The sequence below is a fragment of the Methylobacterium currus genome (assembly GCF_003058325.1).
In the GTDB taxonomy this organism is placed as follows: Bacteria; Pseudomonadota; Alphaproteobacteria; order Rhizobiales; family Beijerinckiaceae; genus Methylobacterium; species Methylobacterium currus.
The window spans coordinates 3,199,177-3,311,804 of record NZ_CP028843.1 but is presented as its reverse complement, the minus strand read 5'-3'; the positions used below and the strand labels follow the sequence as shown (position 1 = coordinate 3,311,804).

Here is a 112,628-nt window from a genome sequence, read left to right as displayed (position 1 = left end):
GGAGCCGCACCGCGAGACCCACTCCTTGCGGCCGTTCGTACGTATCGGCATCGCGGCGTTGGTCGTCGCCCTGGCGATCCTGGCGATCTCGAAGCTCTAGAGCCTTTTCCGACGAAGTGGGTACCGGTTCGTCGTAGGAGATGCGGCAACATCAAGGATCTGGAGCAGCACCCGATCGCAGCGCGACCGGGTGCTGCTCTAGGCTCGTCTCCGCCGGACCGGTATCCACGTCGTCGGAAACTCTCTCGGTGGGGAAGGGCAGGGTCGGCGATGCGGGGGCTCTCGAAGGTGGTCCGGATTCTGCGCCAGGACGGCCTGCGCAACCTCGCGAGCCGTGGGCTCGGCTTTGCCTATCGGCGCGGCGTCCGTCCGCTCTTGCCGGTCTCCGGGCCGGCGCGCCTCGGCGGGGTGCTGACCTGCAATGGCCTGACCGTCGCCGACCGGTACGTCCCCCGCGCCTGGCTCCCGTGGTGGATGACCGATCCGAGCGGCAATTCGAGCTACGAGGCGGCCCTGGTCGGTGGTCTCGGTGCCCATGTCCGGCCCGGAGACCGCGTGGTCGTGATCGGGGGCGGCATCGGCGTCACGGCGGTGAATGCCGCCCTGCTCACGGGCCCGTCCGGCCCTGTCACGTGCTTCGAGGGCAGCCTGGACAATTGCCGGCTCGTCGGCAGAACGGCGGCGCTGAACGGGGTCGGGAACCTGACCGTCCGGCACGCCGTCGTCGGCTCGTCCATCGCCGTGTATGGGAGCATCACCGGGCGAGGGGAGGTGCTGCCTGCCGCCGAGCTTCCGCCCTGCGACGTGCTCGAGCTCGATTGCGAGGGAGCCGAAATCGGGATCGTCCGTGAGATGACGATCCGTCCGCGCGTGCTGCTGGTCGAGACTCACGGCGTCTACGGATCCCCGACGCAGGAGGTCGCCGCGGCCATGGAGGCGTGCGGCTACGCGGTGTCCGACCTCGGATGGGCGGAACCGAGCCAGGAGGAAACCTGCCGCCGGAACGACATCCGCGTCCTCTCGGGCCTCCGCCGCGCCGCGCCGTGACCACCCATCCCGGCGCGACTTTCCGGCTCGCATCCTTTACGGGAAGCCCACCCCCCGCGGCGTCGGCGGCGCCTCGTTGAGCAGCGTTACCGTCACCCGGCGGTTGGCCGGCAGGTACGGGTTGTCGGGAAACAGCGGCTCGGTGTCGGCCTTGCCGGAGACGGCGGCGAAGCGGTCGCCGGGCAGCCCGCTCCCGGCCAGGATCTCGCGCACGCTGACCGCTCGGCCGGCGGAGAGCTCCCAGGGCGGGGCGGCGGGGCGGCGGCCGGGGCGGTCGGCGGCGGTGTAGCCGGTCACCGCGATGCGGTTGGGCAGACGGCGCAGGGTCGGGACGATCCGCTCCAGCACCTGGCGGGTGCGGTCGTTCGGCCGGGTTGAGCCCTCCGGGAACATCGAGCGGTTGTCCTGGTCGACGAGGGAGATGTCGAGGCCCTTCGCCGTCACCTCGATCACGATGCTCTTCGACAGTTCGGCGATCTCCGGCAGGTCCTGCAGCGCCTGGCGCAGGGAGGTCACGGCGAGGCCGAACGCATCCTTGTACGCATTGTCCTGCACGCCGTCGGCCAGGACCTCGTCCGGGGTGGGCGGCTCGACGCGGTCGGAGGACTTTTCCGGCGCGATGTCGCGGGTGTCGCGCAGCTTGGTCGCCGCGGGCAGGCCGTTCTTCTCGATGATGCCGGCGAAGCGTGACTCCCGGTTGTTGCCGAAGGCGTCGCGCATCGAGCCCGCCACCAGCTGGAGCTTCTTCTGATCCTGCGTCGAATAGGCCGCGATCATCACGAAGAAGCTCATCAGCAGCGCCATGAGGTCCGCGAAGGTCACGAACCAGCCGTGGCCGCCATGGGCGCCGCGCTTCTTTCTAGCCACCGCTCAGGTCTCCTCGACGGGCGCTCACACGTCGGCGTTCGTTCAGGGGCGTTTGCTCAGGCCGCCTCGGCGGCCGTCTCGTCGCGGTGGGTCACGCCGCCTCGGCGGCCATCTCGTCACGATGATTGTGCGGCAGGTAGGCGATCAGCATCTCGCGCACCAGCGAGGCGCTCTTGGCGTCGCGGATCAGCAGCACCCCGTCGATGATGAGCGTGCGGGAGACGTCCTCCTCCTCGAGCTTGACGTGCAGCTTGTCGGCGATCGGCAGGGTGATCATGTTGGCGATCAGCGCGCCGTAGAGGGTGGCGAGCAAAGCGGTCGCCATGGCGGGGCCGAGCTTCGAGGGGTCGGACATGTTGGCGAACATCGTCACCATGCCGAGGATGGTGCCGATCATGCCCCAGGCCGGGGCGCAGTCGCCGAAGGCGCGGTACACCTTCGAGCCCTCGTCGAGATGCATCAGGAAGTTGTCGCGGTCGCGCTCCATCGTGTCGCGGATGAACTCGCGGTCGTAGCCGTCGGCGATGTAGCGCACGCCCTGCGCCAGGAACGGGTCCGAGATCTCGAGGTTCTCGATCGCCATCGGGCCCTGGCGCTTGACCACGTCGGCGATCTTGGTGATCTCGTCGATCAGCTCGCGCGGCCGGATCGCCCGCATGTTGAAGGCGTAGCGCAGCCCCATCGGCACGCCGTGCACGATGACCGAGAAGGGGAAGCGCAGCATGGTGGCGGCGGTGGCGCCGCCGAAGATCACGATCACCGCGTGCTTGTCGAAATAGGCGGCGAAGTTGCCGCCGTCGATCATGATGAGCACGAACACGACCGCGATGCCGCCGACGAGGCCGGCGCCGGTTGCGATATCCATCTGAGCTCGGCCCCTTCATGCGCCGTCGCGCGACCCCGTTCGCGGGGCGCGTCACCGGACGGTCGCGTGTGTCCTGGTCCGGAGATTACGGCGAACAGGCTCAACGAACGGTAAAAATGCCGCCCCTTCGCCGCGACGCCGTCATGCGCCGTTCAGCGAGAATCGGTCATAGAGGGGGCATGCGATCGAACGGCCGCCACAACAGGCCGCGCGCGGGGCAGGCGGCGGGCGAGCGCCCGGGCCGCATCACAAGGGCATCTCATCAGGATTTACCGTCCATGCGGTTGATCAGGCTCTATGTTCGGGTCATGGGCCAGCTCGGGCCCGATCTGCGTCTCGGGGTGCTTCTGGCGGCCGCGAACGTCGCCCTGGCGGTGGCGGCCTTCGCCGAGCCGGTGCTGTTCGGCCGCATCATCGACCGACTGACCAACCTGCCGGCCGGCGGCGCCGGCACGTCCGGCCTCCTCGTCCTCGTCGGTGCCTGGGTGGCCTTCGGGCTGTTCTCGATCGCTGCCGGCGTCTTGATCGCGCTCCATGCCGACCGGCTCGCCCATCGCAGCCGGCTCTCGGCCATGGCGAACTACTTCGAGCACGTCCTCGACCTGCCGCTCGCCTTCCACTCGGCCAATCATTCGGGCCGGGTGCTGAAGGCGATGCTGGAGGGGACGAGCGGCATGGCGGCGACCTGGCTCGGCTTCTTCCGCGACCATTGCGCCGCGCTCGTCTCCCTCGTCGTGCTGCTGCCGCTGACGCTGTTCCTCAACTGGCAGCTCGGCTCGATCCTGGTCGCCCTGATGGTGGTGTTCACCACGCTCACCACCTTCGTCCTGCGCCGCACCGAGTCCCTCCAGGGCAAGGTCGAGGCGTATCATTCGGGCCTCGCGGCCCACGCCTCGGACGCCCTCGGCAACGTCGCGGTGATCCAGTCCTTCACCCGCGCCAAGGCCGAGAAGGAGGCGATGCACGGCATCATCCGCGACCTGCTCGCCGCGCAGATCCCGGTCCTGTCCTGGTGGGCGCTCGCCTCGGTCGCCACCCGCGCCTCGGCGACCCTGACCATGACGGCGATCTTCGTCACCGGCATCGTGCTGCACGGCCACGGGATGGCCACCGTCGGCGACGTGGTCTCGTTCATGAGCCTCGCCACGATGCTGGTCACCCGGCTCGATCAGGTCGTCGCCTTCGTCAACGGCGTCTTCCTGCAGGCGCCGAAGATGCAGGAATTCTTCGAGATCCTCGACACCGTGCCCGCCGTCCACGACCGGCCCGGCGCCAAGGCGGTGGCGCGGCTCGACGGCGACGTGTCGTTCGAGGACGTGCGCTTCTCCTATGACGGTCGCCGCCCGGCCCTCGACGGGGTCTCGTTCACGGCCCGCGCCGGCGAGACCGTGGCCCTCGTCGGCACGACGGGGTCGGGCAAGTCGACGACGCTCGGCCTGCTGCACCGCGCCTTCGACCCCGATGCCGGCACGATCCGCATCGACGGCGAGGACCTTCGCGACATCGCCCTCTCGTCCCTGCGCCACAACATCGGCGTGGTGTTCCAGGAGCCGATGCTGTTCGCCCGCTCGATCCGCGAGAACCTCCAGGTCGGCCGGCCCGACGCCACCGACGCCGAGATGCTCGACGCGCTGGAGCGGGCCCAGGCCTCGGAATTCATGGCGCGCCAGCCCGACGGGCTCGACACGGTCATCGGCGAGCGCGGCCGCTCGCTCTCGGGGGGCGAGCGCCAGCGGCTCTCGATCGCCCGGGCGCTCCTGAAGAACCCGCCGGTCCTGATCCTCGACGAGGCGACGAGCGCGCTCGACGCCGCCACCGAGCGCAAGCTCCAGGGCGCCCTGGAGGCGGTGATGGAGGGACGCACCACCTTCGTTGATCGCCCACCGCCTGTCGACGATCCGCGACGCCGACCGCATCCTGGTCTTCCACGAGGGACGGATCGTCGAGAGCGGCACCTTCGACGAACTGGTGGCCGAGGGCGGCCGCTTCGCCGAACTCGCCCGGGCCCAGTTCATGGCAGCCGAGCCGGAGCCCGACGACTACGCCCTGGCGGCGTGAGGCGGGCCTACCCCGCCCCATCACACCTTTGCGTCATCCCGGGGCGAGGTTCGTCGAGAACCCGGGATCCATGAACGCTGACGATGCCGAAACGAGGCGGAGCGCGCCCCGCTTCATCCTGAAGGCTCAGCGTTCATGGGATCTCGGGTTCCGCTGCGCGGCCCTGGGATGGGCGATGGAGAGTGGGGTGGACGTCGAGGATCCCAGATCGGCAGAGCCCGGCGCTTCCCCTACATCAGCTTGACCGTGTCCCGCCGGCTCTGGGCCCGGGCCTGAAGCCTCCGGCGGCGGGCGGCGATCACCGTGCCGTTGATCTCGCCGCCGAACAGGAACATCGCGGCGAGCCAGTAGACGAAGACCAGGAAGACCATCGCGGTCGCAAGGCCGCCATAGGTCGACACGTAGGCGCTCGAGAACCGGTCGAGATACATCCCGAAGCCGAGGCCGGCCAGGACCCACAGGCCGAGGGTCACGGCGATGCCGGGCAGCACCATGTGCACCGGCCGGCGCCCGGCGGCGATGAACTTGTGGGCGATCACCAGCACGCCCGCCACCAGCAGCACCGTCACCGTCACCCGGCCGACCGCGATCGTCAGGCCGAGCGGCTCCAGCCCCGGCGCCACCAGCACCAGGCCGCGCCAGACCAGCGGCCCGAGCACCACCAGGAAGGTGAAGGCCAGCATCGCGAAGGCGGCGCAGATGACGTAGCCGATCGATTCGAGGCGGGTCAGCCACCACGGCCGCATCTCGCGCAGGCCGTAGGCCCGGTTGAGCCCGACCCGCAGGCTCTCGACCCCGCTCGACGAGAAGTAGAGTGCCAGCACCGCGCCGAGGGTGAGGAGGCCACCGCGCTGCTCGGTCAGCACCCGGTGGACCTCCCCGGCGATCGGTCCCGCCACCTCGCTCGGCCAGATCTCGAACAGGAGGTTGCCAGCCTCGTCGGCGAGCGACTTGGTGCCGAACACGCTGGCCAGCGCGGTGAGCAGGATCAGGAACGGGAACAGCGAGGTCAGGAGCGAGAGCGCGATGTGGCTGGCGATCGCCCAGCCGTCATGGGCGACGAAGCGCTGGGCCGCGATGGCAGCGATCTCCAGGGCGGTGCGGGGACGGATCACGGCGCGCGGGCTCTCGGGCTGGACGACGACGGGCGATTCAAATTTTGGGCGTTCCGAATCCGGGCCTTTCGAACGTTGGGCCTTCCGATGGATCCCGCGACGCCGGTGACCCTGCGCCAGACGGTCTTCCCCTCCGGCCGGTTTGCCAGCCGGCGGAGCCGTCGCCTCAGGTAGAGCGCGCGCCCCCGTCCTGAAAAGCCGGGGCCCAAGAATTCCCGCGGCCGCGTCCTTCGGAGCACGGCGCGAGGCCGCCGGTCCGGCGGCGGGCTGTCCGACCCGCCGGGGTCCGTCGCGGCAGGCGAGACGGATGGCCAAGGTTCCGGTTGCGGAACCGCCGCGCTCGTGCTCGATGCGCAGGCATCATGAGCCGCCTCCTGCCCCTGTACGATGCATCCTGGCCCGCCCGCCTGGCGCCCGGCCTGTTCGTCCTGATCTGGGCCACGGGCTTCGTCGTGGCGCGGCTGATCGCGCCGCATGCCGAGCCGCTGACCTTCCTCGCCGTGCGCTTCGGCCTCACCGCGCTCGTGCTGACCGGGATCGCCCTCGCGGCCGGCGCGACGTGGCCCCGGGGCTGGCGGGGCTGGCGCGACGCGATGGTGGCCGGGATCCTGATCCACGGCCTCTACCTCGACGCGGTGTTCTGGGCGGTGCATCGCGGGCTGCCGGCCGGCATCGCCGCCCTGGTGGCGAGCCTGCAGCCGCTCTTGACCGCGGCGGTGGCCGGACCGCTCCTCGGCGAGCGGGTCTCGCCTCTGCGCTGGCTCGGCATCGCGGTCGGCCTCGTCGGCGCCGGGCTGGTGCTGGCACCCAGGATCGGGGCGGCCGGGGCAGCCGGCGGCATCCCGCCGGAGGCCCTGGGCGTGTGCTTCTGCGGCACCATCGCCATCACCCTCGGCACCCTGTGGCAGAAGCGCACGGCCGCCGCCGTCGATCTGCGCACCAATGCCGCCGCGCAGTTCGTCGGTGCCCTGCTGCTGACCCTGCCGCTGGCGCTCCTCACCGAGCGGGGCGAGTTCGACTTCTCGGCGCCGCTGCTCCTCGGCCTCGCCTGGGCGGTGCTCGGCCTGTCGGTCGGCGGCATCCTGATCCTGCTCGGGCTGATCCGACGCGGGGCGGTGGCGGGGGTGGCCGCCCTGTTCTACCTCGTGCCGCCGGTCTCGGCCGCGATGGCGTTCGGGCTGTTCGGCGAGACCCTGGCGCCGGTCCAGCTCCTCGGCATGGTGGTGGCGGTGGTCGGCGTGGCGATCGCGAGCCGCGGTTAAGCCCCTGGTGGGATTCGGAGGCTTAGGCTGGCGGCGCTTCGGAGAGAGCCCGCATGCTGCGCCCCGCCCTGACCGCCGGCCTGATGATCCTGGCGCTCGCCGCTCCCGCGGCGGCGGATGGCGATCCCGACGCGTACCGGGCGGCGCGAGTCATGTCCGCACAAGCCGGCTACGGCCGGGTTCGCATGGGAGACGCGCCGGCCTACCGGCCGGTCGCGCGAGCCGTCCGCCCGCACCACCGTCCTGGCCTCGTGCGGCTCCGCGGCGGACCGGTCCGGCCGGTCTCCTACGGCGAGACGGATGGTACGGTGTTCCACGCCTGGCTGCCGCGCAACACCAACCTGCCGATCTACAACATCCCGCCGCCGTTCTTTCCGGAGCCCTGACGGGGTCTGCCGGAGCCGTGACGGGGTCTGCCGGAGCCGTGACGGGGTCTGCCGGAGCCCTGACGGGGTCTGCCGGAGCCGTGACGGAGCGTGTCCCGGCCTCCGTCGGCGGCGTCTCCAAACCCTGACGGCCAGTCTGGATCGAAGCGGGACATTGGGCGTTAGACCTGTCGTGGAATACCGTCAGGGAGCCGTGCCGTGCCCGAGCCGACCGTGCCCGATACGATCGCCGCAGCCCGCGATCCCTCGCCGCCTCCGCCGATCCTGCCCGACCCGGACCTGCGCCCGATCGATCTCGCGGCCTCCGCCTGTCCCGATCGTCTCGATGCCGGCGCGCGCGAGCACCTCGCCCGCGCCGGCCAGGAGGCCCTCGATGCCTGCCTGCGCCGGCTCACGCCCGTGGAGCGTGCGGCGTTCTGGCGTGCGATCTGCGTCTGCTACAACCGGCCGTACAATCCAGGGGATTCCTTGCCGGGCGGCCCCGTGCCGGCGGACGCCATGCCGGAGGAGACGGTGATTCCACCTGCCGAGATCGCGCCCGCGCAGTCCGTTCTCGACCCGCACGTGATCGACGCCGTCTTGAGCGGGGTCGGCTTGCCGGGCCGGGAGGGCACGGCTCCCGACGCCGTCCTGCGGTGACCTCACCGTCCCGCTCTGCTGCCCGGTGACCGTGCCGCCTGCCGCCCCGCACCCGGTCACCGCCCTCGACGACCAGATGCGACGGTTCGCGGCGGCCTACCGGGTCCTGGCCTGCGAGTTCGTCCTCCTCGGCCTGACGGTGCAGAGCGCCTGGTTCGAGGCCTGGGCGCAGCCGCTCCTCGACGCCGCGGAGGCGCGGGCGGCCGCGCTCGCGCGCCGGGCCCGGCGCGACCGGCTGGTGCGCCGCGGCGTGCCGGCCCACCTCGCCGGGCAGGCCCTGCGCCTCGTTCCACGCGGCCAAGGTCCGAAGGAGCGAGAGAAGACGGCCGATCAGCCGCCGTAGCTCTGCACCAGGGAGCCGGCCACCAGGGTCCAGCCGTCGACCAGCACGAAGAAGATCAGCTTGAACGGCAGCGCCACGGTGGCGGGCGGCAGCATCATCATGCCGACCGACATCAGGATCGACGCGACCACGAGGTCGATGATCAGGAACGGGATGAACAGCAGGAAGCCGATCTCGAAGGCCCGGCGCAGCTCCGAGATCATGAAGGCGGGGGTCAGCACCTCGAGACCCACCGCCTGGGGGGTCGCCGGCGTCCCTGCCTGGGCCAGGTCGAGGAACAGCCGCAGGTCCTTCTCGCGCACGCTGCGCAGCATGAACGCCTTGAACGGCTGGCTCGCCCGCTCGAAGGCCTGGGTCTGCTGGATCTGCCCGGCGAGGAGCGGCTCGATGCCGGTGCGGTAGGCTTCCCGCGCCGTCGGCGCCATCACGAAGGCGGTGAGGAACAGGGACAGGCTGACGATCACCGCGTTCGGCGGCGCCGTCTGGGTGCCCAGAGCCGAGCGCAGGATCGACAGCACCACCACGATGCGGGTGAATGAGGTCGCCATCACCAGGACCGAGGGCGCGAGCGCCAGCACGGTGATGAGGGCGACGAGCTGCAAGGCCCGCTCGGTGACGCCGCCGCTGGGGCCGAGATCGACCGTCAGGCTCTGCGCCAGCGCCGTCCCGCCCGACAGGAACAGCAGGGCGAAAGCCGTGCGGCAGAGAGCCGGGAGAAGGGAGCGGATCGGGAGGAAGGAGCGGGGAGTCGGGGGCGCCATGGCGGCGCACCCTGGGCTGTGCGGTGGCGGCCCGCAAGCGCCGCGCCCGCCTCGCCCCTGCGAGGGCGGGCGGGCGCGGTTCCGGTGCAACAGCCTTGAGCGCGAGAATCCTGCGCGCGTGATCCTTGGGTACGGGCACCCTGGGTGCCCGATGGTCAACGCTTGTCGAGCGGCCGGCCGAGGAGACGGGCGAACTCGGCTTCGATCTCCTCGACCGAGAACGGGTTCTGGACCGAGGCCGGCTTCGAGGCCGGGGCCGGCTGCTCCGGCGGTGGCGGCGGGGGCGCCGGCGGTGGTTCCGGGACCGGCTCCGGCTCCGGTGGGGGCGGCGGGGCCGGCTCGGGTTCGGGCGGCGGGGGAGGCGGCTCCGGCGGAGGCGGCGGCGCGGGCTCCGGTTCGGGCTCGGGCTCGGGCGGGGGAGGCGGCGGCGGGGCCGGCTCGGGCGGGACCTGCACCGCCGGCGGGCTCGCCACCGAAGCGGCCGGGCGGGCCGGCGCAACGGCCGAGGAGGGACGCCGCAGGGCCTCTTCCAGCTGGCGGGCCATGTCGTTGAGGATCGCCGCATCGACGTTGCGCGGCTCGGTCCCGCGGGTGCCGGCCGGGGCCGGAACCGGCTCGGGCGGCCGGACCGCCTCCGGCATCGACGGGGGCACCGGCATCACCGGCGGGACGGGAGCGGCGAAGGGCGGCACCTCGGGGAGCGGCGTCTCCAGGGGAGGCGGCGTCTGGCGGGCGGCGCGCAGGCTCGGCGGCTCGACCCGGCGCGATGCGTTGAAGCGCGAGGCCGGCCGGGCCGGCTCGGGCGGCGGCTGCGGGGCTGGCATCTCGGAGCCAGAGGTCTCCTGTCCAGAGGTCTCCCGGGCGGACATCTCCCGGGCCGGGCTCTCCCGTCGCGGGGTGGGCGCGAAGGCGGCCGCGACCCGCTCGGGCTCCGGCGCGCGCGTCAGCTCCGGTTCCGGGAAGGGCGGCGGCAGCGGGGCCGGCTCGGTGCCCGCCGGTAGGGGCAGCGGGGCGTCCGGCCCCTCGGGCTCCGTCCGGTCGGCCAGCTCTGCCGTGACCCGGGCGGTGCCGGCCCGCACGATGTTGCGCTCGACCACCACGTCGTTCGGCCCGCCGACCAGCAGCAGGTGCTCGGTGTTGTCGCGCCGCAACAGGATCAGCTGGCGCTGCCGGTCCAGCTCGTAGATGTCGACGATGCCGAGCCGCGGCTGCCGGCTGCGGCCCGTCCCGCCATTGTTCCCGAGGGTGAGCCGGCCCCGCGCGAACCGTTTCGCCCCGAAAGCGAACAGGCTGAGGAGCACGACCATGATCAGGAAGACGATCAGGTAGGAGAGCAAGGGCGAACCGTCCGTCCCGAGGATCGAGGAGAGCAAAGCGCGGTCTCTCAAATGAGGCGCACGCGGGGCACGCCGACGATGGGAAGCCTTCTAGCACGGCTATGCCGGGCCTGCGCAGGGGACGTTTACATATCGTTAACAGGTTTGAGAGGCGTTGCGGGCGAGCCGCGCCGGACGCACGGGCAGGTTCGTCTTAACCAGGTTTTAACCATGCGCTAGGCAGATTGTGCCGGTCAAAACCCGGAAGGCCCGCCCGTGTCGGTCACCGATCTCCCCCTCGTCGCGATGTTGCGCAACCGGATGCAATGGCAGCAGACGCGCCAGAAGGTCCTGGCCGAGAACGTTGCCAATGCCGACACGCCCGGCTTCCGGGCCCGCGAGCTCAAGGCGCCGCGCTTCCGTCCGGACGGAAGCCTCGCGGCCGCCGGCCTGCCGGGGGTCGGCCTGGAGCGCACCAGCCTCGTGCATCTCGCCGGCACCGGCCAGGCCGCCCCGCCCGAGGAGCGGACGGGCACGCGTTTCGAGATGATGCCGAGCGGCAACGCCGTCAGCCTCGAGGACGAGATGCTGAAGGCGGCCGACAATCAGGGCGACTACCAGCTCGCCAGCCTCCTCTACCGCAAGAGCCTGCAGACTCTGCGCATCGCGGTCGGCAAGTAGACGGCGCCCGGCAAGTAGACTGTAAGCGGCAAGTCGACTGCGCACGTCAAGCAGGCTCTCTCGCCGAATAGGCCCTTTCGTCGCGTCCCCGCCGTCCCGGCCTGCCACGGCCGGCCCTTCCCCATTGCATCGTCAGCCCGACCCGAGGTGGGTTCCATGGATTTCAACAAGGCGATCGGCATCGCAGCCTCCGGGCTCAAGGTCCAGTCCGGCCGGATGCGGGTGATCTCGGAGAACATCGCCAACGCGGATTCGGCGCCGACCAGCGCCGCTGCCGAGCCCTACCGGCGCAAGATCCCGACCTTCAGCAACCACGTCGACCGCGAGCTCGACGCGTCGGTGGTGGATCTCGGGCGTGTGCGCCGCGACCAGAGCCCGTTCCGCTCCAAGCAGGACCCGGGCAACCCCGCCGCCGACGCCAACGGCACGGTGCGCATGCCCAACGTCAACGTCCTGGTCGAGACCGTCGACATGCGCGAGGCCCAGCGCTCCTACGAGGCGAACCTCAACATGGTCACGCTCACCAACCGCATGGTGTCCCGCACCATCGACATCCTGAAAGCCTGACCATGACCACCAATGCTTTCGCGGCCGGCGCCTACGCGGCCATCCAGACCATGGGTCGCGCTCCCACTTCCGGCATCGCCGGTGCGGGGGAGGCCGGCTTCACCCAGCTCCTGTCCTCCGCCCTCGACGGCGTGGCGGAAGCCGGCAAGCGCGCCGACGACCAGGCCATGTCGGTCGCTGCCGGGAAGGCCAACGTCGTCGACGTGGTGACGGCGGTGGCCGAGAGCGAGACCGCCCTCCAGACCCTGGTGGCTGTGCGCGACCGGGTGATCTCGGCCTACGAGGACATCATGCGGATGCAGATTTAAGGAATCGTTGGCGCCGATGACCGGTCTCGCCATCCTCGACGTCGCGCGCGACGGCATCGTCACCTTCCTGAAGGTCGCCGGCCCCCCGATGGTCGTCGCCCTGGTCGTCGGCCTGGCGGTCTCGCTGTTCCAGGCCCTGACCCAGATCCAGGAGCAGACCCTGATCTACGTGCCGAAGATCGTCGCGGTCCTCGCCGCGATGATGCTGATGCTGCCCTTCATGGGCGATGCGCTCGCCGGCTACATGACCCGGATCGCCGCCCGCATCGCCGCGGGCGGCTGAGCGGGCGCGGATTCCCGCCGCAAATTCGAGTATCCCTGAAGTCCGACTTCCCCGTTCCCCGATTCGGCCCGGACGTGAACCTCCTCCTGCCCGGCCTCGCCTCGGCCTATCTCCTGACCTTCGCGCGGGTCGGCACGCTGGTGATGCTGATGCCGGGCGTCGGCGAGGCGATGGTGACGCCGCGCCTGCGCCTCGCCTTCGCGCTGCTGCTGTCGCTGGTGCTGTTCCCGGTCGCCCGCCCGCTGCTCCCCGGGGGAACCGGGCCGGAGCCGGGCGGTCCCGGCGCGGCCCTGATCGGCGTGCTCATCGGCGAGATCGCGGTCGGTCTGGTGCTGGGCCTGAGCGTGCGGGCGGTGATCGCCGCGCTCCAGACTGCCGGCACGATCATCGCCCAGCAGCTCGGCCTCGCCTACGCGATGACGGTCGATCCCTCGCTCGGCAACCAGCAGGCGACGCTCGGCAGCTTCCTGAGCCTGCTCGGCCTCACCCTGGTGCTCGCCGCCGACCTGCACCACCTGGCCCTCGCGGGCATCCGCGATTCCTACGCCCTGATGCCGCCGGTCGGCGTGCCGGCGACCGGCGACGCCGCCACCTTCGCGGTGCGGGCGGTGGCCCGCGGCTTCACCCTGGCGGTGCAGATCTCGGCGCCCTTCATCGCCTTCGGCATCCTGTTCAACCTCGGCCTCGGCGTGCTCTCGCGCCTGATGCCGCAGATGCAGGTGTTCTTCGTCGCCACCCCGGCCGCGATCCTGATCGGCATGCTGGTCTTCCTGGCCACGATCGGGGTCATCATGGGCGTGTTCGTCGACGATCTCGGCCGCTTCCTGGCCGATCTCGGGAGGGCGTGAGGGGATGTCGGAGCAGGCCGACCAGGAAGACCGCACCGAAGACCCGACCCAGCGCCGCCTCGACGACGCGATCAAGCGGGGCGACGTCGCCACCAGCCAGGAGGTCAACACCTTCCTGATGCTCGGGGCCTTCACGCTGGTGCTGATGGTCGGAGCGGCGCCCCTCGCCCGCGGCCTGCTGACCGACCTGCGCGGCCTGCTCGCCCACCTGCACGAGGTGCCGTCGGATCCGGCCGGCTACCTCGCCTTCGGCCGCCGGGCGCTCGTCGCCGGCCTGCTCGCCCTCGCGGTGCCGATGGGCGCGGTGGCGGCGGCGGGCCTCGTCGGCGGCCTCGTCCAGCACCCCCTGGTCTGGACCACCGAGACGCTCGCGGCCAAGTGGAGCCGGGTCTCGCCGATGGCCGGCGCCAAGCGGCTGTTCGGCCCCGAGGCGTGGTTCCAGTTCGGCAAGGGCGTCGTCAAGATCCTGCTCGTCGGCGTCGCCGCGGGCCTCGTCCTGTGGGGCGACCGCGACCGGCTCGAAGCCTTCGCGCGGCTCGAGCCGCAAGGCGTGCTCCAGGCCACCCTGGCGCTCTGCCTGCGGCTGATGGGCGCGGTGCTGGCAGCCTACGTCGTCGTCACCCTCGGCGACGCGCTCTACCAGCGCTTCCGCTGGCGGGCGCGCCTGCGCATGTCGAAGCAGGAGCTCAAGGAGGAGCTGAAGGAGCAGGACGGCAACCCGGAGGTGAAGGGGCGCATGCGCCAGATCCGCATGCAGCGGGTCAAGAAGCGCATGATGGCGGCTGTGCCGGGCGCGAGCGTGGTCGTCACCAACCCGACCCACTACGCGGTGGCGCTTCGCTACGAGGCCGGGATGGCCGCCCCGGTCTGCGTCGCCAAGGGCGTCGATGCGCTGGCATTGCGCATCCGCGAGGTGGCGCGCGAGAACGGCGTGCCGGTGGTCGAGAACCCGCCGCTGGCCCGCGCGCTCCACGCCACCGTCGAGATCGACGCCGCGGTGCCGCCCGAGCATTACCGCGCCGTGGCCGAGGTGATCGGCTACGTGCTGCGCCTGCGCCGGCGCCACTGAGCCTTGTGAGCGTTGCGCCTGGTCCGCGGCGGCCGTGTCGTGCGAAGCACTGATCCGGCGGATCCGGCCCCGGAACGAACCGGGTTCATTCCACGGAAACGCCGCGCCTGCTAGGGATCGGACGAGACCGGCCTCCAGGGCCGCAGAATTGGGGTCCGGCTTCCACGGCCGGCCCCTGGGGAGTGTCGAGGCGACATGCCGGAGTTGAGCTCATCCGCGGCGGAGGCCGCCCTCGACCGCTCCGAGCGGCCCGGCCGGGTCAGCCTGCTCCTGCTGCTCGCCGGCCTCCTGGTCGGCGCGGCCGTGGGCCTGAGCTTCGTCGCCAACGAGCAGGCCCAGCCGATCATCCTCGGCCTCCTGGCGCTGCTGGCCATGGCGGGCGTGTTCTGCCTGTTCGCCTTCGCGATCGGGGCGATCCAGCTCACCGGCCAGGGCACCCGCAACGACGTCACCAAGGCGGTGGTCGATGCCGCGCCCGACGGCATGATTGCCATGGAGGAGGGCGGCCGGCCGATCTACGCCAATGCCGCCTACCTGAAGCTCGCCGGCAGCGACACCTTCACCAACCTGCGCCCCGTCGAGCGGGTCTTCGTCGGCTCGCCGGAGGTCTCGGAGGCGGTCTACCGCCTCGCGCAAGCCGCGCGCGAGGGCCGCTCCCTGTCGGAGGAGATCCGCATGGCGCCCCCGCCCGGCGGGGCGGCGGAGCGCGACTTCGCCTGGTTCCGCATCGGCGTGCGGCCGCTGCCGCTGCCGCGCCGGCCGGTGGCCCTGTGGAGCGTCGCCGACATCACCCATGAGCGCGAGCGCCAGGAGAACGTCTTCCAGGAGCTCCAGCACGCGATCGACTACCTCGATCACGCCCCGGCCGGCTTCATGGCGGTCGATCCCAAGGGCTCGGTCGTCTACATGAACGCGACGCTGGCGGCCTGGCTCGGCCACGACCTGGCGCAGGTCGGCTCGGGAGGCTTGCGCCTGTCCGAGATCCTGCCCGACGATCTCGGGCCGGTCCTGATCGGCGGCAAGGGCGAGCCCGGCGAGGTCCGCACCGACCGCTTCGACCTCGACCTGCGCCGGCGCAACGGCCACCCGCTCTCGGCCCGGCTCTACCACCGCGTCGCCTACGGCCAGGACGGGCGGCCCGGGGATTCGCGCACCCTGGTGCTCAACCGCTCCGCCGGCGAGGAGAGCAGCGACGATCCGCAGCAGGCGGCCGAGCTGCGCTTCGACCGCTTCTTCAACACCAGCCCGGTCGCGGTGGCGACGCTCGCCGCCGACGGGCGGCTGGTCCGCGCCAACGCCTCCTTCGCCCGGCTGTTCGGCACCCTGCCGCGCACCGGCGACGGCAGCGAGTTGGGGCCGCCGGTGCGCGACTTCGTGGTCGAGCGCGACCGCCACGTGATCGAGGCCGCGGCGCGGGCCGCGGCGGAGGGGCGGGGTGACGTGCCGCCGGTCGAGATCGGGGTCTCGGCGCCGGTCAACCGCTCGGCCCGGATCTGGCTCAGCCCCGCCGGCACCGCCGGTGGCGCGGAGGGCGCGGTGATCCTCTACGCCCTCGACACCACGGCCCAGCACCAGCTCCAGCAGCAGGTCAACCAGGCCCAGAAGATGGAGATGGTCGGCCAGCTCGCCGGCGGCATCGCGCACGACTTCAACAACGTGCTCCAGGCGATCATCGGCTACTCGGACCTCCTGCTGGCGAGCCACCGGCCGACCGATCCGGCCTTCCAGGACATCATGCAGATCAAGCAGAACGCCAACCGGGCCGCCAGCCTGGTGCGGCAGCTGCTGGCCTTCTCGCGCCGCCAGACCCTGCGGCCGGAGGTGATCCACCTCGGCGAGGCCCTCTCTGACCTCACCCTGCTGCTCAAGCGCCTGCTCGGCGAGCGGGTCGAGCTCGACCTCAAGCACGGCCGCGACCTCTGGCCGGTCAAGGCCGATGTCAACCAGTTCGAGCAGGTGATCGTGAACCTCGCGGTCAATGCCCGCGACGCGATGCCGGACGGCGGGCGCCTGCTGATCCGCACCGCCAACATGACCGCGGAGGCTGTAGGGGCCTTGCGCCTCAATGGCCTGCCGGGCGCCGACCACGTCCTGATCGAGGTCAGCGACACCGGCACCGGCATGACCCCGGAGGTGATGGAAAAGATCTTCGAGCCGTTCTTCACGACGAAGGAGGTCAACAAGGGCACGGGCTTAGGCCTGTCGACGGTGTTCGGCATCGTCAAGCAGTCGGGCGGCTACATCGACGTGCGCTCGACCGTCGGCCAGGGCACGGTCTTCGCCATCTACCTGCCGCGCCACGTACCGGTGCCGGAGACGGAGGCGCCCGAGGCCCTGCCCGCGCTCGCCCCGCCCGCCTCCGGAACCGCCCCGGCCGCTACGGCGGCCGCGCCCGCGGCGGAAGCCCCGAAGGCGCCCGCCCGCGACCTCACCGGCCGCGGCACGATCCTGCTCGTCGAGGACGAGGATCCGGTCCGCGCCGTCAACGGCCGGGCGCTCACCGCCCGCGGCTACACCGTGCTCGAGGCGGCCTCGGGCCTCGAGGCGCTGCAGATCATGCAGGAGCGCGACGTGCCGGTCGACCTCGTCGTCTCTGACGTGGTGATGCCCGAGATGGACGGCCCGACCCTGCTGCGCGAATTGCGCAAGGCCCATCCGGCCCTCAAGGTGATCTTCGTCTCCGGCTACGCCGAGGACGCCTTCCGCAAGAACCTGCCCGACGGCGAGGAATTCAACTTCCTGCCCAAGCCCTTCAGCCTCAAGCAACTCGTCGAGACGGTGAAGACCACGATGGCGGGGTGAGGGCTGCGCGGGTCGCATCCTTGTGGCCGCCCGCCGGGCTTACATCCCTGTATGGAACGCGGAGGCGGCCACAAAGAGCGCGATCAGCATGCGCGAACTCCAGAAGATGTCGGCCGGCGCGATCCAGGCGCTGCCGCATGCGATGCCGATCAAGAACGGCGCTGCGACCGTCGGCATCCTGCTGCCGATTCACCGTGCGTCTCCGGAGTGCATGCGCAGGGTGATGGCTGAGGTCCGGGCGGGTGCGGAGAAATATTCGCCGGAAGAGAACGCCGCCATCGATCGGCTCCTGGCCGAGCGCGGCGCCGAGTGACGGAGAAGCTGGCCGCCACGAGTCTTCCTCGGCGGCGGCCTTCCAGCATGTTGGTCGTCGATACCACCATTATTTTGAGCGCCGCCCTGGGGCCCCGTTCCGCATCGATTGTCGACTCGCTCGCCGACCGAAGAGCCGTGGCGACATCCGCACGTGTCGCCGAGGAGGTTCGACGCGTCCTGGGCGGCGTTTCGGATCTCCCGGCGGGAGCACCAGGGCACGCCGAGGTGATCCTTGCAGGCATCGATGTCATCGACGCCTCGTATGACTCTGACCGCGTCGAGGATGCGGCGCGCGTCCTGTGCGACGCCGTCGCGTCCCGCAACGGGTCGACGAGCGACGCTCGCCTTCTGCGGCTGGCTCCTCGACGCCGACATCGCGAGCCACCGCCGCGACTTCGCCGGAACCGGCTGGCCGTCCTGCTCGACCGCCAACCTCACGCGCTTCCTCGCGGGTGCCTGAGCGCGCCGGAATCTCACAACGATTCTCCGGCCCGCCCTTGCCGAATGAGAACAAAACGAGTACGTAAAACCCAGCCGCGCGATTGAGACTTGCCGCCCCTCCTGCCATAAGGACCCGCCGAGATGGCTCAGCCCCAGATGCGACTGGTGGAAAACCCGACCATGGACAAAGACAAGTCGAAGGCGATCGACGCCGCCCTCGCCCAGATCGAGCGCGCCTTCGGCAAGGGCTCGATCATGCGCCTCGGCAAGGGCGACAAGGTGCAGGAGGTCGAGGTCGTCTCGACCGGGTCGCTGGGCCTCGACATCGCGCTCGGCGTCGGCGGCCTGCCGCGCGGGCGCGTGATCGAGATCTACGGGCCGGAATCCTCCGGCAAGACCACGCTTGCCCTCCACACCATCGCCGAGGCCCAGAAGAAGGGCGGCGTCTGCGCCTTCGTGGATGCCGAGCACGCCCTCGATCCGGTCTATGCCCGCAAGCTCGGCGTCAACCTCGACGATCTGCTGATCTCGCAGCCCGATACCGGCGAGCAGGCCCTCGAGATCACCGACACCCTGGTGCGCTCCGGCGCCATCGACGTGCTGGTGGTCGATTCGGTAGCGGCGCTGACCCCGCGGGCCGAGATCGAGGGCGAGATGGGCGACCAGCAGCCGGGCCTCCAGGCCCGCCTGATGAGCCAGGCCCTGCGCAAGCTCACCGGCTCGATCTCGCGCTCGAACTGCATGGTCATCTTCATCAACCAGATCCGGATGAAGATCGGCGTGATGTATGGCAGCCCCGAGACCACCACGGGCGGCAACGCCCTGAAGTTCTACGCCTCGGTGCGGCTCGATATCCGCCGCATCTCGACCCTCAAGGACCGCGACCAGCCGATCGGCAACAGCGTCCGGGTCAAGGTGGTCAAGAACAAGGTGGCGCCGCCGTTCAAGCAGGTCGAGTTCGACATCATGTTCGGCGAGGGCGTGTCGAAGGTCGGCGAGCTGATCGACCTTGGCGTCAAGGCCGGCATCGTCGAGAAGTCGGGCGCCTGGTTTTCCTACGACAGCCAGCGCCTCGGCCAGGGCCGCGAGAACTCGAAGGGCTTCCTGCGCGACAACCCCGACATCGCCAACAAGATCGAGGCCTCGATCCGGCAGAATTCGGGATTGGTCGCCGACCGGATCCTCGAGAACGCCACGCCGACGGCCGACGATCTCGACGAGGGCAGTGCCTGATCCGACGGATCAGTCCTGACGACATCCGGGGCCGCCGCGCGACGAGCGCGGCGGCTCTTTTCCGTTACAGTCCCGGCCCGGCCCAGCCGAACAGCCCGGCGAACACGAAGCCGATGCCGACGATCGCCACGCCCCAGACGGGCGTGCGGATCCACGGGATGCCGAAGCCATAGATCGGCAGGTAGAGGAGCCGGGCCCAGAAATAGAGCTGGGCTCCCCACGCCACCGCGCCGCCCTGCCGGCCCGAGACCGCCGCCGCCAGGACCAGGGCGGCGAAGAGCGGGAAGGTCTCGAAGAAGTTCTTGGAGGCGCGCTGCAGCCGGGCGGCGGCGCCGGTGACCTCGCCCTCGCTCTCGCGGTTGCCTGCCGCCCAGGCCAGCCCGCCGCGCTGGCCGAGCCCGGCGGCGGAGGCGGCGACGATGTGGACGAAGCCGAGGGCGGCCGAGAAGGCGAGAAGGCGGATGTCTTCGGTCATCGGGGCGTGGATCCTGGCGGGCGCGAACAGCCGCGCTTGTCCGCCGTCACATAGCGGCGCTGCCCCGCCTCGACACGGGGGGAACGCGTGACTAAAGACACGCGAATGCATCCGCGGGCCGCCCGCCGGTGCGCCCTGTTTCCAGCCCGCCCGCCCGGCCCGCCTTCCGCAGAGACGATTCTTCCCATGAGTGGCGTCAACGAGATCCGGTCCACCTTCCTGGACTACTTCGCCAAGCACGGCCACGAAGCGGTGCCGTCCTCGCCGCTGGTGCCGCGCAACGACCCGACGTTGATGTTCACCAACGCCGGCATGGTGCAGTTCAAGAACGTCTTCACCGGCGTCGAGAAGCGGCCTTACCAGCGCGCCGTCACGGCCCAGAAATGCGTCCGCGCCGGCGGCAAGCACAACGATCTCGACAATGTCGGGTACACCGCGCGCCACCACACCTTCTTCGAGATGCTGGGCAACTTCTCGTTCGGCGACTACTTCAAGCCGCTCGCCATCGAGCTGGCCTGGAACCTCGTCACGAAGGAGTTCGGGCTCTCGCCCGAGAAGCTGCTGGTCACGGTCTATGCCGACGACGAGGACGCCGCCACCCTGTGGCGCAAGATCGCCGGCTTCTCCGACGACCGCATCATCCGCATCAACACCTCCGACAATTTCTGGCAGATGGGCGATACCGGCCCCTGCGGCCCGTGCTCGGAGATCTTCATCGACCAGGGTCCGGAGCTGTGGGGCGGGCCGCCCGGCAGCCCGGAGGAGGACGGCGACCGCTTCCTCGAATTCTGGAACCTCGTGTTCATGCAATACGAGCAGATCGAGCCGGGCAACCGGGTCGGCCTGCCGCGGCCCTCGATCGATACCGGCATGGGCCTCGAGCGCATGGCGGCGATCCTCCAGGGCGTGAAGAGCAACTACGACACCGACCTGTTCCGCAGCCTGATCGATGCCGTGGCGCATCAGGTCGGGCGGGCGCCGGAGGGCAAGCAGACGGCGTCCTACCGGGTGATCGCCGACCACCTGCGCGCGTCGTCCTTCCTCGTCGCCGACGGGGTGCTGCCGAGCAACGAGGGCCGCGGCTACGTGCTGCGCCGGATCATGCGCCGGGCCATGCGCCACGCCCAGCTGCTCGGCGCCCGCGACCCGATGATGTACCGGCTGGTGCCGACGCTCGTGCGGGAGATGGGCCAGGCCTATCCCGAGCTGGCGCGGGCCGAGAGCCTGATCGCCGAGACCCTGCGCCTGGAGGAGACCCGCTTCCGCCGCACGCTGGAGCGCGGCCTGTCGATCCTCGACGCCGAGACCCGCGACCTCTCTGAAGGCCAGAGCCTGTCGGGCGAGACCGCCTTCACGCTCTACGACACCTACGGCTTCCCCCTCGACCTGACCCAGGACGCGCTGAAGTCCCGCGGCATCGCCGTCGACACGGAGGGCTTCTCGGCCGCGATGGAGCGCCAGCGCGCGGCCGCCCGCGCCGCTTGGGTCGGCTCGGGCGAGGCCGCTACCGAGACCCTGTGGTACGCCTTGCGCGAGCGCACCGGCGCCACCGAGTTCCTCGGCTACGACACCGAGGAGGCCGAGGCCGTCGTCACCGCGATCGTGCGGGGCGGCGCCGAGGTCGAGGCGATCAAGGCCGGCGAGGAAGGCCTGCTCGTCGTCACCCAGACGCCGTTCTACGGCGAGTCCGGCGGCCAGGTCGGCGATACCGGCACGGTGACGGGCCAATCCTCCAATGGCTCTGGCCTCAAGGCCCGTGTGACCGCGACCGAGAAGAAGCTCGGCGACCTCTTCGTCCATCACGTCGCGGTGGAGGAGGGATCTTTGAGCCTCGGCCAGCCGGTCGAGCTGAAGGTCGATCATGCGCGCCGCTCGGCGATCCGCGCCAACCACTCCGCCACCCACCTGCTGCACGAGGCCCTGCGCCAGGTGCTCGGCGACCACGTCGCCCAGAAGGGCTCGCTGGTCGCGCCCGAGCGCCTGCGCTTCGACATCAGCCACCCGAAGCCGATCGAGGCCGACGAGCTGGCCCAGGTCGAGGAGATCGCCAACCGGGTGCTGCTCCAGAACGAGCCGGTGGTGACGAAGCTGATGGCGGTCGACGATGCCATCGCGTCGGGCGCCCGCGCCCTGTTCGGCGAGAAGTACGGCGAGGAGGTGCGGGTGGTCTCGATGGGCCGCGACAGCGCCGCCGATGGCCGGGCCAAGACCTTCTCGGTCGAGCTCTGCGGCGGCACCCACGTCGCGCGCACCGGCGATATCGGCGTGGTGACGATCCTCGCCGAGAGCGCGGTCGGCGCCGGCGTGCGCCGGATCGAGGCGATGACGGGCGACACCGCCCGCCGCCACCTCGCCGGCGAGAGCCGTCAGCTCGCCGCGCTCGCGGGCCTGCTCAAGGTGCCGGTCGCCGAGGCGCCCGAGCGCCTGGCCGCCCTCCTCGACGAGCGTCGCCGAATGGAGCGCGAACTCTCCGATGCGCGCCGCAAGCTCGCCATGGGCGGGGGCGGCAGCGGGTCGGCCGACGACGGCGTGCGCGAGGTCGCGGGCGTCAAGCTGATGGCACGGGTCGTGCAAGGGGTCGAGATGCGCGACCTCAAGAGCCTGGCCGACGAGGGCAAGAAGCGGCTCGGCTCCGGGATCGTGGCGATCGTCGGCGTGGCGCCGGACGGCAAGGCCGGCCTCGTCGTCGGCGTGACCGAGGATCTGACCGGCCAGTTCGATGCCGTCGCCCTGGTGCGGGCGGGATCGGAGCGGCTCGGCGGCAAGGGCGGCGGCGGGCGCCGCGACATGGCCCAGGCCGGCGGTCCCGACGGCGCGGCGGCCGAGGTCGCCCTGGAGGCGATCACGGCCGCCCTCGCGGCGGCCTGAGGGGACTCGGATCGAGGAAACTCGAGCCGGGGAAACGTGAGGCCGCGCGCGGCCGGTCGGTGGCTGATATCGAAGCGTCACACATGATGCTTTAGAGCCACAGGCTAGGCTTGTGCGCGGCGCAGATGACGGCTCTTTGGCCGGGCGCGACGGCTCGTCTTCGACCACGTTCGCGTGCTCGGCGAGCTGTTCGCCCGCGTCACCTGAAATATTGCACCGTCAATTCCCTGGTCACGTCAAACCGCGGGCGGATACTGCCTTCATCGCGTCGGCCGGAGGCCGTGTTACTGCTTGGTGTTGATCTCGACCGGTTGTGCCCGATCATCCACCGATCTTGCACCCCTCGTATCGGCGAAGTAGAGGCTGCGGGACTACGATCCTAGCAAGGCGGGCCGACGCGCTTGCGCCATGATTGCCGGGCATGAGCTGCGGGATTAGTCAGGCCGCGCAATCTCGGAAGGTGGGCAGGAATGCAGGTCATCGATCAGGCGATCCCGGCGGTGAAGCTCGTGATCCCGAAGCGGCACGGCGACGCGCGCGGCTGGTTCTCGGAGACCTACCGCGCCGACATCCTGGCCGCCCACGGCATCGAGGACCACTTCATCCAGGACAACCAGTCCTTCTCGGCGCAGCAGGGCACCGTCCGCGGCCTGCACTTCCAGCGCCACCCCTTCGCCCAGGCCAAGCTGATCCGGGTTCTCTCCGGCGCGATCCTCGACGTCGCGGTGGACCTGCGCCGGGACCAGCCCACCTACGGCCGGCACGTCGCCGCCCGCCTCGACGCCGCGAACGGCCATCAGCTCTACGTCCCGATCGGGTTCGGCCACGGCTTCTGCACCCTCGAGCCGGACACGATGGTGGCCTACAAGGTCGCCGGCGGCGTCTACAGCCCGGAGCATGACGGCAACCTGCTCTGGAACGACCCCGATCTTGGCATCGACTGGCCGGTGAGCGAGGCCGAGGCCCAGCTCTCGGCCAAGGACAAGGTCGCGCCCCGCTTCGCGGACCTCCCGCCGCTGTTCTGACGCCGTCACGGGCAACGCCCTTTCTTCGGAGATCACCCACCCCATGCGCATTCTCGTCACGGGCGGCTGCGGCTTCATCGGCTCGGCCCTGGTCCTGCACCTCGTCCAAGACCTCGGCCACGAGGTCCTCACCCTCGACGCCCTGACCTACGCGGCGAACCCGATCTCGCTGATGCCGCTCAAGGGCAACAACCGGCACCGCTTCGCCGAAGCCGACATCTGCGACCACGAGACGGTCTCCGGCCTCTTCGCCGAGTTCCGCCCGCAAGCGGTGATGCATCTCGCCGCCGAGAGCCATGTCGACCGCTCGATCACCGGGCCGGGCGCCTTCATCCGCACCAACGTGGTCGGCACCCAGGTGATGCTGGAGGCGGCCCGCGCCTACTACAACACCCTCGAGGGTGCGGAGCGCGACGCCTTCCGCTTCCTCCACGTCTCGACCGACGAGGTCTACGGCTCGCTGCCGCCCGGCGGCTTCTTCACCGAGGAGAGCCGCTACGACCCGCGCTCGCCCTACTCGGCCTCGAAGGCGGCCTCCGACCACCTGGCCCGCGCCTGGCACGAGACCTACGGCCTGCCGGTGCTGGTGACCAACTGCTCGAACAATTACGGGCCCCGGCACTTCCCCGAGAAGCTGATCCCGCTGATGATCCTCAACGCGCTGGAGGGCAAGAACCTGCCGGTCTACGGCGACGGCCAGAACGAGCGCGACTGGATCCACGTCGAGGACCACGCCCGCGGCCTCGTCGCGGTGCTGGAGAAGGGCCGGATCGGCGAGACCTACCTGCTCGGCGGCCGCTCGGTGCGCAACAACCTCGACGTGGTGAAGACGCTCTGCGCGATCTTCGACCGGCTGCGCCCGGAGGCCGGCCCGCACGAGCGCCTGATCCAGTTCGTCACCGACCGCCCGGGCCACGACCGGCGCTACGCCATCGACCCGGGCAAGGCGGAGGCCGAAGTGGGCTACACGCCGTCCCGCACCTTCGAGCAGGCGCTGGAGGACACCGTGCGCTGGTACCTCGACAACGAGTCGTGGTGGCGCCCGATCCGCGAGGGCCGCTATTCCGGCGAGCGCCTCGGCCTGACGGCGGAGTGAGACGATGACGCGGGAGATCCTCGTCCTCGGCGGCGGCGGCCAGGTCGGCACCGAATTGCAGCGGCGATCCTGGGGCGAGGGCGTGGTCATCCACGCTCCCACCCGGGACGCCCTCGACATCACCGACGAGGCCGCGGTCGCCCGCGCGATCGCCGAACGGCCCTTCGCGGCGGTGATCAACACCGCCGCCTATACGGCGGTCGACAAGGCCGAGAGCGACGTGGCCGCCGCCTGGCGGCTCAACGCGCTCAGCGCCGCCTACCTGGCGGCGGAGACCGCGAAGGCCGGTATCCCGCTCGTCCACGTCTCGACCGACTACGTCTTCGACGGCTCGGGCAAGGGCGCCTACGCCACCGACGCCCCGGTGCACCCGGTGAGCGTCTACGGCGCCAGCAAGGCGGCCGGCGAGATGGCGGTGCGCACCGGCAATCCGCGCCACGCCGTGGTGCGCACGGCCTGGGTGGTGAGCCCGCACCGGGCGAACTTCGTCAAGACGATGCTGCGGCTCGCGGGTGAACGCGACAGGCTGACGGTGGTCGACGACCAGCGCGGCTGCCCGACCTCCGCGGGCGACCTCGCGGCGGCGCTCGTCGCCATCGCGCTGCGCCTCGCCGCGGACAGGGACGCACCCGCCGGCACCTATCACTGCGTCAATGCCGGGGCGACGACCTGGTACGACTTTGCGCGGGCCATCATGGCGGGCGCGGCCGCCCGCGGCGCCCGCGCGGTGCCGGTCGAGCCGATCCCGAGCACGGCCTTCAAGACCCCGGTCACCCGTCCCGCCAATTCCGAGCTCTCGACCGAGACGCTGACCGCCGCCTTCGGCCTCACGCCCCGCCCGTGGCAGGAAGCCCTCGACGACATCCTGGACCAGCTGATCGGTCCCGCTGCGAACCAAGCCTGAGGAGTATCAGATCATGAAGGGCATCGTGCTCGCCGGCGGATCCGGCACGCGGCTGCACCCGGCGACGCTGGCGATCAACAAGCAGCTGCTGCCGGTCTACGACAAGCCGATGATCTATTATCCGGTCTCGGTGCTGATGCTGGCCGGCATCCGCGACATCCTGCTGATCTCGTCGCCGGAGCACATCGACAACTACAAGCGCCTGTTCGGCACCGGCGAGCAGTTCGGCGTCAAAATTTCCTACGCGCTGCAGCCGAAGCCCGAGGGCCTGGCCCAGGCCTTCATCATCGGCCGCGAATTCGTCGGCGACGACTCGGTCGCGCTGGTGCTCGGCGACAACCTGTTCTTCGGGGCCGGCATGCGCCAGCTCCTGGCCAAGGCCCGCGCGCGCGAGACCGGCGCCACGGTCTTCGCCTACCACGTCGACCAGCCCGAGGCCTACGGCGTCGTCACCCTCGACAAGCAGGGCCGCGCCACCAAGCTCGTCGAGAAGCCGAAGAACCCGGAATCGCCCTGGGCGGTGACCGGCCTCTACTTCTACGACAACCAGGTACTGGACATCGCGGCGGCGGTGAAGCCCTCGCCCCGCGGCGAGCTTGAGATCACCGACGTCAACCAGGCCTATCTCGATCGCGGCCAGCTCCACGTCGAGTGCATGTCCCGCGGCTATGCCTGGCTCGATACGGGGACCCACGACAACCTGCTCGAGGCCGGCGAGTTCGTCCGCGTCATCCAGCACCGCCAGGGCATGCAGGTCGCCTGCCTGGAGGAGATCGCCTACCTTCAGGGCTTCATCACCCGCGAGCAGGTGGTGGCCCGCGGCCAGCTCTTCGCCAAGACCAATTACGGCCAGAGCCTGCTGCGCCTCGCCCGCGAGGAGGAGCCGGGTCAAGGTCTGCTCTGATCGCGGCCTGCTCCGACCGGGCCCTGTCCGGGTCCGCCGGTCCTTGGATCGAGGGCCGCGCCACCCCCGGGAGGGCGGCGCGGCCCTTCGCATGTCCGCTCCGCCCCGCCCGAAAAGACCGAGTTTTCGCCGCGCCCCGGCGCGTGCTAAGGCCGCTTCACGGCCAAGTCTGGCCCGGGACTAGTTCCGGACCAGGAGCCTCCCGGCGGGCGCGCGACTCTTCTTCAGGAATGGGCGACAGCATGAAGGACATCCTCGAACGGCTCGACCAGCGGCGCGCGCAGGCCCGGGTCGGCGGCGGCGAGAGCCGGGTGGCGGCGCAGCACAAGCGCGGCAAGCTCACGGCGCGCGAGCGCATCGAGCTCCTCCTCGACTCCGGGTCGTTCGAGGAGTTCGACATGTTCGTCCAGCACCGCTCGATCGATTTCGGGATGGAGAAGCAGAAGATCCCGGGCGATGGCGTCATCACCGGCTGGGGCACCATCAACGGCCGCGCCGTCTTCGTGTTCTCCAAGGACTTCACGGTCTTCGGCGGCTCGCTCTCCGAGGCGCACGCCCAGAAGATCATCAAGGTCCAGGACATGGCGCTCAAGATGCGCGCCCCGATCATCGGCCTGTTCGATGCCGGCGGCGCCCGCATCCAGGAGGGCGTCGCCGCGCTCGGCGGCTACGGCGAGGTCTTCAAGCGCAACGTCACCGCCTCGGGGGTGATCCCGCAGATCTCGGTCATCATGGGCCCCTGCGCAGGCGGCGACGTCTACTCGCCGGCGATGACCGACTTCATCTTCATGGTGCGCGACACGAGCTACATGTTCGTGACCGGGCCCGACGTGGTCAAGACCGTGACCAACGAGGTGGTCACGGCCGAGGAACTGGGCGGCGCCAAGGTCCACACCTCGAAATCCTCGATCGCCGACGGCTCCTACGAGAACGACGTCGAGGCGCTGCTGCAGATCCGGCGCCTGATGGATTTCCTGCCGGCCAACAACCAGGCCGGCGTGCCGGAGATCGAGAGCTTCGACGATGCCGCCCGCCTCGACCGCAGCCTCGACACCCTGATCCCCGACAACCCGAACAAGCCCTACGACATGGGCGAGCTGATCCGGCGGGTCGTCGACGAGGGCGACTTCTTCGAGATCCAGGCGGCGTATGCCCGCAACATCATCACGGGCTTCGGGCGCATCGAGGGCCGCACGGTCGGCTTCGTCGCCAACCAGCCGATGGTGCTGGCCGGCGTGCTCGACTCGGACGCCTCGCGCAAGGCCGCCCGCTTCGTGCGCTTCTGCGACGCGTTCTCGATCCCGATCGTCACTTTCGTCGACGTGCCGGGCTTCCTGCCCGGCACCGCGCAGGAATATGGCGGGCTGATCAAGCACGGCGCCAAGCTGCTCTTCGCCTACAGCCAGGCGACGGTGCCGCTCGTCACGGTCATCACCCGCAAGGCCTTCGGCGGCGCCTACGACGTGATGGCCTCGAAGCATGTCGGCGGCGACGTGAACTACGCCTGGCCCACCGCCCAGATCGCCGTGATGGGTGCCAAGGGCGCGGTCGAGATCATCTTCCGCCAGGATCTCGGCGATCCGGACAAGATCGCGGCGCGCACGGCCGAGTACGAGGAGCGATTCATGTCGCCCTTCGTGGCGGCCGAGCGCGGCTACATCGACGAGGTGATCATGCCGCACTCGACGCGGCGGCGCATCGCCCGGGCGCTCGCCATGCTGCGCACCAAGGAGAGCGAGCAGCCCTGGAAGAAGCACGACAACATCCCGCTCTGACACGGCGGGGACAACGACAGGGCGGCGAAGCCCGGCTTCGCCGCCCTGACTGAGGTCTCGCCGTTGCGGGTCTCGTCCCGGCCTCAGCCGGCCTTCAGGAACTTCTCGACGCTGCCCGTGAGGCCGCCAGAATGGCCGGCGAGGCTCTCCGACACCATCCGGACGGTCTCGGCGATCCGGCCGGTGGCGCTCGCGGCGTTCGAGACCGCCACGATGTTGGTCGAGACTTCCTGCGTCGAGGCCGCCTGCTGCTCGACGGCGCTGGCGATGGCGAGCGTCAGCCGCGACAGCTCCGCCACCGCATTGTTGATGGTGGCGATCGCCGCCACCGCCTCGCTGGTCGCGCCCTGGATGTCGCCGATGCGCTGGGTGATCTCGCCGGTGGCCTTGGCGGTCTGGCCGGCGAGTTCCTTGACTTCCGCCGCGACGACCGCGAAGCCGCGGCCCGCCGCGCCCGCCCGCGCCGCCTCGATCGTGGCGTTCAGCGCCAGCAGGTTGGTCTGGTCGGCGATGGTCGAGATCATGCCGACGACCGAATCGACCTCGCGGGCCTTGTTCGAGAGGGTGCGCACCGTGGCGTCGGTCGCCTCGGCCTGGGCGGCGATCTGCTGGGCGCGCTCGGAGACGCGCCCGACCTGGCCGGCGATCTCCTGGATCGAGGCCGTCATCTCCTCGGACCCCGCTGCCACCGTGGCGGCGCGATCGCGGGCCTCATCGGCCGAATGGCCGAGGCCGGCGGCGGAGCGCTGCATCTCCTCCACGGCCGCGCCCATGGCGTTGACCACCTGCGACACGTCGGAGGCCATGTTCACCTGCGCGGTCACCACCGCCCAGGTCAGCATCGGCCCGAGATAGGTGCCGTCCGGCCCCATGATCGCCGAGACCTGGAGGTCGAGCGTCTCCGGACCGAGCCTGATCTTGGTCCGGTGCGGCAGCCGGCTCGCATCGGCCAGCATCCGGCGCTGATGCGCGGGGTTCTTGTGGAAGACGTCGATCGAGGTCCCGACCATCAGGTCCGTCGAGACCGGCAGGTACTGCGCCAGCGGGCCGAGGGTGCGGCGCGACGCGCCGTTCATGTAGTCGATGCGGAACTCGTTGTGCGGATCGGCGGTCATCACCGCCACCGGCATCCCCTCGATCATCGTCAGGAGACGGCTGATCTCGTTCTTCTTCTTGGTGATGTCCGCCGCAAGCTTCACCACCTTGATGGGCTTGCCCGCGGCGTCGAGGATCGGGTTGTAGGTCGCCTCGAGCCAGATGCGCTTGCGGTTCTTGCCGAAGCGCAGGAACTCGTCGGCGAAGAACTGCCCCGCGCGCAGCTTGGTCCAGAACTCCGCATAGTCCGGCGCCGCGGCGGCCTCCGGATCGACGAACATCCGGTGATGCTGGCCGACGATCTCATCGAGACGATAGTTGAGAAGATTCAGGAAGTTGGCATTGGCCTTGATCACGGTGCCGTCGAGATCGAATTCGATGATGGCAAGGGACTTGTCGAAGGCGGCCAATGTTGCATCCGACACATTCTCACGCTGTTTCCGAAACATGCCGCGCCGCCCCCGAGATCGATAATCGTTCAAACCGTGGGTGAGAAGACTTAAATTTGATTTAAAATAGCGACTTGCTTAAATTCCTAATTCAGGGGCCTGACGGTAGGGAGTTTGCCGCGCGACGCGGCTGCGACCGCGGCAACGCTCGGGCATTCCAAGAAAAAGCTCCTGCCGACCGGGCCAGGGCACAGGGGCAGGGATGTCGGCGCAGCGACCCGGCCACGACGGCCGGCCGGCAATTAACCGTAACGCCGCGCGCGGAGTCTCGCGGCCCGTCCGGCGGCCGGACGGGCCGGGGATCGGGCCCCGGCCCGGCCGTGGGCGGTCAGACCGCGGTCAGGCCCTGCTCGCGGATCCAGGCCTGGGTGCGGTCCAGCGCGGTGCCGAGGCGGTCGAACAGGGTGTCGATCTCGTCCGGGCGGATCACCAGCGGCGGGCAGACCGCGACGCGGTCGCCGGTCAGGAAGCGGACGATCAGGCCCTCTTCCTGCGCGAAGGCGACGCAGCGGGCGGCGACGCCCGCCTTGGGGTCGTACTGGCGCTTCGTCGCCTTGTCGGCGACGATCTCGAGGCCGCCGATCAGGCCGAGCCCCTTCGCCTCGCCGACGAGCGGATGCTCCTCCAGGGCCGACAGGCGGCGCTGGAAGTGCGGCGCCTTCTCGGCCGCGCCCTCGATGATGCGGTCGCGCCGGTAGATCTCGATCGTCTTCAGGGCCACCGCGCTCGCCACCGGGTGGCCCGAATAGGTGGTGCCGTGCCCGAAGGTGCCGATCTTGCGGCTCTGATCCTGCATCGCCTGGTAGAGCGGCTCGTCGACCGTGACGCCGCCGAGCGGCATGTAGGCCGAGGTGAGCGCCTTGGCGAAGGACAGGCTGTGGGGCTTCATGCCCATGGCCTCGGAGCCGAACCAGGTGCCGAGCCGGCCGAAGCCGCAGATCACCTCGTCGGCGATCAGGCGCACGTCATAGCGGGCGAGCACCGGCTCGATCGCCGCGAAATAGCCCTTGGGCGGCACGATGGCGCCGCCCGCGCCCATCACCGGCTCGGCGATGAAGGCCGCCACGGTCTCCGGGCCTTCCCGCAGGATCATCTCCTCCAGCTCGGCGGCGAGGCGCGCCGAATAGGCCTCCTCGCTCTCGCCGGCCTCGGCGCCGCGATAATGGTGCGGGCAGGCGGCGTGCAGGAAGCCCGGCAGCGGCAGGTCCCAGTCGGCGTGGTTGGCGGTCAGCCCGGTGAGCGAGGCCGACGCCACCGTGACGCCGTGATAGCCCTTGTGCCGGCCGATGATCTTCTTCTTCTGCGGCCGGCCCAGCGCGTTGTTGAGGTACCAGGTCAGCTTGACCTGGGTGTCGTTGGCCTCCGAGCCCGAGGAGGTGAAGAACACCTTCGAGACCGGGATCGGCGCCAGCTCCTTCAGGGTCTCGGCGAGCTCGATCGCCGGGTCGTGGCTGCGGCCGGAGAAGAGGTGGGTGAAGGGCAGGCGCGCCATCTGCTCGCGGGCCGCCTCGACCAGCTCCTCGTTGGAATAGCCGAGCGCCGTGCACCACAGGCCCGCCATGCCCTCGAGATAGGGCCGTCCGTCGGTGTCGTAGACCCAGACGCCGTGGCCGCGCTCGAGCACCAGCGGCCCGGTCTGCCGGAAGGCCGCCAGGTTGGTGTAGGGGTGGATCAGGGTTTCGACGTCGCGGGTGGCGAGGTTCGAGAGCATCGTCGCGATCGCTTTCTCAAGGAGGGCTCGGAATGAGCCCAGTACTGTCTCTGGGAAGGGACTCGGAGGGAGCCCCGGCCGGCGGAGCAGAATTCGCTTGCGCCGTCACACTAGCGGCGCGATGCCGACGCACAACCCGGGCCGTCCTCGCGGCAGCCCCGCACATTCCTGGTCAGACCGACGCGCATGCTCGACCCCGCCGAATTCGTCTCGACGCCCGCGCCCGGCCGGGCCTGCGGCGCCTGTACACTATGCTGCAAGGTCTACGACGTGCCGGCGGTGGAGAGCGTGGCCGGGGAGTGGTGCCGCCACGCCAAACCCGGCCGCGGCTGCGGCATCCACGAGACGCGGCCCGGCCATTGCCGCGCCTTCCACTGCCTCTGGATGACGGAGGGCTGGCTCGGCCCGGAATGGAAGCCCGACAAGGCCAAGATGGTGCTGAGTCTCGACCCGACGACGCGCTTCCTGCACGTCCAGGTCGATCCGAGCCAGCCTTCGGTCTGGCGGCGGGAGCCGTATTACGGCCAGCTCAAGCGCTGGGCGGTCGCCTCGCTGCCGCAGCGCCGGCACGTGCTGGTCTTCGTCAACCGCAACGCCACCGTGGTGCTGCCGGACCGGGACGAGCCGCTCGGCATGTTCTCGCCCGGCGACCGGCTCGTCGCCCGCGAGCGGCGGACGCCGAACGGCATCGTCATCGACGTGGAGAAACGGACGGTGGTGTGAGGCGCCGGGACGGCTCGCGACGGCAACCCGGACCGCGGTGATCGCGGCCGGAGAGGGGCCCGAACGGGCTCCGTGTGACCTCCCCGGCTGCGGCCGGCGGGTCGCAAGGCGGCGCCGTGATCCCTGCACCCGTCCGCGGTCCCTCTTCCTGCGCCCCTTCTCGACACGCCGCCTCTCGCGGGCGGCCGAAGCGATGCGTCTCCGCACCGGACGATGGGGTCATGCAAACAGGAGGCGCGATCGCAATGCCCCCACGGCGTTCAGCCGCCGTCGGCCCGGGCGGCGTCGCGCCAGGCCAGCACCACCCGCTCCAGCTCGGCCACGTCGCCCGGGGGCAGCCGGCCGAGGGTGCGGCCGACATAGCCCCGCTGGGCCGCGATGCCGGTGCGGGCGAGCGCCAGCCCGGCCTCGGTCAGGTGCAGGGCGTGGGAGCGCCGGTCGCCCGGGATCGGGCGGCGCTCGACCAGGCCGGCCTCGACAAGCCGGTCGATCAGCCCCGAGACGTTGCCCTTGGTGACGTAGAGCCGCTCGGCGAGGTCCTGCTGCGTCAGGCCCTCGCGCTCGGACAGGGTCGAGAGCACGTCGAATTGCGGGATCGACAGCCCGACGGCCTTCAGCTCCGCCGCCACCGCGGCCGAGACGCGCCGGTGCAGGCGGAGGAAGCGGAACCAGACCCGCAGCGGGTCGGCCTCGGCCGGGGCGTCTGCCCCAGCCGCTGGGTGGGGGCGCGAGGATGCCGTCATCCAGATAGTTTACATCAGAACCATCCCGGTGCCACGCCTGACCTCTCCCGATCCACGACGGATGCGCCTCAAGGTCCCGCTCCCCCGCCCGCTCTAGCCGCCCCCGCACCGCTGCCATAAGCTAACGCCTGAAACCGCGGGCAAGAATGCTCCGGCGACCGAGGGCCGTGCCGACGAGCGCGGCCCCCTGAGGAAGCGCAAGGGAAGGACGACACGCCATGCTCGGCCTGATGCAGGACTGGCCCCTGCTGATCCACCGCATCATCGACTACGCCGCGCTCCAGCACGGAGCCCGCCCGGTGATCTCGCGCTCGGTCGAGGGGCCGATGCACCGGACCACCTATGCCGAGGTGCGGCAGCGGTCGTTGCGCCTGTCGAAGCGCCTCGCCGCCGACGGCATCCGCCTCGGCGACCGGGTCGCGACGCTCGCCTGGAACACCTGGCGCCACCTCGAGGCGTGGTACGGCATCACCGGCGTGGGGGCGATCTACCACACGGTCAATCCGCGCCTGTTCGAGGACCAGATCGCCTACATCATCAACCATGCCGAGGACCGGATCCTCCTCCTCGACCTGACCTTCGTGCCCCTGGTCGAGCGCCTGGCGGACAAGCTGCCGACGATCGAGCGGTACGTGATCCTCACCGACGGCGCCCACATGCCGCAGACGTCCCTGCGCAACGCCGTCGCGTACGAGGACTGGATCGCCGAGGCCGACGACGACTTCGCCTGGGCGACCTTCGAGGAGAACACCGCCGCCGGCCTCTGCTATACCTCGGGCACCACCGGCCTGCCGAAGGGCGTGCTCTACTCGCACCGCTCGAACGTGCTGCTGGCCCTGATGGTCAACAACCCGGCCTTCATCGCGCTCAAGCCTACCGACATGGCGATGCCGGTGGTGCCCCTGTTCCACGCCAATGCCTGGGGCTTCAGCTTCGCTGCGCCGATGACCGGCGCCGGGCTGGTGATGCCGGGGCCGAAGCTCGACGGCGCCTCGGTGCACGCGCTGCTCGAGGAGACCGGCGTCACCGTGACGGCGGCGGTGCCCACCGTCTGGCTCGGCCTGCTGCACTACCTCGACACGACGGGCCAGCGCCTGAGCCACCTGAAGCGCGTCGTGATCGGCGGCTCGGCCTGTCCGCGGGCGATGACCGAGCGCTTCGAGCGCGATTACGGCGTCACCGTCGACCATGCCTGGGGCATGACCGAGATGAGCCCGATCGGCTCCTACTGCTCGCTCAAGCCGGAGGTGGCCCATCTCGAGGGCGAGGCCCGCCTCGACCTCAAGATGAAGCAGGGCTACGCCCCCTTCGGGGTCGAGTTCCGGCTGACCGACGACGAGGGCCGCGACCTGCCCTGGGACGGCACGACCTTCGGGCGGCTCAAGGTCTCAGGTCTCGCGGTGGCGAAGGCCTATTACCGCAGCGACGAGCCGATCCTCGACGATCGCGGCTTCTTCGACACCGGCGACGTCGCCACCATCGATCCGAACGGCTACATGGCGATCACCGACCGCTCGAAGGACGTGATCAAGTCCGGCGGCGAGTGGATCTCCTCGATCGACCTCGAGAACCTGGCGGTCGGGCACCCGGACGTGGCGGAGGCCGCGGTGATCGGGGTGCAGCACCCGAAATGGGACGAGCGCCCGCTGCTCATCGTGGTGCCCAAGGAGGGCCGCACCCCCGACAAGGCCGACATCCTGGCCTTCATGGCGCCGCACATCGCCAAGTGGTGGATGCCCGACGACGTCGTGGTGGTGCAGCAGATCCCCCACACCGCCACCGGCAAGATCCAGAAGACCGCCCTGCGCGACCAGTTCCGCGATTACCGGCTGCCCGGAGCGGCGTGAGCCCGAAGCGGCGGGCGCCCGAAGGGTGCCCGTCTGCCTGTGCGGCCGGGCCGACCGCCCGGCCGACAGGTCCCGCGGCGCGACCTTATCGCGCGTCCGCCCCACGATGACGGACGCCGCCGCGCGCCCATCTCGTCGGGGCAGATGGTGCGGCAGCGGCGTGAGGGTGGCGTGCGGGACGATCTGACCGTCTACTACGATGGGGCCTGCCCGCTCTGCCGGACCGAGATCGGGCATTACCGGCGCTGTGCCGGGGCCGAGCGCGTGCGCTTCGTCGACCTCGCGACGATGGACGACGACGCGGCCTTGGGATCCGGGCTCGACCGGGCCGCCGCGCAGGCGCGGTTCCACGTCCGCGAGGCGGATGGGCGCCTCGTCTCCGGCGCGGCCGCCTTCGCGCGGCTCTGGCGCCGCTTGCCGGCCTGGCGCTGGCTCGGCCGGCTCGTCGAGCTCCGGGTGTTCGGGCGCCGCCCCGTGCTGGCCCTGTCCGAGGCGGCCTATCGCCTGTTCCTCCCGCTGCGGCCGCGCCTGGCGCGCGTGCTGAGCCGCAGCGGCCTCCTCCGGACATCGGCGTGAGGCACGGATCCGGGCGCCGCGCCGGCGGTGTGCCGCACGAGGTTTCCATACAATCGCAGCGGGGTGTCGCATGGGCAGCGCGGTCGTCGTCGGAGCCTCGGGCGGGATCGGTCGCGCCCTCGTCGCGGCGCTCGCCGCGGGCGGGGCGCATGAGACGGTCTTCGCCCTGTCGCGCTCGCCCATGCCGCAGCCCGGACCCGCGCGATCCCTGCCCGCCGACGTCACCGACGAGGACTCCATCGCGGCGGCGGCCCGCACCGTCGGGGAGTCCGGACCGGTCGATCTCGTCGTCGTCGCCAGCGGCATCCTGCACGGGCCGGGCGTCTCCCCCGAGAAGGCGATCCGGACGCTCGATCCGGCGGCGATGGCGACGGTGATGGCCGTCAACGCGATCGGCCCGGCGCTCGTGGCCAAGCACGTCCTGCCGCTGATGCCGCGCCGGGGGCGTCGCGTCTTCGCCGCCCTCTCGGCACGGGTCGGCTCGATCGGCGACAACCGGTTAGGCGGGTGGTACGCCTACCGGGCCTCGAAGGCGGCGTTGAACCAGATCCTGCGCACCCTCGCCGTCGAGACGGCGCGCACCCATCCCGAGCTGATCGTGGCGGGCCTGCATCCCGGGACCGTGCAGACGGCGCTGTCCCGGCCGTTCCGCCCGGATCCGGGACCCGGCCTGTTCGCGCCGGAGGAGAGCGCGGCCCATCTGGTGCGGGTCCTGAACGGGCTGCAGATCGGGGATTCCGGCCGGGTCTTCGCCTGGGACGGGCAGCCGATCCCGCCGTGAGGCGCCGCCGGGCGTGGCCCGGCCCGCCGCGCAGGATGCAGCCCGGGGCGCAACCAATGCCGCGCCTCTGCACTTGTCAGGGAGGAATTCCCGATTGGAAGGAGTGCACGATGCCGATGTGGAAGACCGTGGCCGAGCTGGCGGCCGAGCGCAACATCGACCTCAAGGCCGCGCAGACGCTGGCGGAAGCCTCGAACTGCCCGAAAGTGTTCGGGCTGCACGGCACCGTCTACCTGATCTGACCGCCGCGCCGGCCCTGGCCCGCTCGCGGGCCAGGCCTTGGCGAGGCCCATCCCATCGATCGATCGCTACATGGCGATCGTATTCGTTCGGTCGAGGCGCGATGCCGTCGTGATCGCCGCCCGACCGATATTTGCAAAAGTTTAATCCGAGCCGGCTACCGTGGGCGACGTTGTCATAGCGTATAGCGTCCCGGGATCATGACCATCGGCACGGCGAAATTCGGATCTCTCGAAGACAGCACCGCTCTCCTGCAGAGTCACGTCATGGCGATCTCCGAGGCGATCGCGCGGACGCGGCAGGAGATCGCCGAGATCCGGGAGGAGCAGGATGCCGGCCGCACCCGCGACGAGCTCAACGCCGTCGTGCGCGGCACCGAACAGGCCACCGACACGATCCTGACGGCCTCGGAGGCGGTCGATGCCCTCGCGGGCGGGATCGCCAGGCGGGCAAGGGACGTCGCGACCCGCGACGACGCGACCCGGGACGACGCCCTGGCCATCCAGGCCCAGATGCAGACGATCTTCGAGGCCTGCAACTTTCAGGACCTGACCGGCCAGCGGATCGCGAAGGTCGTGCGGACCATCGTCCTCGTCGAGGAGCGGGTCGCCGAGATGATGCGTCTCTGGTCGAGCTCGACCTCCGCCTCGAAGCCGGCGCCGGAGCGGCGCCAGGGCGAGGATTCCCTCCTCAACGGCCCCGCGCTGCCCGGCGACGCCGCCGTCTCGCAGGACGCCGTCGACGCGATGTTCCCCTAAAGGGGCCCCGTTCGCGGGTGGCGACGAGCCGCGCGGCCGATCGGCGCTGCCGAACCTGTCGCCCCGTCGGTGTCGGCGCAAGCATCCCGGGGACGGACTGCGCCGCGGAACTGCGTCAGGCGAAAGCTGTCGCGGTGCCGGGGCGCAGCGTCTCGGCATCCGACCCGAAGGCACGATCCGTGGTGTCGGCCGTCTCGGCTGTCGTCCGACGATCGAGGGCATGGGTGAGGCGGCCCCTGTCCCTCGGAGGAGTGGTGCGAGGATGTCCCGGACTGGTCCTCGATATTTCAGAATATGCAATTTGAGGTTGAATCATCGCGCGTTGTGACGTCCGAATCGTCGATCGCCCGTCATCTTCGATCGATGAATTCACCCGACAATCAAACAATACGGAGACGCGACAAAATTTATCATCAGATCATGGGTGTCGTACATGCACTTGATTTCAATGTATGGGCGAATTTTAGGAAAAATTTAACTGACAAAAAATGAACCGGATCCCAATCCGATCGTTGATGCAGCGATTGGAGACGCAATGGGGCTTCGGGAATGCTGTGGAACAGCCGGGCGATGCGCATTCTCATCGGTGCGCTGCTGCTTGGGGCGGCGGTCTTGGCGGTTCTGCCGGCACTGACCGGCTATACCAGCCTCGACGGGACGGTGAATGCCCGCTTCACCGTGATCGCCGCGCCGATCGAGGGCGTCGTGTCCGACACGCCTCCGAAGGTCGGGACCGCCGTTCCCGAGGGTACGCAGCTGTTCCGGATCCGGAACGAGCGCATCGCCCGCACCGCAGAGGCGCAGCTGGACGCCGATCTCGGCGCGACGCGTGAGCGCCTGCGCGCCCTCGAAGGGCAGGTCGGCACGCTCTCCGCCATCAAGAGCGACCTCGCCGCGCGGCTGAAGGAATACCAGCAGGCCAGCATCACCGGCGTCCAGCAGGAGATCGTCATCCGCCAGCAGCGCATCACCGCGGCGCAGGCGCAGCAGGTCTCCGCCCAGGCGGATCTGGTCCGCAAGACGACGCTCGGTGCGACCGGCGTCGTGGCCGGCAGCTCCGTCGAGCAGGCGCGGGCGGCCTCGGTGGCGGCCACCAGCGAGCAGGCGATCGCCAGGGCCGACCTGGAGCGCCTGTCGCGGCAGCTGGAGGCGCTGCGGAAGGGCACCTTCGTCGGCGAGGGCCGCAACGACGTGCCCTATTCGCAACAGCGCCAGGACGAGGTGGCGATCCAGCTCGCCAATGTGCAGATGCAGGCGCGGGCCGAGCGCGCCCGCATCCAGCAGCTCGAGCGCCAGATCGAGCTGGAGCGCGAGCGCAACGACCGGCTCTCGACCGCGGTGGTGCGCGTGCCCTTCGACGGCGTGGTCTGGCGCAACAACGTCGTGGCCGGGTCCAACGTGGTGGTCGGCAACGAGCTGACCCGGCTCCTGGATTGCCGCGACCTGTTCGTCGACATCCTGGTCAACGAGATAGACTACGACGACATCCATCCGGGCGCGACCGCCGAGGTGCGCCTGCTGGGCAGCAGCCAGATCATCGCCGGCACCGTCCTGTCGGTGCGCGGGTCGAGCGCGGCGGTCGAGGAGATGGTGCTCGCCGCCGTCCCGCCGGAGAGCCGCGGCAAGAGCGCCCGCATCCGGGTCGCCCTCGCGCCGAACCCGATGCAGCGCGACTTCGCGAATTTCTGCCAGGTCGGCCGCTCGGTGCAGGTCCGGATCGCGCGCGCCACCCGGCGGTACCAGTTCCTGAACGGGGTGAAGAGCCTGTGGTTCAGTATCTCGTAGATTTCGCCCCGACGCTCTTCGTCCTGGCCTTCTTCTTCCTGTTCAGCCTGAATTGGCCGCGCAACGCCACCTGGGCGCGGGCGATCACCTGCCTCGTCGTGCTGGGAGTCGCCCTGCGCTACCTCGCCTGGCGTTTCGTCGCGACGGTGCTGGCCTATCCCTATGACGGGAGCTTCGGCTTCTTCTGGACGTGGTTCGTCTTCCTGGTCGAGCTCGGCGCCTTCGCCGACATCCTGCTGTTCCTGGTCGCGATGAGCCGCACCGTCGACCGCAGCGCCGAGGCCGACCGTCGCGAGCGGGAGTTCTTCGTCCGCGACGCCGCCGACCTGCCGACGATCGACGTGTTCATCCCGACCTACAACGAGCCGATCGACGTCCTGGAGCGCACCATCGTCGGCGCGCTCGCCCTCGACTACCCCCGCGACAAGCTCACGGTCTACGTCCTCGACGACAAGCGGCGCGGCTGGCTGAAGGAGTATTGCGACCGCAAGGGCGCCATCCACGTCACGCGGCCGGACAATTCCCACGCCAAGGCCGGCAACATGAACCACGGCCTGACGGTCTCCTCGGGCGACTTCATCGCCATCTTCGATGCCGATTTCGTGCCCTACCGCACCTTCCTGCGGCGCACGGTGCCGTTCTTCACGGATCCGACGATCGGTATCGTCCAGACGCCGCAGCACTTCTTCAACAAGGATCCGGTCCAGTCCAACCTCAGCCTCGAGAAGGTGTGGCCGGACGAGCAGCGCCTGTTCTTCGACGAGATGGCGGCGAGCCGCGATGCCTGGGACGTCAGCTTCTGCTGCGGCTCCTGCTCGATCGCGCGGCGCTCGGCGCTCGACGAGATCGGCGGATTCCCGCACGATTCGATCACCGAGGACCTGCTCACCACCCTGGCGCTGCTCAACCGGGGCTACACGACGCGCTACCTCAACGAGCGGCTCTCGATGGGCCTCGCCGCCGAGAACCTGAAGGGCTACTTCGTCCAGCGCGGCCGCTGGTGCCGCGGCGGCATCCAGACGATCTACCTGCATAACGGCCCGTTGCGCGGCCCCGGCCTCACCCTGTTCCAGCGCTTCATGTTCCTGCCGCTGTCCTGGCTCGTCCAGTACACTGTCCGCTTCGTGATCCTGGTGGTGCCGGCGGTCTATCTCTGGACCGGCGCCGCGCCTTTGTACTTCACCGGCACGCAGGACATCGTCTGGTACCAGCTGCCGGTGCTGGCAGCCTATTTCCTGCTGATGGGCTGGCTGACGCCGACCCGCTACCTGCCGCTGGTCTCCTCGGCGGTCGGCGCCTTCGCCACCTTCCGCATTCTGCCGGTCGTGATCTCCAGCCTGGTCAAGCCGTTCGGCGTGCCGTTCCGGGTGACGCCGAAGGGCTCCGGCAACGAGGATTCGGCCTTCGACGCCTACACCTTCTTCTCGATCGCGTTCTGGATCGCCGTCACGGCGCTCGGCCTCGTCGTGAACGTCGTGCCGGAATGGTCCCGGATCGGGGAGGGGGAGTTCTCCGTCGTCTCGGCCTGGTGGGCGGTCATCAACATCGCGGTGCTGATGGTGGCGGCCCTCATCTGCTTCGAGAAGCCGAGGCCGCTCCTCGACAGCTTCGCGACGAACGAGCCGGCCCGGATCGAGCACGAGGACGCGGCCTTCGCCGGCCGCATCACCAGCCTCTCGCTCGAAGGCGGCATCGTCGAGTTCGACGGCCAGCCGGCTCTGCGGGCCGGCGATCAGGTGATCGTCGAGATGGAGCGGTTCCCGCACCTGCGCAGCACGGTCGAGGCGGTGTCGCGCCTGGCGGGGGGCGGCTTCGCCATGAAGTTCCGCTATCTGCTGGAGGGAGAGTGCCGCGACCGCATGATCGTGAAGCTCTATACCGGGCAATACTCGCAGGACATCCACGAGCTCGACAGGTCGGCGATCGCCAGTGGTCTCTGGTCCCGCATGTTCGGCCGGACCGTACGGGCGACGGCCTGACCCGCCGTGGCGATCGTCGCGCCGGATGACGACGACATCGGCCTGTGGCCGGTGCAGACCACGGATGCAGGGCTCGGGGCGACCCTCCGGCGCCCAGGGCGCTTGACGCTGAGCCGCCAATTCCAGACCATGGCGTTGCACACTCTAAAATCCCCGCCCAAATCTCCCCGATGCCTCTGATCGCCCGCCTTCGCGCCTACGCCGCCGAGATGTTCGGCGCGCCTGCCTCGCCGCCCGACCCGGAGGCGGAGCAGCACCTCGCCGCCGTCGCCCTGCTCGTCCACGTGGCGCGGGTCGACGGCACGCTGGCAGTGGTGGAGCGCGACCGGCTCGCGCGTCTCCTGACCCACCGCTTCGCGCCCAGCGAGGCGCAGGCCAAGGCGCTGATCGAGCAGGCCATCAGCTTCGACGACGAGACCCGCGACGTGGCCGAGCTCGTCGAGATGATCGGCCGCGACGTGCCGGAGGAGGAGCGGCGCGGGCTCCTCGGCCTCGCCTGGGCGGTGGCCGCCGCCGACGGGGAGGTGCACGAATTCGAGGACGACCTCGTCTGGCGCGTCGGCCAGCTCCTCGGCTTCGACGATGCCGCCATCACCGCCACGCGGGCGGTCGCCCTGTCGGGGCTGCCGACCCAGCAGGTGCCGGCCCGATGAATCGTCCGAAATGAACGAGCGATGGTGAGTCCCTTCGTGATGCCGGAGCCCGGGCTGAAGCCCGTGCTGCTGATCCTGCACCAGGAGCAATCCACGCCCGGCCGCCTTGGCCGGCTGTTCCAGGAGCGCGGCCACCCCCTCGACATCCGCCGCCCCCGCTTCGGCGATCCGCTCCCCGAGACGATGCGGGATCATGCCGGCGCGGTGATCTTCGGCGGTCCCATGAGCGCCAATGACGGCGACGCCTTCGTGCGCCAGGAGATCGACTGGATCCAGGTGCCCTTGCGCGAGGAGCGGCCCTTCCTCGGCCTGTGCCTCGGCGCGCAGATGCTGGCGAAGTGTCTCGGCGCCACGGTCTGCGCCCATCCGGAGGGGCGCGCCGAGATCGGCTACTATCCCCTGCTGCCGACCGAGGCGGGGCGCGACTTCGCCGGCGAGATCGGCCAGCCCTGGCCGTCGCACGTCTATCACTGGCATCGGGAGGGCTTCACCTGCCCGGGGGGGGCCGACACGCTGGCCACCGGCGACGATTTTCCGACCCAGGCGATCCGGGTCGGGCCGGCGGCCTTCGGCCTCCAGTTCCACCCGGAGGTCACGCACGCGATGATCTGCCGCTGGACCGTGCGGGCCGCCGAGCGCCTGCGCCTGCCCGGCGCGCAGGACCGGGCGCGGCAGATCGAGGGCCGGTTGATGCATGACGGCCGCGTGGTGGCCTGGCTCGACGCCTTCCTCGACCACTGGCTCGCCGGGGCGGGGGCGAGGCCGGAGCCCCTGGCCGCCTCGTGATGGCCGCATCATGATCCTCAGCCTGACCCTGCTGCTGCTCTGCCAGCTCGCCGGCGAGATCGTCGCCCGCGCCTTCGCGCTGCCGGTCCCGGGCCCGGTCGTCGGCATGGCGCTGCTCCTCGGGGTGCTGGCCCTGCGCGACCGGCGCCCCGGCGGGCTGCCGGCGCCGCTGACCGACGGCACGCTGGAGCGGACCGGCAAGGGGCTGCTCGCCCACCTGTCGCTGCTGTTCGTGCCGGCGGGCGCCGGGGTGATCGGCCGGCTCGACGTGCTGGCCGCCCACGGCCTCGCGCTCGCCGTCGCGCTGGTGGTCTCGACGGCGCTGGCGCTCGTCGCCACGGTCACCACCTTCTCGTATGTCGCGCGGCGGACCGGGCGATGACGGGCGAGTTCGCCCTCTGGGTCTTCCTGTCGCGCACGCCGCTCCTGTGGCTCACCGTGACGCTCACCGCCTACGTCATCGCCGACCGGATCTCCGCCGCCACCGGGCGCCATCCGCTGGCGAACCCCGTGCTGCACGCGATCTGGATGGTCGGCCTGGTGCTGGTCGTCACCCGCACGCCCTACGCGGTCTATTTCGAGGGCGCGCAATTCGTGCACTTCCTGCTCGGCCCCGCCACGGTGGCGCTGGCGATCCCGCTCTACGAGCACCGCAAGACCGTGACCCGGGTGCTGGTGCCGATGCTGGCCGCCCTGGCGGTCGGCTCCACGGTCGCCCTCGTCACCGGCATCGGCACCGCGAAGCTCCTCGGCGTGCCGGATCCGATCCTGATCGCGCTGGCGCCGAAATCCGTGACCGCCAGCGTCGCCATGGGCATCACCTCGGCGCTCGGCGGCGACCCGACGCTGACCGCCGTGCTGGTGATCCTCACCGGCATCCTCGGCGCGATCATGGTCACGCCGCTCCTCGACCGTCTCGGGATAAGGGATTACCGCGCCCGCGGCTTCGCGGCGGGCTTGGCCGCCCACGGCATCGGCACCGCCCGCGCCTTTCAGGTCAGCGAGGTCGCCGGCACCTTCGCTGGCATCGCCATGGGTCTCAACGCCTTCCTGACCGCCGTGCTGGTGCCGCTGGCGCTGTCGGTGCTGCGTTAGGCCTCCGTCGCCGCCCGCAAGGCCCCGACGAGGTGGAGCGAGCCGGTCACCAGGAGCCAGCCGCCCCGCAGTGCGGCGAGGTCCGCCGCACGGGTGAGGCCTGCATCCGGGGCGGCCACCGCCTCGGCCTCCATCCCCTCGGCCGCGGCGAGCGCCCGGAGCGCCGCGGCGGCGTGCCCGCGCCGCTCCGGCATCTCGGTCGCGACCACGCTCGCCCCGTGCCGGGCCAGGGCCGCGAGGAACCCCGCCGCGTCCTTGTCGCCCGCCAGAGCCACGAGGGCGGTGCAGGGACCCGGGAGGTCGGGCGCGCGCGCGAGGTCGCGCAGGACCGCCGCGAGGTTGAACGGCACATGGGCTCCGTCGAGCACCACCGGCACCGCACCGGTGGCGGTCCGCATCCGCCGGCGCTCGAGCCGCCCGGGCAGGCGAGCGCTCGCGCGGGCAGCGGCGTCGAGGAAGCTTGAACGCAGGGGGGTGCCGTCGCGGCCGAGCGCGCCCCGGCGGCCGAGATGGTCGAGGACGAGGCCGGCGAGGGCGGCATTCTCCTCGTCGATCGAGGCGCCGTCGGGAAGCCCCGGCCGCAGCACCGGGCACGAGAGGGCGGCGGCGCGGGCGGATGCGACCGCTCCGGCCTCGTCGTCGGGGCTGAGCGTGGTGACGAGCGCCGCACCGGGCTTGAGGATGCCGACCTTCTCGGCGGCGATGGCCGCGCGGGTGTGCCCGAGGATCTCGGTGTGCTCGAGGGCGACGTTGGTGACGACCGCGACCTCGCTCCCCACCGCGTTGGTCGAATCGAGCCGCCCGCCGAGGCCGACCTCGATCACCGCCCAGTCGAGCTCCGCCTCGCCGAAGATCGTGAGCGCGGCGGCCGTCAGCACGTCGAACCAGGTCGCGTCCCGGCCCGCCGTGCCGTCGCGGCCCGCCGCCTCGTGGGCGTCGAGCGCCCGGGCGAGCGCGAGCGCGAGGCGCGCATCCTCCACCGGCCGGCCCTGGAGGCAGACCCGCTCGGTGACCGATTCGACGTGGGGCGAGGCGTAGCGCCCGACCCGCAGGCCGGCCCGCATCAGCCCGGCCTCGATCAGCGCGCAGACCGAGCCCTTGCCCTTGGTGCCGCCGACATGGATCACCCGCAAGGACGCCTGCGGCGTGCCGAGCCGGTGCAGCAGGTCGCGCATCGGCTCGAGGCCGACCCGCATCCCGCCCCGCGGCCGCTTCTCCCAGTCGGTCAGGCGGTCGAGGCGGCCGAGGACGGTGCACAGGGGGAGAGCGTCGGAGGGTGAGGGCACGGATGAAGGCATTTTGGGCGTCGGCGTCGGCGTCATGGGTCACCCGTCGGTCGGTGCGGGGAGGGTGCCCAGGCGAGCGGCGGCGACATCCCGCGCTCCCCGGTGGTCGGACCACCTTGAACCTCGCCAGTCACGCGGGACAGCCCCCCATAAGAGACGAGGCGGAGACGGGCAACCGGCGCGCGAGGCCGTTGCGTCACCTTGTGCCGGCCCCGGCGGGCGGCTACTCACCGGGTCTCCCGTCCCCACCCGCCAGGATCGCCCGCCGCCTTGCCCGCCCGCCTCGACGCCATCGACTGGGCGATCCTCCGGGAGCTGCAGGCCGACGGCTCCATCACCAACGTGGAGCTGGCGCGGCGCGTCGGCCTGTCGGCGCCGCCCTGCCTGCGCCGGGTCCGCGCGCTGGAGGAGGCGGGCATCATCCGCGGCTACCGCGCCCTGCTGGAGCCGAAGGCGCTCGGCTACGAGGTGATGTGCTTCGCCATGGTGCAACTCGCAGCCCAAGGCCAGGCGGAGCTCGCCGCCTTCGCGGCCGAGATGCGCGACTGGCCGATGGTGCGGGAATGCTGGACCCTCTCGGGCGAGACCGACTTCCTGCTCAAATGCGTCGCGCCGAATCTCGGCGCCTTCCAGCAGCTCGTCGGGCACCTGACCGGCCTGCCCAACGTGCGCACGGTGCGCACGGCGCTCGCTCTGGACCAGATCAAGGACGAGCCGATCGCCCCCCTCGACGGGCCCGCGGCCGAGCTGTGATCACGCCGCCGCTCGCGGGGACTGGGAGCACTTTACTGTAAGAGACTGACTCTCGCGCCACTCTGCCCTAAAAGTCGGGACTGTCGGATGGGGGCTGGCGCGATCGTCGGACCGTCCGCGAGAGTTGAGCGAGGGCAGGACAGCGCGCAGCCGAAACTCCGAGTTGATATTATACCGCCGGGGCGAGGACCCTAGGGTGTATGTCCGCCGAGACTACTCGACTTCATTGCCTGAGGCGCACGACGGCAGGATGACAGAGGCCGCAGCATGACGAGGCCGGACCGCCACGATCCCACCGTGCCAACGCCGCCCCGGACCCGGAGCGCGCGCTGGAGCGAGGGCGCCGAGCCGCACCCGATCGTCGGAAGGGTGGGGACCATGCCGGACCCGGTGAGCCTGTTCGCGGTCCCGATCGGCCGGACGACGAGCCGGCCCGGCGATCCCGTGCCGGTCACTCAGACGCTCTATCGCACCTCGGACCACCGTTACGTGATCCGCACCTGTCTGCATGATGGGGCCGATCCGGCGCAGGATGCCTGCGACGTGATGATCTACGCCGACGAGGCCGCCCTGCGCGAGGCGCTGTCGGCCGGCAACGACGGCCTCGACCAGGCGCTGCTCGCCGCCGCCGGCCTCGCTCCGGACCGGGCGTGACCGCCTGACGCCATCGGCCGGACGTCGCCACAAGCCGGGAGAGGGCGGCGACCGCACATGGTCGCCGCCCTTTGCCTATCAATGATGCTGGTGCCCGCCCGCGGCCTCCGGCGCCGCGGCGCCGATGGCGCCGACGGCGAAGCGCACCGGCACCGTCCCGGCGCGGGCGAAGGTGAGGGTGCCCTCGACGGCGTCGCCGGCCTTCACCGGGCCGGTCAGGTCCATGAACATCAGGTGGTAGCCGCCGGGCTTGAGCACCACGGTCTCGCCGGGCTTGATGACGAGGCCGGCTTCCACCGGCGCCATCTTCGCCACGCCCTTGTCCATCGCCATCTGGTGCACCTCGCCCCGTCCCGCGAGCGGGATCGAGGCCGAGACCAGCCGGTCGGGCTCCTTGCCGGTATTGGTGACCTGCAGGTAGCCGCCCGCCACCTTGGCGCCCCCGGGGGTGGCGCGGATCCACGGGGCCTCGATGGTGAGGTCGCCGGCCTTGACGGAGGCCGGCGCGGCCGGCGCCGCGGCGGCGGCCGCCACGATGCGCACGCCCGGGGCCGGGGTCTTCAGGTCGCGGGCGGATTGGCCGGCGGCCGGCACCTCGCGCCAGTCGACGACGGCGCCGTCGCAATCCTGGCGCACCGGGAAGTAGACCGTGCCCCCCGGCGCGACCGCATCGGTGAGGCGGGCCTGGAACACGAACTCGTCGTAAAGGTCGTCGGGCAGGGAGCCGCCCTTCCAGGTGATCGTCTTCACGCCCTCCGAGACCGTGCCGTGATACGACGGATAGGCGCGGGTATAGGCCCCCTTCTCGGTGCTGAGCTCCCAGCCGGCCTTCGGCATGGGCTTGGCCGCGATCACCCCGTCGGGGATCGTGACGGTGATGCCGGTGGTCGGCTTGCCGTCGCAGCCATGGCCGATCTGGACCACGCCGCGATAGGTCTGGTTCGGGCTCGCCTGCGTGACGGCGAGGACCGCGTGGGCGAGGGCGGGGGCGGCAGCAAGGGAGAGGGCGGCGGCGAGGCCGGCGCGGAGCGAGAGGGTCATGATGTCGGGTCCGGGAGAAGCGTGACGGATGTGAGACGCGGTGCGAGCCGCCGGAACGTCACGAAGCGGGCGGACCGCGGGCGGAAGCCGGCCGGGCGGGCGACGCGCGGGCCGGGGCTGCCGCCGCGAGGGACCAGGACAGGACCACGGCCGCCAGGGGCGGCCAGGCATGGGCCGTCGCCGGGCCCGGCGGGGCGAGGGGAGCATGGCAGGCGAGGGTGCAGCAGGCATGGGCGTGGACGGGCGGCCCGCCGCCTCCCGAGGTGTCGTGGGACGGGCAGAGGAGGCCGGCACCCGCCGCGACCGGGACCGGGTTGAGGCCGGTGAGGAAGGCCTGCAGCACCAGCCCGTAGAGCGACAGCACGGCGGCCAGCGCGCGCCAGCGCGCCATCCTCCCGCCCGGTGCCTGCCTGATCGCGCTCATGCGCCAGTCATAGCCGAGGCGGCCCGGCTCCGCCACGGCCGCGACGGTTCGGCGACGGGGCAGCCCGTGCGACGCGTTGCACAATTACCGCAGTCCACAGCCCAGCTCCGGGCTCCACAGCGGCGCCCGCCCGGCGCCACAATCTGGCCCGCTCCTCATAGTGTCTTAACCGCATCCCGGCACCGTCACGGGCCATAGAATGGGGCGCAACACGGCAGCCATCAGGTCTGCGGCCGTCAAACGTCCCGCGTCACAGGTTCGAGAGCAGATTTCCCATGCTGACACGCGTTTCCCTCACCGGTTCGCTCGGCCTGGCTCTCCTGGCCGCGGCCGCCATCCCGGCCCTGGCGCAGGACCGGGGCGGGTCGCTGGCCCAGGCCGAGTGGGCGCAGAACTACGATTCCGCCGCGACGATGCGGGTGCAGCGCTCCAACACGCCGATCCTCTCGCCCCAGACCCTGGCGGCGACCGAGCAGATGGTCGAGCGCTACCGCGACATCGTGGCCCGCGGCGGCTGGCAGTCGATCTCCGGCGCCGAGCGCCTGCGCGTCGGCTCGAAGAGCCCGGCGGTGACGGCCCTGCGCCAGCGCCTGATCGCCTCCGGCGACCTCGACCCGGCCGCCGGCTCCTCGCCGGTCTATGATTCCTACGTCGAGGCCGGCGTGCGCCGCTTCCAGGCCCGCCACGGCCTGAACCAGACCGGCGCGATGAACGTCACCACCGTGCAGGCGATGAACGTGCCGGCCGACGTGCGCCTGCGCCAGCTCGAGCTGAACGCGGTGCGCCTGCGCTCCTATTCGGGCAATCTCGGCGAGCGCTACGTCATCGTCAACATCCCGGCGGCGCTCGTCGAGACCGTCGAGGGCGACCACGTCGCGACCCGCCACGCCGCCGGCGTCGGCAAGATCGACCGCCAGTCGCCGATCATGAATGCCAAGATCCAGGAGGTGAACTTCAACCCCTACTGGACCGTGCCGGCCTCGATCATCAAGAAGGACCTGATCCCGAAGATGCAGAAGGATCCGTCCTACCTGACGGACAACAAGATCCGCATCTTCAACGGCGACCGCGAGATCCCGCCGGCCCAGGTCAACTGGCATTCCGACGAGGCGACCCGCTACCGCTTCCGCCAGGATCCGGGCGTCGACCTGAACTCGATGGGCTTCGTGCGGATCAACATCCCGAACCCGCACGGCGTGTACATGCACGACACGCCGGCCAAGGGCATCTTCGGCGACGATTTCCGCTTCGTCTCCTCGGGCTGCGTGCGCGTGCAGAACGTGCGCGACTACGTGTCCTGGATCCTGCAGGGCACCCCGAACGCCAACCCGGACACGATCGAGTCGATCATCCAGAGCGGCCAGCGGGTCGATGCCCGGCCGCTGGCGCCGATCCCGGTCTACTGGACCTACATCACCGCCTGGTCGACCCCGGACGGCCTCGTGCAGTTCCGCGACGACATCTACAAGCGCGACGGCGCCGGCGCCCCGACCGCCTCGATGGCGGCCGCCGCCGCCGGCCCGCGCAACTTCAACCCCGACGCCGACGACGACCAGACCAACTGATCGCCGCGACAACGAAGCCGAACTGACGACGGCCCGGGCTCAGCGCCCGGGCCGTTTTCGCATGACGGGAAGCCCCCATGACCCCGGACCCCGAATCCCGCCTCGACGCCCTGGAAGCCCGCATCGCCCACCAGGACGCCACGATCGAGGACCTGAACCGCATCGTCACCGAGCAGTGGAGCGCGATCGATGCCCTGACGCGGCACGTCGCCGCCCTGCGCGAGCGGGTGCGCGAGATGGCCGAGCGCCCGGCCGAGACCGGCGACGAGCCGCCGCCGCCCCACTACTGAAGTCCAGCCGAAAAGATTTGTGACGTTGCCTTCAGTTTTTCTGAAGCGCCGAACGCTTGACGCAAATCGCGTCTAATCTTAGCTCTGGGGTCCGAGCCCGGTGATCTTGTGCCGGAGATCCTGCCGCAGGGTCCCCGCGCGGAGCCCGATGGCCGCTGCGCGGACGAAGGTCCGGGGCTGCGGCCTTGGACTCTCGCGCCGCCCGCGTGTAGAAGCCGGCCGATCCCAGTCGCTTACTCTCCGCACCGGCGCTCCGTCCGGGCGGCTCCCGACGAACCCTGAGGCCATCATGAGCGTGGGCACCGCCGCCACTTCCCGGTCCAACTCGTTCTTCTCCGCGTCGCTGGCCGATGCCGATCCGGAGCTCGCCGGCGCCGTCGCCAAGGAACTCGGCCGCCAGCAGCACGAGATCGAGCTGATCGCCTCGGAGAACATCGTCTCGCGCGCCGTGCTCGAGGCGCAGGGCTCGGTGCTGACCAACAAATACGCCGAGGGCTATCCCGGCCGGCGCTATTACGGCGGCTGCGAGTTCGTCGACATCGCCGAGAACCTCGCCATCGAGCGGGCCAAGCGCCTCTTCGGGTGCGAGTTCGCCAACGTGCAGCCGAATTCCGGCTCCCAGGCGAACCAGGCCGTCTTCATGGCGACCATGCAGCCCGGCGACACGTTCCTCGGCCTCGACCTCGCCGCCGGCGGCCACCTGACCCACGGCGCCCCCCCGAACGTCTCGGGCAAGTGGTTCAAGCCGGTCTCCTACACCGTGCGGCGCGACGACCAGCGCATCGACATGGAGCAGGTCGAGCGCTTGGCCCAGGAGCACAAGCCGAAGGTCATCATCGCGGGCGGCTCGGGCTATCCGCGCCACTGGGACTTCGCCAAGTTCCGCGAGATCGCCGACAGCGTCGGCGCGGTGTTCTTCGTCGACATGGCCCACTTCGCCGGCCTGGTGGCGGGCGGCGCCCACCCCTCGCCGTTCCCGCACGCCCACGTCGTCACCACCACCACCCACAAGACCCTGCGCGGCCCGCGCGGCGGCATGATCCTGACCAACGACGAGGCCCTGGCGAAGAAGCTGAACTCGGCGATCTTCCCCGGCCTCCAGGGCGGTCCCTTGATGCACGTCATCGCCGGCAAGGCGGTGGCCTTCGGCGAGGCCCTGCGGCCGGAGTTCAAATCTTACGCCCGCCAGGTGGTCGAGAACGCCCGGGCGCTCGCCGACACGATCATCTCGGGCGGCTACGACATCACCTCCGGCGGAACCGACAACCACCTGATGCTGGTGGATCTGCGCGCCAAGGAGCTGACCGGCAAGGCGGCGGAAGCCGCGCTCTCCCGCGCCGGCATCACCTGCAACAAGAACGGCGTGCCGTTCGACCCGCAGAAGCCGACCATCACCTCCGGCATCCGCCTCGGCACCCCGGCCGCGACCTCCCGTGGCTTCGGCGTCGCCGAGTTCAAGAAGGTCGGCGAGCTGATCGTGCGGGTGCTCGACGGCCTGCACCGCGCCGGCGAGGCGGGGGATGCGGGCGCCGAGGAAGCGGCCAAGCGCGAGGTCCACGCGCTCACCGACCGCTTCCCGATCTATGGCTGAGATGTAAGAGCCCGATCTCCCGGCTTCCCCTTCCGCCGGGAGCGCTCTAGAACACGCCCCTTCCGGGGCCGGTCCCGCCCGCGCGGGACCGGCCCTTTTTCATACCAGAGGAACGGGCGGCCGATGCGGTGCCCCTATTGCGGCGGCCTCGACACGCAGGTGAAGGATTCGCGGCCGAGCGACGACAGCTCGGCGATCCGGCGCCGGCGCACGTGCTCGGATTGCGGCGGCCGCTTCACCACCTTCGAGCGGGTGCAGCTGCGCGAGCTGATCGTCGTCAAGCGCTCGGGCCGCAAGGTTCCGTTCGACCGTGACAAGCTGCAGCGCTCGGTCGAGACCGCGCTCCGCAAGCGCCCGGTCGAGCCGGAGCGGATCGAGCGGCTGGTCAGCGGCATCACCCGCCGGCTCGAGAGCACCGGCGAGGCCGAGGTGACCAGCGAGGCGATCGGCGAGGCGGTGATGGAGGGGCTGAAAGGCCTCGACGACGTCGCCTATGTGCGCTTCGCCTCCGTCTACAAGAATTTTCGCGAGGCCCGCGACTTCGAGGAGCTTCTGGGCCACCTCGCTGCCGGCGCGGCCCAGGCGGCGGCCGACGAATCGCCGCCGGCCGACCCACCGCCTCCGATCGACCTGGCGCCGCCGGCCCGGCGTCCGCGGAGCCGCGCGTCGTGAGCGGCCACCGTCCCCTCCGGCACGATCCCCTGCGGCACGATCCCCTCCAGGCTGAGGCCGACCGGCGCCACATGCGCCTCGCCCTCGCCCTCGGCCGGCGTCATCTCGGTCAGGCCTGGCCCAACCCCTCGGTCGGGGCGGTGCTGGTCGGCGGTCCGGCGGGAGCCGAGCGCATCCTGGCCCAGGGCGTGACGCAACCCGGCGGCCGGCCCCATGCCGAGAGGGTGGCGCTGGCGGCAGCCGGCGAGGCGGCCCGCGGCGCGACGCTCTACGTGACGCTGGAACCCTGCTCGCATCACGGCCGCACCAGCCCGTGCGCCGACGCCACCATCGCGGCGGGCGTCGCCCGAGTGGTGAGCGCGATGGACGATCCCGATCCCCGGGTCGCCGGCCGCGGCCATGCCCGGCTCTCTGACGCCGGCATCGCCGTCTCGGTCGGGCTCCTCGGCGCGGAGGCGGCGCGCGACCAGCGCGGTCACGTGACCCGGATCCTCCACGGCCGGCCGGCGGTCTTCCTCAAGCTCGCCCGCACGGCGGACGGGTTTGCGGCGGGCGGGGAGGGACGGCTGATGATCAGCGGGCCCCGGGCCAATGCCGAGATCCACCTGCAGCGGGCCCATTGCGACGCGATCATGGTCGGCGTCGGCACGGTGCTGGCGGACGATCCGGCGCTCACCGTGCGCCTGCCCGGGATGGCGGAGCGCTCGCCGCTGCGGATCGTCCTCGATCCCTGCCTGCGCACGCCGCCCACCGCCGGCCTGGTGCGCACCAGCGCCACCGTCCCGACGCTGATCCTCGCCGGCCCGCACGGCTCCGCCGAGGCGGAGCGCGCCTTGAGCGCCGCCGGCGCCGAGGTGCAGCGGGTGCCGGTCACGGCGGAGGGCCGCATCGATCTGCCGGAGGCCCTGCGCTTCCTCGGCGCCTTAGGCCTGACCCGGGTCTGCTCGGAGGGCGGGCCGACGCTCGCCGACGCGCTCGCGCGCGACAACCTCATCGACGAGTGCCTGCTCGTCACAGGCGATTGCGTCCTCGGCCAGCCCGGCCTGCCGGCGGTCGGCCCGAACCTCGCCGCGCGCCTCGCCTCCGCGGAGTTCACGGTCGCGGAGGAGGTCCGAGTCGGCACCGATCTCTTCACCTGCCACGTACGGAGCCCGTAGATGTTCACCGGCCTCGTCTCGGATGTCGGCCGCGTCGCCGCAATCTCCGGCGATTCCAAGCTGAAGCGCATCGCCATCGACTGCGCCTACGACCCTGCCGGCATCCTGATCGGCGCCTCGATCGCCTGCTCGGGCCCCTGCCTCACCGCCGTGACGGTGACGCCGCGGGATGGCGGCTGCACCTTCGAGGTCGACGCCGCCGCCGAGACCCTGGCCCGCACCAATGTCGGGGCCTGGGTGCCCGGCACGCGGGTGAATCTGGAGCGCTCGCTGAAGATCGGCGACGAGCTCGGCGGCCACCTCGTCACCGGCCACGTCGACGGCCTCGCCGAGATCGTCGCCCGCGAGCCGGTGACCGGCCAGGCCGGCGACCTCTGGGCGCCGAGCGAGCGCTTCGTGCTCCGGGCGCCGCCCGCCCTGTCGCGGTTCATCGCCGAGAAGGGATCGGTCTGCCTCGACGGCACCTCGCTCACCGTCAACGGTGTCGAGGGCGACACCTTCACGGTGCTGCTGATCCCCCACACGCTCGCCGTGACGACCTGGGGCGAGCGCCGGGCCGGGGACAGGCTCAACCTCGAGGTCGACCTGATCGCCCGCTACGCGGCGCGGCTGACGGAGGCGCGGGCGGCGGTCGAGGCGGGCTGACTTCGCGAAGCCGTGGTTACGCGGTCCGGTCCGGGCGGGAGAGCCGCGCGGCGAAGAACTCGGCCAGGGCCTCGACCTTCGCGGGACGCGCCTGCGCGCTCGGCGTGACGAAGGAGAGTGCGCCGCCCGGCAGGTGCCAGCCCGGCAGCAGGGCCTCCAGGCGCCCGTCGCCGAGGTACTCGGCGGCGATGAAGTCCGGCAGCTCGGCCACACCGAGCCCGTCGAGCAGAACCGGCAGCAGCGCGTCGGCATTCGTCACCCGCAACGGCCCGGCCGGCACGACGCTCGCCTCCGCGCCCTCCGGACCGGTGAAGTGCCAGACGCCCCGACGGGCGCGGTAGGCGTAGCCGAGGCAGTGGTCCGGCCGTAAGCCGTCCGGATGGTGCGGCCGGCCGTGGCGGGCCAGGTAGGCCGGTGCCGCCACGACGAGGGCCGCGACAGGCCGGAGCCGCCGCGCGACGAGGGCCGAATCCGGCAGGGCCGCGATCCGCAAGGCCGCGTCGAACCCCTCTCCGACGAGGTCGACCGTCGCGTCCGAGAGGTGCAGGTCGACGGCGAGTTCCGGATAGAGACGAAACAGGTCCGGCAGCAGCGGCGCGACCCAGCGCAGCCCGAACGACATCGGCACTGCGAGCCGCACCGTGCCCCGCGGCTGGCGCGACAGGTCGCGCGCCGCATCCTCCGTGCTTTGCGCCTCGCGGCAGGCCCGTGCGGCGCCCTCGACCACCTGCTCTCCGAGGGCGGTGAGGGCGAGCCGGCGGGAGCTGCGGTTGATGAGACGGCCGCCCAGACGCTCCTCCAGCCGGCTCACCGCCCGGGACACGGTGGCGACCGAAACGCCTGCGGCCCGTGCGGCGCCCGCATAGGAGCGCTCCTCCGCGACCTTGGCGAAGAGGGCGAGCCCCTCGAAATCCGGCAGCTTCGACATCGACAGTTCTGCAACGATGGTTTGCGGACGTTGCCGTATCGCAAGCGCTAACGCTGGTCCATGGTCCCGCTCACACACCCGATCGAGAGAGACGGATCATGACGAACAAACTCAGCAACAAGGTCGCCGTGGTGACCGGCGGCACCAGCGGCATCGGTCTGGCCACCGCCCGGCTCTTCGCGCAGGAAGGCGCCCGCGTCTTCGTCACCGGCCGGCGCCGGGCGGAGCTGGACAAGGCCGTCGCGGCCATCGGACCCTCGGCCACCGGCGTTCAGGCCGACGCCTCGACGCTCGCCGACCTCGACCGTCTCTACGCGCAGGTGCAGGCGGAGGCAGGCCGCATCGACGTGCTGTTCGCCAATGCCGGCGGCGGGTCGATGCTGCCGCTGGGCGAGATCACGGAGGCGCATTACGAGGACACGTTCGGCCGCAACGTGAAGGGCGTCCTGTTCACGGTGCAGAAGGCGCTGCCGCTCCTGGCGCCCGGCGCCTCGGTGATCCTGACCGGCTCGACGGCGGGCACGGAAGGCACGCAGGCCTTCAGCGTCTACGCGGCCTCGAAGGCGGCGGTGCGGGCGCTCGCCCGCAACTGGATCCTCGACCTGAAGGGCCGCGCCATCCGGGTGAACACGCTGAGCCCCGGCGCGACCCGCACGCCCGGCCTCGTCGATCTCGCCGGCCCGGACGCGGCCCAGCAGCAGGGCCTGCTCGACGCCCTCGCCTCGCGGATCCCGATGGGCCGGGTCGGCGAGGCGGACGAGATTGCCAAGGCGGCCCTGTTCCTGGCCTCGGACGACGCGAGCTTCGTCAACGGCATCGAGCTGTTCGTCGACGGCGGCCAGGCGCAGGTCTGACCGGGGGGACATCCGGACGAGGGCACGCGGGCAGGCCCGAAAAAAATCTCGCCGAGGCCGGAACCGGAGCGCGGGGCTCGCGTTACGTACGCGCGAGGCCCGGCCGGGCTCGCAAGGTGGCCGCCGGACAGAGGTGTCCGGCGGCCCGAGACATCACCTGATCCAAGTCATCACGTTGCTCCAAGGAGGATGTGGTCATGAGGACCTACGATTTCGCGCCACTCTACCGTTCCACCGTCGGCTTCGACCGCCTGTTCTCGATGCTGGACCAGGCCGCCCGGGTCGAGCCGTCGACGCAGTGGCCGCCCTACGACATCGAGAAGGTGGCGGACGACGCCTACCGCATCACCATGGCGGTGGCCGGCTTCTCGCAGGACGAGATCGAGCTGACCCAGCACGACACCACGCTGCTCGTCACCGGCCAGAAGAAGGACAAGGACGGCGAGCGCGCGTACCTGCATCGCGGCATCGCGGCGCGCGCGTTCCGCCAGACCTTCAGCCTGGCCGACCACGTGAAGGTCACGGGCGCCAGCCTGGAGAACGGCCTCCTGGCCGTCGATCTCAAGCGCGAGGTGCCGGAGGCGCTGAAGCCCCGCCGCATCACCATCGGTGGCAAGCAGGCCGCCCTCGGACAGGACAACGCTCCGGCTCAGGTCGAGGACCACGCCACGGATCGCGTCAAGGCCGCCTGATCCGGCTGCCCGGTTCCCGCAGCATCCACTGACGAACGGAAACCCCGGAGGCCGGCGTGCCCCCGGGGCCTGAACCCTTGTCGTGCCAACTCACGCGCCATCAGGGAGGATGACCCGTGTCGATGAAGGAGACGCATCTTACCCATGCCGGTCTTGCTCATGCCGGCCCGATGAACCCGCCGGCCGTCCAGCCCGCCTCGTTCGACGCGTGGCAGGCGCTGGTCGCGCCCGGCGACGTGTTCCGGCACCCGCGCGAGGTGCTGACGCATCCGCACCTGTCGCGGGCGGAGAAGCGCGCGATCCTGGCCTCCTGGGCCTCGGATGCCTGTGCCCTGGAGAATGCGCCTGGCCTGCGCTGCCTGGCGGGCTGCCGGGCCGAGCCGGTCCCGATCGATGCCGTGCTCGGGGCCCTCGCCGAACTCGACCACGACGCGTCGCACCACAGACCCCCGCGGGACGCCGCCGCGCCTGCGACGAGGCGACGGTCGCCGCGGTGGCGTTCGCGCACGCTGCGGAACCTGCGCATCTTCATCCGCCCGGGCCGCCGGGACGACGACGATGACCCACCGCCATGCCCGGCCGCGGCGATGCCGGCACCGCGGCCCCGGACACCCCCGAGCGCCGCGGCCCGGGCGCTCTGCGTGCCGGCGTAAGGATAGGCCAGCCTAGGACAGGCCACGGCTCAGCAGCAGGGCCTGCTCGATGTCCCTCGCTTCGAAGAATCCGATGAGCCGCGTCGGCGAGGCGGACGAGATTGCCAGGGCGGTGCTCGTCCCGGCCTCGGGCGATGCGAGCTTAGTCAACGGCATCGAGCCGCTCGTCGCTGGCGGGCAGGCGCGGGTGTGATCGCGCGCAGCGTTGATCATGGTGGGGCTGCCCGGTTCGCCGGGCGGCCTTTAAACAACGATCATGCCGTCGCCGCATCGAGCATGCGCGCCACCCAGGTCTCCAAGGTGATCCCGGCCCGCTGCGCCGCGCTTGCCGCCGCTTTGTGGGTTTTCGGATCGACGCGCACCACAAGATGCCCGGAGAACGGTTCTCCCGGTTCCTCTCCCCGGGCGCGGCAGAATGCGACATAGTCGTCGATGCTCTCGGCGAGAGCCTGTTTCAACTCGTCGACGGATCTGCCCTGGAAGGTGACACCGTCGCGCAGGTTGACGGTTTCGCCATGGAAGAGACCAGCCTCGTCGTCGGACTCGACGACCGCTTGGTAGGGGCCATGGTGCAAGATGGTCATGGTTCGATGCCCGCTTCGAGCAGGAAGCACCGAACCGATTTCACGGCGCCGCGATCGGTTTCCTTCCGCGGATGCGGACGGTGAAACACGGCCCGAACGCCCGACAGGACGACCCGCACCCGCGATTCCTGCCTTTCCTGCACCTCACCGCCGCAGGCGACGAGCATGGCCTCGATGTCGATCCACTCGATGTTGGCCCGAACCGGATCGGCGAAGACAGCTTGCAAGGCCGTGCGATGCTTCCCGCTATGGCTCGTATCTGACCCGGCCTTCCATCCATCAACAAGGATCCGCTCTCAGCAGTCACAGGTGCTCAGGCCGATGATGGTCGTCGCCCAAGTCAGCGCGCTCGACCCGCTCGACGGTCGAGAGCGAGACCTGCGCGAAGTCGGCCAGAGTCTCCCTCTTCCATTGCCGAAGCCCCCGACCCATCCGGGTCACCATCGCTACGCGCTCGATGGGCGGCACCGCGGCAACATCAGGTGCTCGCGGCGGCATGGCAGCCAAGTGCTCGATGATCTCGTCGGTCCTCATGTCATCCCCCGTTCGCCGTCGGGACGATGGCCAGGGTGATCTGCGGGAAAGAGTCCGAAAAACCCTTCAGGACGCTCGCGTACCGGAGGCAGGGCAGTCGTGTCCGAGGACAATGGCCCAAACGGCCGCCGGGCCGCCATCGGAGAATGGCGGCCCGGGACTGGTCAAGCTTGTCCCGTGCTCCGCTTGGGGATTCCCAAGCGGAGCACGGGCTCGCCCGCCGCTCAGCTATGCGCCAGGATCGCCAGCAGCAGCAGCGCGATGATGTTGGTGATCTTGATCGCCGGGTTCACCGCCGGGCCGGCGGTGTCCTTGTAGGGATCTCCGACGGTATCGCCGGTGACCGCGGCCTTGTGGGCGTCGGAGCCCTTGCCGCCGTGGTGGCCGTCCTCGATGTACTTCTTGGCGTTGTCCCAGGCGCCGCCGCCCGACGTCATCGAGATCGCGACGTAGAGGCCGGTGAGGATCACGCCGAGCAGCATCGCGCCCACCGCCGCGAAGGCCTGGCCCTTGCCGGCGATGGCCTGGATCACGAAGAACAGCACCACCGGCGAGAGCACCGGCAGGAGCGAGGGCACCACCATCTCCTTGATCGCCGCCTTGGTCAGCATGTCGACCGCGCGGCCGTAATCGGGCCGCTCGGTCCCCTGCATGATGCCGGGCTTCTCGCGGAACTGGCGGCGGACCTCCTCCACCACGGCGCCGGCGGCGCGGCCCACTGCCGTCATGGCAATGCCGCTGAACAGGTACGGGATCAGGCCGCCGAGCAGCAGGCCGACGACCACGTAGGGGTTTGAGAGCGAGAAGTCGACGGTGACGCCCTGGAAGAACGGGTACTGGGTCGGCGACGCGTTCTTGATGAAGTAGTTCAGGTCCGAGGTGTAGGCGGCGAACAGCACCAGCGCCCCGAGGCCCGCCGAGCCGATGGCGTAGCCCTTGGTGACCGCCTTCGTGGTGTTGCCGACGGCGTCGAGGGCGTCGGTGGACTTGCGCACCTCCTTGGGCAGCCCCGCCATCTCGGCGATGCCGCCGGCATTGTCGGTGACCGGACCGAAGGCGTCGAGGGCGACGACGACGCCGGCGAGCGCCAGCATGGCGGTGACCGCGATGGCGATGCCGAACAGCCCGGCGAGCGAATAGGTGACGATGATGCCGGCGACGATCACGATCGCCGGCAGCGCGGTGGATTCCAGCGAGATCGCCAGGCCCTGGATCACGTTGGTGCCGTGGCCGGTGACCGAGGCATGGGCGATCGACTTGACCGGGCGGTAGCGGGTGCCGGTGTAGTATTCGGTGATGACGACAATCAGCGCCGTGATGACGAGGCCGGCCACCGCGCAGAGAAAGAGGCTGAGCGAGGTGAAGCTGTCGCCGCCGGCGGTGGTGAAGCGGGTCGAGAATCCGCCGAACATCACGAGGTTGAGGCCCGCGATGGCGACGATCGAGAGCGCCCCGGCACCGATCAGCCCCTTGTAGAGCGCCCCCATGATCGACTGGTTGGCGCCGAGCCGCACGAAGAACGTGCCGACGATCGAGGTGATGATGCAGGCCGCGCCGATCGCCATCGGGTAGAGCAGCATCGTCTCGAGCACATTGCGGCCGCCGACATCGGTCTGGCCGGAGAAGAAGATCGCCGCCAGCACCATCGTGGCGACCAGGGTGACCGCATAGGTCTCGAACAGGTCGGCGGCCATGCCGGCGCAGTCGCCGACATTGTCGCCGACATTGTCCGCGATGGTGGCGGGGTTGCGCGGATCGTCCTCGGGGATCCCGGCCTCGACCTTGCCGACGAGGTCGCCGCCGACATCGGCGCCCTTGGTGAAGATGCCGCCGCCGAGGCGCGCGAAGATCGAGATCAGGGAGGCGCCGAAGCCCAGAGCCACGAGGGCGTCGATCACCTCGCGGCTCGCCGGGTCCAGGCCGGCGAAGCGGGTGAGGTAGGTGTAGTAGAGCGCGACGCCCAGCAGCGCGAGGCCGGCCACCAGCATGCCGGTGACGGCGCCCGACTTGAACGCTACCGAGAGGCCCGCGCCCAGCGACTGCGCCGCGGCCTGGGCGGTGCGCACGTTGGCCCGTACCGAGACGTTCATGCCGATGAAGCCGGCGACGCCCGAGAGCACCGCGCCGATCAGGAAGCCGACCGCGACCTTGAGGCCGAGGAACCAGGCGAGGAGCGCGAACAGCACCACGCCGACGGCCCCGATCGTGGCGTATTGGCGGCGCAGATAGGCCTGGGCGCCCTCGGCGATCGCGCCGGCGATCTCCTGCATGCGCTGCGTGCCGGCGTCGCGCCGCATGACGTCGTTGATCGTGACGATGCCGTAGGCAACGGCGCAGAGGCCGCCCAGGATGATGAGCAGGAGTGCGGTCATTCTACCGTCCTTGATTGTCGGGCATTCCCGCGACGTCGGACGGCCGAGATGGCGAGCGGCCGTGTACGCGCGAAGCGGGCCTCCCTCCCTGTTGAGCGGGCCCGCGCGACTGCACGGATCCGCGCTCCTAGTCGTGCCAAACTTCCAACCCGAGCGCAAACGCTCCCAAGCTTCATCCGCCTGAGACTTTCGACGCCGGCCTTTCCGTCTTCGGAATGGCTCTAGAAGTGGCTGAACGAGCCGGTGCGGAAGTGGCGTACGGCGCCGTCCGCCGCACGGAAGACCGGCGGGCCGCCGCCCTCCGTCACCGTGCCGATCTCGGCGAGCGGCACGCCGGCCCGCTCGGCCGCCTCGCGCAGGGCCGGCACCTCCGCCGGATCGGCGGCGCAGAGGATCTCGTAATCGTCGCCCCCGGTGAGCGCGGTCTCAAGGAACTTCGGCTTCACCGCCAAAGCCGCCCGGGTCGCGTCCGAGAGCGGGATCGTCTCGATCTCGATCTCGGCGCTCAGGCCTGCTACCCGCATCATCTTGGCGAGGTCGCCGACGAGCCCGTCCGACACGTCCATCGCCGCGCGGGCATGGGCCCGCAGGGCCGGCGCGAGGGCGAGGCGGGCCTGCGGATGCAGGTAGCGGTCGATCAGGGCGGCGCGGACCGGGAAGGAGAGGGCCGCGCCCCAGGGCGCGGCGGGCTTCTGGCGGAGCTTGAGGCCGAGAGCCGCGTCGCCGATGCTGCCCGAGACGAGGAGACGGTCGCCGATCCGGGCCGTGCTCCGCCGCACCATGGTCCCGGACGGGACCTCGCCGAGGGCCGTGATGCCGAGAAGCGTGGGGCCGGCCGCCCGCACGGTGTCGCCGCCCAGCAGCGGGCAGCTCGCCAGGGCCGCGGCCTCGCTCAAGCCGGTGCAGAACTCGGCCAGCCAGGCTTCGTCCCAGTCGTCCGACAGGGCGAGGGTAAGGAGAAAGCCCCGGGGCTCGGCGCCCTTGGCGGCGAGGTCGGACAGGTTCACGCCGAGTGCCTTGCAGGCGATCGAGGCCGGCGGATCGTCGGCGAAGTAGTGCACGCCGGCCACGACCGCGTCGGTGGTGAGCACCAGGTCGTGGCCCGGGCTCGGGGTCAGCAGCGCCGCGTCGTCGCGTAAGCCCAGCCCGCCGGCGCCGGCGAGCGGCGCGAAGTAGCGGGCGATCAGCTCGTCTTCCGTGGGGCGGGGCAGGTCGGAGCGTGCCATCGCGGGGGTCTCGCGGCGCGGGACGGGGCAGGCGACGCCGTTCCCGGCCCGAACCTCAGCCGAGAGCTAGACCGCAGGCCGGGGCGTCGCAACGTGATAACGGCAAAAACGAGTGTTTTTCCGCTTATATCCTCGCGCCTTGGCATCGACACGTCGATGCCAAGGCGTCCGGCGCATCAGCGCCGGCGCCCGTTCGGGCTTAGCCAGCGCCTTCGAACGGGTCCGTTCGAAGGCGCGGCGGTATTATTCACACGGATACGCCGGATCCGCGAGAAACCGTCCGGCGTCGCCTCAACCGGCGCGCGAACCTTTGGCGAAATCGTCCGGGCGCACGGCGCGGCCGACCTTGTCGAGCACCGCATTGACGAGGCCCGGCTCCTCGCCCTCGTAGAAGCTGTGGGCGACGTCGACATATTCGGAGATCGCGACCTTCACGGGCACGTCGCGGCGGAACATCACCTCGTAGGCGCCGGCGCGCAGGATCGCCCGCACCACCGCCTCGAGGCGGCGCAGGGGCCAGCCGGCTGCGAGCGCCGCGTCGAGGCGCTGGTCGATCGCCCGCTGCTCCTCGACGGTGCCGCGCAGGAGGTCGCGGAAGAAGGCGGTCTCGGCCGGCGGGTGCTCGACCTCGTCGATGACCTGGCCGATCCAGAACGCCTCGAACTCGGCGAGGGCGTCGATCACGCCCTTGCCGGAGATCTCCATCTCGTAGAGGGCCTGGACCACCGCGAGGCGGGCGCCGCTACGCTCGGCGGGCTTCATCTCACTCGGTCTCCGGATTGCGGCGGGGGGTGAAGCCGATGGTGCGGTCCTGGCGCCCGGCCTCCTCGGCCCGGCGCAGGGCCAGGACCGCGAGGGCGGCTTCCGCCGCGCCGCCGCCCTTGTTCATCTCGGCGACCCGGGCGCGGGCCTGCGCCTGGGCCTCGGTCTCGACCGTCAGGATGCCGTTGCCGAGCGGCAGGCGGAGCATCACGGAGAGGTCCATCAGGGCCCGGGCGCTCTCGCCCGCCACGATGTCGTAATGGCCGGTCTCGCCCCGGATGACGCAGCCGAGCGCCACCACGGCATCGTAGGGCATGTGGGCGCGGGCGGCGGCCTCGAGCAGGATCGCCACCGTCTGCGGGATCTCCAGCGCGCCCGGCACGGTGACGACCACGGCCTCGGCGCCGGCCGCCGCGATCGCGGCGGTCGCGCCGGCGAGGAGCTCGTCGGCGATGTCCTCGTAGTAGCGGGCCTCGACGACGAGCACCCGGGCTCCGGTGAGCTGGGGGCGGTCGGCTCCGCTATCGCGGCGTGGCGTGACCATGGCGAACTTCTGCATCTCGAACGGGCACCGGCTCGCGCGTGGCCGTTCAAGGCGACCTCGCTGCGGTGCATCACCGGTGGGGGAGGCGAGCACTAGACCAGAAGAGGCCCGTCCCACAAGTGCGCGAGCACCCGCCGATCGTCGCTGCTTGCCAATCCGGAACAATCCGGTCATCCCGGGCGCCAGAGCCGGGCTCTCACACCCGGCCGCACCGGATCGATGGCCCAACAACAACCGGCCGGGAGGACAAAGCCGTGACGACCGACATCGAAGCCCGTACCATCAGGCGCGTCAGCTGGCGCCTGATCCCGTTCCTGATCGTCTGCTACTTCGTGGCCTATCTCGACCGCGTCAATGTCGGGTTCGCCTCGCTGACCATGAACCGGGATCTCGGCATTTCGGCCACCGCCTACGGCCTCGGCGCCGGATTGTTCTTCATCACCTACTTCATCTTCGAGGTGCCCTCGAACCTGGCGCTCGAGAAATTCGGGGCGCGGCGCTGGATCGCCCGCATCATGCTGAGCTGGGGCGTGATCTCCGGCGGCATGGCCTTCATCGGCGGCGAGACCAGCTTCTACATCATGCGCCTGCTCCTTGGCGCGGCCGAGGCCGGCTTCTTCCCGGGCATCATCTTCTACCTGACGCTCTGGTTCCCGGCCGCCTACCGCGCCCGCATCGTCTCGCTGTTCATGGTGGCGATTCCGCTCTCGAGCGTGATCGGCTCGCCGATCTCCGGCCTGCTGCTCGAGCTCGACGGCGTGCTCGGCTTCAAGGGCTGGCAGTGGCTCTACGTGGTCGAGGCGCTGCCGGCGATCGTCCTCTCGGTGATGACCTACTTCTATCTCACCGACCGCCCGTCCGGCGCCAAGTGGCTCGCCCCCGACGAGCGCGCCTGGCTGGAGCAGACGCTGGCCGCCGAGCAGGCTCGCAACCCGCGCCAGGGGCACGTGCCGCTCACGCAGGAGATCCTCAACCCGCGGGTCCTCGCCATCGCGGTGGTGTATTTCGGCGCCGTCGCGCTGCTCTACGCCTTCGGCTTCTTCCTGCCGCAGATCTTCAAGGCCTTCGGCCTCACCAACGCCCAGACCGGCTTCGTGATGATCATCCCGTACGCCGTCGGCACCGTGGGCATGCTGTGGTGGGGCAAGCGCTCGGACGCCAAGAAGGAGCGCCGCTACCATCTCGCCGCGGCGCTGGCCTGCGCCTCGCTCTGCACCATCGGGGCGGCCCTCGTCGGCGACCCGATCCTGAAGGTGGTGCTGTTCTCGGGCGCGGCTTTGGGCATCTTCGGGGCCCTGCCGATCACCTGGACCCTGCCGACCGAGACCCTCTCGGGCGCCGCCGCCGCCGGCGCGATCGCGGTGGTGAACTCGATCGGCAACCTGTCGGGCTTCGCCGCCCCCTACGCCGTCGGGGCGATCAAGGACTGGACCGGCAGCTTCACCGGCGGCCTTCTCCTGATCGCCTGCGCGGGCATCGTCGGCATGATCACCGTGCTGCGCCTGAGCCATAGCGGCGCAGCCGTGGGCCCCGGCCGCGTCGGCGCCCCCGCCGAGTAGGTCGTCAAGCGGTCGCCTGCAACGGACCGGGACGGCCCGCCGGGCCGTCTCGGTGCATCGCAACACACTCGCCGGAAATCTGGAATTCCTCCGGATCGGGGCGCCTTTTCGCCCTTTATTCCGAGGCTTGACCGTGCCACAGAGCGACCCGTGCGGCGACGCCCGGTCGCATTGCCGCCACGCGTGGGGAGGTGCTTCGGTCCGGCAGGATCGGGGAACGACAACCCCGCCGACCCTTCCCGCGGGCCTCGACGCCTTGCGCCGCGCAAGCGGCGGCCCGCGCCGTCAACGATTTTCGGGAGAGCCGGAACTTGGCCACCACCGTCGCCCCATCCGACGCCGCGCATCCCCACGGGTCGACCCGCCGGGACTTCCTGTTCCTCGCCACCGGCGCGGGCGCCGTGGTCGGGGCCGCCGCTCTGGCCTGGCCGTTCGTCGCCTCGATGGCTCCCGATGCCGAGACGATCGCGGCCGGCGCCCCGATCGACGTCGACCTCTCGCCGATCGCCGACGGCCAGATCGTCAACGTGTTCTGGCGCGGCAAGCTGATCTTCGTGCGCCACCTCACCGAGAAGGAGGTCGCCGACATGAAGGCGGCCAACCCTTCCAGCATGATCGATCCGGCCCCGTTCCTGGGCCGCGTCAAGGCCGGCCACGAGCGCTGGCTCGTCACCTACGGCAACTGCACCCATCTCGGCTGCGTGCCGATCGCCAACGCCAACGGGCACGAGGGCTGGGGATGCCCCTGCCACGGCTCGCAATTCGACGCGGTGGGCCGCGTCACCCGGGGCCCGGCCCCGATCAACCTGCCGATTCCGCCCTACGCCTTCCAGGGCGACACCAAGGTCCGCATCGGCGAAGGCGCAACCGCCTGATTACGCCGATCGTGAAGCAACGCCAGACGCGGGCTGCCCCATGAGCGCACACGCCACAACCTACGTTCCCAAGAGCCGCTTCGCGAAGTGGTTCGAGGCCCGGCTGCCGATCGCAGGCCTGGTCCATTCCTCGTTCATCGCCTTCCCGGTGCCGCGCAACCTGAACTACTTCTGGACGTTCGGCGCCATTCTGATGGCGATGCTGGGCTCGCAGATCATCACCGGCGTCTGGCTGGCGATGCACTACCAGCCCTCGGCCACCGAGGCGTTCAACTCCGTCGAGCACATCATGCGCGACGTGAACTACGGCTGGCTCCTGCGCTACATGCACGCCAACGGCGCCTCGATGTTCTTCATCGCGGTGTACGTGCACATGTTCCGCAACCTCTATTACGGGTCGTACAAGGCCCCGCGTGAGGTGCTCTACATCCTCGGCGTCATCATCTACCTGCTGATGATGGCGACCGCGTTCCTCGGCTACACTCTGCCGTGGGGCCAGATGTCGTTCTGGGGCGCCACCGTCATCACCAACATCCTGGCGGCGATCCCGGTCGTCGGCGACACGATCCAGAGCCTGCTCTGGGGCGGCTACTCGGTCGGCAACCCGACCATCAACCGCTTCTTCTCGCTGCACTACCTGCTGCCGTTCATGATCGCCGGCGTCGTCGTCCTGCACGTCTGGGCGCTGCACGTCACCGGCCAGAACAACCCGACCGGCATCCCGATCAAGTCCGGCAAGGACGCCGTGCCCTTCACCCCCTACGCGACCATCAAGGACGTGTTCGCGGTGGTGGTGTTCTTCGTCTTCTTCGCCTACTGGATCTTCCTGCAGCCGAACTACCTCGGCCATGCCGACAACTACATCCCGGCGAACCCCGCCGTGACGCCGGCGCATATCGTGCCCGAGTGGTACTTCCTGCCCTTCTACGCCATCCTGCGCGCGGTGCCGGACAAGCTCGGCGGCGTGATCCTGATGTTCGGCGCGGTGATCATCCTGGCGCTGGCGCCCTGGCTCGACACCTCGCGGGTCCGCTCGGCCAACTACCGGCCGATCTACCGCCAGTTCTTCTGGGTCTTCATCTTCTGCTGCTTCCTGCTCGGCTGGCTCGGCTCGAAGCCCCCGGAGGGCGGCTACGTGCTCGCCTCGCGCATCGCCACCTTCTACTACTTCGCCCACTTCCTGATCGTGATGCCGCTGGTCGGCCTGTTCGAGACGCCGAAGCCCCTGCCGGGCTCGATCCTCGAGAGCGTCACCGGCCCGGGCAAGCAGGTCGGCTCCTCGGGCATGCCGGCCGGCGCGACTGCGGCGCCCCCGACCAAGGGCTGAGGATTGCCCCGGAAGGGCGGAGGCCGTGAGGCATCCGCCCTCCCACGATCGCGATGAAGCACTAACGACGCCGCAAGGGGCATCGAGGGGAATGATCAGAACACGCACTCCCGGGACGCGCGCTCTCTTGGCAGCCGCGCTCGCCGCGTTCCTGTCGGCCGGCGCCGCCTCGGCCGAGGACCACGGGCCGCTGCCCCACCGCGAGAAGTGGACCTTCTCGGGGATGTTCGGCACCTTCGACCAGGCGCAGCTGCAGCGCGGCTTCCAGGTCTACCGCGAGGTCTGCTCGAACTGCCACAGCCTGAACTACGTCCGCTTCCGCAACCTGGAAGAGGAGGGCGGGCCCGACTTCTCCGCCGCCCAGGTCAAGGCGCTGGCGGCCGAGTACAAGGTCAAGGACGGCCCGAACGATTCCGGCGACATGTTCGAGCGGCCCGGCCGCCCGGCGGACAAGATCCCGGCGCCGTTCCCGAACGAGCAGGCCGCGGCCTCCGCCAATGGCGGCAAGGCGCCGCCGGACCTGTCGCTGATGGCCAAGGCCCGCACCTTCGCCCGCGGCGGCCTGTGGTTCATCATCGATTGGCTGCCCTTCATCGGCTACACCGAGCAGGGCCCCGACTACATCCACGCCCTCCTCAACGGCTACAAGGAAGAGCCGCCGAAGGACGTGCAGGTGCCGGCGGGCGGCCACTACAACGAGTACTACCCGGGCCACGTGATCGCGATGCCCAAGCCGCTCAGCGACGGTCAGGTGACCTACGCCAAGGGCGCCGACGGCAAGCCGGTCGTGCCGGAGACGGTCGACCAGTACTCGCGCGACATCACCGCCTTCCTGATGTGGACGGCGGAGCCGCATCTCCTGGCGCGCAAGTCGCTGGGCCTGCGGGCGATGCTGTTCCTGATCGTTCTGGCCGGCCTGCTCTACTACGTGAAGAAGAAGGTCTGGTCCGACGTCGGCGGCGAGACGCACGGGCTGCAGCCCGAGCTGCACAAGACGAGCTGAACCCAGCACCCGAATTCTTCCCGAGGCCCCGCAAGGGGCCTCTTTCGTTACAGGAGAACTCCTATGGTCAAGGCCGTGCTCGGAGTGATCGGCGGATCGGGCGTCTACGACCTGCCCGGGCTGGAGGACGTGCGCGAGGAACGGATCACCTCGCCCTGGGGCGAGCCCTCGGACGCACTCCGCATCGGCCGGATCGGCGAGACGCCGGTGGTGTTCCTCGCCCGGCACGGCCGCGGCCACCGCCTCTCGCCCTCGGGCATCGACTACCGGGCCAATATCGACGTGCTCAAGCGCGCCGGCGTCACCGACATCGTGGCGCTCTCGGCCTGCGGCTCGTTCCGGCAGGAGCTCTATCCGGGCCTGTTCGTGCTCGTCGACCAGTTCGTCGACCGCACGGTCGGGCGCACCTCGTCGTTCTTCGGCAATGGCTGCGTCGCCCACGTCTCGATGGCCCATCCGGTCGGCCCGGGGCTCCAGGCCCGCATCCTGGCGGCGGCCGAGGCCGAGGAGATCGCGGTCAGGAAGGGCGGCACCTATGTCTGCATGGAGGGGCCGCAATTCTCCTCCTACGCCGAGTCGCTCACCTACAAGGCGCAGGGCTACGACGTGATCGGCATGACCAACATGCCGGAGGCCAAGCTGGCCCGCGAAGCCGAGATCACCTACGCGACCATCGCCATGGTGACCGACTTCGATTGCTGGCACCCGGAGCACGGCGCCGTCGACGTGGCCTCCGTCGTGGCGGTGGCCCGCGCCAACGCCGCCAAGGCCGCCCGCCTGGTGAGCCGCCTGGCCCGCGATTTCCCGGCCGAGCGCGAACCCTGCCCGGCGGGCTCCGACCGGGCGCTCGACGGCGCGATCATGACCGCACCCACCCACCGTGACGCAGGCCTGATGGCCAAGCTCGACGCGATCTGCGCCCGGGTGCTGGCGGACGTGTGAGCCCCGTCGTCTCAGGGTTGAGCGGGGAGGGGGCGTAAATCCCGCATCCCCCCTGGCATTTCCGCGGGCTGCCTTTTAACAAGGCAGCCCGTTTCCGTTGGCAACAGTTCCTGCGATGACCGAGACCACCCTCCGCGCCGGCCGCGTCGACCGGCGCACCGCCGAGACCGACGTCAGCGTCGCGCTCACCCTCGACGGCACCGGCCGGGCCAGCATCGCGACGGGGGTCGGCTTCCTCGACCACATGCTGGAGCTGCTCGCCCGCCACGCGCTGTTCGATCTCGAGATCAAGGTGACGGGGGATCTCCACGTCGACCAGCACCACACCACCGAGGATTGCGGCATCGCGCTCGGCCAGGCCTTCGCCCAGGCGCTCGGCGACAAGCGCGGCATCCGCCGCTACGCCGACCTGCATCTGCCCATGGACGAGGCACTGACCCGGGTCGCCGTCGACATCTCCGGCCGTCCGTTCCTGGTGTTCCGCACCGAATTCTCCCGCGAGAAGATCGGCGTCTTCGACACCGAGCTGGTGCGAGAGTGGTTTCAGGCCTTCGCGATGAATGCCGGGATCACGCTGCACGTCGAGACGCTGTACGGCGACAACCAGCACCACATCGCCGAGAGCTGCTACAAGGGGCTGGCACGTGCCTTGCGGCACGCGGTCGAGGTCGATCCCCGCGAGGGCGGCCGGGTGCCATCGACCAAAGGCTCGCTCTAGAGCCCCAATGCCGCAACGACGGATCCCGGGGGGAACCGGATGACCACCTATACCCTGCACGTCCCCGACGAGGTCGATCCCGGCGAGCCGGAGGCGCTGGACCGCGCCAAGCTGGTGCCGGACGCCTTCGTCTGGCCGGCCTTCTGGTTCTCGGCCCTGTGGTTCTTCTGGCACCGGCTCTGGCTCGCCGGCCTCATCGTGCTCGCGGCCGAGATCGTGGTCTGGGCCGTTGGTTTCACGCTGGGGTTGAACCCGGTGGCGGGCTTCGTGATCGCGCTGCTCCTGTCCTGGCTCATCGGGCTCGAGGCCTCGTCGCTGCGGCGCTGGACCTATGCCCGCACCGGGCGCCCGATCCGCGACGCGGTGACCGCCTCGGATACGAAGGAGGCGGAGGTGAAGTTCGTCGCCCGCTGGCTGCGGGAGGAGGGGGCCCGGATCGGGACGACCGCGCCCCGGCCGGCGACGCCGGCGAGCACCCGCGCCGAGAGCCCGGCTTTGGGCCTCTTCCCGGAGGCGCAAGGATCCCGGTGAGCGCCGCAACCCGCCTCAGGACCGCCCCGTTGACCCAGATCACCGCGACCCGGGAGGATCTCCGTTGAGCGCGGACAAAGTCGCCATCATCGATTACGGCTCGGGCAACCTGCACTCGGCCGCCAAGGCCTTCGAGCGCGCCGCCCGCGAGACCGGGACCGGCGCGCGGATCGTCGTCACCTCCGACCCTGAGACCGTGGCCGCTGCCGACCGGGTCGTGCTGCCGGGCGTCGGCGCCTATGCGGATTGCCGGCGCGGCCTCGACGCCGTCTCCGGCATGGTCGAGGCGATGACCGAGGCCGCGCATGGCCGCGGCCGGCCGTTCCTCGGCATCTGCGTCGGCATGCAATTGCTGGCCAGCCGGGGCCTCGAATACGAGGTCACCCCCGGCCTCGGCTGGATCCCCGGCGACGTCGCCCCGATCACGCCGGCGGATCCGCGCCTGAAGGTGCCGCATATGGGCTGGAACACGCTGCAGGAGCGTCGGCCGCACCCGCTTCTCGACGGAATCCCGACCGGGGCGGACGGGCTGCATGCCTATTTCGTGCATAGCTACGCCCTCGCGCCGGCGGAGCCCGGCGACGTGGTGGCGACCGCCGATTACGGCGGCGCGGTCACCGCGATGGTCGCCCGCGGCACGATCGCGGGCACCCAGTTCCACCCCGAGAAGAGCCAGACCCTCGGCCTGCGGCTGATCGGCAACTTCCTGCGCTGGCGGCCCTGACGGTTCGCCGCCCCTCCCACGAACTCCAGCCTTGCGGTGACGACGCGTGATCCTGTTTCCGGCCATCGATCTCAAGGAAGGGCGCTGCGTCCGCCTCGTGCAGGGCGACATGGCGCAGGCCATCGTCTTCAGCGACGATCCGGCGGCGCAAGCCGGGACGTTCCAGGAGCAGGGCTTTTCCTGGCTCCACGTGGTCGACCTCGACGGCGCCTTCGCGGGGGCGCCGATGAACGCCGCGGCGGTCGACGCGATCCTGGCGGCGGTCACGATTCCGGTGCAGCTCGGCGGCGGCATCCGTGAGATGCGCACCGTCGAGGGCTGGCTTGCCAAGGGCGTCAGCCGGGTCATCATCGGCACCGCCGCCGTGAAGGACCCGACCTTCGTGCGCGAGGCCGCGCGCCGCTTCCCCGGCCGGATCGCCGTCGGCATCGACGCCAAGGACGGCAAGGTCGCGGTCGAGGGCTGGGCCAAGACCTCCACGGTCACCGCCGAGGAGCTGGGCCGCCGGTTCGAGGATGCCGGCGTCGCCGCGATCATCTACACCGACATCGCCCGGGACGGCATCCTCAAGGGGCTCAACATCCCGATGACGCTAGGCCTGGCCCAGGCGGTGAAGATCCCGGTCATCGCCTCGGGCGGCCTCGCCTCGATCGAGGACGTGCACCGCATCCTGGAGCCGGATTGCGCGGGATTGGCCGGCGCCATCACGGGCCGCGCCCTCTATGACGGCCGGATCGACCCGAAGGAGGCGCTGGCGGCAATCGCGCGGGCGCGGAGTTCGTCGCCTGGCAGGGCGGCCTCGTGATAGGCTGACGCCGCACGACGGACGGGCAGCGCGTGACCGCCGCGCCCCGCTCGCCCGCGACGTCCCGATCGACCCGACAACCTGAAACGGCGCCCGTGCTCAAGACCCGCATCATCCCCTGCCTCGACGTCAAGGACGGCCGCGTCGTCAAGGGCGTGCAGTTCCTCGAGCTGCGCGACGCCGGCGACCCGGTCGAGGCCGCCAAGGCCTATGACCGCGCCGGGGCCGACGAGCTCTGCTTCCTCGACATCACGGCGAGCCACGAGGACCGGGGCATCCTGCTCGACGCGGTGAGCCGCACGGCGGAGGCCTGCTTCATGCCGCTCACCGTCGGCGGCGGGGTGCGCAAGGTCGAGGACATCCGCACCCTGCTGCTCGCCGGGGCCGACAAGGTCTCGATCAACACCGCGGCGGTGAACGATCCGGACCTGGTGGCAAGGGCGGCGGAGAAGTTCGGCGCGCAGTGCATCGTGGTGGCGATCGACGCCAAGCGGGTCTCGGGCGAGGGCGAGCCGCCCCGCTGGGAGATCTTCACCCATGGCGGCCGGAAGCCCACCGGGATCGACGCGATCGACTTCGCCCGCACCGTGGCGGGGAAGGGCGCCGGCGAGCTGCTGGTCACCTCGATGGACCGCGACGGCATGCGCTCGGGCTACGACATCGGGCTCACCCGGGCGATCAGCGACGCGGTGAACGTTCCGGTCATCGCCTCGGGCGGCGTCGGCAGCCTCGACGACCTCGTCGCCGGCGTGCGCGACGGCGGCGCCAGCGCGGTGCTGGCGGCTTCGATCTTCCATTTCGGCCAGCACACCGTGGCGGAGGCCAAGGCCCACATGGCGGCGGCGGGCCTGGCGATGCGGCTCGATCCGACGCCCTGACCCATCGGCAATCACCGCGGGAAATGGTGGGGTCGACCGCTTGACCGCCCGGCACGGCCGGCCCCAGGGTTCACCCGGACACACCAACGGCCGCCGCATGACCACCTTCACCCTCGCCGACCTCGACCGCATCGTCCGCGAGCGCGCCGCCGCCGCGCCGGAGGAATCCTACACCGCCAAGCTCGTCGCCGGCGGGCCGGCCCGGCCGGCCAAGAAGCTCGGCGAGGAGGCGGTCGAGGCGGCGATCGCAGCCGTGCAGGGCGACCGCGAGGGGCTGACGGCGGAGGCCGCGGACGTGCTCTACCACCTGCTCGTGGTTCTCCGGGCCGCCGAGGTGCCGCTCGAGGCGGTGATGGCGGAGCTGGAGCGGCGCACGGCCCAGAGCGGCATCGCCGAGAAGGCGTCGAGGAGGCCGGCATGACCGAAGCCGGCATGAATGGGGCCAGCATGGCTCCGACCCTCGGCGCGGCGGAGCTGGCGGCGAGCCTCGACGAGGCGACCGACCACCTCTCGCCCTACCGGGTCTTCTCCCGCGAGGAATGGGCGCACCTGCGCGCCGACACGCCGCTCACCCTCACGGCCGAGGACGTGATGCGGCTGCAATCGCTCAACGACCCGATCTCGCTCGAGGAGGTCATCGCGATCTACCTGCCGCTGTCGCGGCTGCTCTCGCTCTACGTCGCGGCGACGCAGGGGCTGTTCAAGGCGACCCAGCGCTTCCTCCTCGCCGAGCGCGAGGTGAAGGTGCCCTACATCATCGGGGTCGCCGGCTCGGTCGCGGTCGGCAAGTCGACCACCGCCCGGGTGCTCAAGGCGCTGCTCGCCCGCTGGCCCAACACCCCGAAGGTCGACCTCGTCACCACCGACGGGTTCCTGTTCCCGAACGCGGAGCTGAACCGCCTCGGCCTGATGGAGCGCAAGGGTTTTCCGGAGAGCTACGACACCCCGACGCTGCTGCGCTTCCTTGCCGACATCAAGGCCGGCAAGCGCCACGTCGCGGCGCCGCTCTACTCGCACCTCGTCTACGACGTGGTGCCGGGGGAGACCACGGTGGTGGACCGGCCCGACATCCTGATCGTCGAGGGTCTGAACGTGCTCCAGCCCGCCCGCCTGCCGCGGGACGGCACGGCAATCCCGTTCGTCTCGGACTTCTTCGACTTCTCGGTCTATCTCGACGCCCACGAGGAAGACCTGCACCGCTGGTACGTCAACCGCTTCCTGCGTCTCCGCCACACCGCCTTCCGCGACCCGCTCTCCTATTTCCGCAAATACGCGGAGATCAGCGAGGAGGAGGCGCTCGGCATCGCCGACGGGCTGTGGACCCGCATCAACCTCCTGAACCTGCGCGACAACATCGTGCCGACGCGCCAGCGCGCCAGCCTGATCCTCGCCAAGGGTGCGAGCCACCGCATCGAGAGCGTGGCGTTGCGCCGGCTGTAGCGTCCCGCTCGGGTTGACCGTCCTCCCGTCCCCCGCCAGCATGGGGAAAAATTCGGGAGGACCCACCATGAGACGAGCCTTTCGGCGCGCCGGCCTGGCGCTGGCCGCGACCCTGTGCGCGACTGCGGCGCAGGCACAGGTCTCCGACGACGTGGTGAAGATCGGCGTCCTATCGGACATGAGCGCCGCCCAGGCCGACAGCACCGGCCCCGGCTCGGTCACCGCCGCCCGGATGGCGGTGGAGGATTTCGGCGGCACGGTCCTGGGCAAGCGGATCGAGGTCGTCTCCGCCGACCACCAGAACAAGCCGGATGTCGGCTCGAACATCGTCCGCCAGTGGCTCGAGTTGCAGCAGGTCGACGTCGTCGCCGACGTGCCGACCTCGTCGGTGGCGCTCGCCGTGCAGAACCTGACCCGCGAGCGCCACCGCCTGTTCCTGAACTCGTCGGCCGGCTCCTCCGACCTGTCCGGCCCGGCCTGCTCGCCGAACGCGATCCACTGGACCTACGACACCTATTCGCTCGCCAACGGCACCGCCGGCCCGCTCGTGTCCCAGGGCGCCAGTTCCTGGTACTTCGTCACCGCCGATTACGCCTTCGGCCACGCGCTGGAGCGCGACACCAGCCAGGCGGTCGCCCGGGCCGGCGGCAAGGTGATCGGCTCGGTGCGCCACCCGATGGGGATGGCGGATTTCTCCTCGGCGCTGCTCCAGGCGCAGGCCTCGGGCGCCAAGGTGATCGCGCTCGCCGATCCGGTCGGCGACACCGCGACGGCGGCCAAGCAGGCGGGCGAGTTCGGCATCCAGCAGCAGGGCCAGAAGCTCGTCGGGCTCCTGATCGACGTGGTCGACCTGCGGGCGATCGGCCTCGAGACCGCGCAGGGCATGCTGCTCACCACGAGCTTCTACTGGGACCGCGACGACGAGACCCGGGCCTTCGCCCAGCGGTTCCTCAAGCGCCACGGCCGCATGCCGACGCAGTTCCAGGCCGGCGTCTATTCCAGCATCGCCAACTACCTGAAGGCGGTGCAGGCCGCCGGGACCGACGCGGCGAAGGCCGTCGTCGCGAAGATGCGCGAGACCCCGGTCAACGACTTCTACGCCAAGAACGGCCGCGTGCGCGAGGATGGCCGCATGGTCCACGACATGTACCTGATGCAGGTGAAGGCGCCGGCCGAATCGACCGGTGAGTGGGACCTGCTCAAGCCGATCGCGACGATTCCCGGCGACCGGGCGTTCCGGCCGATCGAGGCGGGCAACTGCCCCTATGTCGGCAAGGCGGGGTGAGGCGGGATTTTGCCCGCGGGAACAAGAATCCGCCCACGCCGCGTTCGAAGGTGGAGGTGACCGGCGTAGGAGCGTGCCAACTAAGGGCGGTGCGCCGACCCTATACCAGGATGATGATACCGCTATCACCCGTTTGGAGGTCTTGCCACCGGGCGATCGTCCACCTTCCGGGGGGATCGCCCGCGGTCACGCCTCGTCCTGAAGCAGCGGATAGGCCGCTTCCACCACGTAGGGCCCGCCGCCCACCGAGTCCCGCGCCGAGTACAGGGCGACCCGCCGCGCCGTGAACGAAACCCGCGAGAAAACCGGCTGCATCGCCAGGTACTGGGCCACCCCGTCCGGCCCCGCGCCGCGCTTGAGGCGGGCGAGGGTGACGTGGGGCGTGAAGCGACGCGTATCGGGGGCGACGCCGAGTTGGCGCAGGATGCGCTCGTGCTCCGCCTGCAGTTCGGCGAGGTCGGGATCGGGCACGACGCGGGCGAAGAGCGCGTGCGGCTTCTCGCCGCCGAAGACCGCCAAGTCGTCGAGGACGACGGTCAGGGGCGGGCGGGGCCGGATCTCGGCGAGCGCCTCGGTGATCTCCTCGGCGAGCCCGCCATCGACGTCGCCGATGAAGCGCAGGGTGACGTGGTAATCGGCGGGCTCGACCCAGCGGGCGCCGGGCAAGCCGCCCCGGAAGGCGCTTAGGCTCAGCCCGGTCTCGGGCGGAACCTCGATTCCGGTGAACAGGCGCGGCATGGCGGATCAGGGCCCCTGGCGCAGGCGCGTCAGGAACGCCTCGACGCTCGGCAGGATGCCGGCGACCACCCGCGTCACCCCGGCTCGGGTCGGGTGCAGGCCGTCGGCGAGGGTGAGGCTCCGGTCGCCCGCGACGCCGTCGAGGAAGAACGGGTAGAGGATCAGGCCGTAGCGCTCGGCGAGCTTCGGGTAGATCGCGTCGAAGCGCTTGCCGTAATCGGGCCCGAGATTCGGCGCCGCCCGCATGCCGGCGAGCAGGACCGGAATGCCGCGGGCCTTCAGCTTGGCGATGATCGCATCGAGGGCCTTCTCGGTCACCGCCGGGTCGGTGCCACGCAGCATGTCGTTGGCGCCGAGCTCCAGGATCACACCGTCGGTCCCGTCCGGCACCGACCACTCGACCCGGTCGAGCCCGCCCGTCGTGGTGTCGCCGGAGACGCCCGCATTGGCGACCGTCACGGCCTGGCCCTTCGCCTTCAGGGCGGCTTCGAGCTGGACCGGGAAGGCGGCATCCGCCGGCAGGCCGTAGCCCGCCGTGAGGCTGTCGCCGAGGGCGACGAGGGTCAGGGGGCGCGTCTTGGTGTCTTGAGCGCGAAGCGGCGTCACGAGCGTCATCAGAAGTGAAACGATCAGAAATGCGAGCGCCGCGCGGCGGCCATCATGGCGAACCATCGATGCGTGGCCCATATCGGGCCGGCGGGCCGCCTGTCCTGCGTAGGTCCGTCCCAACACTCAACCTCCGGCGGCGACCCGACCGGTCGCCGCGCTTCAAGATCGGTTCTTCCCTCATGACCGACAAGGCCACCGGACCGGCGATCGCGCTCGACGGCGTCGATCTCAGCCTCGGCCGCGGCGCTGCCCGGGTCCACATCCTCAAGGGCATCTCGCTGTCCGTCGCCCCGGGCGAGGCGGTCGGCCTCGTCGGTCCCTCGGGCTCGGGCAAGTCGACCCTGCTGATGACCATGGCGGGGCTGGAGCGGCCGGATTCCGGCCGGGTCGTGGTCGGGGGCACCGATCTCGCCGGGCTCGACGAGGACGCGCTGGCGCGGTTCCGCGGCCGGCGCATCGGCATCGTGTTCCAGTCCTTCCACCTCGTCCCGACCATGACGGCGTTGGAGAACGTCGCGTTGCCGCTCGAACTGGCGGATGCGTCCGACGCCCATGCGCGGGCGGCGCGGGAGCTGGAGGCGGTCGGCCTGAGGCACCGCCTGCACCATTACCCGGCCCAGCTCTCCGGCGGCGAGCAGCAGCGCGTCGCCATCGCCCGGGCGGTGGCGCCGGAGCCGGCGATCCTGGTGGCCGACGAGCCGACCGGCAACCTCGACGAGGCGACAGGTGCCCAGATCGTCGACTTGCTCTTCGCCCTCAAGCGCGACCGCGGCGCCACCCTGGTGCTGGTGACCCACGATCCCGGCCTCGCCCGGCTGTGCGACCGCACGGTGCGGCTGCGCTCGGGGCTGATCGACGAAGCGGTGAGCGCGTAACATCCATGCACGGCAGCTTTTCCCGCCTCCCGGGCGCCACGCCGGGCCGTCCCTCGCGCCTGCCGCTCACCTTGCGTCTGGCGCTCCGCGAATTGCGCGGAGGCCTGCGCGGCTTCACGGTGCTGCTCGTCTGCATCGCCATCGGGGTCGCCACCATCGCGGGCGTCGCCTCGCTGTCGCGCTCGCTTTCGGACGGGCTCGCCCGTGAGGGCCGCCGGATCCTGGGCGGCGACGTCACCTTCGGGCTGATCCACCGCGAGGCGAGCCCGCAGGAAAAGGCCTTCTTGGACGCGCGGGGCCGCGTCTCGGCGGTGGGCTTCACCCGCGCCATGGCGTCGGCGGGCGAGAAGGGCGCGGCGCTCGTCGAGCTGAAGGCGGTCGGGCCCGATTATCCCGCGGTCGGCGAGCTGACGACCGAGCCGCCCATGCCGCCCGCCGCGATCTTCGCCGCCCGCGACGGCATCTACGGCGCCGCCGCCGATCCGGCCCTGCTCGCCCGCCTCGACCTCAAGCTCGGGGACCGTCTCAACCTCGGCGGGGCCGAGATCGAGCTGCGCACGGTCCTGGTCAGCGAGCCGGACAAGATCGCCGGCGGCATCGGCTTCGGGCCCCGCCTGATGGTGTCGCTCGACGGCTTGCGCGCCACCGGCCTCGTCCAGCCCGGCAGCCTCAACCGCTTCGTCTACCGGGTGATGCTGCCGCAGGGCGACGACGCGGCGGTCGAGCGGGCGATGACCGAGGCCCGCGCCGCCCTGCCCGACGCCGGATGGGAGATCCGCTCGCGGCTCAACGCCGATCCGCGCTTCGCCCGCAGCATCGAGCGCTTCACCCAGTTCCTCACGCTCGTCGGCCTCACCGCGCTCCTCGTCGGCGGCGTCGGCGTCGCCAACGCGGTGCGGGCCTTCGTCGACCGCAAGCGCGCCTCGATCGCGACCCTCAAGAGCCTCGGCGCGCCGGGCAGCCAGGTGGTCGGCATCTACCTGACCCAGGTGATGCTGATCGCCGGGATCGGCATCCTGGCCGGCCTCGTCGTCGGCGCTGTCCTGCCCTTCGCCCTCGACGCGGCGTTCGGCTCCCTGCTGCCGCTGCCGCTCAACCCGACGCTGGCGCCGGGCGAGCTCGTCGTCGCGGCCCTCTACGGCGTGCTGACGGCGCTCGCCTTCGCGATCGGGCCGCTCGGCCGCGCCCACGATATCGCGGTGTCGGGGCTGTTCCGCGACGCGGTCGATCCCGACCGGCGCTGGCCGCGGCCGCGCTACCTCGGCATCCTCGGCCTCGCGCTGGCGAGCCTCGTCGCCCTGGCGCTGACCACCGCCTATGACCGCTGGGTAGCCCTGATCTTCATCGTCGCGGCGGGCCTCGCCTTCGGGCTGCTCCGTCTCGTCGCCTTCGGGCTGATGGACCTGGCGCGCCGCCTGCCCCGTCCGGCCCGGGCCGCGCCGCGGCTGGCGCTCGCCAACCTCCACCGGCCCGGCGCGCTGACGCCCTCGATCGTGCTGTCCCTCGGCCTCGGCATCACGCTCCTCGTGACCTTGAGCCTGATCGACGCCAACATCACCCGGACCCTGACCCGCTCGCTGCCGGCCAAGGCGCCGAGCCTGTTCTTCCTCGACATCCCGAGCCGCGAAGCGGACGCCTTCGACCAGTTCCTCGGGCGGGCCGCGCCGCGGGCCAAGATCGAGCGGGTGCCGATGATGCGCGGGCGGATCACGGCGCTGAACGGCGTGCCGGCGGGCCAGATCAAGGCCGGCGAGGACGCCGCCTGGGTGCTCGACGGCGACCGCGGCATCACCTACGCCGAGGACCTGCCGGACGGCTCTCGGATCACCGCCGGGCAATGGTGGAAGGGCGACGAGGCGAAGAAGCCGCTGGTCTCCTTCGACGACCAGCTTGCCCGCAGCCTGAACCTCAAGGTCGGCGATACGGTCACCGTCAACGTGCTAGGGCGCAGCCTCACCGTCGCGATCGCCAATTTGCGTCACGTCGAGTGGCGCAACCTCGGCATCAACTTCGTGATGGTCTTCTCGCCAGGCACCTTCCGGGGCGCGCCGCACAGCGACCTCGCGACCCTGACCCTGCCCGAGGGGCCGGATTCCGCCCTCGAAGCCCGGATCCTGCGCGACGCCGCCAAGGAATTCCCCTCGGTGAGCAGCGTGCGGGTGAAGGACGCCCTCGACGCGGTCAACGACCTCGTCGGCAAGCTCGTCTTCGCGATCCGCGGCGCCAGCGCGGTGGCGGTGGCGACCAGCCTGTTCGTCCTCGCCGGGGCGCTCGCCGCCGGCCACCGGGCCCGGCTCTACGACGCGGTGGTGCTCAAGACGCTCGGCGCCACAAGGGCGCGGCTCCTCTCCGCCTACACGATGGAGTACGGCGCCCTCGGCCTCGCCACCGCCGTCTTCGGCCTCGTCGCTGGCACCCTGGCGGGCTGGGTGATCCTCACCAAGGTCATGCATCTCGACTTCGCCCTCGACCTGTCGGGGGCGCTGCTCGCGGCCCTGCTGGCGGTCGTCGTGGCGGTGGGGCTCGGGCTTGCCGGCACCTGGCGCATCCTCGGCCAGAAGCCGGCGCAGTACCTACGAAATCTCTAGGGGTCTTAATCCACGGCAATCCCTGCGGCGTAGGGACCCCCGATTTTGGCGCCCCGTGGGCGGCTACCGTTCCGGCACCGCCCTTGTGCGCGCTTGCCGCGCTCCTCATATTCCGGTCAAGGCGAGCGGACCCGCGAGGGACCGGGCGCCGATCCGACGCGTCAAGCGTCCGAGGGTCGCGTGAGAGCCTCGCACCAGGAACATCCACGCTAGAGAGCTTCCGAAGGAATCTCCCATGGCATTCGAGAACAGCCCGTTCCGGCAGGGTAACGCGAACGGCTTCGGGGCGCCCACGGGCTACGCCCAGAGCCAGGTCCAGATCGACCAGGGCCTTCGCGCGTTCATGCTCGGCGTCTACAACAACATGGTCATCGGCCTCGGCATCTCCGGGCTGGTGGCGATCGGCATCAACAAGCTCGCGGTGGCGTCCTCGCAGGCGGACGCGGTGGCGCGGATCGGCTCGATCCCGCTGACCAGCTTCGGCCGCACGCTCTACGCCACGCCGCTGATGTGGGTGATCGCGCTCGCGCCGCTCGCCTTCATCTTCCTGTTCTCGTTCCGGATGGACCGGATGTCGGCGGCCTCGGCCCGCACCACCTTCTTCGCCTTCGCGGCGGTGATGGGTGCGTCGCTCTCGACGCTGCTGCTCCGCTACACCGGCGCGAGCGTGGTCCAGGTTTTCTTCATCACGGCGGCGGCCTTCGGGGGCTTGAGCCTCTACGGCTACACCACGACCCGGAGCCTGTCGGGCATCGGCTCGTTCCTGGTGATGGGCCTGATCGGCCTCGTCATCGCCAGCCTGGTCAACATCTTCCTGGCTTCGAGCGCCCTGCAATTCGCCATCTCGGTCATCGGTGTGCTGATCTTCGCCGGCCTGACTGCGTATGACACGCAGAAGCTCAAGGAGATGTACATCTACGGCAACTTCGACGGCGAGACCGCCGCCAAGGTGTCGGTGGTGGGCGCCCTGACGCTCTACCTGGACTTCATCAACATGTTCCAGTTCCTGCTCTCGCTGATGGGCAACCGGAACAACTAAAACGCTCCCGGGCGGCGCGCCGCTCCGGATCGCAGACGAGAAGCCCCGGCCCCGCGGCCGGGGCTTTTTCGTAGGGCGGCATCCCGTTGACGACGCATGATGTCTGACTTAAGTCAGAGATATGTCGATCGACGCCATCCGCCGCATCCGTCGCTTCAACCGGGCCGTGACCGCCGAGGTCGGGGCGCTCGACAGTTCGTTCCTCGGCCGCGGCCGCCCGCTCGGCTCGGCCCGTGTGCTCAACGCCATCGGCCATGGGCGCGGCGAGGTGGGCAGCCTGCGCGACTATCTCGGGCTCGATTCCGGCTTGCTGAGCCGGCTCCTGCGCGGCCTGGAGGAGGAGGGCCTCGTCGTCACGCTGCCGCATCCGGACGACGCCCGCCGCCGGGTCGCCGCCCTGACCGAGGCGGGACGGCAGGAATTCGCCGCCTACGAGGCCCTGTCGAACGATCGGGCGGAGGCGCTGCTGGCCCGTTTCCCCCAGGGGGACGAGCTCCTGCGCGCCATGGACCTCGTCGCCACGGCGCTCGGCCGGGCTGGAATCGCGATCGAGGAGACCGATCCGCGCTCCGAGGCGGCTTTGCACTGCCTGACTGAGTATTACGCCGAGCTGGGGCGGCGGCTCGCCACCGGCTTCGACGTGTCCCTCTCCCGCGACCCGGACGCGGCCGACATGATGCGCCCGCGCGGCGCCTTCCTGGTCGCCCAGTCGGACGGGCTGCCGGTCGGCTGCGTCGGCCTCAAGGGCAAGGGCGGGGACATCGCCGAGATCAAGCGGCTCTGGGTCTGCCCCTCCGCCCGCGGCCTCGGCCTCGCCCGCCGCCTGATGGAGGCCGCGGAGGCGGCGGCGCGGCAGCTCGGCATCACGATCCTGCGCCTCGATTCGAACAGCGCCCTGACCGAGGCGCTTCAGCTCTACCGCCGCACCGGCTGGGTCGAGATCGACCGCTTCAACGACGATCCGTATCCGGATTATTTTTTCGAGAAGCGGTTGTGAGGCGCGTCCGCTCGCTCGACGGACGCGACGGCGATGCCTCCCATCCCGCCGTCGAGCCGAGGCGCCGTCTGGCCGCGTCGTGGCCGGTAGGATAGGGGTTGGGCGCCCCTCCCGCCCCAAACCTGCCGCATGCCGCTCAGCCCCCTCGTCGCCGTTCCCCTCGCCGCTCTCCTGTCGTCCGGGCTGATCGTCGCCTTGCGGCCGCTGCTCCAGCGCTACGCGCTGGCGCGGCCGAATGCCCGCTCCAGCCACAGGGTCCCGACGCCGCAGGGCGGCGGCATCGCGGTGGTGGCGGCCGCGCTCGCAGCCGTCTTCGTGCTGGCCGGGATGCCCGGGGGCGAGATCGCGGCGCTCGCGGCGGGCGCGGTCGTCCTGGGCATCGTCGGCGCCGTCGACGACATCCGGCCCCTCCCGGTGAGGCTGCGCCTGCCGCTCCAGGCGGCCTGCGTGGTGCTGGTCCTCGCCGCCGCCGGCGGGCAACTGCTACCGGAACTGCCGCTCTGGCTCGAACGCGTCCTCGCGGTCCTGGCCGGGCTGTGGTTCGTCAACCTCACGAACTTCATGGACGGGCTCGACTGGATTACGGTGGCCGAGATGGTGCCGGTGCTCGGCGCCCTCCTGGCCTTCGGCCTCGCCGGCCGCCTGCCGGCCGACGCGACCCTGGTGGCGGCGGCGCTCCTCGGCGGGCTCCTCGGCTTCGCGCCGTTCAACCGGCCGGTGGCCCGGCTCTTCCTCGGGGATGTCGGCTCGCTGCCGATCGGGCTGATCGTCGCCTGGCTGCTCTACCGGCTTGCCGGGCAGGGGGATCCGGGAGAGGGGGGACTCGCTGCCGCGATCCTGCTGCCGCTCTACTCCCTCGCCGACGCCACCCTGACCCTCGGCCGCCGGGCGCTCGCCGGCGAGCCGGTCTGGCAGGCGCATCGCAGCCATTTCTACCAGCGCGCCACGAGCAACGGGCGCTCGGTGCCCTTCGTGGTCGGGGCGGTCTTCGTCCTGAACCTCGCCCTGGCGCTCCTTGCCGCCGCGACCCTCGCGGTGCCGGGCTGGACGATGGCGCTCGTCGCCCTCGCGCTCGGCGCCGGGCTGGTCGCCGGCCTGCTCCGGCTCTTCGCCTTGCCCGCCATCCGGAACGCCGCCGCATGACCGCTCCCCTCGTCGCCCTCACCGGCTCGACCGGTTTCATCGGCCGCCACCTCCTGACGGCCCTGGCCGCCCGGGGCTACCGGGTGCGGGTGCTGCTGCGCCGGCCGGTGGACTTGCCGCCGGGCATCAGCGGCGCGGTGGTGGGCGACCTCGCCCGGCCGCAGAACATGGCCGCGGCCCTGACCGGCGCCGACGCGGTGGTGCACTCGGCCGGTCTCGCCCATGCGATGTCGGGGGCGCCGGAGGACGATTACCGGACCTTCAACACCGAGGCGACGCGCGGCCTCGCCCAGGCCGCCGCCCGCGCCCGGGTGCGCCGCTTCGTGTTCCTGTCCTCGATCCGGGCTCAAGTTGGCCCCTCCGCCGCCGGCATCCTCACCGAGGCCGACGCCCCGGCCCCGACCGACCCTTATGGCCGTTCGAAGCTCGCCGCCGAGGAGGCGCTGGCGGGCATCGACATCGACTACGTGTCGCTGCGGCCGGTGCTGGTCTACGGGCCCGGCCAGAAGGGCAACATGGCGGCGCTGATGCGGCTCGCCGCGGCCCCGTACCCCCTCCCCCTCGGGGGCCTGGCAGGGCGGCGCTCGCTGGTCTCGGTCGAATCCCTGAGCGATGCCGTCGATGCGGTGCTGCGGGCGCCCGGGTCCCTGCGCCGACCGCTGATCGTCGGCGAGGCCGAGCCCCTGCGGGTGCCGGAGATGATCGCGGCCCTGCGCGCCGGCCTCGGCCGCCGGCCCGGCCTCGTGCCGGTGCCGCAGGCACTCCTCGATGCGGCCCTGGCGCTGACCGGGCGGAGCGCGCTGCGCGAGCGTCTGGCCGGCTCCCTCGTCGCCCGCGCGGCGGGGCTGGAGGCTCTGGGCTGGACCGCGCCGGTCGAGACCCGGAGCGGCCTTGCGGCCCTGGCCCGGGCCGGCGGCTGACCGCACGCGACGCGGTTCTCGCCTAATCCCGGACCGTTCCCACGATCAGCGTGATGAGGCCCCAGATCCCGCGCGCGATCCAGACGACCACGTCGATCAGATCCGGAAGGTCCCACCAGGAGAAACCGCCGCGGTCCTTCCGGTCGTCCTCCCGCGGCTCCCCGGCCTCCTGCTCCTCCGCCACGGATCGATTCCCCGGTCAGGCTCTCGTCGCGAAGCGGCCCGGCACCCCGTCGGGCGTCGGGCCGGGAGCAGCGGGCGCGGGCCGCGCCGGGAATCAATCCTCGGCGTCGTCCTCGTCGGGCTGGCGGATGCCGTAGCGGTTCTCGAGGTTGACGGTGGCGCGCGGCGCCCGCTCGGCCGGATCCCGGGGAGCCATCTCGCGCGGCCCGTCCGGTCCCCCGAGGGAGCGGGGCTGGCGGACCAGGCGGTCGCCCTGGTCGCGGCCGATGCGCGGGATCAGCTGCACGATGTCGACGAAGTCGTCGGCCTGGCGGCGCAGCTCGTCGGCGACCATCGGCGGCTGGGTCTGCACCGTCGAGACCACGGTCACCCGCACGCCGCGGCGCTGCATCGCCGCCACCAGCGGGCGGAAGTCGCCGTCGCCGGAAAAGAGTACCATGTGATCGATATAGGGGCTGAGTTCCATGGCATCGATCGTCAATTCGATGTCCATGTTGCCCTTGATCTTGCGCCGGCCGGTCGAGTCGGTGAACTCCTTCACCGGCTTGGTGACGACGCGGTAGCCGTTATAGTCGAGCCAGTCGATCAGCGGGCGGATCGAGGAATATTCCTGATCTTCGACAAGGGCCGTGTAGTAGAAAGCGCGGACGAGATTCTCCCGGGCGCGGAAATCGGCCAGGAGCTTGCGGTAGTCGATGTCGAAGCCGAGAGCCTTGGTGGTGGCGTAGATGTTGGCGCCGTCGATGAACAGGGCGCTGCGGGGAGGATTGGGCATCATTTATCCTTGGCCGTGCGGTACGGCCGCACGAGAAGAATCACTTGCGAGAAAAGCCGCCATCAGAAATGCACTGCCCCCTGAGTATGTGGGCGGGGGCAATCAGCGCGGGTGCCGCACACCGCATAGCGGCCGCAATATCGTCAGCTAAGGACGCGCCGCCGCGCCTGTCAAGCGACCTTGCGACGGCGCGGCGGGGATGAGGCGAGAGGCGCGGGCGCGGGAGCCGGCCCGCAGGGCGGGTCAGGCGCCCGGCAGGGCGCGGCTGCCGGGCTTCACCGCCGGGATCGCGGCAAGTTCCGGCGGCAGCTGGTCGGCCGGGTAGTTCGGGATGTCGAGGGTGACGAGGGCGACCAGCGGCAGGCCAAGATCGGCCTTGCCGCCCGAGCGGTCGATCAGGCAGGCCGCGCCCACCACCTCGCCGGGCTCCGCGGTCAGGGCCGCCAGGCATTCGCGGGAGGACAGGCCGGTGGTGACGATGTCCTCGACCATCACCGCGCGGGCGCCCTTCGGGATCTGGAAGCCGCGCCGCAGGGCGAAGGGCTTGCCCGGATCGCGCTCGACGAAGATCGCCTTGGCGCCGAGCGCCCGGGCGGTCTCGTAGCCCGGCACGATGCCGCCGATCGCCGGCGAGACGACGTAGTCGACCCGGCCGTAGCGATCCGTGATCCGCTCGGCCAGCGCGCCGCAGACGCGGGCGGTGCGCACCGGATCGGTGAAGATTGCCATCTTCTGCAGGAACACCGCGCTGTGAAGCCCGGAGGAGAGCACGAAATGGCCCTCGAGCAGGGCGCCGGCGGAGCGGAATTCGGCGAGGACGTCGTCGGAGGTCATGGCACCCTTCAGGGGTCGTTGGAGCGGCACTGAATCGGGGCTTGTGGCAGCGCGCGCCGACCGGCGCAATCGGCCGGTCGGCGCGGCTCGCTCGTTCCTCGCCGTCTCAGCGCCGGATCCGCAGCGGCCGGGGGGCGCCTTCGATCGCCCCATCCGACAGGACGAGCACGCGCTGGCCGTCTTCGTTCTGATCGAGGAACAGCAGCGCCTCGGGCTTCGCCACCTCGCCGTCCTCGATGAGGGGCGGCACCTCGCCGAGCAGCTCCGCTTCCTCGTCCTTGACCCGATAGATCGAGGAGGATCCTTCGCCCTCCGCCGTCGGTCCCGCGAGAACGAGCAGCCCCGACGGCGACGCGGCGAGGTCCCGCACGCCCCGTCCCGGTCCGAGCGGCACCAGGTGCAGCCTGGCCTTCGGTATGCGGTTTTCCAAAACGTCCTTGACCGGCATCGAGACGATCGCGGCCCGGTCGCCGCCGAGGGACGGGCCGCGCAGGCCGACGAAGAGCCGGTCGCCCAGAGCGGCGATTCCCTCGATCGTGAGGCCGTTCTGATCCAGGCGTCGGTTCAGGAAGGGGGCGAGACGCGGTTCTGCGGCCAGGATCGCCGGCAGGCCCGTGAAGGCCCTGACCTGAGCCTCCCCCTTCAGCTTGCCCTTCGGGCTGATCTGGTCGGGATCGATGCGAACTTGGATGATCCGGCTGCTGGCACGGATGCTCGCCTCGATCTTGGCGGCATCCTTCGTCGGATCGAGCTTGTTCTTCTTGTCGCGCGGATGTCCGTGCGAGCCGACGATCAGGAACGCACCATCCGCATAGGCGACGCCTTCGCCGTCGAACTCGATCGGCTTGCCGTCGAACGTGTCGTCGATCAGCCGGATCGTGTCCCCGGCGAGCAGCTGCCCCTCCTCCACGATCACGATCTGGGCCGCCTGCAACTCGTCGTCGATGACGAGGCATTTGCGCGGGAAGCCTTTGCTCTCGATGCAGGCGATGCCGCTCGCATCCGTCGACTTGCCGCCGTTCTTGTCCTTGTCCTTGCCGATCAGCGTCTTGTCGACATTCCAGACCGGATCGTGCGGGCTTTCGGCCATTGCCCGATCCGTTGCCGACGCAACGAGGGCACAGACCATCGGAAGAGACAACAAAAACAGAAAAACACGTCTTGCGGTTGTCATGGCCTGCCTCCCATGGAGCGCATTTCGCACGAGATCGACGCGCCGGCCGAGCTTGGATTGTCTATCTTGATCCATGACAATAATGTATAATAAGATAAAAACATTCAACCGGACAGCGAAGAATAAATCCGATACTTTATTGCGACTGAAACGATGCGCCGGACGGGAGAGTCCGTCAAGTCACATTCGCAGAACCGAATCTATCGGGAGCGCACTTGCATGAATGTTCGGCTGCCGTTCGCCGCCGCCCACGATCCCGCGAAGCCGTGCCGTGACTTCCCAGGCGGCAGGTCCGGCCCTGCCGCGCGTGCAGGGCCGGAGCGCCGAGGCGCCGGTGACTAGAGCAGCGCCCGATCACGTTGCCATCGGACGTTGCTCTGGGTCTTTCAGTTTGCCGCATTTTCTGCGACGAACCGGTGTCCACTTCGTCGGAAAATGCTCTCCGCAGAGCCACACGGGGCAACTCTGCTGAGCTTCTTGCTCTGGCATCATTTTCGTCGCCGAACCGGCGACCGCTTCGGTACCGGCCGTCCGCGGCCGGCGGAATGATGCTCAGCCGTTCACCCGGTCGACCCGGCTCACCACGCGCTTGGCCCGCAGCTCCGACACGATGGCGTTGAGGTGCTTCAGGTCCCAGACCGCGAGGTCGATGGTGACGTCGGTGAAGTCCTGGGTCCGGCGCTTCATCGAGATGTTGTCGATGTTGCCGTCATGGTCGGCGATCACCTGGGCGATCTGGGCGAAGCTGCCGGGCTCGTTGATCGATTGCAGGGCGAGGCGGGCCGGGAAGCGCTGGTTCGAGGCGCCGTCCACGTCCCAGCGCACGTCGAGCCAGCGGTCGGGTTCGTTGTCGAAGGCGGCGAGCGCCGGCGACTGGATCGGGTAGATGGTCACGCCCTCGCCGGGGGTGAGGATGCCGACGATCCGGTCGCCCGGCACCGCGCCGCCGTCGGGGGCGAAGCGCACCAGGAGGTCGCGGTCGAGGCCGCGGATCGGGATCGCACCCTCCTCCGGCGCGCCGTCCTTGCCGGGGCCCTCCTTGCCCGGAACCTTGCCCGGCCAGGTCAGGCGCACCGTCTGGTCCTTGTCGAGGGACAGGCGCCCGGCGCCGTTGACGTGCGGCCGGGGCTGGCCCGGGCCGGCCTGGCTCGCGGCGGCGCCGCGGCGCTCGTCCTTGTAGTCGGGATAGACCGCCTTCACGACGTCGCCCGAGAACATCTCGCCCCGGCCCACCGCCGCGAACACGTCCTCGGTCGACTGGCGGGCGAGGCGGGGGAGGGCGCCGCGCAGCTTCTCGTCGGAGAAGTTCTTGCCGGCCCGCTCGAAGGCGCGGTCGAGGATCTGGCGCCCGAGGCCCGCATATTGCCGGCGCACCGCCGAGCGGGTGGCCCGCCGGATCGCCGCCCGCGCCTTGCCGGTGACGACGAGGGATTCCCAGGCCGCCGGCGGGATCTGGCCGTCGGCCCGCGCGATCTCGACCTCGTCGCCGTTCTGCAATTCGGTGAGGAGCGGCGCGATGCGGCCGTTGATCTTGGCGCCGACCGCGGTGTTGCCGACATCGGTATGGACCGCGTAGGCGAAATCGATCGGCGTCGCGCCCCGGGGCAGGGCGATCAGCCGGCCCTTCGGGGTGAAGCAGAAGACCTGGTCCTGGAACAGCTCGAGCTTGGTGTGCTCCAGGAACTCCTCCGGGCTGTCGCCCTCGGCCAGGAGCTCGATGGTGCGGCGCAGCCACTGGTAGGCGCCGCTCTCGGTCGCGAGATGCGGCGCGCCGTCCTTGTAGAGCGCGTGGGCGGCGATGCCGTACTCGCCGATCTCGTCCATCTCGGTGGTGCGGATCTGCAGTTCGACGCGCTGGCTCTTCGGCCCGATCACCGTGGTGTGGATCGACCGGTAGTCGTTCTGCTTCGGGGTCGAGATGTAGTCCTTGTAGCGCCCCGGCACCATCGGCCAGGTGGTGTGGACGACGCCGAGCGCGCGGTAGCAGGTGTCGACGGTGTCGACGATGACCCGGAAGCCGAAGATGTCGGAGAGCTGCTCGAACGCGACCGACTTGCGCTCCATCTTGCTCCAGATCGAGTAGGGCCGCTTCTGCCGCCCCTTGACGGTGGCGGTGATGCCGGCATGCGCCAGCTTGGCGACGAGGTCGCGCTCGATGCTCTCGACCAGCCGCTCGGACTTGGCCGAGAGGTCGGAGAGCCGCTTGGCGATCGTGGCGTAGACATCGGGCTTGAGGTTGACGAAGGAGAGGTCTTCCAGCTCCTCGCGCAACTCCTGCATGCCCATGCGGCTGGCCAGCGGCGCGTAGATGTCGAGGGTCTCCTGGGCGATGCGGGCCCGCTTCTCGGCCGGCATGTGCTGCAGGGTGCGCATGTTGTGCAGCCGGTCGGCGAGCTTGACCAGGAGCACCCGCACGTCCGCCGCGATGGCGAGCAGCAGCTTGCGGAAGTTCTCGCCTTGCGCGGCGCGCTTCGAGACGAGATCCAGGCGCTTGATCTTGGTCAAGCCGTCGACGAGCTTGCCGATCTCGGGCGTGAAGACGCGGTTGATCTCGTCCAGGGTGGCAGCGGTATCCTCGACCGTGTCGTGCAGCACCGCCGCCACGATGGTGGCGTCGTCGAGCCGCAGGTCGGTGAGGATGGCCGCCACCTCGAGCGGGTGGGCGAAGAAGGGATCCCCCGAGGCGCGCTTCTGCGTGCCGTGCGCCCGCATCGCGTAGACGTAGGCCCGGTTCAGCAGCGCCTCGTCGGCGCCGGGGTTGTAGGCCTTGACCCGCTCGACGAGCTCGTACTGGCGCATCATCCGCCGTTGGTCTCCTTAGGCGCGCAACGAGGCGCCGGCGCTCAAGGCCGGCGCGGAGGCGTCGCGGCGTGCCGGGACGAACCGGGTGCGCTGAACGCCGACGACGCTTGTGGAGGTCCGGGCGTCAATATCGAGCCGAACGGGCCACCGCGCCAGCCCCTAAACGCCGCGGCAGCGCCGCTTCCGCATCGCATGGCAAAAAACGTCACGAAAAAACCCGGCCTCCCGGCCGGGTTCTGCCGGCCGGGAGGCCGGGATCGGTTCGCATCGGGCGTCGAGCCTGGAGGAGGCTCAGTCGCCCTCCTCCTCCGTCTCGGTCGGGGGCGCGAGGTTCTCGAGGCCGCGCAGCAGGTCCTCCTCGCTCATCCGGTCGAACTGGATGTCGCCGTCGTCGCTGGACGACTGGGGTGCCACCGCGGCGGCGGCCGGCGAGCTCGACAGCAGCGGCACCGTCTCGGCCTCCGGCTCGTCGACCTCGACGTACTTCTGCAGCGAGTGGATCAGCTGCTCCTTGAGATCGTCCGGCGTGATGGTCTCGTCGGCGATCTCGCGCAGGGCCACGACCGGGTTCTTGTCGCGGTCGCGGTCGATGGTGAGCGGGGCGCCGGAGGAGAGCAGGCGGGCACGGTGGCCGGCCAGCAGCACCAGCTCGAAGCGGTTCTCGACCTTGTCGATGCAGTCCTCAACGGTGACGCGAGCCATGCGCGACCCCTTCCTTGGTCAAACGAAAATCTCGGAGTAGCGGTCTCCCTACACGAGATGCCGTTTTGCAACAAGCGTCGGCGGTGGCGATGCTATCGGGGGGGCCCTTACGGCTGTTCGACGGCAGGAGGAAGCGCGGGGCTGCCGGGGGAGGGGAGGCCCGCGCCGTATTTCGCGGGCACCCCTTGTCAGCGGACACCGTGTCGGATCATCCGCGATTCCGCTGAGAAGGCTGCCGCGTTTTTTACGTCCCTGCCACGCTTGACTATGGCCGGCCGCTCTGCGACTGGCGCCGCCCAATTGCTGCGTCCCGCAGCCGCATCGCAGCTCTCAAGGGCAGGAAGCACCCCGCACGTGTCGCGCGCCTTCATCTTTCCCGGCCAGGGCAGCCAGGCCGTCGGCATGGGCTCCGCCCTTGCCCAGGATCACGCCGCCGCCCGCGCGGTCTTCGCCGAGGTCGACGAGGCCTTGGGGCAGAAGCTCTCCCGCCTGATGTTCGAGGGTCCGGCCGAGGAGCTGACCCTCACCGCCAATGCCCAGCCGGCCCTGATGGCCTCGAGCATCGCGGTCCTGCGGGTGCTGGAGACGGAAAACGGCCTGGATCTCGCCCGCGACGTCGCCTATGTCGCCGGCCACTCGCTCGGCGAGTACAGCGCGCTCGCCGCCGCCGGCAGCCTGTCGCTCTCGGACGCGGCGCGCCTGCTGCGCCTGCGCGGCGAGGCGATGCAGAAGGCGGTGCCGGTGGGCTCGGGCGCCATGGCGGCGCTGCTCGGCCTCGACGTCGAGGCGGCGTCCGAGGTCGCGGCGGAGGCCCGGCAGGGCGACGCCGGAAAATCCGATGTCTGCGACGTCGCCAACGACAACGGCGCCGGCCAGGTGGTGGTCTCGGGCCACCGCGCGGCGGTCGAGCGGGCGGTCGCCCTGGCTCAAGGGCGTGGCGCCAAGCGCGCGGTGATGCTGAACGTCTCCGCGCCGTTCCATTGCAGCCTGATGGCACCCGCCGCCGAGGCGATGCGCGCGGCGCTCGACGCCGTCGATCTTCGCCCCGCCGCCGTCCCGGTGATGGCGAACGTGCTGGCCGCCCCCTTGCGCGAGCCGGCGGCGATCCGCGACGCGCTGGTCGCGCAGGTCACCGGCACCGTGCGCTGGCGCGAATGCGTGGCCGCGATGGCCGCCGCCGGCGTCGACGCCTTCTACGAGATCGGCACCGGCAAGGTGCTGTCGGGCCTCGTCAAGCGCATCGCGGCGGGGACCTCCGCCACGCCGGTCGGGACCTCGGCCGAGATCGCGGCCTTCACGCTCTGAGGAAGTGACCAGCATGTTCGATCTCAGCGGCCGCAAGGCCCTCGTCACCGGCGCCACCGGCGGCCTCGGCGGCGCCATCGCCCGGGCCCTCCACGGCCAAGGCGCCCACGTGGCGGTCTCGGGCACGAGGCGCGAGGCCCTGGAGGCGCTGGCCGGCGAGCTCGGCGAGCGCGTCCACGTCCTGGAGGCCAACCTCTCCGACACCGCGGCCGTCGAGGCCCTGGTGCCGGCGGCGGAGGCCGCGCTCGGCGGGCTCGACGTGCTGGTCAACAATGCCGGCATCACCCGCGACAACCTCTTCCTGCGCATGAAGGACGAGGAGTGGGACAGCGTGATCGCCGTGAACCTGACGGCCGCCTTCCGGCTGTCGCGGGCGGCGGTGAAGGGCATGATGAAGCGCCGCTACGGCCGCATCATCAATGTCGGCTCGGTGGTGGGCTCGACCGGCAATGCCGGCCAGGGCAACTACGCGGCGGCCAAGGCCGGCCTCGTCGGCCTCACCAAGGCGCTCGCCGCCGAGGTGGCGAGCCGCAAGATCACCGTGAACTGCATCGCGCCGGGCTTCATCACCTCGCCGATGACCGACGTGCTGAACGACAAGCAGCGCGAGGGCATCCTCGCCACGGTGCCGATGGGGCGCCTCGGCGAGGGCGCCGAGATCGCCGCGGCGGCGGTCTATCTGGCCTCCGACGAGGCGGCCTACGTCACCGGGCACACCTTGCACGTCAACGGCGGCATGGCGATGTTCTAGGCCCCGGGGACGCCATTCCCCAGCCGAAAGGCACGGTTTCTTAACCGGGGCTGAAGCGGGCCTCGCCAGGGCGGAATCCCTGTGTTAAGCACCCGCCGGCCGTGCAAGGGGATTGACGGACCGGCCGTCCGCGGCTTTTCCACGACATGCGCGACCGGGGCGACCGGCCGCATCACGAACTCTCCCCGGGGCTCCGCCCGCACGCGGCGGCTCCGAACAGTTCCACGAGCAGTAACTTAAGGACCTACACGATGAGCGATATCGCGGACCGGGTGAAGAAGATCGTCGTCGATCACCTGGGCGTCGAGCCCGAGAAGGTGACCCCGAACGCGAACTTCATCGACGATCTGGGCGCCGACAGCCTCGACACGGTCGAGCTGGTGATGGCGTTCGAGGAGGAGTTCAACGTCGAGATCCCGGACGACGCCGCCGAGACGATCCAGACGGTCGGCGACGCGATCAAGTTCCTCGAGAAGAACGCCGGCTGATCGCCGCCGTCTTCCGTTAACAGGTAGAACGCTTCCGTCATGGGATCGGGTCGGGATAACGCGATGCGTCGAGTCGTCGTCACGGGCCTCGGAATGGTGTCGCCGCTGGGCAGCAGCGTCGACGTCTCGTGGAGCCGCCTCATCGAGGGGCAAAGCGGTGCCGCCCGCGTCGAGGCCTTCGACGTGTCGGATCTGGCGTGCAAGATCGCCTGCTCGATCCCCCTCGGCGACGGCAGCGACGGCACCTTCAATCCCGATCGGTGGATGGAAGCCAAGGAGCAGCGCAAGGTCGACCCCTTCATCGTCTACGCGATGGCGGCGGCCGGCCAGGCGCTCGACGACGCCGACTGGCACCCGACCTCGCACGAGGACCAGTGCGCCACCGGCGTCCTCATCGGCTCCGGCATCGGCGGCATCGGCGGCATCTACGATGCCTCGGTGACGCTGTTCGAGAAGGGGCCGCGGCGGATCTCGCCGTTCTTCATCCCGGGCCGGATCATCAACCTGGCCTCGGGCCAGGTCTCGATCGCCCACGGCCTGAAAGGTCCGAACCACGCCGTGGTGACGGCCTGCTCCACCGGCGCCCACGCGATCGGCGACGCCGCGCGCCTGGTCGCGCTGGGCGACGCCGACGTGATGCTGGCCGGCGGCGCCGAATCGCCGATCAACCGGCTCTCGCTCGCGGGCTTTGCCGCCTGCCGGGCGCTCTCCACCGGATTCAACGACGAGCCGCAGCGCGCCTCCCGCCCCTATGACCGCGACCGCGACGGGTTCGTGATGGGCGAGGGCGCCGGCGTGGTGGTGCTCGAAGAGTACGAGCACGCCAAGGCCCGCGGCGCCAGGATCTACGCCGAGGTGATCGGCTACGGCCTCTCGGGCGACGCCTACCACATCACCTCGCCCTCGCCGGACGGCGACGGCGCCTATCGCTGCATGAGCGCGGCGGTGAAGCGCGCCGGCATCACCCCCTCCGAGATCGACTACATCAACGCTCACGGCACCTCGACCCCGCTCGGCGACGAATTGGAGCTGAAGGCCGTCGAACGCCTGCTCGGCAACGCCACCGACGTGGCGATGTCCTCGACCAAGTCCGCCACCGGCCACCTGCTCGGGGCCGCCGGCGCGATCGAGGCGATTTTTTCCGTGCTCGCCATCCGCGACGGGGTGGTGCCGCCGACCCTCAACCTCGACAACCCGTCGGTCGAGACCGCGATCGACCTCGTGCCGCACAAGGCGCAGAAGCGGAAGGTCAATGTCGCGCTGTCGAACTCCTTCGGCTTCGGCGGCACCAACGCGTCGCTGATTTTGCGAGCAGTGTGACCTCGCCGGGGTGCATCGCGCTGCCGGGGCTGGCGGACAATGTCCGAGAGCACCAGGGCGCCGATAGTCCCGCGAGTGCTCTGATTGGCGGACGGCCGGCTGTCTCTGGCTGTCCCTTTCCCGTTGGTCGCGTTCGCGGCTGGTCAAGGCCGTTTTGGCGCGATTTGGACGGGCACTCCGTCGTGTCGCTCAGCCGGCCCGTGCACACGCGCTCCCCCTCGCGGGAGCTTGGCTCTGGGCAACACGTATCGGCTCCAGCCCTCCTGGCCCCGGCAGATTGATCCCCGGCGCCCGAAAGCGCGCTCCTTTCACGCGGCCTGCCCTCCCATTTGCCGGAGCCTGCGGTCTCGTCTGCACCCGGGAAGATGCGCTGACGACATCCGGGCGAGATTGTTTTCGATGCCGCCGCTTTGAACGACGTGTAAGCCCTCGCGCAATGAGAAGAATTTTTTCCTGTTCGTGGAAGCGCGTCCTCGATCGAAGTCGTGAATGCGGGGTGACGGAACAAACCGCCCTCACGCGAGCCCTTTGCCCGGCACGGAGCGGGGGTCGTAGGCGCTTCAGGGATGCTCGGCTCGGGCAGTGTTCTCCCCGTAACTCACAGGATGCGAGTCGCCCACACTTGCATTCGGTATGACGTGGCGCGGCACGTCAAACCGATGATGCCATCAGGCAGGTCGTCCCTGAGTCGTCCGAGCGAAGCGCTCACGCTTTGTCACTGCGTGGAGCGCGGTGATGCACTGACCGTCGCATCATTAAGGATTTTCCAAAAAATTCTTCGTTAATTTACCTAGAGGAATCAAAAGGTTTAATTTTTATTTCATCAAATTCGAGCACTGTTTCAATTATAGAAACAAATTAAATGTAATTTTGGTATCTATGTAATGACCAGCTTGCTGACCAACAATGCCGCGATGATTGCCCTGACGACGATCAAGTCGATCAACAATCGGCTTGATGTGACCAGCAACCGCGTCTCGACCGGCCAGCGGGTCTCGGCCGCCTCGGACAACGCCGCCTACTGGTCGATCGCCACCACGGTGCGCACCGACAACACCTCGCTCTCGGCGATCAAGGACTCGCTCGGCCTCGGCTCCTCGGCGGTCGACACCGCCTATAACGGCCTCAACGCGATCATTGCCGACCTCCGGAACATTCGCGCCAAGCTGCAGAGCGCGCTGACCCCGGGCGTCGACCGCGCCAAGGTCCAGGCCGAGATCTCGGCCATCCAGTCGAAGATGAAGGCGACCGCCGATTCCTCGAATGCGGGCGGCCTGAACTGGCTCTCGGTCGACTTGACCTCGACCGGCAGACCCGACGGGGCGACCCAGAAGGTCGTGGCCGGTTTCTCGCGCGATGCAAATGGCAACATCACCTTCTCGACGGTCAATATCGACGTCGACGCGATCAAGCTCTACGCCGCGACCGCCGGCGCCGCGGTGGCCGAGCCGGCCACCGCGGCGCTCGTCGTCGGCTCGACTGCGCTTGCCGGCACCAGCGCCTTTTCGGGCGGCACCGCCGACTTTGCCACGGCGACGGCAGGTATGACCAAGCAGGTCAGTCTCGTGATCGACCTGGGCGGGGGTGCCAGCGCGACGATCCAGCTCGACAAGGACACTTTGAAGTCGAGCGTCAAGGACTTGGCCGCCGTCACCATTGGCGAACTGCTGGCGGCGATCAACAACCAGATCGCGGCTTCCGGACCCGCCAAGCTCGGCGGCAAGGTCATTGCCGGCCTCGACTCCGCCGGTCGCCTGACTCTCACCACCGTCGCGACCGGTGCGGCCGTCTCGCTCAAGGTCGGCATGGCCGACCCGACCGACGCGGCCAAGTTCACGGCCGCTGATATCGGCTTCGGCGCGTCAAGCGGGGCTGTACTCACGGCAAGTGGGACTGTGCTCACGGCAAGCCGGGATTACGCGCCCGTCAATGTCTTTATTCCAGAACGGATCACGCTAGTCGAATATAGTAACGGTGTTTATTTAAGAAATCATATTATCTCTCTCGATATTAAACAGTACACGCGGGCTGGAACAGCAGTCAGTTCCTATCCGCGTCGCCTGAGCGCTGACGATGCAATAACGATGATCAACAGGCAGCTTGGAAGTCAAGGTGGTGGAATCACGGCTGGTTTGGTGAATGGCAGGATCGTCTTCAACGGCGCGGCGGCTGGCCCCAACATAAGTTTAGGTATCGATCATAACATGTCTTCCGGTGCGAACTCATTTGGGTTCGATTTGGAACAGACGGCCGCCGGTACCGATGTCGCTACCGCCACCGGGACGGCGGCGACCACCACCGCCGCCAAGGGCATCCTCGACACGAATACCGGCACCTATGCGTCGTCCGGCGGCGGCAGCTATTCGGTGGCGAACTTCGATATCTCGACCCTCGTCGGCTCGAGCGGCGACGCGGATGTGTCGGCCATCCTCACCATGGTCGACAAGGCGATCACCAAGGTGACGGATGCGGGCACGAAGCTGGGCGCGAGCAAGACGCAGATCGACGGTCAGAAGAGCTTCGTCGACACGCTGATGAAGGTGAACAACCGGACGATCGGCACACTGGTGGACGCAGATATCGAGGAGGAGTCGATGAAGCTGAAGGCGTTGCAGACGCAGCAGCAGCTGGCGGTGCAGTCGCTCTCGATCGCCAACGCGGCGAGCCAGACCGTCCTCTCACTCTTCCGCTAAGGCATCTGCACCTCATACACCGCTGCGATCGCGGCCGGGGCACGCCGCTCCGGGATGTCGTTCAGGCAAAGGGACGCGAAGGGCTGTTCAGAACAGCCGCTTCAGCTCGTTCTTCAGGATCTTTCCGTTCGGGTTACGCGGCAGGATCTCGTCGTGGAGCAGGATGCGCACCGGCACCTTGAAGGCGGCGAGCCGGGCCGCCACGAAGGCGCGCAAGCCCTCCTCGTCGGCTTCCGCCCCGCGGGCGATCGCCACCACGGCGCCGGGCTCCTCGCCGAGCGTCGGATGCGGGATGCCGACCACGGCCGCATCGACCACCGCCGGATGCTCGTAGAGGACGCTCTCGACCTCGCCGCAATAGATGTTCTCGCCGCCGCGGATCAGCATGTCCTTGGCCCTGTCGACGATGGTGACGAAGCCCTCCTCGTCGATCCGCGCCAGGTCGCCGGTGCGCAGCCAGCCCTCGCGAAAAACCTCGGCATCGGCGTCGGGCCGGTTCCAGTAGCCCGCGACGACGACCGGGCCCTTGACCCACAGCTCGCCGATCTCGCCCGGGGGAAGGGGATTCTCCTCCGGGTCCATCACCCTGGCCTCGCAGACCGGCAGAGGCGGGCCGCAGCTCTCGGGGCGGTGGACGTAATCCTCGCCCTGATGGTGGGTGAAGGTGCCGCTGGTCTCGGTCATGCCCCAGCCGGTCGCTGGTTGCGCCTTGGGGAAGGCGGCGCGCAGGCGGCGCACCAGCTCGGCCGGGGCCGGGGCGCCGCCGTAGCTGATGGTTTCGAGCGAGGAGAGGTCGTGCGTGCCGGCCGCCATCCCGTCGAGGAGCTGGAACGCGATCGTCGGCACGCCGCCGGCGCTGGTGCAGCGCTCGCGCGCGATCAGCGCCATCGCGCGGGCGAGGTCCCAGCGCCGCATCATCACCAGCCGCCCGCCGCGAGAGAGGTTGGGCACCAGGGTGGCGAAGCAGCCGGTGACGTGGAACAGCGGGATCGACAGGAGCGCCACCTTCTGCGGCGCATTCGCGTCCGGCACCGGCACCGGCTCGCCCCGGCGCAGGAAGGCGCGGGCGGCGGAGAAAGGGTGGGCCAGCACCCCGCTGGCGCCGGCGCGCTGGGTGCCGATCGCTCCCTTCGAGCGGCCGGTCGTGCCGGAGGTGTAGAACAGGGTCGCGACGTCCTCCGGCCCGATGGCCAGGGCCGGGATCTCGCCCGCCGGCAGCCCGCCCCAGTCCGGGACAGCGCCGACGATGTCGGTCAGGCTCTCGGCGCCGGCGACGGCCGGAGCGCGGGCGATCAGCACGCGCTTCAGCGCCGGGTAACCGGCGCGCCGCTCGCTGATGCGGGCCCAGCGCTCCTCGTCGACGATGGCGACGCAGGCGCCGGAATCGGTGAAGCCGTGGTCGAGCTCGGGGCCGGTCCACCAGGCGTTGAGTGGCGTCGCGATGGCACCCGCCAGGATCGCCGCGAAGAACGCCACCGGCCATTCGGGCAGGTTGCGCATCGCGATCGCCACCCGGTCCCCGGGCTTCACGCCGCCGCGGATCAGGTCGGCGGCAAGCGCCAGGGCGGCGCGGCTGAACGCCTCGAAGCTCGCCCGCTCGTCCTCGTAGACCAGGAAGGTCTTTTCCCCGTGCGCCCGCCCGGCCACGAAGATGTCGCGCAGGGTGAGCGGCGCGTTGGCCCAGATCCGGGTCGGCACGCCGCGGATCGAGATCTCGGTGACCGCGAACGGGGAGCCGGGCGCGGTCAGCCGCGCGGTCGCCTCGGCGAGGGAGATCGCCGGCCAGGCTTTCGGGGGTTCGGGCATCGTCGCGGCGGACGGCTCGGTCATCGGCGGGCTCGTGATGGGTGGCTCTCGGGAGACGGGCAACAGGGCGACGGTCAGGCGCGAGGCCTCACGTGGAAGGCCTCATGTGCAAAGCCTCATGTGCAAAGCCTCATGTGATGGTCTGCCCGCCGTCGATCACGATGCTCTGGCCGGTCATGAAGGCGCCGGCGGGGCTTACCAGGAACACCGCCGCGCCGGCGATCTCGTCGGGCTGGCCGATGCGGGCGAGCGGCGTGCGGGCCGTGTAGGCGGCGCGGGATTTCGGATCTTCCCAGAGGGCACGGGCGAAGTCGGTCTGGATCAGGCCCGGGGCGATGCAGTTGACCCGCACGTTGTGCGGCCCGAGCTCGACCGCGAGGTTGCGGGCGAGCTGGAAATCCGCTGCCTTCGAGACGTTGTAGGCGCCGATCACGCCCGAGCCCTTCAGGCCCCCCACCGACGAGACCAGGATGATCGCGCCGTCCCTGCGCTCGATCATGCCGGGGGCGCAGAACCCGATCAGCCAGTGGCTGGCGATCACGTTGTTGTCGAGGATCTTGCGGAACTGGTCGTCCGAGATGCCGCTCATCGGCCCGTAATACGGGTTCGACGCGGCGTTGCAGACGACGGCGTCGATACGGCCGAAGCGGTCCTCGGTGCCCCTCGCCAGGCGCTCCAGGTCGGATTTCGACGAGATGCTGGCCGGGATCACCACCGCCCGTTCCTCGCCGTGGCGGGCGTTGATCGCCGCGGCGACCGGCGCGCAGGCCTCGGCCTTGCGCGAGGAGATGACGACCTTCGCGCCGTGCTCGGCCAGGCGCTCGGCGATGGCCCGGCCGATGCCGCGCGACGAGCCGGTGACGATGGCGACGCGGCCGGTGAGGTCGAAGAGCGGCGTCAGCATGAGCGTCCTCCCGGAAGGGCCCTTGGCAAAACAGGCCTTGCTTTTGCGCCGACCTTAGCCCCGTATGGCGATTAAGCAAGCCGTGTTTTCGAAAACGCGGCCGTGGGGAGAGGCGAGCGGGGGAATACCCCCTGTCCGAATCCGGGTTTCCGAGGCCCTTGCGGCTCCATACCCGATCCCCGATAATGCGGCAGAACCCCGCCCCGCCCGAAGAGCGGCGGACGGGATCGTGGGAGGACACTCAAGATGCGGGAAGCCGTCATCGTCGCCACCGCGCGCACCCCCATCGGCAAGGCCTACCGGGGCGCGTTCAACGACACGCAGGCCCAAGCGCTCGGCGCCCATGCCATCGCGCACGCGGTCCAGCGCGCCGGCATCGACCCGGCCGAGATCGGCGACGTGGTGATGGGCGCGGCGCTCCAGCAGGGCTCGACCGGCGGCAACGTCGCGCGCCAGGCGGCGCTGCGCGCCGGGCTGCCCGAGACCGTGGCCGGGATGAGCCTCGACCGGCAATGCGCCTCGGGCCTGATGGCGATCGCCACCGCCGCCAAGGAGATCATCACCGACGGGCTCGACGTCGCAATCGGCGGCGGGCTCGAATCGATCTCGCTGGTCCAGAACGACAAGATCAACCGCTTCCGCGGCCAGGATCCGTGGCTCGTCGAGCACGTGCCGGCGATCTACATGACGATGATCGAGACCGCCGAGACCGTGGCGGAGCGCTATCACGTCGGCCGCGAGGCGCAGGATGCCTATGCGCTGCAATCGCAGCAGCGCACCGCCCGGGCTCAAAGCCAGAACCTGTTCGCCGACGAGATCGTGCCGATGACCGCCCGCATGGCCGTCGTCGACAAGGCGACCGGCGCGGTCTCGCACAAGGAGGTCACTCTCTCCCAGGACGAGGGCAACCGGCCGCAGACCAGGCTGGAGGACCTCCAGGGCCTGAAACCCGTGTTCAAGGACGGCCAGCGCGTCAAGGACGGGCAGTTCATCACCGCCGGCAATGCCAGCCAGCTCTCGGACGGGGCCGCGGCGGTCGTGCTGATGGAGGCAAGCGAGGCCGAGCGCCGGGGTTTGAAGCCGCTCGGCGCCTACCGCGGCATGGCGGTCGCCGGCTGCAACCCGGACGAGATGGGCATCGGCCCGGTCTTCGCGGTGCCGAAGCTCCTGAAGCAGCACGGGTTGAAGGTCGAGGACATCGACCTGTGGGAGCTGAACGAGGCCTTCGCCAGCCAGGTGCTCTATTGCCGCGACCGGCTCGGCATCCCGGACGAGCGCCTGAACGTCAATGGCGGCGCGATCTCGATCGGCCATCCCTACGGCATGTCGGGAGCGCGGATGACCGGCCACATCCTGCTGGAAGGCCGCCGCCGCGGCGCCAGGTACGGCGTCGTGACGATGTGCGTCGGCGGCGGCATGGGCGCCGCGGGCCTGTTCGAGATCTACTGATCCTGCCACATTCCGGCTCGTGACGGCGCCCGGCAAGAGGCGCCCGGAGGAAGCCGGCAGAGGGACGAAGCCGATATGGCGCAAGAGTCTAACGCCCAAGGTACGCCGACCAACGACAACGTGGTCTCGACCGCCCGCGAGGGCGCGGTCGCGGTGCTGACGCTGCAATCCGGCCCGGTGAACGCGCTCGGTACGGCTTTGCGCCAGGGCATCCTGGCGGGGGTCGAGGCCGCGGAGGCCGATCCGGCCGTCAAGGCGATCGTGCTGATCGGCGGCGGCCGGATGTTCTCGGCCGGGGCCGACATCACCGAGTTCGGCAAGCCGCAGAGCGGCATCAGCCTGCCCGACCTCCTCAACCGGATCGAGGCGTCGTCGAAGCCCGTGGTCGCGGCGATCCACGGCAACGCGCTCGGCGGCGGGCTCGAGACTGCGCTCGCCTGCCACTACCGGGTGGCCGTGCCCAGCGCGAAGGTCGGCCTGCCTGAGGTCAAGCTCGGCATCCTGCCGGGTGCCGGCGGCACCCAGCGCCTGCCCCGGGTGGTCGGTCCGCGCAAGGCGCTCGAGGTGATCGTCGGCGGCTCGCCGATCGGCGCCAAGGCGGCAGCCGGGATGGGGCTGATCGACGAGCTGGCGCCGGAGGACGGGCTGCGCGCCCAGGCGGTCGCCTTCGCGGAGCGGGTGGTGGCCGAGGGCCGGCCCCTCACCAAGATCCGCGACCGCGACGACAAGATCGCCGAGGGCCGCGACGATCCGGGCCTGTTCGCGGCGTTCCGTGAGGAGAATGCCCGCAAGACCCGCGGCTTCGAGGCACCCGAAGCCTGCATCGCCTGCGTCGAGGCCGCCTGCCGGCTGCCCTTCGACGAGGGGCTGGCCTTCGAGCGCGCGCAGTTCCAGAAACTCGTCTCCGGCACGCAGTCGGCGGCGCAGCGCTACGTGTTCTTCGCCGAGCGCCAGGCGGCCAAGATCCCGGACGTGCCGGACGACACGCCCGCCCGCCCCGTCGCCCGCGTCGGCGTCATCGGCGCCGGCACGATGGGCGGCGGCATCTCGATGAACTTCCTGAACGCCGGCATCCCGGTGACGATCGTCGAGACGAAGCGCGAGGCACTGGACCGCGGCCTCAAGACCATCCGCACCAACTACGAGAACACCGCCAAGAAGGGACGCCTCAAGGAGGAGGACGTCGAGACCCGGATGGGCCTCCTTTCGGATACCCTGGACCTCGAAAAACTCGCCGAGTGCGACCTCATCATCGAGGCCGTGTACGAGGACATGGGCATCAAGAAGGAGATCTTCTCCAAGCTCGACAAGATCGCGAAGCCCGGCGCGATCCTGGCCTCCAACACCTCCTACCTCGACATCGACGCGATCGCCGCGATGACGAACCGGCCGGCCGACGTGATCGGGATGCACTTCTTCTCGCCGGCCAACGTCATGCGCCTCCTGGAGGTGGTGCGCGGCGAGAGGACCGCGAAGGACGTCATCGCCACCGCGATGCAGATCGGCCGCAAGGTCGGCAAGATCCCGGTGCTGGTCGGCGTCTGCCACGGCTTCGTCGGCAACCGGATGCTGGCCCAGCGCCAGCGCGAGGCCAACCGGCTGATCCTGGAGGGCGTCACCCCCTGGGACGTCGACCGGGTGGTCTACGAGTTCGGCCTGCCGATGGGCCCGTTCACGATGAGCGACCTCGCCGGCCTCGACATCGGCTGGAGCCGGGAGACCAACAAGTCGGAGAGCGTGCGCGACCTCCTCTGCGAGCAGGACCGCCGCGGCCAGAAGACCGGTGCCGGCTTCTACGACTACGACGCCAAGCGCAAGGCGACGCCCTCAGCCGTGACCGAGGAGATCATCGCCACGGTCGCCGGGCGCCAGGGCGTCAAGCGCCGGGACGCCACCGACCAGGAGATCCTGGAGCGCACCCTCTACCCGATGGTCAACGAGGGCGCGAAGATCCTCGAAGAGGGCAAGGCGATCCGGGCCTCCGACATCGATATCGTGTGGATCAACGGCTACGGCTGGCCGGTCTATCGCGGCGGCCCGATGTTCTGGGCCGACACGATCGGGCTGCCCAAGGTGCTCGAGCGCCTGCGCGTCTACCAGGCCGAGTACGGCGACGCGTTCAAGCCGTCGGCCTTGCTGGAGCGGCTGGCGGCCGAGGGCAAGGGCTTCAAGGACCTGTAGCGCAGAACACCCCTCCCCCGCAGAGGGGGGAGGGGTTGGGCGTCGAGACAGTCTTAGAACAAACAACCTCGTCAGGAGGCACCCCATGGACCTTCGCTTCACCCCCGAGGAGCGCGCCTTCCGCCAGGAAGTCCGCACCTTCTTCCAGGAGAACCTGCCGCAGGAGATCCGCCAGAAGCTCGTCGACGGGCGCCATCCGTCGAAGGACGACATCGTCACCTGGCAGAAGATCCTCAACAAGAAGGGCTGGGCGGTGCCGAACTGGCCCGTCGAGTGGGGCGGCACCGGCTGGGATCCGGTGCGCCAGTACATCTTCCTGGACGAGCTCCAGAGCTTCCCGGCGCCGTCGCCGCTGCAATTCGGCGTCTACATGGTCGGGCCGGTGATCGCCCAGTTCGGCAACGAGGCACAGAAGAAGCACTTCCTGCCCCGCATCGCCAACCTCGACGATTGGTGGTGCCAGGGCTTCTCCGAGCCGGGCTCGGGGTCCGACCTCGCCTCGCTCAAGACCAAGGCTCTGCGCGAGGGCGACCACTACATCGTCAACGGCCAGAAGACCTGGACCACGCTCGGCCAGCACGCCGACTGGATCTTCTGCCTCGTCCGCACCGACGCGACCGTGAAGAAGCAGGAGGGCATCAGCTTCCTGCTCATCGACATGAAGACGCCGGGCATCACCGTGCGGCCGATCCAGACCATCGACGGCGGGCACGAGGTCAACGAGGTCTTCTTCGACGACGTCAAGGTGCCGGTCGAGAACCTGGTCGGCCAGGAGAACAAGGGCTGGGACTACGCCAAGTTCCTGCTCGGCAACGAGCGCACCAACATCGCCCGCGTCGGCGTCTCCAAGCAGCGCATCCGGCGCCTGAAGGAGCTGGCGGCCCTGGAGCGGGTCGGCGACACGCCGATCCTGGAGAACCCGCGCTTCCGCGAGAAGCTGGCGGCGCTCGAGATCGAGCTGAAGGCGCTGGAGATGACGCAGCTGCGCGTCGTCGCCGCCGAGCGCACCCGCGAGAAGGGCAAGCCGGATCCGGCCTCCTCGATCCTCAAGATCAAGGGCTCGGAGATCCAGCAGGCGACGACCGAGCTGCTGCTCGAGGTCGTCGGCCCCTACGCGCTGCCCTTCGTGCCGGAGGACGAGGGCGACGAGCATCTGAGCAACGAGCCGCCGGTCGGTCCCGACTGGGCGGGCCCCGCCGCGCCGACCTACTTCAACTGGCGCAAGATCTCGATCTACGGCGGCTCGAACGAGATCCAGAAGAACATCATCGCGAAGGCGATCCTGGGGCTCTGACATTCGGTCGTGGGATGGGAACCGATGATCCGGGACACCTCCGCTCGTCCTCTCCACCCCACGATCTCATCCTGAGGTGTCAGCCAATCGACGATCGACTGACCTCGAAGGAGGCTCCAGGGATCTCGGAGGCTTCCGGAGGCCTCCTTCGAGGCTCGCTGACGCTCGCACCTCAGGATGAGGGTGCGGGTGGGACTGAGTGAGCTGGCTGACTTCTGAAGACCGGCGAGAACGGAAACGACCCGATGGATTTCGATCTGAGCGAGGAGCAGCGTCTCCTCAAGGACAGCGTCGAGCGGCTCCTCGCCGACCGCTACGATTTCGAATCCCGCAAGCGCCACGGCCGTGAGCCCGAGGGCTTCTCGAAGGCGATGTGGGCGGCTTACGCCGAGCAGGGGCTGCTCGCGGTGCCGTTCTCCGAGGAGGATGGCGGCATCGGCGGCGGACCGGTCGAGACGATGATCGTCATGGAGGCCTTCGGCGGCGCGCTGGCGCTTGAACCCTATCTCGCCACAATCGTGCTCGCCGGCGGCGTGCTGCGCCACGCCGCGAGCCCTGAGCAGCGCGCCGCATGGCTGCCCGGCCTCATCGCCGGCGAGACCCGCTACGCTCTCGCGCATACCGAGCGCCAGGCCCGCTACGACCTCCACGACGTCGGCGTCACCGCGCGCCGCGACGGCGACGGCTGGGTGCTCGAGGGCGAGAAGTCGCTCGTCCTGCACGGCGACAGCGCCGACCGGCTGATCGTCTCGGCCCGGACCTCCGGCTCCCGGCGCGACCGCGACGGGATCGGCCTGTTCCTGGTCGAGGCCAATGCCGAAGGCGTGTCGCGCCGCGGCTACCCGACCCAGGACGGGATGCGGGCGGCCGAGGTCTCGCTGTCCTCGGTCCGGGTCGCGGCCGACGCGGTGATCGGCGACCCCGCCGGGGCGCTTCCGGTGATCGAGCGGGTCGCCGACGAGGCGATCGCCGCGCTCTGCGCCGAGGCGGTCGGGGCGATGGACCGGATGCACAAGCTGACGGTCGAGTACCTGAAGACCCGCAAGCAGTTCGGCGTGACGATCGGCTCGTTCCAGGTGCTTCAGCACCGGGCCGCCGACATGTTCATCGCGCTCGAACAGGCCCGCTCGATGGCCTTCCTCGCCACCATGATGGCGGGCGAGGACGACGCGGAGGAGCGCGCCCGCGCCATCGCCGGCGCCAAGGTGCAGATCGGCCGCTCCGGCCGCATCGTCGGCCAGGGCGCGGTGCAGCTCCATGGCGGCGTCGGCGTGACCATGGAGTACAGCGTCGGCCACTACTTCAAGCGGGTCACGATGATCGACCAGCTGTTCGGCGATGCCGAACACCATCTCGGCCGGGTCGCCCGGATGGGCGGGCTGATCGCCGCCTGAGGCACGAGGTGAATCGCGCTCATCTCAGCGCGAGAAAACCTCGTTTGAGTTCCGTCCCGGGGGTCGGTTGGGTGATCGTGCCTCAAGAGCACCCAACAATCCCCGGGAGGGACCCCGATGACCGGCACCGAGCCGCGCGCGCTCGCGGACGCGATCCGCTTCCTGTCCATCGACGCGATCGAGCGGGTGGGCGAGGGGCATCCGGGCACGCCGCTCGGCGCCGCCGATACGGTGACGGCTCTCTTCACCCGCCACCTCAAGTTCCTGGCCCGCGAGCCCCTGTGGTTCGACCGCGACCGCTTCGTCGCGTCGAACGGCCACGGCTCGATGCTGCTCTACGCGCTGCTGCATCTCTCGGGCTACGAGGCGATCGGGCTCGAGGACATCAAGCGCTTCCGTGAACTCGGCTCGCCCTGCGAGGGCCACCCCGAATACGCCCCCGCCCACGGCATCGAGACCACCACCGGGCCCCTCGGCCAGGGCATCGCCAACGCCGCCGGCATGGCGCTGGCGGAGGCCTACCTGAACCGCTGGCTCGGGGCGGACCTCGTCGACCACCGCACCTATGCCCTCGTCGGCGACGGCTGCCTCCAGGAGGGGGTCGGCCAGGAGGTGATCTCGCTCGCCGGCCACCTGCGTTTGGGCAAGCTCACCTTCCTCTGGGACGACAACCAGATGACCGATGACGGCGCGATCGACCTCGCGCTGAGCGACGACATGGCGGCGCGGTTCCGCCTGAGCCACTGGCACGTGCAGGAGGTCGACGGGCACGATATCGAGGCGGTCTCGGCGGCCCTGCTGCTCGCCAAGGCCGATCCTCGTCCCTCGATGATCCGTTGCAGCACCGTGATCGGCCGCGGCCTGCCGGGCGTCGAGGGCACGCGGGCGGCCCATTCGGCCCGCATCCCGGCCTCCTTGAGCGCCGCCGCCCGCGAGGCGCTGAACTGGCCGCATCCGGCCTTCGAGATCCCGCAGGAGATCCGCGCCGCCTGGCGCGCGGCGGGCGAGCGCAGCGCCCCGGTCTTCGCGTCCTGGGCGCGCCGCGTCGCCGCCCTGCCGCCGGAGCGCCGCCGCCTCCTCGACCGCCTGCGCGCAGGCCGGCTGCCGGAGGGCTGGGACGCTCCGTTGCGGGCGTTCCGCGACGAGGCGGCCCGCTCGGGCAAGGCGCAGTCGGGCATCGCCCTGTCGGGCGAGCTGGTCGACCGGCTGGCGGAGGCGATTCCCGAACTCCTCTCCGGCGCGCCGGACCTGGAGGGCGCGACCCAGCACAAGCGCAGCCTGAAATCCTTCACGGCCGAGGAGCAGGGCGGGCGCTACGTCCATTACGGCATCCGCGAGCACGCCATGGGGGCGATGATGAACGGGATGGCCGCCCATGGCGGCGTGGTGCCTGTCGGCGTCACCTACCTGGTCTTCTCGGACTACCTGCGCCCGACCCTGCGGCTCGCCGCCATGATGGGGCTGCCGGTGCCGTTCGTGTTCAGCCACGATTCGATCGGCATCGGCCGCAACGGGCCGACCCACCAGCCGGTCGAGTACCTGGCCTCCCTGCGCGCCATCCCCAACATGCTGGTCCTGCGCCCGGCCGACGCCGTCGAGGCGGCGGAGTGCTGGGAGATCGCGCTCCAGAACCGCACCGGCCCGTCCTCGCTGATCTTCGCCCGCCAGGCCCTGCCGGCCGTGCGGCGCGAGGGCTCGGGCGAGAACCTCTCCGCCCGCGGCGCCTACGTGCTGGAGGAGGCCTCGGGGATCCGCCGCGTCACGCTGCTCGCCACCGGCTCCGAGGTCGCGCTCGCCGTCGAGGCCCGCCGCCGCCTGGAGAAGGACGGCATCCCGACCGCCGTCGTCTCGATGCCGTCCTGGGAGCTGTTCGAGCGCCAGGACGCCGCCTATCGCCGCGCCACCCTGGGGCCCGGCACGGTCCGGGTCGGGATCGAGGCGGCGGTACGCCTCGGCTGGGACCGCTATCTCGGCGAGGAAGGCGGCTTCGTCGGCATGAGCGGCTTCGGCGCCTCGGGGGCGGAGGCGGACCTCGCCCGGCATTTCGGCGTTACGCCGGAGCGGGTGGTGGAGGAGGTGCGGGCGCGGCTGTAGGGGCTGGAGCCTTTTTGGGGGAGCCACGCGCGTCATCGATGTCCGCGTGATCGTTTCGAACAAAGATGTGGCGCTTCTCCCCTCCCCCAACGGGAGAGGGGACCCCGCGCTCTATTTGTCATAGAGAAATCAAGATGTTCGCACGTCAGCCCTCGACCTGGTCGAGATAGGCGCCGTAGCCCTCGGCCTCCATCCGGTCGCGGGGGACGAAGCGCAGCGAGGCCGAGTTGATGCAGTAGCGCAGGCCGCCCCGGTCCCGTGGCCCGTCCGGGAAGACGTGGCCGAGATGGCTGTCGCCGTGCTTCGAGCGGACCTCGGTGCGGACCATGCCGTGCGTGGTGTCGCGCAGCTCCGCGACATGGGCCGGCTCGATCGGCTTGGTGAAGCTCGGCCAGCCGCAGCCCGATTCGTACTTGTCGGAGGAGGCGAAGAGCGGCTCGCCCGACACGACGTCGACGTAGATGCCCGGCGCCTTGTTGTCGAGGTATTCGCCGGTGCCGGGCCGCTCGGTGCCGTTCTGCTGCGTCACGCGGTATTGCTCGGGGGTGAGCCGGGCGATGGCGGCTTCGTCCTTCTGATAGGTCGGCATTCAGGCGGTCTCCGGTCGTCCGTGGTGGCCAGAGCCCCATATGGGCGCGCCGGCGGCGCTGGCGAAGGGTGGCGCCGAGGATCGTGACCCGGCCGTATCGGGCGACGACACCGTGCGACGACACCTGTGCCACGGCACCGGGAGATGACATGTGAACTGGGGGCTTCGCCGCGCCCGCCCTTCCGTCGGTCATGTCGTTGACGGTAAGGTCTCGACGGAGGTCGCAAGGGCCTTACCTGCACGGGCCTCACCCGGAAGAACCTCATGTCTGCCGGCCCGATGACCCCGCGATCGAATTGCTGCCTGCGGCATGCCTGAGCGCGCCGCCTCCGCCTGTCCTCCCTTCCTCGCCGGCGGCGGACGGATGGGCGCGATGATGCGCGCCCACGACTGGTCGGGCACGCCCCTCGGACGGCCGGAGACCTGGCCGGCCTGCCTGGGCGCGACCCTGAGCCTGATGCTCGGCTCGCGCTTCCCGATGTTCGTGGCGTTCGGGCCCGAGCTCGGCTTCCTCTACAACGACGCCTATGCGGAGATCCTCGGCGACAAGCATCCCGCGGCCTTGGGGAGGCGCTTTCGCGACGTGTGGTCGGAGATCTGGCCGGACATCGCGCCGCTCATCGACCGGGCGCTCGCCGGCGAGCCGACCTTCTCGGAGGACATGCCGCTCGTGATGAACCGGCACGGCTACGACGAGCGGACCTGGTTCACCTTCTCCTACTCCCCGTTGCGGGACGAGGAGGCCCGGGTCGTCGGCATGTTCTGCGCCTGCACCGAGACGACCGGGCGCGTCGTCGCCGAGACGGGCCTGCGCGAGGCGGAGGCACGCCTGCGGGCGCTCACCGACCACCTGCCGGGCGGCTACGTGTTCCAGATCGCCACGCCCCGCGACGGGACCGGCCGGCGCTTCCTGACCGTGTCGCAGGGCTTCGAACGGATGACCGGGGTGCCGGCGGAGGCCGTGCTGGCCGACCCCGCCGCGGCCTATGACCTGATCCTGCCCGAGCACCGGGCGCGGATCGCCGAGGCCGAGGCGGACGCGATCCGGGATCTCACGCCCTTCGACGCCGAGGCGCCGATGCGTCGCTCCGACGGCCGCCTCATCCATACCCGCATCATCTCGGCGCCGCGCCTCGTCGACGACCAGGTGGTCTGGGACGGGCTCCATCTCGACGACACGGCGCGCCATCGGGCCGAGGACCGCTTGCGCGAGAGCGAGGCCCGGCTGCGCCTCGCGACCGAGGCCGCCGAGATCGGGCTGTGGGACGTCGACGTCGTCGCCGACACCCTGTACTGGCCGGCCCGCGTGAAGGCGATGTTCGGCCTCTCGCCCGAGGTGCCGGTCTCGATGGCCGACTACGAGGCGGGGATCCACCCGGACGACCGGGCGGCCACGATCGCGGCCTTCGCCGCCGCGGCGGATCCCGCCCGGCGCGCCGTCTACGACGTGGAGTACCGCACGGTCGGCAAGGAGGACGGGCAGGTCCGCTGGGTCGCCGCCAAGGGCCGCGGCCTGTTCGCGGACGGGGCCTGCCTCCGCGTGCTCGGCACCGCCATGGACATCACGGCCCGCAAGCAGGCCGAGGCGGCCTTGCGCGACAGCGAGGAGCAGTTCCGCGTCCTCTCGCAGGTGCTGCCCAACTTCGTCTGGGCCACCGACCGCCAAGGGCGCGCCACCTGGTTCAACGAGCGGGTCTACGCCTATACGGGCCTCTTGCCGGGCCGCCTCGACGCCGCGGGCTGGCTGGCGATCATCCACCCCGACGACCGGGCCCGCGTGGCGGCGGACTGGCGGGCCGCGGTCGAGGGCAGCGGCGACTATCAATGCGAGTACCGCCTGCGGCGATCCGACGGGACCTATCGCTGGTTCCTGGCCCGGGCGCAGCCGGTCCTGTCGGGCGACGGGACGGTCACCCGCTGGGTCGGCACCAGCACCGACATCGACGACCAGAAGCGGATGATGGCCGAGCTGGTGCAGTTCAACGAGACCCTGGAGCAGCGGGTCGCGGATCGCACCGCCGAGCACGACCGGGTCTGGCGCAACTCCCGCGACCTCCTGGTGGTGATCGGGGCCGACGGCGTCTTCCGGTCGGTCAACCCGGCCTGGGAGGCGATCCTCGGCCACCATCCCTCGGAGGTCGTCGGCCGCAGCGTCCTCGACTTCCTCTGGCCGGAGGATGCCGAGGCCACGACGGCGGCGCTCGACGCCGCCGCCGCCGCCCGGCATCTCACCAATTTCGAGAACCGCTACACCCACCGGGACGGCACCCCGCGCTGGCTGTCCTGGCACACCTCGGTCGAAGGCGGCCTCGTCTTCGCCAGCGGCCGCGACGTCACCGCCGAGAAGGCCCAGGCCGCCGCCCTGGCCCAGGCCGAGGAGGCTTTGCGCCAGTCGCAGAAGCTGGAGGCGGTGGGTCAGCTGACCGGCGGCGTCGCCCACGACTTCAACAACCTGCTCACCATCATCCGCTCCTCGGTCGATTTCCTGCGCCGGCCGGACCTGCCCGAGGCGCGGCGGAGCCGCTACCTCACGGCGGTCTCCGAGACGGTGGACCGGGCCGCCAAGCTGACCTCGCAGCTCCTCGCCTTCGCCCGCCGCCAGGCCCTGAAGCCCGAGACCCTCGATGTCGGCGCCCGCCTGCGCCTCGTCGCCGACCTGATCGACACCGTGACGGGCGCCCGGATCACCGTCGCCACGAAGGTGCCGGACCATCCCTGCTTCGTGCGGGTGGATGCGAGCCAGTTCGAGACGGCGCTCGTCAACATGGCGGTCAACGCCCGCGACGCCATGGAGGGCGCCGGCACCCTGACGCTCACGCTGGCCTGCGGCGTCGACCTGCCGGCGATCCGGGGCCATGCCGCGGCGGAGGGGCCCTTCGCGGCGGTCTCGCTGCACGATACCGGCTCGGGCATCCCGCCGGAGTTCCTCCCGCGGGTGTTCGAGCCGTTCTTCACCACCAAGGAAGTGGGGCGGGGCACCGGCCTGGGGCTCAGCCAGGTCTTCGGCTTCGCCAAGCAGTCCGGCGGCGACGTGTCGGTCGAGAGCGTGCCGGGCCGGGGCACCACCTTCACGCTCTACCTGCCCGAGGTCGAGGCCGAGTTCGCCGCCGCGGAGGAGGCGGGGGAGATGCCCCCGGTCGATCCCGGCGGCGTCGGCCAGCGGGTGCTGGTGGTCGAGGACAACCTCGATGTCGGGCGCTTCGCGACCCAGATCCTGGAGGATCTCGGCTATGCCCCGACCTGGGCGGTGAACGCCGAGGATGCCCTCGAGAAGCTCGGGCCCGACGGCGCCGGCTTCGACGTGGTGTTCTCGGACGTGGTCATGCCGGGCATGGGCGGCATCGAGCTCGCCCGCCTCCTCGCCCGCCGCCTGCCGCATGTGCCGGTCGTGCTCGCCTCCGGCTACAGCCACGTCCTGGCGCAGGAAGGCTCCCACGGCTTCGAATTGCTGCAAAAGCCCTACTCGGCCGAGCAGGTCTCGCGCATCCTGCGCAAGGTCACGCGGCGCGGGCTGCGGCGGCAGACGGCGCCGGCCTGACCTCGGTCGCGTGCCCAGAATCGTCGCCCAAGTAAAAAATTTCCTCTCGTTTTCAAGCCGGCTGGAGATCGTTCGAAACGACGCCTCTTCAATTGAGGCATGACCTCATCGCCGGTCACCGAACAGAGAGAAGAACGTTTCCGGTCGTGGTCGATGCCGGTCGCGGGCGGGGCTTGACCCTGTGCCGGTCGAACCGGAAACCCGCTGCGGAGACCCGCGCGAGCGGCTGGCGACGCACGGTCCGGCCTGATCCGCGGCCGGACCGCGGATTCCGGCCCGAGATCTGCTTCTCGTTCCGCCGGACGGCAGGCGCTCGCGACGCCGGGCTCGCAGGGGGACCGCATATGATCACCAGGAAGACCTTGCTCGCCGGGTTCGTCGCCGCGCCTCTTGCCGCGGCCTTGGGGATCGGACCCGTCCCCGCTCAGGCGGCCGGGAAGAGCGTCACCTTCGCCTACCAGGACATGACGACGCCGATCCGCGTGCTCATGGAGAGCGGCGAGCTGGAGAAGCGGACCGGCTACACGGTGAAATGGGTGAAGTTCGGCGGGGGCGGGGACGTGATCCGCGCCATGGCGTCGGGCAACGTCGATATCGGCGAGGCCGGCTCCTCGCCGATCGCCACGGCCGCCTCGCAGGGGCTGCCGATCAAGCT

Annotated in this window: 108 protein-coding genes, 1 pseudogene and 1 riboswitch (2 of these 110 only partly in view); of the genes and pseudogenes, 78 read left to right on the top strand and 31 right to left on the bottom strand. The window is 70.4% G+C overall.

Annotated elements, in window-relative coordinates; translation table 11 throughout:
- Both DA075_RS36600 and DA075_RS15520 read left to right on the top strand, forming a co-directional pair.
- Positions 1 to 100, top strand: the 3' portion of a protein-coding gene (locus tag DA075_RS36600; protein ID WP_164712343.1) for a hypothetical protein. Its footprint begins 53 nt before the window's first position; 100 of the gene's 153 nt are visible here — the last part of the coding sequence; the start codon falls outside the window, past its left edge; the stop codon is at positions 98 to 100.
- A gap of 170 nt (positions 101 to 270) precedes the next feature.
- Positions 271 to 1,047, top strand: coding sequence for a class I SAM-dependent methyltransferase (locus tag DA075_RS15520; RefSeq protein WP_099953997.1), 777 nt, complete (start codon positions 271 to 273; stop codon positions 1,045 to 1,047).
- 36 nt (positions 1,048 to 1,083) lie between these two features.
- On the opposite strand, the gene DA075_RS15515 is transcribed toward DA075_RS15520, so the two are convergent.
- Together DA075_RS15515 and DA075_RS15510 are read right to left on the bottom strand one after the other, a co-directional pair.
- A complete protein-coding gene (locus tag DA075_RS15515) occupies positions 1,084 to 1,914 on the bottom strand; it encodes an OmpA/MotB family protein (RefSeq protein ID WP_099953996.1) in 831 nt (276 codons plus the stop codon).
- A 91-nt stretch (positions 1,915 to 2,005) separates the two neighbouring features.
- Positions 2,006 to 2,779: a motility protein A gene (locus DA075_RS15510; RefSeq protein WP_099953995.1), complete on the bottom strand. Its 774-nt coding sequence runs from the start codon at positions 2,777 to 2,779 to the stop codon at positions 2,006 to 2,008.
- Between the two features lie 278 nt (positions 2,780 to 3,057).
- Between DA075_RS15510 and DA075_RS15505 the strand changes: the two are divergent.
- A pseudogene (locus tag DA075_RS15505) lies at positions 3,058 to 4,837 on the top strand (glucan ABC transporter ATP-binding protein/ permease).
- A gap of 230 nt (positions 4,838 to 5,067) precedes the next feature.
- Here DA075_RS15505 and DA075_RS15500 read toward each other — a convergent pair.
- Complete coding sequence (locus DA075_RS15500; RefSeq protein WP_099956614.1) at positions 5,068 to 5,949, bottom strand: YihY/virulence factor BrkB family protein; 882 nt, start codon at positions 5,947 to 5,949, stop codon at positions 5,068 to 5,070.
- Between the two features lie 365 nt (positions 5,950 to 6,314).
- Between DA075_RS15500 and DA075_RS15495 the strand changes: the two genes are divergently transcribed.
- From DA075_RS15495 to DA075_RS15475, 4 genes are all read left to right on the top strand, one after another.
- Positions 6,315 to 7,214: a DMT family transporter gene (locus tag DA075_RS15495; RefSeq protein WP_099953994.1), complete on the top strand. Its 900-nt coding sequence runs from the start codon at positions 6,315 to 6,317 to the stop codon at positions 7,212 to 7,214.
- Between the two features lie 53 nt (positions 7,215 to 7,267).
- Positions 7,268 to 7,600, top strand: coding sequence for a hypothetical protein (locus DA075_RS15490; RefSeq protein WP_099953993.1), 333 nt, complete (start codon positions 7,268 to 7,270; stop codon positions 7,598 to 7,600).
- A 198-nt stretch (positions 7,601 to 7,798) separates the two neighbouring features.
- On the top strand, positions 7,799 to 8,239 hold the full coding sequence (locus DA075_RS15480) for a hypothetical protein (RefSeq protein ID WP_099953991.1): 441 nt from the start codon (positions 7,799 to 7,801) through the stop codon (positions 8,237 to 8,239).
- Positions 8,240 to 8,264: 25 nt separating this feature from the next.
- Positions 8,265 to 8,582 (top strand): hypothetical protein, encoded by a 318-nt coding sequence (locus tag DA075_RS15475; RefSeq protein ID WP_099953990.1) that lies wholly within the window; start codon positions 8,265 to 8,267, stop codon positions 8,580 to 8,582.
- Here the strand turns inward: DA075_RS15475 and fliP are convergent.
- Together fliP and DA075_RS15465 are read right to left on the bottom strand one after the other, a co-directional pair.
- Positions 8,570 to 9,343: a flagellar type III secretion system pore protein FliP gene (gene fliP / locus DA075_RS15470; protein ID WP_099953989.1), complete on the bottom strand. Its 774-nt coding sequence runs from the start codon at positions 9,341 to 9,343 to the stop codon at positions 8,570 to 8,572. The genes DA075_RS15475 and fliP overlap by 13 nt on opposite strands.
- 155 nt (positions 9,344 to 9,498) lie before the next feature.
- Positions 9,499 to 10,680 (bottom strand): hypothetical protein, encoded by a 1,182-nt coding sequence (locus DA075_RS15465; RefSeq protein WP_099956613.1) that lies wholly within the window; start codon positions 10,678 to 10,680, stop codon positions 9,499 to 9,501.
- 255 nt (positions 10,681 to 10,935) lie between these two features.
- Between DA075_RS15465 and flgB the strand changes: the two genes are divergently transcribed.
- From flgB to recA, 10 genes are all read left to right on the top strand, one after another.
- On the top strand, positions 10,936 to 11,340 hold the full coding sequence (gene flgB, locus DA075_RS15460) for a flagellar basal body rod protein FlgB (protein ID WP_099953988.1): 405 nt from the start codon (positions 10,936 to 10,938) through the stop codon (positions 11,338 to 11,340).
- A gap of 156 nt (positions 11,341 to 11,496) precedes the next feature.
- Entirely contained in the window at positions 11,497 to 11,907 is a 411-nt protein-coding gene (flgC, locus tag DA075_RS15455) for a flagellar basal body rod protein FlgC (RefSeq protein ID WP_099953987.1), read from the top strand.
- A 2-nt stretch (positions 11,908 to 11,909) separates the two neighbouring features.
- Entirely contained in the window at positions 11,910 to 12,215 is a 306-nt protein-coding gene (gene fliE, locus DA075_RS15450; RefSeq protein WP_099953986.1) for a flagellar hook-basal body complex protein FliE, read from the top strand.
- Positions 12,216 to 12,231: 16 nt separating this feature from the next.
- Positions 12,232 to 12,498, top strand: coding sequence for a flagellar biosynthesis protein FliQ (gene fliQ, locus DA075_RS15445; RefSeq protein ID WP_099953985.1), 267 nt, complete (start codon positions 12,232 to 12,234; stop codon positions 12,496 to 12,498).
- A 74-nt stretch (positions 12,499 to 12,572) separates the two neighbouring features.
- A complete protein-coding gene (gene fliR, locus DA075_RS15440) occupies positions 12,573 to 13,346 on the top strand; it encodes a flagellar biosynthetic protein FliR (protein WP_099953984.1) in 774 nt (257 codons plus the stop codon).
- Between the two features lie 4 nt (positions 13,347 to 13,350).
- Positions 13,351 to 14,415, top strand: a complete 1,065-nt coding sequence (gene flhB / locus DA075_RS15435; RefSeq protein WP_099953983.1) for a flagellar biosynthesis protein FlhB — start codon at positions 13,351 to 13,353, stop codon at positions 14,413 to 14,415.
- Positions 14,416 to 14,610: 195 nt separating this feature from the next.
- Positions 14,611 to 17,217, top strand: coding sequence for a cell cycle histidine kinase CckA (cckA, locus tag DA075_RS15430; protein ID WP_099953982.1), 2,607 nt, complete (start codon positions 14,611 to 14,613; stop codon positions 17,215 to 17,217).
- Positions 17,218 to 17,305: 88 nt separating this feature from the next.
- On the top strand, positions 17,306 to 17,530 hold the full coding sequence (locus DA075_RS15425; protein ID WP_099953981.1) for a hypothetical protein: 225 nt from the start codon (positions 17,306 to 17,308) through the stop codon (positions 17,528 to 17,530).
- A gap of 285 nt (positions 17,531 to 17,815) precedes the next feature.
- Positions 17,816 to 17,992, top strand: coding sequence for a hypothetical protein (locus DA075_RS36595; RefSeq protein ID WP_164712341.1), 177 nt, complete (start codon positions 17,816 to 17,818; stop codon positions 17,990 to 17,992).
- Positions 17,993 to 18,114: 122 nt separating this feature from the next.
- Positions 18,115 to 19,206, top strand: coding sequence for a recombinase RecA (recA, locus tag DA075_RS15420; protein WP_099907065.1), 1,092 nt, complete (start codon positions 18,115 to 18,117; stop codon positions 19,204 to 19,206).
- Positions 19,207 to 19,270: 64 nt separating this feature from the next.
- On the opposite strand, the gene DA075_RS15415 is transcribed toward recA, so the two are convergent.
- A complete protein-coding gene (locus DA075_RS15415; protein WP_099953980.1) occupies positions 19,271 to 19,681 on the bottom strand; it encodes an MAPEG family protein in 411 nt (136 codons plus the stop codon).
- Positions 19,682 to 19,867: 186 nt separating this feature from the next.
- Here DA075_RS15415 and alaS point away from each other — a divergent pair, with 186 nt between their 5' ends.
- The 6 genes from alaS (at position 19,868) to DA075_RS15385 (ending at position 28,253) form a co-directional block, all read left to right on the top strand.
- Positions 19,868 to 22,549, top strand: coding sequence for an alanine--tRNA ligase (gene alaS, locus DA075_RS15410; protein ID WP_099953979.1), 2,682 nt, complete (start codon positions 19,868 to 19,870; stop codon positions 22,547 to 22,549).
- Between the two features lie 470 nt (positions 22,550 to 23,019).
- Complete coding sequence (gene rfbC, locus DA075_RS15405) at positions 23,020 to 23,574, top strand: dTDP-4-dehydrorhamnose 3,5-epimerase (RefSeq protein ID WP_099953978.1); 555 nt, start codon at positions 23,020 to 23,022, stop codon at positions 23,572 to 23,574.
- Between the two features lie 43 nt (positions 23,575 to 23,617).
- Entirely contained in the window at positions 23,618 to 24,670 is a 1,053-nt protein-coding gene (rfbB, locus tag DA075_RS15400; RefSeq protein ID WP_099953977.1) for a dTDP-glucose 4,6-dehydratase, read from the top strand.
- A gap of 4 nt (positions 24,671 to 24,674) precedes the next feature.
- Positions 24,675 to 25,574 (top strand): dTDP-4-dehydrorhamnose reductase, encoded by a 900-nt coding sequence (gene rfbD / locus DA075_RS15395; protein ID WP_099953976.1) that lies wholly within the window; start codon positions 24,675 to 24,677, stop codon positions 25,572 to 25,574.
- Between the two features lie 13 nt (positions 25,575 to 25,587).
- Positions 25,588 to 26,478: a glucose-1-phosphate thymidylyltransferase RfbA gene (rfbA, locus tag DA075_RS15390; RefSeq protein ID WP_099953975.1), complete on the top strand. Its 891-nt coding sequence runs from the start codon at positions 25,588 to 25,590 to the stop codon at positions 26,476 to 26,478.
- Between the two features lie 242 nt (positions 26,479 to 26,720).
- Positions 26,721 to 28,253: an acyl-CoA carboxylase subunit beta gene (locus tag DA075_RS15385; RefSeq protein WP_099956612.1), complete on the top strand. Its 1,533-nt coding sequence runs from the start codon at positions 26,721 to 26,723 to the stop codon at positions 28,251 to 28,253.
- Positions 28,254 to 28,336: 83 nt separating this feature from the next.
- Here DA075_RS15385 and DA075_RS15380 read toward each other — a convergent pair whose 3' ends face one another.
- Both DA075_RS15380 and DA075_RS15375 read right to left on the bottom strand, forming a co-directional pair.
- Positions 28,337 to 29,797, bottom strand: coding sequence for a methyl-accepting chemotaxis protein (locus DA075_RS15380; protein WP_099953974.1), 1,461 nt, complete (start codon positions 29,795 to 29,797; stop codon positions 28,337 to 28,339).
- A 328-nt stretch (positions 29,798 to 30,125) separates the two neighbouring features.
- Complete coding sequence (locus DA075_RS15375) at positions 30,126 to 31,508, bottom strand: aminotransferase (RefSeq protein WP_099953973.1); 1,383 nt, start codon at positions 31,506 to 31,508, stop codon at positions 30,126 to 30,128.
- Positions 31,509 to 31,694: 186 nt separating this feature from the next.
- On the opposite strand from DA075_RS15375, the gene DA075_RS15370 reads away from it, so the two are divergent.
- The gene (locus tag DA075_RS15370) at positions 31,695 to 32,231 is read left to right on the top strand and encodes a hypothetical protein (protein WP_099953972.1); all 537 of its coding nucleotides are present in this window, start codon (positions 31,695 to 31,697) and stop codon (positions 32,229 to 32,231) included.
- Between the two features lie 260 nt (positions 32,232 to 32,491).
- Here the strand turns inward: DA075_RS15370 and DA075_RS15365 are convergent, their stop codons facing one another.
- Positions 32,492 to 32,974, bottom strand: coding sequence for a MarR family winged helix-turn-helix transcriptional regulator (locus DA075_RS15365; RefSeq protein WP_099953971.1), 483 nt, complete (start codon positions 32,972 to 32,974; stop codon positions 32,492 to 32,494).
- 218 nt (positions 32,975 to 33,192) lie between these two features.
- Here DA075_RS15365 and DA075_RS15360 point away from each other — a divergent pair, with 218 nt between their 5' ends.
- The 11 genes from DA075_RS15360 (at position 33,193) to DA075_RS15315 (ending at position 43,474) form a co-directional block, all read left to right on the top strand.
- Entirely contained in the window at positions 33,193 to 34,821 is a 1,629-nt protein-coding gene (locus DA075_RS15360; RefSeq protein ID WP_099953970.1) for a long-chain-fatty-acid--CoA ligase, read from the top strand.
- A gap of 171 nt (positions 34,822 to 34,992) precedes the next feature.
- Positions 34,993 to 35,397: a thiol-disulfide oxidoreductase DCC family protein gene (locus DA075_RS15355; RefSeq protein WP_232388172.1), complete on the top strand. Its 405-nt coding sequence runs from the start codon at positions 34,993 to 34,995 to the stop codon at positions 35,395 to 35,397.
- Positions 35,398 to 35,467: 70 nt separating this feature from the next.
- Complete coding sequence (locus DA075_RS15350; RefSeq protein WP_099953968.1) at positions 35,468 to 36,178, top strand: SDR family NAD(P)-dependent oxidoreductase; 711 nt, start codon at positions 35,468 to 35,470, stop codon at positions 36,176 to 36,178.
- A 110-nt stretch (positions 36,179 to 36,288) separates the two neighbouring features.
- Positions 36,289 to 36,420, top strand: a complete 132-nt coding sequence (locus DA075_RS38140) for a hypothetical protein (protein ID WP_269153960.1) — start codon at positions 36,289 to 36,291, stop codon at positions 36,418 to 36,420.
- Between the two features lie 264 nt (positions 36,421 to 36,684).
- Positions 36,685 to 37,176 (top strand): protein phosphatase CheZ, encoded by a 492-nt coding sequence (locus DA075_RS15345; protein ID WP_232388174.1) that lies wholly within the window; start codon positions 36,685 to 36,687, stop codon positions 37,174 to 37,176.
- 570 nt (positions 37,177 to 37,746) lie between these two features.
- Complete coding sequence (locus tag DA075_RS15340) at positions 37,747 to 38,961, top strand: HlyD family secretion protein (protein WP_244936587.1); 1,215 nt, start codon at positions 37,747 to 37,749, stop codon at positions 38,959 to 38,961.
- The gene (locus DA075_RS15335; protein ID WP_099953965.1) at positions 38,943 to 40,940 is read left to right on the top strand and encodes a glycosyltransferase; all 1,998 of its coding nucleotides are present in this window, start codon (positions 38,943 to 38,945) and stop codon (positions 40,938 to 40,940) included. Before DA075_RS15340 ends, DA075_RS15335 begins: the two co-directional genes overlap by 19 nt.
- A gap of 170 nt (positions 40,941 to 41,110) precedes the next feature.
- Positions 41,111 to 41,593, top strand: a complete 483-nt coding sequence (locus DA075_RS15330) for a tellurite resistance TerB family protein (protein ID WP_099953964.1) — start codon at positions 41,111 to 41,113, stop codon at positions 41,591 to 41,593.
- A 21-nt stretch (positions 41,594 to 41,614) separates the two neighbouring features.
- Entirely contained in the window at positions 41,615 to 42,379 is a 765-nt protein-coding gene (locus DA075_RS15325) for a glutamine amidotransferase (RefSeq protein WP_244936586.1), read from the top strand.
- 10 nt (positions 42,380 to 42,389) lie between these two features.
- Positions 42,390 to 42,761 (top strand): CidA/LrgA family protein, encoded by a 372-nt coding sequence (locus DA075_RS15320; RefSeq protein ID WP_099953963.1) that lies wholly within the window; start codon positions 42,390 to 42,392, stop codon positions 42,759 to 42,761.
- The gene (locus DA075_RS15315) at positions 42,758 to 43,474 is read left to right on the top strand and encodes an LrgB family protein (RefSeq protein WP_099953962.1); all 717 of its coding nucleotides are present in this window, start codon (positions 42,758 to 42,760) and stop codon (positions 43,472 to 43,474) included. The genes DA075_RS15320 and DA075_RS15315 overlap by 4 nt, the downstream gene beginning before the upstream one ends.
- On the opposite strand, the gene DA075_RS15310 is transcribed toward DA075_RS15315, so the two are convergent.
- Positions 43,471 to 44,760: a bifunctional folylpolyglutamate synthase/dihydrofolate synthase gene (locus DA075_RS15310; protein WP_244936585.1), complete on the bottom strand. Its 1,290-nt coding sequence runs from the start codon at positions 44,758 to 44,760 to the stop codon at positions 43,471 to 43,473. The genes DA075_RS15315 and DA075_RS15310 overlap by 4 nt on opposite strands.
- Positions 44,761 to 44,819: 59 nt before the next feature.
- A riboswitch (ZMP/ZTP riboswitch) is annotated at positions 44,820 to 44,904 on the bottom strand.
- Positions 44,905 to 45,030: 126 nt separating this feature from the next.
- Here DA075_RS15310 and DA075_RS15305 point away from each other — a divergent pair.
- Together DA075_RS15305 and DA075_RS15300 are read left to right on the top strand one after the other, a co-directional pair.
- Entirely contained in the window at positions 45,031 to 45,513 is a 483-nt protein-coding gene (locus tag DA075_RS15305) for an Lrp/AsnC family transcriptional regulator (RefSeq protein ID WP_099953960.1), read from the top strand.
- 267 nt (positions 45,514 to 45,780) lie between these two features.
- Complete coding sequence (locus DA075_RS15300; protein WP_099953959.1) at positions 45,781 to 46,167, top strand: hypothetical protein; 387 nt, start codon at positions 45,781 to 45,783, stop codon at positions 46,165 to 46,167.
- Positions 46,168 to 46,245: 78 nt separating this feature from the next.
- Here DA075_RS15300 and DA075_RS15295 read toward each other — a convergent pair whose 3' ends face one another.
- On the bottom strand, positions 46,246 to 47,208 hold the full coding sequence (locus DA075_RS15295; RefSeq protein WP_099953958.1) for a copper chaperone PCu(A)C domain-containing protein: 963 nt from the start codon (positions 47,206 to 47,208) through the stop codon (positions 46,246 to 46,248).
- A gap of 58 nt (positions 47,209 to 47,266) precedes the next feature.
- Positions 47,267 to 47,632, bottom strand: coding sequence for a hypothetical protein (locus tag DA075_RS15290; protein WP_244936584.1), 366 nt, complete (start codon positions 47,630 to 47,632; stop codon positions 47,267 to 47,269).
- Positions 47,633 to 47,907: 275 nt separating this feature from the next.
- Here DA075_RS15290 and DA075_RS15285 point away from each other — a divergent pair, with 275 nt between their 5' ends.
- The 6 genes from DA075_RS15285 to DA075_RS15260 all read left to right on the top strand — a co-directional run bounded on the left by DA075_RS15285 (position 47,908) and on the right by DA075_RS15260 (position 53,552).
- Complete coding sequence (locus tag DA075_RS15285) at positions 47,908 to 49,197, top strand: L,D-transpeptidase family protein (RefSeq protein WP_099953956.1); 1,290 nt, start codon at positions 47,908 to 47,910, stop codon at positions 49,195 to 49,197.
- Positions 49,198 to 49,274: 77 nt separating this feature from the next.
- Entirely contained in the window at positions 49,275 to 49,487 is a 213-nt protein-coding gene (locus DA075_RS15280; protein WP_099953955.1) for a SlyX family protein, read from the top strand.
- Between the two features lie 289 nt (positions 49,488 to 49,776).
- Complete coding sequence (glyA, locus tag DA075_RS15275) at positions 49,777 to 51,078, top strand: serine hydroxymethyltransferase (protein WP_099953954.1); 1,302 nt, start codon at positions 49,777 to 49,779, stop codon at positions 51,076 to 51,078.
- A gap of 123 nt (positions 51,079 to 51,201) precedes the next feature.
- Complete coding sequence (gene nrdR, locus DA075_RS15270; RefSeq protein ID WP_099953953.1) at positions 51,202 to 51,750, top strand: transcriptional regulator NrdR; 549 nt, start codon at positions 51,202 to 51,204, stop codon at positions 51,748 to 51,750.
- Positions 51,751 to 51,821: 71 nt separating this feature from the next.
- Positions 51,822 to 52,907 (top strand): bifunctional diaminohydroxyphosphoribosylaminopyrimidine deaminase/5-amino-6-(5-phosphoribosylamino)uracil reductase RibD, encoded by a 1,086-nt coding sequence (ribD, locus tag DA075_RS15265; protein WP_099956610.1) that lies wholly within the window; start codon positions 51,822 to 51,824, stop codon positions 52,905 to 52,907.
- Entirely contained in the window at positions 52,908 to 53,552 is a 645-nt protein-coding gene (locus tag DA075_RS15260) for a riboflavin synthase (protein ID WP_099953952.1), read from the top strand.
- A 16-nt stretch (positions 53,553 to 53,568) separates the two neighbouring features.
- On the opposite strand, the gene DA075_RS15255 is transcribed toward DA075_RS15260, so the two are convergent.
- Complete coding sequence (locus tag DA075_RS15255) at positions 53,569 to 54,480, bottom strand: LysR family transcriptional regulator (RefSeq protein ID WP_099953951.1); 912 nt, start codon at positions 54,478 to 54,480, stop codon at positions 53,569 to 53,571.
- A 98-nt stretch (positions 54,481 to 54,578) separates the two neighbouring features.
- Between DA075_RS15255 and DA075_RS15250 the strand changes: the two genes are divergently transcribed.
- The 4 genes from DA075_RS15250 to DA075_RS15235 all read left to right on the top strand — a co-directional run bounded on the left by DA075_RS15250 (position 54,579) and on the right by DA075_RS15235 (position 56,872).
- Positions 54,579 to 55,334: an SDR family NAD(P)-dependent oxidoreductase gene (locus DA075_RS15250; RefSeq protein ID WP_099953950.1), complete on the top strand. Its 756-nt coding sequence runs from the start codon at positions 54,579 to 54,581 to the stop codon at positions 55,332 to 55,334.
- A 197-nt stretch (positions 55,335 to 55,531) separates the two neighbouring features.
- Positions 55,532 to 56,026, top strand: coding sequence for an Hsp20 family protein (locus DA075_RS15245; protein ID WP_099953949.1), 495 nt, complete (start codon positions 55,532 to 55,534; stop codon positions 56,024 to 56,026).
- A 122-nt stretch (positions 56,027 to 56,148) separates the two neighbouring features.
- Positions 56,149 to 56,679: a hypothetical protein gene (locus DA075_RS15240; RefSeq protein ID WP_244936583.1), complete on the top strand. Its 531-nt coding sequence runs from the start codon at positions 56,149 to 56,151 to the stop codon at positions 56,677 to 56,679.
- Positions 56,680 to 56,728: 49 nt separating this feature from the next.
- Complete coding sequence (locus DA075_RS15235) at positions 56,729 to 56,872, top strand: hypothetical protein (RefSeq protein ID WP_174800093.1); 144 nt, start codon at positions 56,729 to 56,731, stop codon at positions 56,870 to 56,872.
- A gap of 61 nt (positions 56,873 to 56,933) precedes the next feature.
- On the opposite strand, the gene DA075_RS15230 is transcribed toward DA075_RS15235, so the two are convergent.
- The 7 genes from DA075_RS15230 to ribH form a co-directional block, all read right to left on the bottom strand.
- Positions 56,934 to 57,263 carry a type II toxin-antitoxin system HicB family antitoxin gene (locus DA075_RS15230; protein WP_174800092.1) on the bottom strand — a complete coding sequence of 110 codons (330 nt, stop codon included), beginning with the start codon at positions 57,261 to 57,263 and terminating at the stop codon, positions 56,934 to 56,936.
- A complete protein-coding gene (locus tag DA075_RS15225) occupies positions 57,260 to 57,490 on the bottom strand; it encodes a type II toxin-antitoxin system HicA family toxin (protein WP_244936582.1) in 231 nt (76 codons plus the stop codon). Before DA075_RS15225 ends, DA075_RS15230 begins: the two co-directional genes overlap by 4 nt.
- 76 nt (positions 57,491 to 57,566) lie before the next feature.
- The gene (locus DA075_RS15220; protein WP_099953948.1) at positions 57,567 to 57,797 is read right to left on the bottom strand and encodes a hypothetical protein; all 231 of its coding nucleotides are present in this window, start codon (positions 57,795 to 57,797) and stop codon (positions 57,567 to 57,569) included.
- A gap of 224 nt (positions 57,798 to 58,021) precedes the next feature.
- Positions 58,022 to 60,169, bottom strand: coding sequence for a sodium-translocating pyrophosphatase (locus DA075_RS15215; RefSeq protein ID WP_099953947.1), 2,148 nt, complete (start codon positions 60,167 to 60,169; stop codon positions 58,022 to 58,024).
- Positions 60,170 to 60,390: 221 nt separating this feature from the next.
- Positions 60,391 to 61,395 carry a thiamine-phosphate kinase gene (thiL, locus tag DA075_RS15210; protein ID WP_099953946.1) on the bottom strand — a complete coding sequence of 335 codons (1,005 nt, stop codon included), beginning with the start codon at positions 61,393 to 61,395 and terminating at the stop codon, positions 60,391 to 60,393.
- Positions 61,396 to 61,686: 291 nt separating this feature from the next.
- Entirely contained in the window at positions 61,687 to 62,157 is a 471-nt protein-coding gene (gene nusB / locus DA075_RS15205; protein WP_099953945.1) for a transcription antitermination factor NusB, read from the bottom strand.
- Position 62,158: 1 nt separating this feature from the next.
- A complete protein-coding gene (ribH, locus tag DA075_RS15200; RefSeq protein ID WP_099956606.1) occupies positions 62,159 to 62,701 on the bottom strand; it encodes a 6,7-dimethyl-8-ribityllumazine synthase in 543 nt (180 codons plus the stop codon).
- 254 nt (positions 62,702 to 62,955) lie between these two features.
- Between ribH and DA075_RS15195 the strand changes: the two genes are divergently transcribed.
- The 13 genes from DA075_RS15195 (at position 62,956) to DA075_RS15135 (ending at position 74,788) form a co-directional block, all read left to right on the top strand.
- Positions 62,956 to 64,260, top strand: coding sequence for an MFS transporter (locus DA075_RS15195; RefSeq protein WP_099953944.1), 1,305 nt, complete (start codon positions 62,956 to 62,958; stop codon positions 64,258 to 64,260).
- A gap of 311 nt (positions 64,261 to 64,571) precedes the next feature.
- Positions 64,572 to 65,135, top strand: a complete 564-nt coding sequence (petA, locus tag DA075_RS15190; protein WP_099953943.1) for a ubiquinol-cytochrome c reductase iron-sulfur subunit — start codon at positions 64,572 to 64,574, stop codon at positions 65,133 to 65,135.
- Between the two features lie 40 nt (positions 65,136 to 65,175).
- Positions 65,176 to 66,462, top strand: coding sequence for a cytochrome b (locus DA075_RS15185; RefSeq protein ID WP_099953942.1), 1,287 nt, complete (start codon positions 65,176 to 65,178; stop codon positions 66,460 to 66,462).
- 91 nt (positions 66,463 to 66,553) lie between these two features.
- Positions 66,554 to 67,465, top strand: coding sequence for a cytochrome c1 (locus tag DA075_RS15180; RefSeq protein WP_099953941.1), 912 nt, complete (start codon positions 66,554 to 66,556; stop codon positions 67,463 to 67,465).
- Positions 67,466 to 67,528: 63 nt separating this feature from the next.
- Positions 67,529 to 68,407, top strand: a complete 879-nt coding sequence (locus tag DA075_RS15175; RefSeq protein WP_099953940.1) for an S-methyl-5'-thioadenosine phosphorylase — start codon at positions 67,529 to 67,531, stop codon at positions 68,405 to 68,407.
- Between the two features lie 115 nt (positions 68,408 to 68,522).
- On the top strand, positions 68,523 to 69,125 hold the full coding sequence (hisB, locus tag DA075_RS15170) for an imidazoleglycerol-phosphate dehydratase HisB (RefSeq protein ID WP_099953939.1): 603 nt from the start codon (positions 68,523 to 68,525) through the stop codon (positions 69,123 to 69,125).
- 39 nt (positions 69,126 to 69,164) lie between these two features.
- On the top strand, positions 69,165 to 69,656 hold the full coding sequence (locus DA075_RS15165) for a DUF2628 domain-containing protein (protein WP_099953938.1): 492 nt from the start codon (positions 69,165 to 69,167) through the stop codon (positions 69,654 to 69,656).
- A gap of 64 nt (positions 69,657 to 69,720) precedes the next feature.
- Complete coding sequence (hisH, locus tag DA075_RS15160) at positions 69,721 to 70,380, top strand: imidazole glycerol phosphate synthase subunit HisH (RefSeq protein ID WP_099953937.1); 660 nt, start codon at positions 69,721 to 69,723, stop codon at positions 70,378 to 70,380.
- Positions 70,381 to 70,426: 46 nt separating this feature from the next.
- The gene (gene hisA / locus DA075_RS15155) at positions 70,427 to 71,185 is read left to right on the top strand and encodes a 1-(5-phosphoribosyl)-5-[(5-phosphoribosylamino)methylideneamino]imidazole-4-carboxamide isomerase (protein ID WP_099953936.1); all 759 of its coding nucleotides are present in this window, start codon (positions 70,427 to 70,429) and stop codon (positions 71,183 to 71,185) included.
- A gap of 95 nt (positions 71,186 to 71,280) precedes the next feature.
- On the top strand, positions 71,281 to 72,063 hold the full coding sequence (gene hisF, locus DA075_RS15150; RefSeq protein ID WP_099953935.1) for an imidazole glycerol phosphate synthase subunit HisF: 783 nt from the start codon (positions 71,281 to 71,283) through the stop codon (positions 72,061 to 72,063).
- A 97-nt stretch (positions 72,064 to 72,160) separates the two neighbouring features.
- Positions 72,161 to 72,484 (top strand): phosphoribosyl-ATP diphosphatase, encoded by a 324-nt coding sequence (locus tag DA075_RS15145; RefSeq protein ID WP_099953934.1) that lies wholly within the window; start codon positions 72,161 to 72,163, stop codon positions 72,482 to 72,484.
- A gap of 26 nt (positions 72,485 to 72,510) precedes the next feature.
- The gene (coaA, locus tag DA075_RS15140; RefSeq protein ID WP_232388588.1) at positions 72,511 to 73,503 is read left to right on the top strand and encodes a type I pantothenate kinase; all 993 of its coding nucleotides are present in this window, start codon (positions 72,511 to 72,513) and stop codon (positions 73,501 to 73,503) included.
- 67 nt (positions 73,504 to 73,570) lie between these two features.
- The gene (locus tag DA075_RS15135) at positions 73,571 to 74,788 is read left to right on the top strand and encodes an ABC transporter substrate-binding protein (protein ID WP_099953933.1); all 1,218 of its coding nucleotides are present in this window, start codon (positions 73,571 to 73,573) and stop codon (positions 74,786 to 74,788) included.
- Between the two features lie 186 nt (positions 74,789 to 74,974).
- Here DA075_RS15135 and thpR read toward each other — a convergent pair whose 3' ends face one another.
- Positions 74,975 to 75,526 carry an RNA 2',3'-cyclic phosphodiesterase gene (gene thpR / locus DA075_RS15130; protein WP_099953932.1) on the bottom strand — a complete coding sequence of 184 codons (552 nt, stop codon included), beginning with the start codon at positions 75,524 to 75,526 and terminating at the stop codon, positions 74,975 to 74,977.
- A gap of 6 nt (positions 75,527 to 75,532) precedes the next feature.
- On the bottom strand, positions 75,533 to 76,141 hold the full coding sequence (locus tag DA075_RS15125; protein ID WP_244936581.1) for an arylesterase: 609 nt from the start codon (positions 76,139 to 76,141) through the stop codon (positions 75,533 to 75,535).
- A 173-nt stretch (positions 76,142 to 76,314) separates the two neighbouring features.
- On the opposite strand from DA075_RS15125, the gene DA075_RS15120 reads away from it, so the two are divergent.
- The 6 genes from DA075_RS15120 (at position 76,315) to DA075_RS15095 (ending at position 83,697) form a co-directional block, all read left to right on the top strand.
- Entirely contained in the window at positions 76,315 to 77,010 is a 696-nt protein-coding gene (locus DA075_RS15120; protein ID WP_099953930.1) for an ABC transporter ATP-binding protein, read from the top strand.
- 5 nt (positions 77,011 to 77,015) lie between these two features.
- On the top strand, positions 77,016 to 79,598 hold the full coding sequence (locus tag DA075_RS15115) for an ABC transporter permease (RefSeq protein ID WP_099953929.1): 2,583 nt from the start codon (positions 77,016 to 77,018) through the stop codon (positions 79,596 to 79,598).
- A 235-nt stretch (positions 79,599 to 79,833) separates the two neighbouring features.
- On the top strand, positions 79,834 to 80,637 hold the full coding sequence (locus tag DA075_RS15110) for a Bax inhibitor-1/YccA family protein (protein WP_099953928.1): 804 nt from the start codon (positions 79,834 to 79,836) through the stop codon (positions 80,635 to 80,637).
- Positions 80,638 to 80,758: 121 nt separating this feature from the next.
- Complete coding sequence (locus tag DA075_RS15105) at positions 80,759 to 81,634, top strand: bifunctional helix-turn-helix transcriptional regulator/GNAT family N-acetyltransferase (protein ID WP_099953927.1); 876 nt, start codon at positions 80,759 to 80,761, stop codon at positions 81,632 to 81,634.
- 129 nt (positions 81,635 to 81,763) lie between these two features.
- Positions 81,764 to 82,777, top strand: coding sequence for an MraY family glycosyltransferase (locus DA075_RS15100; RefSeq protein ID WP_099953926.1), 1,014 nt, complete (start codon positions 81,764 to 81,766; stop codon positions 82,775 to 82,777).
- Positions 82,774 to 83,697, top strand: coding sequence for an NAD-dependent epimerase/dehydratase family protein (locus tag DA075_RS15095; protein ID WP_099953925.1), 924 nt, complete (start codon positions 82,774 to 82,776; stop codon positions 83,695 to 83,697). Before DA075_RS15100 ends, DA075_RS15095 begins: the two co-directional genes overlap by 4 nt.
- A gap of 22 nt (positions 83,698 to 83,719) precedes the next feature.
- Here DA075_RS15095 and DA075_RS36590 read toward each other — a convergent pair whose 3' ends face one another.
- The 6 genes from DA075_RS36590 to rpoZ form a co-directional block, all read right to left on the bottom strand.
- Positions 83,720 to 83,881, bottom strand: coding sequence for a hypothetical protein (locus DA075_RS36590; protein WP_164712339.1), 162 nt, complete (start codon positions 83,879 to 83,881; stop codon positions 83,720 to 83,722).
- Positions 83,882 to 83,974: 93 nt separating this feature from the next.
- Complete coding sequence (locus DA075_RS15090) at positions 83,975 to 84,655, bottom strand: LabA-like NYN domain-containing protein (RefSeq protein WP_099953924.1); 681 nt, start codon at positions 84,653 to 84,655, stop codon at positions 83,975 to 83,977.
- A 243-nt stretch (positions 84,656 to 84,898) separates the two neighbouring features.
- Positions 84,899 to 85,489: an orotate phosphoribosyltransferase gene (pyrE, locus tag DA075_RS15085; protein WP_099953923.1), complete on the bottom strand. Its 591-nt coding sequence runs from the start codon at positions 85,487 to 85,489 to the stop codon at positions 84,899 to 84,901.
- 106 nt (positions 85,490 to 85,595) lie between these two features.
- Entirely contained in the window at positions 85,596 to 86,693 is a 1,098-nt protein-coding gene (locus DA075_RS15080) for a DUF3616 domain-containing protein (protein WP_164712337.1), read from the bottom strand.
- 522 nt (positions 86,694 to 87,215) lie between these two features.
- Positions 87,216 to 89,465, bottom strand: a complete 2,250-nt coding sequence (locus DA075_RS15075) for a RelA/SpoT family protein (RefSeq protein WP_099953921.1) — start codon at positions 89,463 to 89,465, stop codon at positions 87,216 to 87,218.
- 291 nt (positions 89,466 to 89,756) lie between these two features.
- Entirely contained in the window at positions 89,757 to 90,167 is a 411-nt protein-coding gene (gene rpoZ, locus DA075_RS15070) for a DNA-directed RNA polymerase subunit omega (RefSeq protein WP_099904978.1), read from the bottom strand.
- A 354-nt stretch (positions 90,168 to 90,521) separates the two neighbouring features.
- On the opposite strand from rpoZ, the gene fabD reads away from it, so the two are divergent.
- The 5 genes from fabD (at position 90,522) to DA075_RS38135 (ending at position 96,724) form a co-directional block, all read left to right on the top strand.
- Positions 90,522 to 91,472, top strand: coding sequence for an ACP S-malonyltransferase (gene fabD, locus DA075_RS15065; RefSeq protein WP_099953920.1), 951 nt, complete (start codon positions 90,522 to 90,524; stop codon positions 91,470 to 91,472).
- A 13-nt stretch (positions 91,473 to 91,485) separates the two neighbouring features.
- Entirely contained in the window at positions 91,486 to 92,223 is a 738-nt protein-coding gene (gene fabG / locus DA075_RS15060) for a 3-oxoacyl-[acyl-carrier-protein] reductase (RefSeq protein WP_099953919.1), read from the top strand.
- A 251-nt stretch (positions 92,224 to 92,474) separates the two neighbouring features.
- Positions 92,475 to 92,711 carry an acyl carrier protein gene (locus DA075_RS15055; protein ID WP_048430877.1) on the top strand — a complete coding sequence of 79 codons (237 nt, stop codon included), beginning with the start codon at positions 92,475 to 92,477 and terminating at the stop codon, positions 92,709 to 92,711.
- Between the two features lie 63 nt (positions 92,712 to 92,774).
- Positions 92,775 to 94,031 carry a beta-ketoacyl-ACP synthase II gene (gene fabF / locus DA075_RS15050; RefSeq protein WP_099953918.1) on the top strand — a complete coding sequence of 419 codons (1,257 nt, stop codon included), beginning with the start codon at positions 92,775 to 92,777 and terminating at the stop codon, positions 94,029 to 94,031.
- An 884-nt stretch (positions 94,032 to 94,915) separates the two neighbouring features.
- A complete protein-coding gene (locus DA075_RS38135) occupies positions 94,916 to 96,724 on the top strand; it encodes a flagellin N-terminal helical domain-containing protein (RefSeq protein ID WP_099953917.1) in 1,809 nt (602 codons plus the stop codon).
- 87 nt (positions 96,725 to 96,811) lie between these two features.
- Here the strand turns inward: DA075_RS38135 and DA075_RS15040 are convergent, their stop codons facing one another.
- On the bottom strand, positions 96,812 to 98,554 hold the full coding sequence (locus DA075_RS15040; RefSeq protein ID WP_164712335.1) for a class I adenylate-forming enzyme family protein: 1,743 nt from the start codon (positions 98,552 to 98,554) through the stop codon (positions 96,812 to 96,814).
- Between the two features lie 106 nt (positions 98,555 to 98,660).
- Positions 98,661 to 99,434, bottom strand: coding sequence for an SDR family oxidoreductase (locus DA075_RS15035; RefSeq protein ID WP_099953916.1), 774 nt, complete (start codon positions 99,432 to 99,434; stop codon positions 98,661 to 98,663).
- Between the two features lie 246 nt (positions 99,435 to 99,680).
- On the opposite strand from DA075_RS15035, the gene DA075_RS15030 reads away from it, so the two are divergent.
- From DA075_RS15030 to DA075_RS15010, 5 genes are all read left to right on the top strand, one after another.
- A complete protein-coding gene (locus DA075_RS15030) occupies positions 99,681 to 100,883 on the top strand; it encodes an acetyl-CoA C-acyltransferase (RefSeq protein ID WP_099953915.1) in 1,203 nt (400 codons plus the stop codon).
- Between the two features lie 75 nt (positions 100,884 to 100,958).
- The gene (locus DA075_RS15025) at positions 100,959 to 103,064 is read left to right on the top strand and encodes a 3-hydroxyacyl-CoA dehydrogenase NAD-binding domain-containing protein (RefSeq protein ID WP_099953914.1); all 2,106 of its coding nucleotides are present in this window, start codon (positions 100,959 to 100,961) and stop codon (positions 103,062 to 103,064) included.
- 85 nt (positions 103,065 to 103,149) lie between these two features.
- On the top strand, positions 103,150 to 104,358 hold the full coding sequence (gene pimC / locus DA075_RS15020; RefSeq protein WP_099953913.1) for a pimeloyl-CoA dehydrogenase large subunit: 1,209 nt from the start codon (positions 103,150 to 103,152) through the stop codon (positions 104,356 to 104,358).
- A gap of 245 nt (positions 104,359 to 104,603) precedes the next feature.
- On the top strand, positions 104,604 to 105,752 hold the full coding sequence (locus DA075_RS15015; RefSeq protein WP_099953912.1) for an acyl-CoA dehydrogenase family protein: 1,149 nt from the start codon (positions 104,604 to 104,606) through the stop codon (positions 105,750 to 105,752).
- 117 nt (positions 105,753 to 105,869) lie between these two features.
- Positions 105,870 to 107,846, top strand: coding sequence for a transketolase family protein (locus DA075_RS15010; protein WP_099953911.1), 1,977 nt, complete (start codon positions 105,870 to 105,872; stop codon positions 107,844 to 107,846).
- Between the two features lie 145 nt (positions 107,847 to 107,991).
- Here the strand turns inward: DA075_RS15010 and msrB are convergent, their stop codons facing one another.
- Entirely contained in the window at positions 107,992 to 108,435 is a 444-nt protein-coding gene (msrB, locus tag DA075_RS15005; RefSeq protein ID WP_099953910.1) for a peptide-methionine (R)-S-oxide reductase MsrB, read from the bottom strand.
- 364 nt (positions 108,436 to 108,799) lie between these two features.
- Between msrB and DA075_RS15000 the strand changes: the two genes are divergently transcribed.
- Both DA075_RS15000 and tauA read left to right on the top strand, forming a co-directional pair.
- Positions 108,800 to 111,973, top strand: coding sequence for a PAS domain-containing protein (locus DA075_RS15000; RefSeq protein WP_164712546.1), 3,174 nt, complete (start codon positions 108,800 to 108,802; stop codon positions 111,971 to 111,973).
- A 344-nt stretch (positions 111,974 to 112,317) separates the two neighbouring features.
- Positions 112,318 to 112,628: the beginning of a taurine ABC transporter substrate-binding protein gene (tauA, locus tag DA075_RS14995; protein WP_099953909.1), read on the top strand. Its footprint extends 706 nt past the window's final position; only the first 311 of its 1,017 coding nucleotides appear in the window; it begins with the start codon at positions 112,318 to 112,320; its stop codon lies off the right edge, out of view.

Bases quoted from the DNA above. Each gene is read 5' to 3' on its own strand.
- DA075_RS15030 (WP_099953915.1), top strand. From the start codon at position 99,681: ATGCGGGAAGCCGTCATCGTCGCCACCGCGCGCACCCCCATCGGCAAG.
- hisB (WP_099953939.1), top strand. From the start codon at position 68,523: ATGACCGAGACCACCCTCCGCGCCGGCCGCGTCGACCGGCGCACCGCC.
- ribH (WP_099956606.1), bottom strand. From the start codon at position 62,701: ATGGTCACGCCACGCCGCGATAGCGGAGCCGACCGCCCCCAGCTCACC.
- DA075_RS15145 (WP_099953934.1), top strand. From the start codon at position 72,161: ATGACCACCTTCACCCTCGCCGACCTCGACCGCATCGTCCGCGAGCGC.
- DA075_RS15250 (WP_099953950.1), top strand. From the start codon at position 54,579: ATGACGAACAAACTCAGCAACAAGGTCGCCGTGGTGACCGGCGGCACC.
- DA075_RS15220 (WP_099953948.1), bottom strand. From the start codon at position 57,797: ATGAGGACCGACGAGATCATCGAGCACTTGGCTGCCATGCCGCCGCGA.
- alaS (WP_099953979.1), top strand. From the start codon at position 19,868: ATGAGTGGCGTCAACGAGATCCGGTCCACCTTCCTGGACTACTTCGCC.
- DA075_RS15325 (WP_244936586.1), top strand. From the start codon at position 41,615: ATGGTGAGTCCCTTCGTGATGCCGGAGCCCGGGCTGAAGCCCGTGCTG.
- pimC (WP_099953913.1), top strand. From the start codon at position 103,150: ATGGACCTTCGCTTCACCCCCGAGGAGCGCGCCTTCCGCCAGGAAGTC.
- DA075_RS15105 (WP_099953927.1), top strand. From the start codon at position 80,759: ATGTCGATCGACGCCATCCGCCGCATCCGTCGCTTCAACCGGGCCGTG.
- DA075_RS15340 (WP_244936587.1), top strand. From the start codon at position 37,747: ATGCGCATTCTCATCGGTGCGCTGCTGCTTGGGGCGGCGGTCTTGGCG.
- ribD (WP_099956610.1), top strand. From the start codon at position 51,822: ATGCGCCTCGCCCTCGCCCTCGGCCGGCGTCATCTCGGTCAGGCCTGG.
- DA075_RS15315 (WP_099953962.1), top strand. From the start codon at position 42,758: ATGACGGGCGAGTTCGCCCTCTGGGTCTTCCTGTCGCGCACGCCGCTC.
- DA075_RS15075 (WP_099953921.1), bottom strand. From the start codon at position 89,465: ATGATGCGCCAGTACGAGCTCGTCGAGCGGGTCAAGGCCTACAACCCC.
- DA075_RS15520 (WP_099953997.1), top strand. From the start codon at position 271: ATGCGGGGGCTCTCGAAGGTGGTCCGGATTCTGCGCCAGGACGGCCTG.
- DA075_RS15120 (WP_099953930.1), top strand. From the start codon at position 76,315: ATGACCGACAAGGCCACCGGACCGGCGATCGCGCTCGACGGCGTCGAT.
- DA075_RS15055 (WP_048430877.1), top strand. From the start codon at position 92,475: ATGAGCGATATCGCGGACCGGGTGAAGAAGATCGTCGTCGATCACCTG.
- DA075_RS15260 (WP_099953952.1), top strand. From the start codon at position 52,908: ATGTTCACCGGCCTCGTCTCGGATGTCGGCCGCGTCGCCGCAATCTCC.
- flhB (WP_099953983.1), top strand. From the start codon at position 13,351: ATGTCGGAGCAGGCCGACCAGGAAGACCGCACCGAAGACCCGACCCAG.
- DA075_RS15125 (WP_244936581.1), bottom strand. From the start codon at position 76,141: ATGACGCTCGTGACGCCGCTTCGCGCTCAAGACACCAAGACGCGCCCC.
- coaA (WP_232388588.1), top strand. From the start codon at position 72,511: ATGGCTCCGACCCTCGGCGCGGCGGAGCTGGCGGCGAGCCTCGACGAG.
- msrB (WP_099953910.1), bottom strand. From the start codon at position 108,435: ATGCCGACCTATCAGAAGGACGAAGCCGCCATCGCCCGGCTCACCCCC.
- DA075_RS36595 (WP_164712341.1), top strand. From the start codon at position 17,816: ATGCGGCGCGCGTCCTGTGCGACGCCGTCGCGTCCCGCAACGGGTCGA.
- DA075_RS15320 (WP_099953963.1), top strand. From the start codon at position 42,390: ATGATCCTCAGCCTGACCCTGCTGCTGCTCTGCCAGCTCGCCGGCGAG.
- rpoZ (WP_099904978.1), bottom strand. From the start codon at position 90,167: ATGGCTCGCGTCACCGTTGAGGACTGCATCGACAAGGTCGAGAACCGC.
- DA075_RS15380 (WP_099953974.1), bottom strand. From the start codon at position 29,797: ATGTTTCGGAAACAGCGTGAGAATGTGTCGGATGCAACATTGGCCGCC.
- DA075_RS15175 (WP_099953940.1), top strand. From the start codon at position 67,529: ATGGTCAAGGCCGTGCTCGGAGTGATCGGCGGATCGGGCGTCTACGAC.
- DA075_RS15255 (WP_099953951.1), bottom strand. From the start codon at position 54,480: ATGTCGAAGCTGCCGGATTTCGAGGGGCTCGCCCTCTTCGCCAAGGTC.
- DA075_RS15510 (WP_099953995.1), bottom strand. From the start codon at position 2,779: ATGGATATCGCAACCGGCGCCGGCCTCGTCGGCGGCATCGCGGTCGTG.
- fabG (WP_099953919.1), top strand. From the start codon at position 91,486: ATGTTCGATCTCAGCGGCCGCAAGGCCCTCGTCACCGGCGCCACCGGC.
- DA075_RS15015 (WP_099953912.1), top strand. From the start codon at position 104,604: ATGGATTTCGATCTGAGCGAGGAGCAGCGTCTCCTCAAGGACAGCGTC.
- DA075_RS15100 (WP_099953926.1), top strand. From the start codon at position 81,764: ATGCCGCTCAGCCCCCTCGTCGCCGTTCCCCTCGCCGCTCTCCTGTCG.
- DA075_RS15385 (WP_099956612.1), top strand. From the start codon at position 26,721: ATGAAGGACATCCTCGAACGGCTCGACCAGCGGCGCGCGCAGGCCCGG.
- glyA (WP_099953954.1), top strand. From the start codon at position 49,777: ATGAGCGTGGGCACCGCCGCCACTTCCCGGTCCAACTCGTTCTTCTCC.
- thpR (WP_099953932.1), bottom strand. From the start codon at position 75,526: ATGCCGCGCCTGTTCACCGGAATCGAGGTTCCGCCCGAGACCGGGCTG.
- DA075_RS15115 (WP_099953929.1), top strand. From the start codon at position 77,016: ATGCACGGCAGCTTTTCCCGCCTCCCGGGCGCCACGCCGGGCCGTCCC.
- fliQ (WP_099953985.1), top strand. From the start codon at position 12,232: ATGACCGGTCTCGCCATCCTCGACGTCGCGCGCGACGGCATCGTCACC.
- DA075_RS15280 (WP_099953955.1), top strand. From the start codon at position 49,275: ATGACCCCGGACCCCGAATCCCGCCTCGACGCCCTGGAAGCCCGCATC.
- DA075_RS15375 (WP_099953973.1), bottom strand. From the start codon at position 31,508: ATGCTCTCGAACCTCGCCACCCGCGACGTCGAAACCCTGATCCACCCC.
- nusB (WP_099953945.1), bottom strand. From the start codon at position 62,157: ATGAAGCCCGCCGAGCGTAGCGGCGCCCGCCTCGCGGTGGTCCAGGCC.
- rfbC (WP_099953978.1), top strand. From the start codon at position 23,020: ATGCAGGTCATCGATCAGGCGATCCCGGCGGTGAAGCTCGTGATCCCG.
- DA075_RS15295 (WP_099953958.1), bottom strand. From the start codon at position 47,208: ATGACCCTCTCGCTCCGCGCCGGCCTCGCCGCCGCCCTCTCCCTTGCT.
- DA075_RS15180 (WP_099953941.1), top strand. From the start codon at position 66,554: ATGATCAGAACACGCACTCCCGGGACGCGCGCTCTCTTGGCAGCCGCG.
- DA075_RS15095 (WP_099953925.1), top strand. From the start codon at position 82,774: ATGACCGCTCCCCTCGTCGCCCTCACCGGCTCGACCGGTTTCATCGGC.
- DA075_RS15300 (WP_099953959.1), top strand. From the start codon at position 45,781: ATGACGAGGCCGGACCGCCACGATCCCACCGTGCCAACGCCGCCCCGG.
- DA075_RS15415 (WP_099953980.1), bottom strand. From the start codon at position 19,681: ATGACCGAAGACATCCGCCTTCTCGCCTTCTCGGCCGCCCTCGGCTTC.
- DA075_RS15350 (WP_099953968.1), top strand. From the start codon at position 35,468: ATGGGCAGCGCGGTCGTCGTCGGAGCCTCGGGCGGGATCGGTCGCGCC.
- pyrE (WP_099953923.1), bottom strand. From the start codon at position 85,489: ATGACCTCCGACGACGTCCTCGCCGAATTCCGCTCCGCCGGCGCCCTG.
- DA075_RS15245 (WP_099953949.1), top strand. From the start codon at position 55,532: ATGAGGACCTACGATTTCGCGCCACTCTACCGTTCCACCGTCGGCTTC.
- DA075_RS15090 (WP_099953924.1), bottom strand. From the start codon at position 84,655: ATGCCCAATCCTCCCCGCAGCGCCCTGTTCATCGACGGCGCCAACATC.
- DA075_RS38135 (WP_099953917.1), top strand. From the start codon at position 94,916: ATGACCAGCTTGCTGACCAACAATGCCGCGATGATTGCCCTGACGACG.
- fliE (WP_099953986.1), top strand. From the start codon at position 11,910: ATGACCACCAATGCTTTCGCGGCCGGCGCCTACGCGGCCATCCAGACC.
- DA075_RS15035 (WP_099953916.1), bottom strand. From the start codon at position 99,434: ATGCTGACGCCGCTCTTCGACCTCACCGGCCGCGTCGCCATCGTCACC.
- DA075_RS15215 (WP_099953947.1), bottom strand. From the start codon at position 60,169: ATGACCGCACTCCTGCTCATCATCCTGGGCGGCCTCTGCGCCGTTGCC.
- DA075_RS15490 (WP_099953993.1), top strand. From the start codon at position 7,268: ATGCTGCGCCCCGCCCTGACCGCCGGCCTGATGATCCTGGCGCTCGCC.
- DA075_RS15330 (WP_099953964.1), top strand. From the start codon at position 41,111: ATGCCTCTGATCGCCCGCCTTCGCGCCTACGCCGCCGAGATGTTCGGC.
- rfbD (WP_099953976.1), top strand. From the start codon at position 24,675: ATGACGCGGGAGATCCTCGTCCTCGGCGGCGGCGGCCAGGTCGGCACC.
- DA075_RS15345 (WP_232388174.1), top strand. From the start codon at position 36,685: ATGGCGATCTCCGAGGCGATCGCGCGGACGCGGCAGGAGATCGCCGAG.
- DA075_RS15290 (WP_244936584.1), bottom strand. From the start codon at position 47,632: ATGAGCGCGATCAGGCAGGCACCGGGCGGGAGGATGGCGCGCTGGCGC.
- DA075_RS15360 (WP_099953970.1), top strand. From the start codon at position 33,193: ATGCTCGGCCTGATGCAGGACTGGCCCCTGCTGATCCACCGCATCATC.
- fabF (WP_099953918.1), top strand. From the start codon at position 92,775: ATGCGTCGAGTCGTCGTCACGGGCCTCGGAATGGTGTCGCCGCTGGGC.
- DA075_RS15040 (WP_164712335.1), bottom strand. From the start codon at position 98,554: ATGACCGAGCCGTCCGCCGCGACGATGCCCGAACCCCCGAAAGCCTGG.
- DA075_RS15425 (WP_099953981.1), top strand. From the start codon at position 17,306: ATGCGCGAACTCCAGAAGATGTCGGCCGGCGCGATCCAGGCGCTGCCG.
- fliP (WP_099953989.1), bottom strand. From the start codon at position 9,343: ATGGCGCCCCCGACTCCCCGCTCCTTCCTCCCGATCCGCTCCCTTCTC.
- DA075_RS15165 (WP_099953938.1), top strand. From the start codon at position 69,165: ATGACCACCTATACCCTGCACGTCCCCGACGAGGTCGATCCCGGCGAG.
- DA075_RS15365 (WP_099953971.1), bottom strand. From the start codon at position 32,974: ATGACGGCATCCTCGCGCCCCCACCCAGCGGCTGGGGCAGACGCCCCG.
- DA075_RS38140 (WP_269153960.1), top strand. From the start codon at position 36,289: ATGCCGATGTGGAAGACCGTGGCCGAGCTGGCGGCCGAGCGCAACATC.
- DA075_RS15285 (WP_099953956.1), top strand. From the start codon at position 47,908: ATGCTGACACGCGTTTCCCTCACCGGTTCGCTCGGCCTGGCTCTCCTG.
- recA (WP_099907065.1), top strand. From the start codon at position 18,115: ATGGCTCAGCCCCAGATGCGACTGGTGGAAAACCCGACCATGGACAAA.
- cckA (WP_099953982.1), top strand. From the start codon at position 14,611: ATGCCGGAGTTGAGCTCATCCGCGGCGGAGGCCGCCCTCGACCGCTCC.
- DA075_RS15240 (WP_244936583.1), top strand. From the start codon at position 56,149: ATGAAGGAGACGCATCTTACCCATGCCGGTCTTGCTCATGCCGGCCCG.
- nrdR (WP_099953953.1), top strand. From the start codon at position 51,202: ATGCGGTGCCCCTATTGCGGCGGCCTCGACACGCAGGTGAAGGATTCG.
- DA075_RS15185 (WP_099953942.1), top strand. From the start codon at position 65,176: ATGAGCGCACACGCCACAACCTACGTTCCCAAGAGCCGCTTCGCGAAG.
- flgC (WP_099953987.1), top strand. From the start codon at position 11,497: ATGGATTTCAACAAGGCGATCGGCATCGCAGCCTCCGGGCTCAAGGTC.
- thiL (WP_099953946.1), bottom strand. From the start codon at position 61,395: ATGGCACGCTCCGACCTGCCCCGCCCCACGGAAGACGAGCTGATCGCC.
- DA075_RS15370 (WP_099953972.1), top strand. From the start codon at position 31,695: ATGCTCGACCCCGCCGAATTCGTCTCGACGCCCGCGCCCGGCCGGGCC.
- DA075_RS15135 (WP_099953933.1), top strand. From the start codon at position 73,571: ATGAGACGAGCCTTTCGGCGCGCCGGCCTGGCGCTGGCCGCGACCCTG.
- DA075_RS15025 (WP_099953914.1), top strand. From the start codon at position 100,959: ATGGCGCAAGAGTCTAACGCCCAAGGTACGCCGACCAACGACAACGTG.
- rfbA (WP_099953975.1), top strand. From the start codon at position 25,588: ATGAAGGGCATCGTGCTCGCCGGCGGATCCGGCACGCGGCTGCACCCG.
- DA075_RS15010 (WP_099953911.1), top strand. From the start codon at position 105,870: ATGACCGGCACCGAGCCGCGCGCGCTCGCGGACGCGATCCGCTTCCTG.
- DA075_RS15230 (WP_174800092.1), bottom strand. From the start codon at position 57,263: ATGACCATCTTGCACCATGGCCCCTACCAAGCGGTCGTCGAGTCCGAC.
- DA075_RS15495 (WP_099953994.1), top strand. From the start codon at position 6,315: ATGAGCCGCCTCCTGCCCCTGTACGATGCATCCTGGCCCGCCCGCCTG.
- DA075_RS15235 (WP_174800093.1), top strand. From the start codon at position 56,729: ATGTCCCTCGCTTCGAAGAATCCGATGAGCCGCGTCGGCGAGGCGGAC.
- DA075_RS15000 (WP_164712546.1), top strand. From the start codon at position 108,800: ATGGGCGCGATGATGCGCGCCCACGACTGGTCGGGCACGCCCCTCGGA.
- DA075_RS15110 (WP_099953928.1), top strand. From the start codon at position 79,834: ATGGCATTCGAGAACAGCCCGTTCCGGCAGGGTAACGCGAACGGCTTC.
- rfbB (WP_099953977.1), top strand. From the start codon at position 23,618: ATGCGCATTCTCGTCACGGGCGGCTGCGGCTTCATCGGCTCGGCCCTG.